This window comes from Rhodothermaceae bacterium, from assembly GCA_009838195.1.
In the GTDB taxonomy this organism is placed as follows: Bacteria; Bacteroidota; Rhodothermia; order Rhodothermales; family Bin80; genus Bin80.
Window position 1 is genome coordinate 1 of sequence record VXSC01000031.1, and the last position, 94482, is coordinate 94482.

The 94482-nt window shown below is 48.8% G+C and carries 75 protein-coding genes; 32 read left to right on the forward strand and 43 right to left on the reverse strand.

Annotated elements, in window-relative coordinates:
• Together F4Y64_06735 and F4Y64_06740 are read right to left on the reverse strand one after the other, a co-directional pair.
• The coding region (locus F4Y64_06735) for a DUF4411 family protein (protein MXX97294.1) at positions 1–154 on the reverse strand (154 nt) is incomplete at its 3' end.
• Positions 154–1311 carry an ImmA/IrrE family metallo-endopeptidase gene (locus F4Y64_06740; protein MXX97295.1) on the reverse strand — a complete coding sequence of 386 codons (1158 nt, stop codon included), beginning with the start codon at positions 1309–1311 and terminating at the stop codon, positions 154–156. The genes F4Y64_06740 and F4Y64_06735, both read right to left, overlap by 1 nt.
• Before the next feature lie 229 nt (positions 1312–1540).
• On the opposite strand from F4Y64_06740, the gene menC reads away from it, so the two are divergent.
• On the forward strand, positions 1541–2563 hold the full coding sequence (gene menC, locus F4Y64_06745; GenBank protein ID MXX97296.1) for an o-succinylbenzoate synthase: 1023 nt from the start codon (positions 1541–1543) through the stop codon (positions 2561–2563).
• 9 nt (positions 2564–2572) lie between these two features.
• On the opposite strand, the gene F4Y64_06750 is transcribed toward menC, so the two are convergent.
• The 16 genes from F4Y64_06750 to gatC all read right to left on the reverse strand — a co-directional run bounded on the left by F4Y64_06750 (position 2573) and on the right by gatC (position 25750).
• A complete protein-coding gene (locus F4Y64_06750) occupies positions 2573–3097 on the reverse strand; it encodes a class I SAM-dependent methyltransferase (protein ID MXX97297.1) in 525 nt (174 codons plus the stop codon).
• Positions 3098–3148: 51 nt separating this feature from the next.
• Positions 3149–4027, reverse strand: a complete 879-nt coding sequence (locus F4Y64_06755) for a 1,4-dihydroxy-2-naphthoate polyprenyltransferase (protein MXX97298.1) — start codon at positions 4025–4027, stop codon at positions 3149–3151.
• The gene (gene menB / locus F4Y64_06760; GenBank protein ID MXX97299.1) at positions 4024–4908 is read right to left on the reverse strand and encodes a 1,4-dihydroxy-2-naphthoyl-CoA synthase; all 885 of its coding nucleotides are present in this window, start codon (positions 4906–4908) and stop codon (positions 4024–4026) included. Before menB ends, F4Y64_06755 begins: the two co-directional genes overlap by 4 nt.
• Before the next feature lie 17 nt (positions 4909–4925).
• The gene (gene menD, locus F4Y64_06765; protein ID MXX97300.1) at positions 4926–6638 is read right to left on the reverse strand and encodes a 2-succinyl-5-enolpyruvyl-6-hydroxy-3-cyclohexene-1-carboxylic-acid synthase; all 1713 of its coding nucleotides are present in this window, start codon (positions 6636–6638) and stop codon (positions 4926–4928) included.
• A complete protein-coding gene (locus F4Y64_06770) occupies positions 6635–8032 on the reverse strand; it encodes an isochorismate synthase (GenBank protein MXX97301.1) in 1398 nt (465 codons plus the stop codon). The genes menD and F4Y64_06770 overlap by 4 nt, the downstream gene beginning before the upstream one ends.
• A complete protein-coding gene (locus F4Y64_06775; protein ID MXX97302.1) occupies positions 8033–8686 on the reverse strand; it encodes a hypothetical protein in 654 nt (217 codons plus the stop codon).
• 62 nt (positions 8687–8748) lie between these two features.
• A complete protein-coding gene (locus tag F4Y64_06780) occupies positions 8749–9768 on the reverse strand; it encodes a hypothetical protein (protein ID MXX97303.1) in 1020 nt (339 codons plus the stop codon).
• Positions 9769–9851: 83 nt separating this feature from the next.
• Positions 9852–11108, reverse strand: a complete 1257-nt coding sequence (locus F4Y64_06785; protein MXX97304.1) for a glycosyltransferase family 4 protein — start codon at positions 11106–11108, stop codon at positions 9852–9854.
• 620 nt (positions 11109–11728) lie between these two features.
• Positions 11729–12607, reverse strand: a complete 879-nt coding sequence (locus F4Y64_06790; protein ID MXX97305.1) for a hypothetical protein — start codon at positions 12605–12607, stop codon at positions 11729–11731.
• 131 nt (positions 12608–12738) lie between these two features.
• The gene (locus F4Y64_06795; GenBank protein MXX97306.1) at positions 12739–18705 is read right to left on the reverse strand and encodes a hypothetical protein; all 5967 of its coding nucleotides are present in this window, start codon (positions 18703–18705) and stop codon (positions 12739–12741) included.
• 247 nt (positions 18706–18952) lie between these two features.
• Positions 18953–19384: a hypothetical protein gene (locus F4Y64_06800; GenBank protein ID MXX97307.1), complete on the reverse strand. Its 432-nt coding sequence runs from the start codon at positions 19382–19384 to the stop codon at positions 18953–18955.
• A gap of 2 nt (positions 19385–19386) precedes the next feature.
• The gene (locus F4Y64_06805) at positions 19387–20208 is read right to left on the reverse strand and encodes a hypothetical protein (GenBank protein MXX97308.1); all 822 of its coding nucleotides are present in this window, start codon (positions 20206–20208) and stop codon (positions 19387–19389) included.
• Between the two features lie 353 nt (positions 20209–20561).
• Complete coding sequence (locus tag F4Y64_06810; protein MXX97309.1) at positions 20562–21617, reverse strand: UDP-N-acetylglucosamine 2-epimerase (non-hydrolyzing); 1056 nt, start codon at positions 21615–21617, stop codon at positions 20562–20564.
• 9 nt (positions 21618–21626) lie between these two features.
• Positions 21627–22865, reverse strand: a complete 1239-nt coding sequence (locus F4Y64_06815) for a glycosyltransferase family 4 protein (GenBank protein MXX97310.1) — start codon at positions 22863–22865, stop codon at positions 21627–21629.
• A gap of 105 nt (positions 22866–22970) precedes the next feature.
• Positions 22971–25451 (reverse strand): YfhO family protein, encoded by a 2481-nt coding sequence (locus tag F4Y64_06820; GenBank protein ID MXX97311.1) that lies wholly within the window; start codon positions 25449–25451, stop codon positions 22971–22973.
• 8 nt (positions 25452–25459) lie between these two features.
• A complete protein-coding gene (gene gatC, locus F4Y64_06825; protein ID MXX97312.1) occupies positions 25460–25750 on the reverse strand; it encodes an Asp-tRNA(Asn)/Glu-tRNA(Gln) amidotransferase subunit GatC in 291 nt (96 codons plus the stop codon).
• Between the two features lie 284 nt (positions 25751–26034).
• Here gatC and F4Y64_06830 point away from each other — a divergent pair, with 284 nt between their 5' ends.
• The 3 genes from F4Y64_06830 to F4Y64_06840 all read left to right on the forward strand — a co-directional run bounded on the left by F4Y64_06830 (position 26035) and on the right by F4Y64_06840 (position 28042).
• A complete protein-coding gene (locus F4Y64_06830) occupies positions 26035–26682 on the forward strand; it encodes a PorT family protein (protein MXX97313.1) in 648 nt (215 codons plus the stop codon).
• Positions 26683–26950: 268 nt separating this feature from the next.
• On the forward strand, positions 26951–27364 hold the full coding sequence (locus F4Y64_06835; GenBank protein ID MXX97314.1) for a hypothetical protein: 414 nt from the start codon (positions 26951–26953) through the stop codon (positions 27362–27364).
• Positions 27365–27598: 234 nt separating this feature from the next.
• Entirely contained in the window at positions 27599–28042 is a 444-nt protein-coding gene (locus tag F4Y64_06840; protein ID MXX97315.1) for a hypothetical protein, read from the forward strand.
• A 124-nt stretch (positions 28043–28166) separates the two neighbouring features.
• Here F4Y64_06840 and F4Y64_06845 read toward each other — a convergent pair whose 3' ends face one another.
• Complete coding sequence (locus F4Y64_06845) at positions 28167–29291, reverse strand: hypothetical protein (GenBank protein MXX97316.1); 1125 nt, start codon at positions 29289–29291, stop codon at positions 28167–28169.
• 14 nt (positions 29292–29305) lie between these two features.
• Positions 29306–30442, reverse strand: coding sequence for a glycosyltransferase (locus tag F4Y64_06850; protein MXX97317.1), 1137 nt, complete (start codon positions 30440–30442; stop codon positions 29306–29308).
• 189 nt (positions 30443–30631) lie between these two features.
• Between F4Y64_06850 and F4Y64_06855 the strand changes: the two genes are divergently transcribed.
• Both F4Y64_06855 and F4Y64_06860 read left to right on the forward strand, forming a co-directional pair.
• Positions 30632–30964 carry a DUF4342 domain-containing protein gene (locus tag F4Y64_06855; GenBank protein ID MXX97318.1) on the forward strand — a complete coding sequence of 111 codons (333 nt, stop codon included), beginning with the start codon at positions 30632–30634 and terminating at the stop codon, positions 30962–30964.
• Complete coding sequence (locus F4Y64_06860; GenBank protein MXX97319.1) at positions 30961–31926, forward strand: threo-3-hydroxy-L-aspartate ammonia-lyase; 966 nt, start codon at positions 30961–30963, stop codon at positions 31924–31926. Before F4Y64_06855 ends, F4Y64_06860 begins: the two co-directional genes overlap by 4 nt.
• 1 nt (position 31927) lies before the next feature.
• Here F4Y64_06860 and surE read toward each other — a convergent pair whose 3' ends face one another.
• The 7 genes from surE to F4Y64_06895 all read right to left on the reverse strand — a co-directional run bounded on the left by surE (position 31928) and on the right by F4Y64_06895 (position 40052).
• Positions 31928–32728, reverse strand: coding sequence for a 5'/3'-nucleotidase SurE (surE, locus tag F4Y64_06865; protein ID MXX97320.1), 801 nt, complete (start codon positions 32726–32728; stop codon positions 31928–31930).
• Between the two features lie 29 nt (positions 32729–32757).
• The gene (panB, locus tag F4Y64_06870; GenBank protein MXX97321.1) at positions 32758–33564 is read right to left on the reverse strand and encodes a 3-methyl-2-oxobutanoate hydroxymethyltransferase; all 807 of its coding nucleotides are present in this window, start codon (positions 33562–33564) and stop codon (positions 32758–32760) included.
• 43 nt (positions 33565–33607) lie between these two features.
• Positions 33608–34192, reverse strand: a complete 585-nt coding sequence (locus F4Y64_06875; GenBank protein ID MXX97322.1) for an OmpH family outer membrane protein — start codon at positions 34190–34192, stop codon at positions 33608–33610.
• Between the two features lie 28 nt (positions 34193–34220).
• Positions 34221–34760, reverse strand: a complete 540-nt coding sequence (locus F4Y64_06880) for an OmpH family outer membrane protein (GenBank protein ID MXX97323.1) — start codon at positions 34758–34760, stop codon at positions 34221–34223.
• Positions 34761–34785: 25 nt separating this feature from the next.
• Positions 34786–37287 (reverse strand): outer membrane protein assembly factor BamA, encoded by a 2502-nt coding sequence (gene bamA / locus F4Y64_06885; protein ID MXX97324.1) that lies wholly within the window; start codon positions 37285–37287, stop codon positions 34786–34788.
• A gap of 133 nt (positions 37288–37420) precedes the next feature.
• Positions 37421–38905 (reverse strand): RIP metalloprotease RseP, encoded by a 1485-nt coding sequence (gene rseP, locus F4Y64_06890; GenBank protein MXX97325.1) that lies wholly within the window; start codon positions 38903–38905, stop codon positions 37421–37423.
• Positions 38874–40052 carry a 1-deoxy-D-xylulose-5-phosphate reductoisomerase gene (locus F4Y64_06895; GenBank protein ID MXX97326.1) on the reverse strand — a complete coding sequence of 393 codons (1179 nt, stop codon included), beginning with the start codon at positions 40050–40052 and terminating at the stop codon, positions 38874–38876. The genes rseP and F4Y64_06895 overlap by 32 nt, the downstream gene beginning before the upstream one ends.
• Positions 40053–40131: 79 nt before the next feature.
• On the opposite strand from F4Y64_06895, the gene F4Y64_06900 reads away from it, so the two are divergent.
• The 7 genes from F4Y64_06900 (at position 40132) to F4Y64_06930 (ending at position 49230) form a co-directional block, all read left to right on the forward strand.
• Positions 40132–41997: a tetratricopeptide repeat protein gene (locus F4Y64_06900; GenBank protein ID MXX97327.1), complete on the forward strand. Its 1866-nt coding sequence runs from the start codon at positions 40132–40134 to the stop codon at positions 41995–41997.
• Positions 41990–43246, forward strand: a complete 1257-nt coding sequence (locus F4Y64_06905) for an asparagine synthetase B (protein MXX97328.1) — start codon at positions 41990–41992, stop codon at positions 43244–43246. The genes F4Y64_06900 and F4Y64_06905 overlap by 8 nt, the downstream gene beginning before the upstream one ends.
• A 7-nt stretch (positions 43247–43253) precedes the next feature.
• Entirely contained in the window at positions 43254–43790 is a 537-nt protein-coding gene (locus tag F4Y64_06910) for an acyl-CoA thioesterase (protein ID MXX97329.1), read from the forward strand.
• A gap of 23 nt (positions 43791–43813) precedes the next feature.
• Positions 43814–44764, forward strand: coding sequence for a dTDP-4-dehydrorhamnose reductase (gene rfbD / locus F4Y64_06915; GenBank protein MXX97330.1), 951 nt, complete (start codon positions 43814–43816; stop codon positions 44762–44764).
• Complete coding sequence (gene serS, locus F4Y64_06920; protein ID MXX97331.1) at positions 44751–46010, forward strand: serine--tRNA ligase; 1260 nt, start codon at positions 44751–44753, stop codon at positions 46008–46010. Before rfbD ends, serS begins: the two co-directional genes overlap by 14 nt.
• A gap of 77 nt (positions 46011–46087) precedes the next feature.
• Positions 46088–48340: a TonB-dependent receptor gene (locus F4Y64_06925; GenBank protein ID MXX97332.1), complete on the forward strand. Its 2253-nt coding sequence runs from the start codon at positions 46088–46090 to the stop codon at positions 48338–48340.
• Positions 48340–49230, forward strand: coding sequence for a DUF4249 family protein (locus tag F4Y64_06930; protein ID MXX97333.1), 891 nt, complete (start codon positions 48340–48342; stop codon positions 49228–49230). The genes F4Y64_06925 and F4Y64_06930 overlap by 1 nt, the downstream gene beginning before the upstream one ends.
• Here the strand turns inward: F4Y64_06930 and F4Y64_06935 are convergent, their stop codons facing one another.
• Entirely contained in the window at positions 49231–50385 is a 1155-nt protein-coding gene (locus tag F4Y64_06935) for a carboxylate-amine ligase (protein MXX97334.1), read from the reverse strand.
• 220 nt (positions 50386–50605) lie between these two features.
• Between F4Y64_06935 and pyrF the strand changes: the two genes are divergently transcribed.
• The 3 genes from pyrF to F4Y64_06950 are packed head-to-tail and all read left to right on the forward strand — an operon-like array spanning position 50606 to position 52700.
• Positions 50606–51445 (forward strand): orotidine-5'-phosphate decarboxylase, encoded by an 840-nt coding sequence (gene pyrF, locus F4Y64_06940; protein MXX97335.1) that lies wholly within the window; start codon positions 50606–50608, stop codon positions 51443–51445.
• On the forward strand, positions 51435–51731 hold the full coding sequence (locus F4Y64_06945; protein ID MXX97336.1) for an antibiotic biosynthesis monooxygenase: 297 nt from the start codon (positions 51435–51437) through the stop codon (positions 51729–51731). The genes pyrF and F4Y64_06945 overlap by 11 nt, the downstream gene beginning before the upstream one ends.
• A gap of 45 nt (positions 51732–51776) precedes the next feature.
• Positions 51777–52700, forward strand: coding sequence for a sel1 repeat family protein (locus F4Y64_06950; GenBank protein ID MXX97337.1), 924 nt, complete (start codon positions 51777–51779; stop codon positions 52698–52700).
• Positions 52701–52826: 126 nt separating this feature from the next.
• Here the strand turns inward: F4Y64_06950 and F4Y64_06955 are convergent, their stop codons facing one another.
• From F4Y64_06955 to F4Y64_06965, 3 genes are read right to left on the reverse strand one after another with little or no spacing between them, the layout of a single operon-like run.
• A complete protein-coding gene (locus F4Y64_06955) occupies positions 52827–54806 on the reverse strand; it encodes a TonB-dependent receptor (GenBank protein MXX97338.1) in 1980 nt (659 codons plus the stop codon).
• 40 nt (positions 54807–54846) lie between these two features.
• The gene (locus F4Y64_06960) at positions 54847–55416 is read right to left on the reverse strand and encodes a hypothetical protein (protein ID MXX97339.1); all 570 of its coding nucleotides are present in this window, start codon (positions 55414–55416) and stop codon (positions 54847–54849) included.
• Positions 55416–56678 (reverse strand): glucose-1-phosphate adenylyltransferase, encoded by a 1263-nt coding sequence (locus F4Y64_06965; protein MXX97340.1) that lies wholly within the window; start codon positions 56676–56678, stop codon positions 55416–55418. The genes F4Y64_06960 and F4Y64_06965 overlap by 1 nt, the downstream gene beginning before the upstream one ends.
• A 98-nt stretch (positions 56679–56776) precedes the next feature.
• Between F4Y64_06965 and F4Y64_06970 the strand changes: the two genes are divergently transcribed.
• Positions 56777–60136: a chromosome partitioning protein ParA gene (locus F4Y64_06970; protein ID MXX97341.1), complete on the forward strand. Its 3360-nt coding sequence runs from the start codon at positions 56777–56779 to the stop codon at positions 60134–60136.
• On the opposite strand, the gene F4Y64_06975 is transcribed toward F4Y64_06970, so the two are convergent.
• Positions 60096–60428, reverse strand: a complete 333-nt coding sequence (locus F4Y64_06975; protein MXX97342.1) for a DUF393 domain-containing protein — start codon at positions 60426–60428, stop codon at positions 60096–60098. The genes F4Y64_06970 and F4Y64_06975 overlap by 41 nt on opposite strands.
• A gap of 14 nt (positions 60429–60442) precedes the next feature.
• Between F4Y64_06975 and chrA the strand changes: the two genes are divergently transcribed.
• From chrA to F4Y64_06990, 3 genes are all read left to right on the forward strand, one after another.
• On the forward strand, positions 60443–61546 hold the full coding sequence (gene chrA, locus F4Y64_06980) for a chromate efflux transporter (GenBank protein MXX97343.1): 1104 nt from the start codon (positions 60443–60445) through the stop codon (positions 61544–61546).
• 227 nt (positions 61547–61773) lie between these two features.
• Entirely contained in the window at positions 61774–62883 is a 1110-nt protein-coding gene (locus F4Y64_06985; protein ID MXX97344.1) for an ATP-binding protein, read from the forward strand.
• An 8-nt stretch (positions 62884–62891) separates the two neighbouring features.
• Positions 62892–63524, forward strand: a complete 633-nt coding sequence (locus F4Y64_06990; protein ID MXX97345.1) for a hypothetical protein — start codon at positions 62892–62894, stop codon at positions 63522–63524.
• A gap of 155 nt (positions 63525–63679) precedes the next feature.
• Here the strand turns inward: F4Y64_06990 and F4Y64_06995 are convergent, their stop codons facing one another.
• The 4 genes from F4Y64_06995 to F4Y64_07010 form a co-directional block, all read right to left on the reverse strand.
• The gene (locus F4Y64_06995) at positions 63680–64633 is read right to left on the reverse strand and encodes an electron transfer flavoprotein subunit alpha/FixB family protein (protein ID MXX97346.1); all 954 of its coding nucleotides are present in this window, start codon (positions 64631–64633) and stop codon (positions 63680–63682) included.
• Positions 64634–64641: 8 nt separating this feature from the next.
• A complete protein-coding gene (locus F4Y64_07000; GenBank protein MXX97347.1) occupies positions 64642–65391 on the reverse strand; it encodes an electron transfer flavoprotein subunit beta/FixA family protein in 750 nt (249 codons plus the stop codon).
• 450 nt (positions 65392–65841) lie between these two features.
• A complete protein-coding gene (locus F4Y64_07005) occupies positions 65842–66066 on the reverse strand; it encodes a hypothetical protein (GenBank protein MXX97348.1) in 225 nt (74 codons plus the stop codon).
• A 41-nt stretch (positions 66067–66107) separates the two neighbouring features.
• A complete protein-coding gene (locus tag F4Y64_07010) occupies positions 66108–66617 on the reverse strand; it encodes an NYN domain-containing protein (protein MXX97349.1) in 510 nt (169 codons plus the stop codon).
• Positions 66618–67267: 650 nt separating this feature from the next.
• Between F4Y64_07010 and F4Y64_07015 the strand changes: the two genes are divergently transcribed.
• From F4Y64_07015 to F4Y64_07070, 12 genes are all read left to right on the forward strand, one after another.
• The gene (locus tag F4Y64_07015) at positions 67268–68272 is read left to right on the forward strand and encodes a Gfo/Idh/MocA family oxidoreductase (protein ID MXX97350.1); all 1005 of its coding nucleotides are present in this window, start codon (positions 67268–67270) and stop codon (positions 68270–68272) included.
• Positions 68265–69848, forward strand: a complete 1584-nt coding sequence (locus F4Y64_07020; protein MXX97351.1) for an acyl CoA:acetate/3-ketoacid CoA transferase — start codon at positions 68265–68267, stop codon at positions 69846–69848. Before F4Y64_07015 ends, F4Y64_07020 begins: the two co-directional genes overlap by 8 nt.
• Complete coding sequence (locus F4Y64_07025; GenBank protein MXX97352.1) at positions 69845–70603, forward strand: enoyl-CoA hydratase/isomerase family protein; 759 nt, start codon at positions 69845–69847, stop codon at positions 70601–70603. The genes F4Y64_07020 and F4Y64_07025 overlap by 4 nt, the downstream gene beginning before the upstream one ends.
• On the forward strand, positions 70603–72195 hold the full coding sequence (locus tag F4Y64_07030) for a choline dehydrogenase (GenBank protein MXX97353.1): 1593 nt from the start codon (positions 70603–70605) through the stop codon (positions 72193–72195). The genes F4Y64_07025 and F4Y64_07030 overlap by 1 nt, the downstream gene beginning before the upstream one ends.
• Positions 72195–73649: an aldehyde dehydrogenase family protein gene (locus tag F4Y64_07035; GenBank protein MXX97354.1), complete on the forward strand. Its 1455-nt coding sequence runs from the start codon at positions 72195–72197 to the stop codon at positions 73647–73649. The genes F4Y64_07030 and F4Y64_07035 overlap by 1 nt, the downstream gene beginning before the upstream one ends.
• Positions 73585–74922, forward strand: a complete 1338-nt coding sequence (locus tag F4Y64_07040; GenBank protein MXX97355.1) for a carbohydrate ABC transporter substrate-binding protein — start codon at positions 73585–73587, stop codon at positions 74920–74922. The genes F4Y64_07035 and F4Y64_07040 overlap by 65 nt, the downstream gene beginning before the upstream one ends.
• A gap of 3 nt (positions 74923–74925) precedes the next feature.
• Positions 74926–75918 (forward strand): sugar ABC transporter permease, encoded by a 993-nt coding sequence (locus F4Y64_07045; protein MXX97356.1) that lies wholly within the window; start codon positions 74926–74928, stop codon positions 75916–75918.
• Positions 75915–76730, forward strand: a complete 816-nt coding sequence (locus F4Y64_07050; GenBank protein MXX97357.1) for a carbohydrate ABC transporter permease — start codon at positions 75915–75917, stop codon at positions 76728–76730. Before F4Y64_07045 ends, F4Y64_07050 begins: the two co-directional genes overlap by 4 nt.
• 189 nt (positions 76731–76919) lie before the next feature.
• Positions 76920–77819 (forward strand): hypothetical protein, encoded by a 900-nt coding sequence (locus F4Y64_07055; GenBank protein ID MXX97358.1) that lies wholly within the window; start codon positions 76920–76922, stop codon positions 77817–77819.
• A 259-nt stretch (positions 77820–78078) separates the two neighbouring features.
• Positions 78079–79545 carry a GMC family oxidoreductase gene (locus F4Y64_07060; protein MXX97359.1) on the forward strand — a complete coding sequence of 489 codons (1467 nt, stop codon included), beginning with the start codon at positions 78079–78081 and terminating at the stop codon, positions 79543–79545.
• Positions 79542–79946, forward strand: a complete 405-nt coding sequence (locus tag F4Y64_07065) for a nuclear transport factor 2 family protein (GenBank protein ID MXX97360.1) — start codon at positions 79542–79544, stop codon at positions 79944–79946. Before F4Y64_07060 ends, F4Y64_07065 begins: the two co-directional genes overlap by 4 nt.
• Positions 79853–80011, forward strand: a complete 159-nt coding sequence (locus F4Y64_07070; protein MXX97361.1) for a nuclear transport factor 2 family protein — start codon at positions 79853–79855, stop codon at positions 80009–80011. The genes F4Y64_07065 and F4Y64_07070 overlap by 94 nt, the downstream gene beginning before the upstream one ends.
• Before the next feature lie 43 nt (positions 80012–80054).
• Here F4Y64_07070 and F4Y64_07075 read toward each other — a convergent pair whose 3' ends face one another.
• The 7 genes from F4Y64_07075 to F4Y64_07105 all read right to left on the reverse strand — a co-directional run.
• On the reverse strand, positions 80055–81110 hold the full coding sequence (locus F4Y64_07075; protein ID MXX97362.1) for a class I fructose-bisphosphate aldolase: 1056 nt from the start codon (positions 81108–81110) through the stop codon (positions 80055–80057).
• Positions 81111–81262: 152 nt separating this feature from the next.
• Entirely contained in the window at positions 81263–84283 is a 3021-nt protein-coding gene (locus F4Y64_07080; protein MXX97363.1) for a hypothetical protein, read from the reverse strand.
• Positions 84284–84384: 101 nt separating this feature from the next.
• Positions 84385–85863 (reverse strand): CoA-acylating methylmalonate-semialdehyde dehydrogenase, encoded by a 1479-nt coding sequence (locus F4Y64_07085; GenBank protein MXX97364.1) that lies wholly within the window; start codon positions 85861–85863, stop codon positions 84385–84387.
• 242 nt (positions 85864–86105) lie between these two features.
• A complete protein-coding gene (locus tag F4Y64_07090; GenBank protein ID MXX97365.1) occupies positions 86106–87860 on the reverse strand; it encodes a T9SS type A sorting domain-containing protein in 1755 nt (584 codons plus the stop codon).
• A 604-nt stretch (positions 87861–88464) separates the two neighbouring features.
• Entirely contained in the window at positions 88465–92301 is a 3837-nt protein-coding gene (locus F4Y64_07095; GenBank protein ID MXX97366.1) for a hypothetical protein, read from the reverse strand.
• A gap of 146 nt (positions 92302–92447) precedes the next feature.
• Positions 92448–93926 (reverse strand): nucleotidyltransferase, encoded by a 1479-nt coding sequence (locus F4Y64_07100; protein ID MXX97367.1) that lies wholly within the window; start codon positions 93924–93926, stop codon positions 92448–92450.
• Between the two features lie 15 nt (positions 93927–93941).
• On the reverse strand, positions 93942–94482 hold a 541-nt coding region (locus F4Y64_07105; GenBank protein MXX97368.1), incomplete at its 5' end, for a patatin-like phospholipase family protein.

The following is a 94482-nucleotide window of genomic DNA, read 5'->3' on the forward strand; positions in this document are numbered from 1 at the left end:
ATTCTTGCCTGACACGGTTAATGCTAAATATCCTTTCCTCCTTATGACATCTAAGCAGATTATTCCAGAAGCCAGGACATATATCAAACGAGTAATACCGTCTGTGAGCAGTAATCAAAGCATCGGAGTCAATAAGGAAGAAGTTCCCTTGCATCAGTTGAGCTGGATACCTAATTCTTTGGCATAACCCCGGAAGGATCCTCCCCAAAGCCCCGTCAACTCATAGGCCCGTTTGAATCCAATTTTGCCTTCCATCGCCGCTCCGATCACACGAGTTGCGAAAAGTCTGCCGACGCGTACGTTTTGAGTCCTATAAAAATCGCCCCCAGAAGAAGATCTTTTACTTTTGATTGGTTGGCTGATGTAGTCCTCGTAAAACTCAAAATAGGTAGCCCTTTCAATTAGTTGTAAGTCTAGAGCTCTACGTGCAGCAACTATTGGGCTTACTTTGTATTCTCTTGCAAGTATCCTGTAGGGACTCTCCTGCCCTTTAACCTGGTTCCAGCGTTGAATCAATTCCTGCGATGGCAACAGAAATTCAGCCGCAGCACGATTGCACCATTCTTCTATTTCGGTTCCTGCAGGAATCATCTTCTCGAAACCAGAGAGTCCACTTTCTCCGAGCCAGATATGTGCCAGTTCGTGAGCTAGGGTGAACATCTGGGCAGCTTTCGAATCTTTACCGTTCACGAAAATCAGAGGGGCATACTGATCGGTAAGAGCAAAACCTCGGAATTCCTTCACATTCAAACTACGATGGTTGCTATTCCCAACGACACCGTTAATAACTGCCATCACTCCAAGTTTTTCAATATCCCGGCGAAGCCTAGCCACCGCGTCTTGCCATGTGCTAACTTTCCCTGCCCACCCACGATTCAGTCCCATCATATTTCTCATCTCCATCCCAATTGTGCCGGGGTCATCACCAAGACCGGCACTTCCAGCAAACGGCAATGGACTCGCTTGGCATTCGATCATATAATCGTGCATCCAGTCTTGCCGACGCTGCATCGCATAGATCGTATCAATGAGATTCGGGCTTGGTTTGGCCCTTTGCGTATTTCCAATCGTACGAAAGTCCGCAATAGGGAGACGTTCTTCTGGGGGCTCGTCGAGAAACAAATATCCCAGTGGAACATGCACCGCCTTGGCAAATTCCTCAAGCTGATTTAAAGTGGGAAAAATATCACGATCACTTTCCCATTCTGGTAATTTCTTGAACTTTTTCTTCTTCTCAAGATCTTCCAGTGTGACTCCGGCACGTTCGCGTGCCCAGCGCAGAAGCTCAGGTTTCACAGCAACACGTACCATTATAACTTCAGATTAGGAGTAGGCCAGAAAGGAGGATCTGAGCAAGCAGTTAACTCAATTGAAGAATACCCAAAGATTACCAGAAATCCAACATTCGAGATTGAAGGATGACTTGTAAGCAATTGGTCGTATTCAAGAAAATAAACTAATGTGTTATATATGTTTGAACTCTCCGTGATCCAATATGTTCCTATTGTAAGATAGGGAAACCTAAACCAACCGCTTTTGAATGTGCATTGTTGATTCAGTCAGTGTTTATTGGTATCAATTGCAGCTGATTCATCCTATCACATGGAAGAATCAGCTCTGTTCGTATCGGGATGGACTTCTGGTGTGTTTTCGGAGTGGGAATGATGAAGGTTGGGGAGATATTGCTCCACTGCCGGGATTCAGCCAGGAATCATTCTCAGAAGCACAATCCCAGGCAACGACCCTCGCAAAACTACTCGCGGACACCCCGATAGAGTCGCTTGATTTTGGAGACTCCAATCTCTCCCCTTCTGTGCGATTTGGATTTGAGCTTGCACAACTCAACCTGAATGCCGCAATAAAGAATCAATCAGAGACTAAACTGCCACCGGTTGCATGCTGCAGGCTCCTGAACCGACAGGGTCATAAAAATCCTGAGTCCATGACTACCCTCCATGGCTACCAAGCAGTAAAGATTAAGGTTGGAAGACAGGCATTGGACGAAGATCTTGAGTTCGTACACTCGGTTTGCTGTGAAAACCCCGATATCGATGTCCGTATTGATGCAAACCGGGCCTGGACCCTGCAGAGTGCCCAGGCATTTCTTGATGCCACACGTCACTTGGCATTTGATTATATCGAAGAACCCCTGAAGGACAAATCTCAACTTGCGGCGTTTGCCCGAGCCAGCCATGTCCCCTTGGCTCTAGATGAAACTCTCCGTGAACCTGAAGCAGAACGGTACTGTAAATTTGCCGACGTTTATGTTCTCAAGCCCACCCTTTCAGGGGGAATGACCGGAACTATTAAAAGAATCAAACAGGTGCAGGCCGAACACATCCGGTGGATAATCAGTTCTTCCTACGAATCCGGCATCGGGATGTTGGGACTGGTCGAATTAGCTGGGAACGTGCCCGGGGAAGTGCACGGCCTAGACACCTATAATTTATTTGAGCGTGATGTACTTATAGATCCGCTGCCATTGAACCGTCCAAAGCTTCAATTCGACAGACACCCGATAAAAAAAACTGATCTGGATTTGTCAATTCTGAGCGAATTATGACATCCAGTGTTAATCGGATCGAATCGCCTCAACCGCATAGTAACGAGGTATAAACCGGCGTAGAAGTGGGCGAATACCTACTAATTCACCGTAACTAGTCCATTTCTCAGTGCGAATGATTTTCCATCCTGCCTGCTCCAGGAGCCAATCAAACTGCCAGTCTTCAAATTCATGGAAATGCCGATCCCATGGATCAGATGGGTTACAATACGCGGATGCGAACCACAAACGAAGTGGTACCGTCGCAATAAGCTTGGGAGCCTGGATTGCACGCAGAACATTGTAGGGAGAAACCAAGTGTTCCAAAATCTCGAATGCGGTAACGAGATCTACATCCTCTCCCAAAGGAGTGGTAACCTGTTCCAGGTCTCCTTCGGTGTTCGTGACCTCGTATCCTGCAAGCTGCATCCGCCTACCGAGTTCATTTGGGGTGCCTAGGTCAAGAATTCGTGCTGGTGGAGGGGAGGTGGCATGCAAAAATTTCAGTGAGTTGCTAAATCGCCTCTCATGCGTTTTGTTTAACCGGTTTTCCATAACAAACAGCTTAGAGATTTATCCGCAGAAATTCTAACGATATAGGGCTTTCTACCAAAACAACGCAAAAATCACACTGTATCCAAGGAGCAAAAATGCCGTTTGTCCGAGGAGTGGATTCAGGTCGGTAGAATCGTGAATGGTTATCAGCTTATGCAGGATACTTATGGCCGGAATTAAAATTAGGACGGTGAGTCCTGCCCATACATGATCACCCGTAACACGAACAAATTCTAGTGGTAGCAGGGCTGCAATGACAACACAGCCAAGCCATAGGCCAATGCCGAATTTGCGCCCGAATCGAACCACTAATGTTTTCTTATTTGCTTTGCGATCCTCCACTATGTCACGAATATTATTCACGGTGAGGATTGCTACGGATAACAGGCCAGGTGCGAGGCCGATAATGATCACGCTTAATGTAATCTCCAGTGTTTGAACATAGTAGGTCCCCCCAACAGCCACAGGGCCAAAGAAAATCAAGACGAATAGGTCTCCCAGACCTTTGTAGCCATACGGCCATGGGCCGGCTGTATAAAGTATCCCGGCCAGGATTGACGCAAAGCCAATGATAGAAACTCCCCAACCGCCTCGATAGACCAGAATCATCCCTAGAGCTGTTGCGATGCAATAGACCAATACCGTGGCCACCAGGACATGTTGGGCAGCGATTAAGCCAGCCTGGGTGACGCGTGTGGGACCTTTTCGATTCGTCGTATCCACGCCGCTCATAAAATCAGCGTAGTCGTTGCAGAGGTTTGTCCCAATCGTGATCAGAAGTGCACAGACCACTGTAATCAGGGCAATACCAATATTGAAGATGCCGTCGTCCCATGCCATCGCAGATCCGACAAGAACAGGGGCGATGGCAACAGGCAGCGTCTTCGGACGAGATGCTAAAACCCAAGCACGGACCGGGCTGCCGTTCATGGCTTATATCCGTCCTTGTCAAAGTTAGGTGGACGTTTATTCAGGTATGCATTCTTCCCCTCCTGCCCTTCCTCGGTCATATAAAATAACATGGTTGCATGCCCCGCCAACTCTTGCAGGCCTGCCTGTCCATCACAATCGGCATTGAATCCAGCCTTCAACATGCGGATGGCAATATTCGAATTCATGAGAATTTCTCTACACCACTGTACCGTTGTACGCTCTAGGTCATCCAACTTCACCACTGTATTCACGAGTCCCATGTCCAAAGCTTCCGAAGCATTGTAGGGCCGGCATAGAAACCAAATCTCTCTGGCTTTTTTCTGACCTACGTGACGGGCAAGATAACTTGCCCCATAACCGCCATCAAACGAGCCAACCTTCGGGCCCGTCTGCATGAACTTGGCATTATCTGCGGCAATGGTGAGATCGCAGATAACATGTAGGACATGGCCTCCTCCCACGGCCCACCCTGCGACCATGGCGATCACAGGCTTTGGACAAGTTCGAATCTGCCTCTGCAGATCAAGAACGTTTAATCGCTGAATTCCTGAGCCCTCCTCTGTATATCCGTGATCTCCCCGAATGCGCTGATCCCCGCCAGAGCAAAACGCATCCGGCCCTTCTCCGGTCAAAATGATGACCCCAATGGATGAATCATCACGTGCCTTTGCGAAGGCATCCTGCATCTCTGCCACAGTCAGTGGACGAAAAGCATTCCGAACCTCTGGGCGATTGATAGTTACTTTCGCGATTCCTGCCGTTTCCGTATCTGGAATTCCCTTCTCATACAGAATATCCTTGTAGTCGCCGCAACCCTCCCATTCTATCGAGCCTTCGACGATAGGTCGGTATGTAAAGTGGTGTTGTTTTTTGGACATAGTCGTAATCAATGATTCTAAATCGAACTTCGAACTGCTTCGCTGACAAGGCGGTAGAGAGCGTTATGCAACTCTGCATTCTGAGCCCGATCCGTTTGCACTTCAATCAGATATGGGCCGGATGAAGATGCTGCAGATTGCCAGGTCTCTCGAAACTCCTCGCAGGAATCCACCGAGGAATATGGAATTTGAAACTGTGCAGCAGCCCATCGAAAATCCATGCCATGGGGGGTTCCTAAAACTTTTTCAAACTCTTCATGACCCAGAGCAACCGGAAGCATGTGAAAGATACCACCCCCATTATTGTTAACCACAACGACAATCACGTCACGCTCTCTTAGGAGGTTCAGTGAGTTCACATCATGCAGCATGGCCAAATCTCCCAACAGGACAGCCCCATAACCAAGCTTAGCTTCGGCAATCCCTGCGGCCGTGGCAAGAGTGCCATCAATACCACTGGCACCGCGATTCGCAAAAACCCGTGGAGCATCGTTACCCCGCCGGAAAAACGCTTGCAAGTCTCTAATTGGCATGCTACTGGCACCGAATACCCAATTCGTACTGTCCAGTAAATCGGAGAGTATCCATGCCAGAGATGGCTCGGAGAGATCCTTCTGCAGCACGTTCGAAAGTGTGTCCCAAACCGCTGCATCTGCACGCATCCAGACGTTTCGCCATGCCGTGTCAGATGAATTTCCAGATGGAATATTTAACAGGCCATCGCAAAAATCCGGGATCGTTGATTGGACACGATCTGTTACGGTGTGACATGGATCAATCCTACTGTCCGATGGCGAAATTGCCACGTACGTTTTTGAGGAAGAGTTGGCCAAAAAATTCTGTAGCTCTTTGGATACGAGTGGTGCTCCAAAGTGCAGGATTAGATCGGGTTGATGCCTCTGTATAGATGGTTTACTGCGTACGATCAGATCAAAAAAATTCACCGAGCTCTCAGTGGAAGGGACTGGAGCACAAATATCTGCCATTAGAGGCCATCCCAAATGATTGGCCAAATTACTGATAGCTTCTCCTTCCTCGAGGGTTCGCAATCTTCCTGACACCACCAAACCACGCTGAGCGTTGGAGATTTTCTGCAGTAATTCATCATCCAGAGTAACTGTAGATTTGGCTTCTGTTTGATAGAGTGTTCTGGGAACTCCTTCTGTTTCCCACGGGATTGCCGGGATCGAACGATCTTTGTCATTCGTTTCCAATAACGGCTCCCTAAACATACAATTCAGATGCACCGGACCACCGAGTGCCCGGTGTACTGCATAATCGATTGTGGTGCGGATAAATGACGCATCCTGTTCTGCGCCGGGAGCAGGCAAGTCTGCAAACCAATTGGGATAACTGCCAAAAATGTGAATCTGGTCAATCGTTTGATTTGCACCGGTGTCGCGGAGTTCTGGAGGACGATCCGCCGTGAGGCAAATCAATGGGACCTCATCCATAGCAGATTCTACTACAGCAGGAAGACCGTTTGCTACGGCTGTCCCAGAGGTCGTGATCCATACGCACGGTTTACGGGTTGCCCGGCCGTATCCTAATGCAAAAAATGCACTGCCCCGTTCGTCAAAGTGCACGGTCACTTGAGCAGATGGATGACTAGCCGCAGCCAAAGCAAGAGGAGCACTTCGAAACCCCGAGGCTATGACAAATTGGTCAATCCCACAACGCACCAACTCCCCGATGATCAGGCGTGCTCTTTCAGCATTGCTCTGACTCATGCGCGCTGGAGTTCTGACTGAACGGCAGAATCATATAACCCTAACACCTGTGCCAAATCACCAATCTTGTGTCCAATTTCGTGCCATTCATCTAGGGGAGTAGATCCACGAACAATGCCCGCTCCCGAATAAAGTCGGATCATTGACCCAGATATAAGCCCTGAGCGTATTGCTACAGCGAATTCCGCTTCATTGACCCCTAACCAACCCACTGGCCCTGCATACCATCCCCGATCAAAGGGCTCCTTCCGCCGAATTAGATCCAACGCCTGCTCGGATGGATATCCCCCCACCGCAGGCGACGGATGTAATGCTTCCAATACGTCTAAGCTTGTGTACTCCTGCTGCATAATCGCACGCAACCGGGAAACTAGGTGAATCTCTGAGGTCAGACGCATAATGGAAGGCAACGTGTCCATCGTTACATATGCTGCTAATGACGTAACCTCTTCCTGCAGACTGATTCGGACAAATTCATGCTCCCGCTGCTCTTTCGCACTACTGTACAACTCATCAATCATTCTTGCATCATCCACCTCAGATGCCCCACGAGGTCGAGTCCCCGCAACTGCTTCACTTTCAATAGATCGTCCTTCCCGTCTGAATAATCGTTCCGGTGAGGCGCCCAAAAATGCTTCCCCGAGAGCGGGTTCAAAAAGAAAATGAAAACAATTGGGGGAGATTTTTTTCAATGCCTGAATGATAGAGACTGGTGCCAGTGGACCTGAAAAATCTACGGAAGCCTCTCGTGCGAGCACTACTTTATCCAAAGAAGTATGGTTGAACGCATTGAGTGCACTGTCAACCATCAACCCCCAATCCTCAAAGTCCGGTCGAAAACGGTGACCCGTAGACTTTGAATTGGTTTCTGTTCCTTGGATGGAGCCATGCAAGCTATCCACCTGATCGAGAATCGATTCTATTTGCGGCTGATCATTTGGGATCACAAGATTGCACATGAGCATCGTACCCTTGGAGTTCTTGCGAACCTCAAATCTCGGCAGTACGAACCGCCATGATCCAAAAGAAGACCACTGCTCCTCGCCTGAGTGATGCAGGTCGAAGCGAATGCCTCCGTAATAACGTACCCCATGCTCACATTCTGATAGCATCGTCCCAAGCCCACTACGCAGCCCCTGTAGATCTGTGGCGGAGGATGAGTAGTGGCAATCTGCCTCGCCAAAAGCCGCTACTTCAATCCCATAATCCCTGCCCGACCAGTAGACACGCCCTCCTTCTGGACGATGGATTAACCACTCCAGTGGGGTTACGCCGTCCAATATTACCGAAACCCGAGCAATCCTCGTTTGCGATGAGTGGTATGATTTTTCAAGCAAACGCCTTACTCCAGCCCGTAATTCGTCGACCGAATTGGCATACACATGATTCAGCATCTACGGTTCCCCCCTCTGAGGCTTCCTCTTAAACATATTATCGATAACGTTCTGCTCAATTTCTTCAAAGCCAGCAAGATTGATCCCATTCCTTAGTGCGCTCCGAACCATAAAGGCCCGCAATATATGATCAGGTACGGGAAGTTTATACATTGTTTTCCAGCAGCGGACAACTATTGGACGCGTCAGATAAGTCAGAATACCCCAGCGAAGGCATATAAATCCTATCAGTCCCACAGCTAAAGACTCGTACTGACCAGACAGGGCAAGCACTGACATCACCCCGGCGTAGAGAACAGCTTGTAGGATTACGGCATCCAATACGCTCAATAAAGAGACCGTGGTGCGGTTCACCAAAGCTGGAGCCACGATTTGCCACACGAGAAAAAAAAGTGGTATGGCTACTACCAGCTGCCAGGGATGATAGTACAGGATGCCTGGAGCAAGCAGCCAGAGAGACAGCGTATGGGGGGAACGGATCCAGATATCTGAACGCGCTAAATGCAACCCAAGCGGCTCGCGCTCAAAAAGCTCGCCTGCATATTCATTCAGAAGGTCGACGGTCGTTCTGTACCAGATACCCGACTCAGTAAGAATCCCCTGCGGAGTGTTGTAGTACTCGACCCTACTTTTGGGCCAAAGTGACCAGGCCATGTCGCAGTCGTTAGGACTAAGGGTTAAACCATGCCCCCACTTTGTTGTTGCCCATCGTGGTATTACTGGGATCCGATATTAATAAAATATCGAAGCCGCTCTGGAGACACTGTGACTTGGCGCAACATAAACTCTTCTGGATATTCTACAGTAGGTTCCACACGCCCCGTCGTATCATCATAGATTTCGGAGTAAGAGATCACGGCTCGGATCAGTTGTGATTGCCGAGCCTCGAGGAATCTGGATAAGGGTATTTGATAGGTGATCGTCACGGACTCCGGATCAAGCTGAACCACGCTGTTTGCATTCGGGATTCCTTCAATCTCTACTCGTACCTGCTCTCTTTGCCCCTCTGTGAATTGTGGGGAAGATCGAATAACGGTCGTATTATTCGTCCTCAAGCTTACCAGGCCTGCGAGGGAATCCGCCAAGTCAATCTGGAAACGCACACTGTCGCCGGTCGCCACAATGGTGTCTGACTTTGTGGGCCATGTCAACAATTGATTCATCACCGACACCGGTCCTGAAACCCATACACTATCAGGGTCAAGTTGTGGTTTACCCACGAAAAAATGTGGTGGCTGGGGTACAAACCTTATACGTGATTCGATAGGAACCAGAAGTTCGCTTCTTGGCTCTTTCTCAAAGTCGATCCTTTCCGGTATAATACTTTCAATACTTACCTCTTCGGGAATTCGAAGCAGTAACTGTGTATCAACCACTCCCTGATCCGAATCAAATGTGATCGGACTATTCCAGTAACGGGCCCGAAAACGCTGTACGAGCAGGTTGAGCCCTGGACCATACAAGGTGGTGCGAATTGCCTCTGGCAATGGTTGCACTAATGCGGAATCCTCATCCATCCCGGAAACGCAAGGAGAGGAAATTTCCTCTGCCTGTGAAACACAGGTCATGTACTCCACTGACAGATAATAATTCTCCGAAAGGCTGAGCATCAGCCAGATCATGAGTGATGCCGCCAAACTGAAAATCATCGCGCGCCGCCGAGCTCCTGAGGACTTTTCTTGCTCACCCAATGTTGATTGACGGCCAAGAATCGTCCATCTAATACCGCGCCACATTCGTTCTAACTTGCTGAGCATAGGATCATCAAACCTCAATCAATTGCACTATGAGGAAATCTACGGAAGGATTTTTTAACAATTTATTGTCTGGAAGTTGATTTCCTCTCCATTTCACGATACATCCCAATCAATGTACGCGCCGAGTGTTCCCAGTTATATCGTTCTTTGACAGCCTGGTGTCCATTGATTCCCATTTCTTTGCGGCGTGATGGATTTCTGTATAACTCAATGATACTTGAGGCAAGGGCTTCATGATCTCCGTAGGGTACAACAATCCCACAATCAGTTTCTTCTACAACTTGCTGAGTATAGGTGCAATTTGTAGCGATTACAGGGCGTTTCAGATACATGTAGTGGAATAACTTATGTGCTGCTGCCTTGTCGGTCTGTTCACACTTAACCAACGGTATGAGGCATACGTCACTGGCCAAAATATAACTTTTGATTTCAGCCTGAGGTCTCCAGCCTTCAAAGAACACGTGATCCGCGATTCCCAATGATTCTGCCTGTGCTTCCAGTTCGGGTCGAATTCGCCCCTCCCCGACAATGACCAGACGTGCTTTGCACCGCCGAAGTACAAGCGACATGGAATCAAGTAGAAAATCCAGCCCTCGGTGGAGATTGATAGTACCTGCATAAACCAGGGTTAATTCGGATGCCTGCGCCTTGATTATATCCTCGTCAAGAGGGTAATTATCAAACGCTTCCGTATTGATTGTATTAGGTAAGGCGACCACCTTGCCGTCCGAACATCCAAGTGAGATATACCGATCTCGCATTTGCTCGGTGATCACAATCACCTTCTCAGCTCTGTTCGCCCATTTTTTCTCCAGAACTTTCCACCTCCGAATGCTGATGAACAATTTTCCCGGAAACCTGGTGCTCCAGGCATATATCCCGAGAACAGAAATCCAGACTTCGTGTAAATCGGCAACTACTGGGGTCCCTGCACGCCTGCCCGCTTTCAATGCTCCCCCACACATATACAGGTCGTGTGCATGGATAACATCAAAACTGTATTGCCTCTGGAGTCGCCGAACTTGCCATGCGATATACCAAGACAGAATTGGAATTGTACCTGCAAGTCCCCGCATCCAGTTGCGGAATTTTTTAGGCACATGCCGACGTACAATTGTAAACCCCTGATATTTCTCTGTTAGTTGTCGGGTATCAGGAGCAAGGACTAGTAATATGACTTCGAATCCCGCCTTCGCCAAAGAACTTGCTTCATTCTCTACACGGGTATCTGGTGGGAACGGTTGATCCAGAATCATCAGGATCCGATACGGCTTTCTTGATTCAGCCTCATAGTGTTCTAGTGCCACTGTCATGTGCACCGGCTTATGCTTTTTTAAGGGAGTGTCAAATAAAACGATATAATGGCCGGAATTGTGATCAAGAAACAACTCGGTACAAATTCGAGATGTGAGGTTCCACGAAAATTTTTGAAATCTGTTTTATCCTCCGTTGTACCTCGAACATTTTCTCTGATTCAAAAATAGAAACAACACATCTGAGCATCTCACCGACCTAGGCTGCAGATGCCGGGGGATAAAGAAGACCTAAAAGGACTATCAGACCGGTCAAAGGATCAATTAAAACGACATCCAAATCATTCATTCCAGAATTTAGTTTAGTGCTCAACTACATCTCCTCATGAGAAAAACCAGTCTTTGTTTTTTGATCTACGTCTATGCAATTAACTATGTAAGGTATGTATGACAAATAGTACAATCAACTTATCACAGCTCTGTAAATTAATCCACTCGAAAGACTTACTGTTGTTGGAGAATTGAGATTAGATGATCAAATAATTTGCCACATAGTCCTGAACGACTGAATGGTTCAATAGCTAATAGATTCAAATTTTTAGGATAAAGCTCCACCACAAGGTCAATCTGAGCATGCACAGCAGCACGTATGGATCGAAAAGTATGAGAGCAACTCCCTCTCGTCCTTAATCCCAGCCCCTCTCGTATTGACTTACAGCTTCTTCAGCCCGATAAATCAGATTGATCTCGGACGCAGATTCAGCTAGGTCATCAGTTCCGCGTATGCATTTCTTCGCCTCATGCAGAAATAGTCGATTTAGTTCCTGGATAAGAGACCTGAAATTAGGTTTATCCGATTCCTTAAGATTTTCCCATTTCTGGCCCGTCAATGCCCAAGCAGCAGAAATCGTTTCGATCATGAGCTCATCTTCCTTCCAATAGATCGGCTCGTGCGATTGCATTCCAGACCTCACCAAATTTACCAACCTACAATAAGCGAACGTATGGATACAATACAGAGCGTAAACGTTGTCGCTTACAAAAGGACGAATCTCGTTCAGAAAGCCAGGGAACGTTCCCACCATAACAGACAAATCACTGGCCGGGTATGTACACGTACTCTTGTCCTGTCTTGGAAAAAAAACCTCCTCTAATTTGCCTTCCGAAGCGAATTCTATTAAGGCCTCCCTCACTCGCTTCTTGGAACTAGTCGGATCTTTGATTGCCTCAATTAACTCGTCTTTTGTCAGAATCGACACTATAGCAGCTTGCGAGGCAAATGTCCGCTGTAAATGCAGAATATCCTTCCAGAGCAATTCTACTGATTCAATGGTCTTATCTCGAGAACTGTCGCCAATTCTACTGGCGATATCCATTGAGTTGGTTAGCGAGGTCGTGTGCGCTTTAAGTATGGAGTCAAGCTTTACGAGCTCACGTTTGTGTGTATACTCAATGCGCTTGCCAATTATGTCTATTGCACCCGGAATCAATTTCTTGATAACGGCCCACAATACCACGGCCACTGTTGCCCCTGCGCCAATTATGGATCCTATGATTCCTAACATGCTGCTCTACGGCCTCTTGATTCCACAAGCCCACGAAAAGATACGGTATGGTGGAGTAAGTCACAATGATCCAAGTACTGCGAATTACGCATAGCAGTACCTGAGAACTCGAAACTACGATTAAGGCATCTCTAAGTTGGTAGGGATTTTATTAATTGCTGAGCAATTAACTGTACGCGAAGAGGAGCAGCTAATCCAAAGCGATTGATGACTTCCTCCTCGTTTGGAAGAATTTTGTCCGAACCTACACTTGCCAACTCTTCCACGAGACTTTGAATTGTATTACTCCACCAAGTCGGGCGTTCATTGTTATTTGGAAGTTGGCGAACCACCTTCAATATTGCCGTCAAGGTGAGTGCAATACCAATATCATCACCATTAAGACCAAATGCAAACGGATCAAATGCATCAATAATGGGAACATCTGCTGTATCCAAGTCAAGTTCCTGAACCGCTTTAGTAGCTGATTCGGCTGCATTTGATAATCCTCCCATTAGACCAATCAAAGCAATCTGGAGCTTGGTTGCCATAAGCCATACGTGCTCTAACCATATTGCCCGAGGATCTTCTACCTGATCGAACGCTTCCCGATGTTTATGTCCACTGCAGATGAACGAAGCAAGTAATAATGCCGCTGACGCGAGTTGACGGCGATCAATCATCCGTTGTTCAATTTCAGAAGGCTGGTTGACATTTGGGGCGAGTGCGATTGTTATATAATTGGTGGCCCAGTCTAAAACCTTAACAGCATGCCCATTGATATTCAACTCAAGGTCTTGGTTTACCGTCGAAAGACTCAAGAGGACTGCGCGGAGTGCCCAGGCAGCAACAAATGGATCATTTGCATTTTCAGCAGCACGTACTTTGTCTTCCAGCCATTCTGTCAATTCTGATGCAGTCGTATTTTGCGTGTCCTGATCGTCGCCCGCATTAATTAGACGCTCAATGTGTTCCAGTACGAGATTCCCGTCATCAAATAGCTCTGTCAGCAGGGCACGTCCAATAAAATGCTCTATGGGCACCAATAAAGATCCGATCTGCCATACTTTGGGCTTTATCTGATGATTGGCCAAAGCTTGAGCGGCCTCTTCTCCAATCCAACCTATGAACTGAGAAAAAGCATCTGCATCATACTGGTTAAAGCGCCGCACAGCATGGACAAGATTACGCTGGAGATCAAAGTACCCGCTTTGCAGCAATTCGATCGCGACGATGTCACGGGCCTCTCTTGTTTTTTCTGGATTGCCACTGAGCAAGGCATCTTTTTGCAATAAGATCAGGTAAGCAAGAGCGGGGTCAACGGAAGATAGATGGAAGATGAGGAAATGAATTACTACCTCTTGAAGTTCGGGCGGACCATTCCATATTAGCGAGAAAAGCGAACAGCGAACTTTTATACGGAGTTCTTCTTCTGCCGGAAAGCCTGCATCTATCCAGCTTACCGGAACTTGATGTGAGTAACTGAAGACCACATCGGTGGCATGAATTAATCTTTGGAAATCCGAATCACCAGATACTGCACGCCATACAACCTCGGCTGCAGCACTCTCTTTTTGTTCTTCGGGAATCTCCAGTAGGGTACCCTCCCTATCGGATGTAGCGTAGATTTGCGTATTAATTCGTCCATCCCGATCAAGTTGGGCCAAGAAACCAATCGTCCTACGCATAAGAGGATCGAGTGCGTTGATGAGTTCCGTATCGGTAAGTGGAGTGAGTCCGGGAACTACATAGGCAGCTATAGCTTGTGATAACCTTTCCATTTCATTGCATTCCCGCAGAATCTTCAGGACAGGATTCAATGAATCAAGCACATTATCTTCAAGTACCCGAACAATAGTTTCGAGTTTATCATCCCGTTGAGCCACTGCTTTTCCAAACCAGCGGAGTGCATCATAGCGAAGTTCAATTTTACTATGATCTTGAATTGTCTGAAGTCCAATGATCACCCCTCTCCAAAAAGAGAAGCGGGTAAGATCAAATCGAGATTCCGTAGGCTTGGGAGTTACCTCTTCAAAAACCGACTCAACAGCTTCCAAAAATGCATTAGCAAGCGCAGAGCGCTCATCATCACCGAGTTCATCTGTTTCCCAGATACTAACAATAAATTGCCCTGCCACATCATTTGATACGAGACGAATGAATCCGTCCCTATTTCCATAAAGGTCGTTGAAGGTCTCCGTGAAATACTCTGGAATTTCTGTAATTGCATGGACGAGCTCCTGAAAAGGAGGTGTGAGTTGGGGCGAAATCGGCACTGGATACTGACGGAGAGTATGTGTAAGGATTAATGGGGGTACTATGCGATATCCTTGCGAGAATAGTTTGGCAGCAGCATCCTGTGCCACAGTTGAAGGCAGGTGTCCAACCGAAGAAACTTGATTAAGAAGTTCTAGGGTTGATATCGGGGGTATCGCCGCACCCCAATCAACAAAGGGATCGCGAATTTCATTAACGCCGGTTCCCATATTCTTGGGGCCTCCAAAACTGAGTAACAATGAATAGAAACGGTCGTCCGCCCAGAGCTGAAGTCCCTGAGATTGCGCCGTGCGCAGCGATTTGATAGCACCCAACCATAACTTCTCAATGGGCAGAGCTTCTTCGCTAGGCTTGTCGGTTGCATCCTCCGGTGTTTCAGTGTTGACACCCGCTTCAATCTTGACGAGAATACCCTCATCAAGTGCCGCTTGCAGCACCCGTCTCGTATCCTTTAGCCGTTCGCAGGCTAATTCCATGGCTTCCTGGCGCTCAGCCTGTTCAGAAATTTGAATCCATGCCCATGGTCCTACTTTGACACGATTTCCCAACACATTGGCCAATCCAGAGTCTACCCAAGCCAGAATTGAGTACTCATCAAATACGATCGCCTCGGGAATTGGTCGGGGCGTCTCCGTATTCCATCCTTTAAAAGCATTAGAATGCTTTTTCGACACATCCATTGCTTCATCTGTCGTAACTTCTCCAGCTTCGTTGAGCGAGGCTAAAAGGACTGCCGACGAGATCCTTAAACGATTTGCCTCTTCTGGCCAGCCATCAGAATTGCCTAAATCTGTGACGTAGAGTGCGTCGTACAAAACCGCAACCCCGAGATCTACACGACACGGTCCAAGGCTTGGATTATCTGGTGCCTCCGCTTCAATTTCCCTAGAGTAAGGGACTATAGAATCCGGTCTCTGACGAAAAAAATGAACTGCCTTGATTTGAGGGATGGCATTACTAGTGAGTAATTCTTCGTTGATTCGAGTTATATCCCTACCCAACTCTTCCGATATCCCCGAATGAACGTAACTTTCTCCCAAGGCGATCAAAATTTGGTTTGCCGTTTTCGGGCCTAAAACGCCGAGTGTTAGGATTGCTGTTTGATCAAGAAATAGCTTCGTGTCTCCATCATTGCGCTGTTGATCATATCTTGAGTGTGCATACCGGGAGTTTGTAAGTATAAAGTAGTCTCTAAAAGATTTCTGACCCTTGGAACCTCGCTTCTGAAATTGTTGTGTCCAATAAGTCCAGATTTCCCAGGATGATCGTCCAGAATGGTGAAAAAAATCAGTATATGAGAGCGCATGTGCACGAAGAAGCTTTCCCAGAAATTCGGATCTTTCCCTATCCTCTTGGACCATATTGGCCAAGAATTCAAGACCTCCTTTTATCCAGACACCGCGATTCTCACCTGCTTCGAGCATGGCTTGAGAAAAGTCATCCTCTGTCACTACGACTTTTACAGGCATCTCTGCTATCATTGCATCGAAGTAACGTTCCGCTTCTTGTTCCCTTCCAGCGGCTCGTGCTGTATGCCAAGCCTTTTGAGCAATGTTGGGATCTGGTTGCAGATTATATGCCTGAGCCAACAAATCAAACGCTATTGATGCGTGTTCCTGTGAACCTGGTGCCTGATCGTGGATTGACTGTGCGTATATAAGCAAGATGTCAGGATCTTGGGAGCCAGAATTAATGTGCGGTTCAAGTAGAATTGCAGCTTTTTCCGGTCGATTTTCGATTAAGAGAAAACGACCCGCATTGACGACAAAATGAATAGACTCGGGATATAAATTACTGGCAGAAATAAAGCAATCAATAGCCTCAGTCGTTCGACCAAGCCCGATAAGTGCCCACGCTTCAAATTCGGCGGCCTTCTCGGCATAGATTGGATCAAGATCTTGACTAATTGTTAGGAGTTCCTCGTAACGCCGGGCAACGTACAAGGCCTGAGCGTAAAGGAACCTCGATGATCTAGATGGCAGAATTTCCACCAGACGAGTAGTCCAGTAAACAGCCTCTTCAGCATAATTCAAGTCGGTTTCGTCCGGTGGAGCGCTTTCTGGAGAGGTAGATTTAACAGCAGATAGAGTAAACTGGGCAAGATGCTCAACCACATCTACATCCAACGGAAATGCATCAACTTCGTTGACTATATCAAGGGGTGTTTCATGGGTAGGAAGATTCTCAGCACGAACGAGCCAATTTTCTGCGGGTCTTAAAGGTATGGCATCAATCAGTCGCCGTGCCTCCTCAGTTCGATTCGTTCGGCGTAAATGTTGTGCGAGGAGACGAAGTGCATACTTCCTTTTCTCTTTCTCTACGCTTGCAAAGAGTGCTTCATAGAGCTCAGCCTCAATGTTTTCTGGTAACGCCGAGTCTTGATAAAACTCTGCTTTCAGGATTGTAGCCATATTGGCATCAAAATGGCCTTCACTCTGAAGAAGATGTATTTTGTTTAGTGGTGAACTTGCACCATATAGCGGGAAAACAGATGAACGAATTTCTTCGTCTAACATATCAACCCCGCTCATAAATCGCTCATTGAGTTCACGATCTCTGAGAAGCTCAGCAACCATACGAAGACAGCCGAGAGCTTGTGCTCGGAAGAAGGAGTCATTCTCGGCTGTCTCTAATGCCACATCTATGCGATCAATCAAATTGTTGGCGAGAAGACCACGATCGTAATCAAGGGGAGTGTATTCTGTAATTACTCGTTTGAATAGGTCAAGTGTTAGCTGAGCACGTTTAAGATTAACGATCGCATGAGTGATGTCACCGTCAGTTTGCAGTAAGAGGTCAGCCGTAAGTTCCACTGCTCCGGCATCTTTGGCATCTATGATATAAAGACGAGCCTCGACACGATGGAGGATCTGGTCTGCACTCTGGACATCAGCAAGTAGTTCATCTATCTTGTACCAATCTTTTTTGAGATAGGCAAGACAAGGAGCCGCGGTCTTTCGGTACACTTCGCTTTCCTTGTCCATCTCCTTCATAAAGTGTTGGAGTTCGTCTTTGAGTCCAACATTAAAGAGTGTTATCACGGCCTGCTCATGCCATTCGGGAGCAATTGCCCCCAACTTATGAGCACGCCACCAATATTCACGTCCAGATTCAATATCACCCTGCCAACAAGCTGCCGACGCAGCCGCAAACAATAGCCGCTGACGATATGTGCGCAGTTCCACTACAGAATGATATTTTGAACCGTTGTCTTTTCCTATAGCAGCATCAATGGCATTAATGTATCTTTGGGCGTAGGCAAGTGCATCCTTGGCTTCCCCCTCCTTCATGAGTTTTGATAACCCATCAAGACTTGGTTCGATGATCGCGGCTAGTATTGGGGATGGAAGGTTTTTCTTGTTAAGAACAGTTTCAAGTCCAGGGTCATCTTGGCCTACCTTTACATCAGTACGTTGCTGAAGCAATCCCTCTATTCGATTGATTCCCTTGAGAATTTCAGAGCGGTCTTTTGCAGCTTTTTGAAGTGACAGGTCCCGGTCTAGGGCGCGTAACCTGGTCTGATCAATGGCATCATAAAATTTTTCAATAAATAAATCTGCGGCCCCTACGGGCACCTCGGGAGATTCATCAAATCCTTCAAGAACAAGGTCATCAGTGGTGAGACGCTCTCCCCGGGCAAATGTCGACAGCAGGAGTTTTTCGTGGTTGATTTCCCGATCAATGAAGGTCGAGCCAGACATACCGTAATCGTCACCGAAGTGCTTGTGGAATTCCAGCTGGGCATAACCAATAGCTTTAGCAATCTCTTTTATAGCCTTCTTCTCAGTCTCATCCGGGGGTCTGTTTAGAAGTTTCTCGGCTATCGTGATTAAAATCGGCAATATTATCTCCATTACAGACTTTAACGAGCCAAATCAGCAGTCGGGTGAACACAAGCTCCACAGAGACTGAGATAGTTCAGGTAGCAAATGTAGGGCATCATTACCGTATTTGTATTTCCGTGCCCCCCCCCCGCGTCTACGGGACATACTCACCAGCCCAATCGGTGTTCTGTATCGTATCTGGAGTTTGGAGCCGGATGACTCGTAGTAAGGTCAATAGCATCGCTTTAGCCCAAATACAGTATTTCTAAGGTGATTTACCTGGATGGATATCTTCGGCATGAACCAGTTCAGAAATCTCAGTGGATATTAATTCATCAGAAGCGGTATACCCGAAGACACCACTGTGAGATGGGTCATTTTGTTCGGGTAAGTGAATGATTTTTGCGGGGAGGTCACTGTTACGGAGAATCACTTCCTTAACCATACCGACCTGTAACGAAACAAACTTGCCGTTACGCCTAACTCCGAACTTCTTTTCCCGAAAAGCTTGACGAACATAGTCTATAGCTTGGGGCAAGTCGGTGGTCTCGAAAAACTCAAGCCAGTTCACTGACAAATGATCGTCCCTGTCCCTGAGTTCAAATGCAGTTGCAAGCGGCAGACCGTCATCGCCAATGGCTGAAGGCTTGCAATATCTAGCAACGTGGTGATCTTCGCCTATCTCTAAACTGGACATTCCTAGCTATAGGAATAATTGATGAAAGGCAGAATAGATTTCAGAGCGTGCATTTTTGTACCTGAACCCTGAATGGTCTGTCTGCCACCTTTGTCGCTCGTCGTTCCCGCAAAACGGGTATTCCCATCAGCTAAGAATTTCATTACCGCAGACGTCTTTTTTGAGCGCCATTCAGCCTGTAATAATCCGTTGGGGCTTATGCCAATCTGAGGGTAGGGTAACGACTTACCATCACCGATAAAAAACTGGGCCAATTCTCTTAGCGACATAAAATTCATGGCAGGATCTTCTGGATCATCATCCTGGGTGATTTCGTGCAGATATTTAAGGCGTTCTGCAATTTTCCGACGCCCCAAATGGTCTAGAATATCAAATATCTCCTGACTTTGAGTCGCATTATTAACTTGGGCTGCTGGATCGGTTTTCCCAGTGATAATATCACTTGGATTCCCCTGGAATCGCACAGAGATATTTGTCGATAAACTATTCCAAAGCAGATTAATAGGATCTGAATTTCTATCCCTATTTCTAATGACTCTCGAAAAGACTTCTCTAGAAAACGATGAAGGTGAACACCTAATCGATTCATCTCTTGAAGCAACGGTATCCTTAGGCGTCGGTCTGGGACGAATTACTTGAATCCTTCGAGTGATAGGAGTGAACCCTCTGTCATCATTTTCCCCGATACTATGAAAAACCTCTCTGGAACTCAGTTCAGTGACATGAAATTTCACCTTGGGGCCTGAATATTCACTAATCCATGGACGCACATCAAGCACCTCATCTTCGATTGTGGAAATGCTATCTGAGTCTATCAACCCCATCTTTATTACCGCTTGTCACGGGTGAGTAGATATTTAATAAGACTACTTGCAGTTTGGTTTTGTAAAGTTTGTCTGCAAACTTAACTGAATTGACCAGTCAATATTATGGTAGAGATCTCACTTCGACCACTCTAATACTATCTTCGTACTATCCAGGAAAAATCACTAGTCAAACACGGTTTTCTGGCAACTCAACGCAGAAAAAAGCCCCCTACAATTAAGTAAGCCCTTTACAACTCCAGACCCAGAGGGTGTACCGATTTAGCACTCCTTAGTTCAAGAGAGTTTACCGATAGATTATGGTGACCTCACAATAATCTCGCCAACATTGGCATGCGACATCTTCCGACAGCTTATTTCAGAAGAGAACGGGCAATCATTGCAGCTGCTCTTCCCTCAGGACCCTCACCCAGACGACATTGAGGGCCAGTTGGTCTTCCCATTGCAGCATTGATGATAGACTCTTGGTTTGCCCCGGTACACACACTCCAGTTATTTTCGAAGGTTTCGGGGTACTCGGTCTCCTCACGCAGGATAATACAGGGTACCCCAAACCAGTAGGCTTCTTTCTGGAGTCCACCACTATCGGTCAGTACGCGATGGGCATTGGATGTGAGGGTCAGCATTGTTAGGTAGCTGACCGGCGGAGTGATTTCTACGTTGTCTGGAACGGTAATGTGACCTAGTACAGCTTTTGTTCGGGGATGAAGTGGCAAAATAACCGGTAATGGTAATTGCCCGAAAGCTGAAAAGATGCTTTGAAGATTTTCTTTAATATCTGTATTGGATGGGCGATGCACGGTTGCCAGACAATAATCTCCAGCGTTATGGTGGGTGATTGATTTGAGGGGAAACAGTTTCTTCGCACGTTCGGCAAACATGTGCGTAGCATCCAGCATAACATCGCCGACGAGTATGGTATTCTCTTTTAGCCCTTCCCGTTCTAAGTTCTCTGCTGCAGTTTCAGTTGGTGCAAGCAGCCACTTTGATACACGGTCCGTGAGAATCCGATTGATCTCTTCCGGCATCAACCAATTGAAACTCCGTATCCCTGCTTCGACATGTGCAATGGGGATATTCCCTTTCGCTGCAACAAGAGCTCCGGCAAGGGTTGTATTTGTGTCCCCATAAACAATGACGGCATCATACGGCCCCCTTTCTTTGATAAACTTCTCCAGCCGCACCATGATCTCCCCGGTCTGCGCTGCATGAGAACCAGATCCAGCCTCAAGGTTTGAGACCGGTGGAGGAACCCCAAGTTCATCAAAAAAGATTTGACTTAGCAGTTCATCATAATGCTGCCCGGAATGAATCAGAGTTTCTCTGATTCCGACCTCCTTGAGCGCCGGACTTACGGCTGCCGCCTTCACAAATTGCGGCCGGGCTCCGACCAGTGTACATACATGCATCTGCCTATTTCATGAATCTGATTTAGAGAGTTGGTCAAGCAAATGAGCAAGCCGGCCAGTCAGGCGAGGACGTTCATATTCAGCCAAAACTTCATCGTTGATTGGCCAGGCATCCTCCCGAGATTCCAGGCAATTCTTCAAAAAGCCAAACATACCTTCTTGGTCTTCATAGTCAAAGATGTTTCCGGCGTGAACCTGATTCAAGATATCAGCCAGATCTCCTTCTGTGGGCCCTAAAGCCAGGATTGGCCTACGAGCCGACATATATTCAAAAACCTTCCCAGGAACAAGTCCCAAGCTGCTATGGTCTTGGATACGAGGCAATGCAAGTAAAAGGACATCAACGCTATGCATGTAAGCTACTGCTTCATCATGAGGAAGGTAACCGAGCCCTTTCACCGGAATCCCACCGATACGGTATGCCTCTAGTGCTTCTGGATTCACTACCTTACCCACAATGTGAACTTCAACTGGCATGATAGTCTGTAATTGTTGTAGCGCACCGACCAGTGCATTTGAGTGTATGCGCAGGTTGTACGTTCCAATGTATGCAAGTGTGAATGCATTCTCTTCCCTAGTTCGCGTCGTCTGATTCCGCGAAATGTCAGCAGGATCGAATCCATTGGGGATCGTCTCGTAGCAATGCATATTGACCCGACGTTTAAGTCCCGTTCCCCAATTCCCACTTACTGAAACCACCGCACTGGCCGTACTCAGAACCTTGCGTTCCAGTGCGGACTGGATTTTTCTTGCGATCCTTCCCTCATACATTTGATCACTATAGTAAATCTCGGCCCAGGGATCCCGTATGTCCACCACCCAGGGAAGCTTTGAAGCTTTATGTGCAGCCATACCAATGAAGTGGCTTGAGTGCGGTGGACCCGTACTCATGATTGCATCGAATTTCTGTTCCTGTACCAGCTTCCGAACAACCCGAGATGCAAAAGGAATCCATCCGATTCTGGCATCCGGTAGAAAAATATTTCCTCTGAGCCAGCGGGCAACCCGTTTGAATCTCGATTCACCGCCAACATGGCCAACCACAACTACATCCGCTTTCTTTTTGCCTTGAAAGCGGGCATAAAGGCTAAATGGATCCCAAGCCCGTGTACGAATTACTTTGACTTCGGAGGGAATCTCCTGGAGAAGAGATTCATCCGTTGACGGGAAGGCTGCATACTCCGGATCAACCGTCAATACGGTGGGCAACCACCCGTAATTCGGGAGATAGCGTGCGAACTTGAGCATTCGTTGTACGCCTGATCCTCCAGATGGAGGAAAATAGTAGCTAATCAAAAGAATCCGTTTCACTGTTTGTTCGAAGTAACAGCGACAAAATTGATCACGACTGGCCTACCCCCGAGTCCGTCTAAAGTAGCTGAAAACACTCAAGCCGAAAAGGATGAGTGTGAGGCCATATATGACTACCGTAGAGATCAGACTGATTCCCTTACCCCAAACGTAACTGGCAGGGTTGAAGGCCATCTGAAGTGTATGTTTGCCAGCCGGTACGGCGACGGCGCGTAGCAAATAATTCGCTTGATGAATCGGTACATGATTCCCATTGAGGGTAGCCGTCCAGCCAGCGGGATAATACAGCTCACTGATTACCAGAAGCCGTGGTGCATCTGTTTCCACTTCGAAAGTAATCTGCCTCGGCCCATACTCAGTTGGATCTACCACGACAATACTGGATGAGTCAATCGGGGTCACCTCTGCTTCAATGAGTGCCGAGAGTAAAGCCTGGGTAGAAGGATCAAAGTCGGGTTCCAGAAGACGGCGCATCGCTTCATCCGGGTCTTCAATCACTTCGGTCTCTCCTACGAAGTATGCCCGTGGAAGGACATCAAGATTTTCGTAGACACTTAAACCGGATTCTGCACCATATTCTACATTGAGTGCACCCGTAATGGGAGCCGGAGAGAATATGTACCGAACATTCATCATATCAAGTACATTCTCGTTTGGCATTCCGGTATTCGGATCAAAGAGAAGATTATCCAGGAAATCTTGATACAGGCGCAATTTTGCACCACTATAGCCGCCTAATGACTCATGGTGGAATGATGGACGGGCAAGTCCTGTCTGATCTATACGTTCGAGTGAGAGAATACGGAACTGTCCCTCCTGCTCAAGCACATACTCATCAACATCCAAAGTTTCGATACGCCGTGAGGGATCCTGCGAAATACTGAGGTTATCGGTATTCAAGTATCTCTGTGCTACACCTCCCAAGTCTAAAACAACCAGAAGCGCAAGAAATATTTGCAAGATCCAGGCCGGTAATATTCTGCGTTGAAACGCAATCAATGTGAGGGATGCCAATAGTATAAAGAGAAAAGAACGCCTCGCATCCCCTGAAAAAGCATCTTTGCGTGGGGGGACCACTTGTTCGGAAAGAAGCCGTTCGGCAGCAGCAATGACTTGAGGATCAGATGGATTTCGATCTGCGGATTGGGCTACGTAAGCAATGACCTGCTGAAGCTCTCCCTCCCGCTGAAAGTCAAGCAAGGAGCTCCCAGCTGTCATCAAGAGTAACAGCAAACCGCCGGTTGCCCCAAAGACAATGAACACAGAGCGCCATTTTGTGTGTTGTGCCGCGGCAGAGGGTTCCAAACGCACAATGTAGGCGAGTCCCAGTGCTGCAAGAATCGCCAGAATGAGGGCGACTGCGATCAGCCAGGTTTCTGGAGCTCTAAAGGCATCAAATAGCGGGAAGTAGTCGAACATAGCGCGGTTCAACACTCCGAAATGCCGCCCGAAAGAAAACAGTACCATCAGACCTCCAGCGATCCCCAGTACTGCTACGAGTCGAGATCGAATTCGCCATAATGCAATGACTGCGAGCGCGAGCACGATACCCCCTGTGTAATGGGGCCCACCGGTGAACGGCTTGGGCCCCCAATAATATGTGGATCCACCATAGGCATCTGCGATGAGCAGGGTCAACAGTTCCCCAGGGCTTTGACTCCAACGCATCGCATACTCCCAACTCAGCCCTCCATCACCACCACCAGTTGATGCCCCCCGGATACTGTATTCCTTGTATTCAAGCGTAGGCCAATAATACTCAGCCACCATGAGTAGTGCCAGTATACAGCCCACGGCGAGGAGCCCCGTTGCTTTAAAGAACTGGGGTAGTTTCTTATGTCGCCGCGCCTCAAAAAACAATACTATCCACCATACAAGTGCCAGAAATGTCACGTAATAGGTAATCTGCACATGTCCTGCCCGAAGGTTCACCGCCAAAGCAATCGTGAAAAGGAGACTTGCGACAATGCTTGGATTGCGCATCCCATACACGAAGGTCAACAATAGCCAGGGAGCAAAGGCCAACGCGACGAACTTAGTGTTATGACCTGCGAGCAGTATGACTGGCAAGTAGGTGGTCATGGCGTACGCACATGCGGCTAACAGCGAATTCAGGGTATCGCGTGTTAGGTACCAGATTAGCCAGTACCCCCCGAGAAGCATAAAAATTACATGCGAGAAGGGCCAGGAAATCCTACGTAAGGCGCGGGGTAATTCATCAATTTGAGGTACCAAGGCAGGATTGGAGATAATATACCCCGGCATACCTGCGAACACATTCGTTGCCCAAAGTGGCTCTTCACCGGTCTCTTCGCGGTATTCCAGCATGCTCTGAGCCGCTGCCTTCCACTCTACGGTATCACCACCAACGAGACTTCTTCCACTGAAAAGGGTTGCCCAGGAAAAATAGACGGCAACAACGATGAGCCCAAGAACACAGACTACATGCTGTACAACAGGAGATTGAGCTGCCCACCATGACTTCTGCAATTGGGGGGATTGCGCCGCTTTAGATCTGCCCATAGAGCCGATTACTGCCCAATGACTTTCGGAACCCGGAAGTAATCCCCATCGGTATCCGGTGCATTGCTAAGTGCTTCTTCATGCTTTATACGCTCCTGAACTGAATCTGCGCGTACGGCATGTGTAAGATCGTGTACGTGCGTAACCGGCTCTATATCTGAGGTGTCCAGCTGGTTCAACGTCCCCATATAATCAAGAATTCGACTCATGTCATGAGCCAGGACTTCCTCCTCGGCCTCTGTAAATCGCAGTTTGGCCAACTTTGCAATGTGACGAACTTCTTTTCTTGAAATAGGCATCGGAGAGGGCAACGGTTCGCTTACGGTAGCCTATGATTGCTGTTCCATGTCTCGACAAGCACATTTGCACAAATATACGGAGATTTGGAAGCATGAAAACGGTTTAGTCCTATTCAGGTTGCTGTTCTACGTGTTCCGTGCGGTGATCCAGATCTCAGAATTCCGACTCTGCATCCCCGAGTGCAAGGCATCTTGGGATTGGAAGTATATTGCTGTCCGACTTTCTACAACACCTCCTATCTTATCTTTACGTTTTCTCTTGAATCCGATCAACCTGCCGATATATGCGAAGCCTTAAGCTGCTGATATTGTCTGGACTTTTTCTGACGGTACCAGTGTCCGTCAATGCACAACGTGTAACCGGGGGACTGAAATTCGGCATCACGAACACAACTTTTATTGGCAACCTTGCCGCGGGTGAAACTACATGGGAAAGCATTACAGGCGTTGCCGGAGGAGGAACAGCTGAACTGCGCATTGTCGGCGGCCTTAGTGTAGTTGGTGAATTACTCTACCTTCGTATGGGTGCCAAGACCCGGGTACAATACAATGATTTTCCTGGCCTGCTAACCAGTAGGGCATCGTATTTATCGGCACCTGTTCTGCTTCAATTCCGTTTTGATCCCTCGGGGCTTGTTCGGCCTCGTATTTTCCTTGGAGGCGCCGCTTTATTTGTGATAGACTCTGCGATTCTTGTGGAGGCCACTGATACTGGACAGATCTTTATTGAGGAAAACGAATCCATTGAAACCCTTGATTATGGGTTGATGGTCGGAGCCGGCATTGATTTCGATGTGGCGGCTCAACACCTATCATTGGAGTTGAGATATTATCAAGGCCAACGTGATGTCACCAAGCCTGATTCCGAAACGGGCGAATTAACTGTCCTGAATAACGAGGGTTGGATGATTATGGCTGGAGTGCTTTTTTAGTTGGTTATTGGGCATGGTTGACTATTCAGCTACAGAGAGAAAGAGGCTCTAAGTTTGCAGTCGATCTCTGCTACTCGGGAGAGAATTATGTTATATATGATTAATCATTACTTATGAATGATAATTTTGCCTGCTAGGCTACTTTTATTGTAGGTTTTTGTGAGAAAACGAGCATTATTTCATATATAATATTTTACTGATATTCGTAAGTGAAACATAATCAAATATGTGTCGTATGAACCCGGCGTGAATCATTATAATTAATTCAATGCCCAATTCAAAAAAACTTAGAGCTTCCATCCCCTACGACACTAAGGAGTGGATCGTAGATGCACGAATAGAAAATGTAGATTATGGACACCCTCATATGCACCTTGTACACAAGAGATTGTTTGACAAGGGGATAATCGAGGAAAATGACCGGGTATGTGGAATTGAGATCCGAGAACCCGTAACAGATGGCCCCTTCCGCGTTTATATATGCATCTACCAGGGTTCGAGTGGAAAAGATTATTTTAAAGCAATTGACGAACACAGTTCTATTCGCATCTGCAAGGTAGACATAACGGAAATCTACCAGCCAAACGATTTGCTGCGGGACTTTCACAGATTCTCTATTCTCTTTGCAGACCCGATCATTTACGACAAGCAGGTGGACGTAAAGGAAGTGGTTAGACGGTAATGATGCGTATGATCATTGGACAAGCCATTTTTCCGGCCATATCCACTATACCATACACCGGTATCAGAAATTAGAGAATAGATGATGTACATAGTGTCAGATTTTATACACTTGCAGTGTGGCCAAAAAACTCGCAGATGCTATGTGGCAGCACAAGTTCCGGTGTTGTAATTGCGACAGTCATGGAACAAAGATCATCCGAAATTCTTAGTAGAAGAAACGAGGTTCACTGACATGTCATCAAATTCAGCAAAGAAGTGGAATATCTTGGTAGCCAAAGATGAAAGCGGTAGCTTGGAAGATCGAGGATGGTGGATGGGAGATAATTTTATGCATGCGATTTTATCTTACAAAAGGAGCCAGCATCGTGCCAATTGGGAAATCGAAATGATTAATGACCCGCTCAGTGTCAGCACACCATACTACAAAATTATTGGTGAGGACGGGGCTGTATTTGAACATCATGTGCAGAGACTTGGCAGACAGCGCTCTAGCATTGGTTTTAAAATTGGGCTCAGAGACGTAATCCAGAAAGGTAAAACTGCTCTAAGTATCATCGAAAGACTCGCTCATTGGTACGGTATAATTCATGGAATTTTGGAATCTATTCAGCATCTGATTCAAAATTCCATATGTTCATGTTTTATGAGTCGGTCAAAAATATCTATATCACGGTAATAAGGATCAAAGAATAGGTAGTATATCCTGAGTTAACTAAAGGATGGGCAACTAGCCCCGTTCCGCCAGTGTTGTGTTAGGGGGATAAAGGGGATTCATCTGATCATAAATCCCTGTTAGGCACTTAGCTATCTAGTTGCTGTACGATATCGTGGATCTGTTCTAATACCATCGTAATCCAGGCTTCCAGGTTCTCGGGATTCTGGACCTCGGGGAAATCGTACCCGAACACGGGAATCGTATCCCTGCCTACCTGCACACGACTGCTGCTAGAGCGTCCCAATGCGATCACAGCATGAATATTTTGTCGCGCCCAAACAGGGTATTCAAATACGGCATGTAGTGCGGCACCGGTGCCCGTAGCGACTAACAGAGACCGTCTCGGAAATACCCGATCCACCCACCCCGCTGCATATTGGCGTGCGAGTTCCATCAATATAGCCGAAGGCATCCATCGAGAAGAATCTGACTCCACAGAGATCCATGACGGATCCGCGATAACAATGATGAGCTGTGATGCATACTGCGGATCCTGACCAGCGATAAATCCCATCACATTCAGAGGGGATTCATAGGTATCTATCCGAGCCTCTACGGATACCGGTTCGGGAAGAACATATCTAATCTTCGGAAGCTCTCCCAAGGCAACGCTGTCTGCAGACAACCCTGATATGCTCGCCAAAGCAGATCGTGTGACTTCGAGTACCATGGCATTCGTCCCTGCATTAGATGCTAAGCGCGGGGCTACATCCCCTATGCCCAGAATCACCTCTGTGCCACGCTGAACAAGCTGATGAATACGGTCAGACGTAAGCAACTGCTTGGGGAGCACTACAGCCAACCCTTCATTCACCGTAGGATCCTCGGGAGATATAAATTCAGTTATGGTGTGTGCACCTGAGCCTGATCGAGGATCAGGCCAAAACGACTCCCCAAGCCCGGTTGCATTGCCAAGCCTTCCTCCCTTGATGACGCGTCTGGATCCCTGTAGCGGGAAGATTAACGAGTCACCGAATATGGGCTGCACTCCGACCATCCGAGCAGCCATATATGTTGTGATATCCCGAGGTTGTCCAGACTCTTGCTGCAACACCAATTGTCGAGTATCCTGAATTACATCGATAGGCTGCCATAAAGATGGATTTAAAAAATCTTCTGAGCCGGCTTGATCCAGTGTAGCACAACCTGCAATGAATAATGCCAGGGAGAAATAACCCCAATAGGACACACGGTAGGATCGGTCATTCATTGAATGCACACTGCTTACATGATTGATTCAACCGCATCGAGCAGCCTGTCCCATCCCAGAGATTGTTTATGGCGTCGTACCCCCTCTACAAGATCGTCTTGCATCCCCTCTACAAAATATCGTACGATAGCTTTGGCCAATGCAGATGGATCATTCGGGGGAACAATAAGCCCCGATTCTTCATGAGGTACAACCTCGGCAAGCCCACCTACATCCGTAGTAATCACAGGAACGTCAAACTGGTAGGCAACCTGTGCAACCCCACTCTGGGTTGCAGATAAGTACGGCTGTACAACCACATTGGCTGCAGCAAAGTAGTCAGCCACTTTGTCTTTGGGAATGTATTCGTTGACAAATCTCACTTGCCCGGATAGTCCTAATGACTCAACCTTATCCCTGTAGGATGCCTCGTCCTCATAAAACTCTCCAGCTACGATTAAGCGGATGTCAGGGAGTGCAGCCCGAACCTGCTGCATGCTGTCTAAAAGAATATGAAGCCCTTTGTATCGTCGCACAAACCCAAAAAATAGAATCACTGGCAAATTCTGATCCAGCTGTAATTTTGAACGCGCATGAGTTTGACTGGCCGCCTTACCGAAGATATCATAGACCGGATGCGGTGCGAAAGCGCGCGGGCAAGAGACTCCAAGTTGGTCCAAGTCCTTATCCACCGATGAGGACATTACCACACACCCTTGTACTGCCTTGAAGAAGTAGCGTCCTAAAGCGATATCGCCCAGCCGGCGCTCATGCGGTAACGCATTATCAACCACAACCAAAGATGTGATATTGCTACGAGCAAGCTTGCGTGCCATTGTACCAAAAACCGGAGCAAAAAATGGCATCCAGTAGCGAAAAATCACCACCTCTGCCCCCAGTTCCCGGATACGTTTAACAGTCTTCCACCATGACAGAGGGTTTATCGAATCGATCACTCGCTCAGCCTCCACAGCCCTTTCGATGTCCGTTTCAGTTTCATATTGAGTCCGACCTGGGAAAAGAAACTCTGGATATTGACGCGTGAACGTGATAGCATGAACTCGATGCCCACGAGCGATCAGGCCTGCCGCTAGTGTTTCGGACAGATGAGCAATGCCTCCCCGGTAGGGATACATAGGGCTGACAAGTACGATCCTTCGTCCCTCACCCATTTACCTGTGTTCAAGAAAGTAAGTTTAGCTGCACCGAAAATACTCACTTAACTGGGAAGTTTCGTTCCCGGATCTGAGTTGTCTATCGTGAATCACACAATCCGAGTAATCTGAGCCGTTCCAAATTACACATGTGCAACTACGAACGGCGAATTGCGTACCTAATAACAGTAACATTCTAACCCCATTATGACTTCACAAAACAACAATATAAAAGAGCGGCTCGGAGAGCGCTTTGAAGAAATCAAAGTAGAAGGCTCCCAACTAGTCAACAAAGTGAAAGAACTTGTGCGAGAAGGAAACGCTCGCAAAATATCCATTATCAAAGATGGCCGAACCCTTGCCGAATTCCCAATGTACGTGGGCCTCGTGGGTTCTGGTGCAGCAGTTTTCTTTGCTGCACCGCTCGCCGCGATTGCTGCAATTGCGGCGCTGGTGACAGAAGTCACAGTACGCATCGAACGTGAGCCTTCTGAAGGCATTGAACGGAGTTCTTCACAAGATTTGGATGACCTGCCGTGACTGTACCCTGTAGTGTAGGGAGTGACGATGTCTGTTTGGCCGCCGAACAACTTCAGGACATCGTCCATAAGACTCCCGTTCTCACCTCCAGGACTGTAGATGCACGCATAGGAGCACGCGTGTATTTCAAGTGTGAAAATTTTCAACGCTCGGGAAGTTTTAAATTCCGAGGTGCTTATAACACGTTACGTCAACTTCCAGCTACTACCGAGAAAGTTCTTACGTTTTCTTCCGGCAACCATGCCCAGGCCGTAGCGCTTGCTGGAGCGCTACTGGATACCCAACCCACGATCATCATGCCCCACGATGCCCCTCCGGTAAAACGGGCTGCAACCGCTGGATACGGGGCGAAAATTATTCCCTATGATCGTAATGAGATCAGCCGTGAAGCATTGGCAGAGCAGTTGGCTACAGAGCAGGGACTCCCGATTATTCCGCCGTATGATCACCCATATATTGTCGCTGGTCAAGGGACTGCCGCACTGGAACTGCTACAGGACTATCCAGACTTGGACGTACTCCTGGTCCCATGCGGCGGCGGTGGGCTGCTGTCTGGTTCTCTACTTGCGGCCCAAGCGATCAATTCATCGATCCAGGTCGTCGGAGTCGAACCCGGTGCAGCAAATGATGCTGCACTCAGCTTCAAAAGCGGTGTCCTGCATACGGTACATAATCCGGAAACCATCGCAGATGGTGCTCGCACACCATCACTTGGGGTCCTGACATTTGAAATCATACGTAACCTCGCACACGATATCGTAACCGTGTCTGACGCGGCAATTCTGTCCGCCATGCAGCTACTGTGGGAGCGAATGAAGATCGTTGTTGAACCAACGGGGGCCTTGGGGATGGCTGCACTACTGAGCAAAGCAGCCGATGTAGAAGGGATGAACGTGGGAGTTATTCTGAGTGGCGGGAATGTCGGCCTGGATCAAATGCAATCCTATCTCGGTGCGACCTGATTTAATCCGTAAGCTCTGACCAACGCCACGTCTTTAGCACATCAATACATCCATGGGCAGTACGATCATACTGTAGCGGTGTGACTGATACATATCCATTTTCGAGGGCCCCAGTATCGGTGTCGTCACCTGTATCCAATACATTCATCATACCGCGGTACCAGTAATAAGACCTGTTTGAGGGGTCCGTTCGCCCAACGAAGCCCTCTTCCCATCTTGATCGGGCCTGTCGGGCAACCTGTATGCCTCTAATTTGAGCCTCGGGTATAGCGGGAATATTTGCACTGAGAACAACACCTCTCGGTAGTTGGCTTCTGAGCACTTTCTGTGCGATCACCTTGGCATAGTTACCGGCAGGAGAATAATCAGCATCCGGGTCTTTCGAGTCAAGACTGAAGGCAATGGAATCAATCCCATTCACGGACGATTCTGTCGCTGCACTGATTGTGCCTGAATAGATTACGTTAATTGCGATGTTGGACCCTCTGTTAATGCCACTGACCGCCAAGTCCGGTTTACGATGTAATAACTCATGCAATGCCAGCTTCATACAATCACAGGGGGTTCCGGTAATGCCTAAAGCTCGAATATGACTTAGCTCGTCCCCAAAGTTGTAGGTCTCTACCCGAATAGGATGGTCCAGGGTAATCGAATGTCCCACTGCAGTTTGATCATCAAGTGGAGCAACGACCATTACATCTCCCACCTCATCCATCGCCTTCGTTAACGCACGAATACCAGGGGAAGTAATCCCATCATCATTCGTAACCAAAATCAACGGTCGCCGGCGAGAGCTAATCATTTTCCTAATTCTTGATGAAAAGCCACAAACTAATAACTCTCCTCGGATGATGGAAAAGAATGACTCCGCACATCTTCCACATAATTCTTAACAGAGTCTGAAATCGAATCTATTAGATTCGCATAGCGGCGGACAAAACGTGGATGAAAATCATCATTTAACCCCAGTGCATCGTTGATCACCAGTATTTGACCATCACATGCATTCCCCGCTCCAATACCAATCGTCGGAATGCTCAATGACGCCGAGATCTCCCCAGCTAATTTAGCAGGAATTTTCTCTAACACAATAGCAAAACAACCTGCTTTCTCAAGCGCAAGTGCATCCTGCCGGAGTTGATCGGCCTCCTCTGGCTCTCTGGCACGCACCTTGTAAGTCCCAAATCGGTAAATGCTCTGAGGAGTCAACCCTAGATGACCCATGACCGGGATCCCTGCGTGAAGAATCCGCTCCATCGTGGGCACAACAGCCGTTCCCCCCTCTATCTTTACTGCATGCGCCCCTGCCTCCTTCATCACACGAATTGAGGAAATCAATGCTTCTTTGCTGTTCCCCTGATAGGCGCCAAATGGCAGGTCCACAATGACAAGAGCTCGCTTTACGGCTCGAACGACACACTGAGCATGATAAATCATGTGCTCTAGCGTGATCGGAAGAGTCGTTTCGTGTCCGGCCACGACATTCGAAGCCGAATCCCCTACCAAGATAGCATCTACACCTGCACGGTCTAATATGCGTGCCATGGTGTAGTCGTATGCCGTAAGCATCGCAATCGGGATGCTGGCATCCTTCAACTGGCGGAACGTCTGGGTCGTAACCCGCCTAACGCCTTCCATGAAAATGGGGGTCTATTTCGTTGGAGGCGGTTTGCAAAGCCCTTTAGTTGCCTGCAGCCTGCATCGCCGCGTCAACATCAATCCCTAACTCCCGAGCGACCTCAAGAGTAATATCTGTAATCCGATCTTCGTTCACATAGAGCAGGATCGGCTGCGCCGGTCCCGCCTGGGTGCGAAGTACGAGATCAAGATTTTTCTCTGCGGCAATCGTTTGGATTGCTGTATCCACCTGCTGGTAGATTGGCCCCATGAGGTCTAGTTCACGTTGGACCAACTCCTGCTCCAACTCTCCAGCTTTGCTGCGGAGTTCTTCTTCCAAAGAAATCAGCTCCTGCTCACGTTCCTGTCGGCGCTCCTCTGATAGTAAAGCCCGCTGCGTTTGATAGCGTTCCACCTTGCCAGCAAGATCTTCCTGCATACTTTGAAGAATCCGTTGCCCACTTTCCAACTCCGCCTGCAGTTCCTCCTGGATCGTTCGAGTTTGGGGCATATTCGAGATCAGTACCTCATGATCCGTGTAGCCAATCCGCAGGGCTGGAAGCTGTTGTGCCTGTGAGGCAGTTGCAAAACCAAGAAATAACACAGCGAAAAGAAAACCAGTGCTGCGTTTAAGCGAAATGAGTCGCATAAGATTATTTTAATTTAAAGTGTGAAGCTTACCGCCCAAGATTGGTGCGGGTGATATCAATGCCCAACTCCTCGAGAACGAGATCTGTAATGTCGAGCTTTTCATTCGTGTATAAAAAAACAAAATCGCCGCCTCGGTCAAACACATAATCATAACCCTCCGCTTCTGCTACCTCCTCAATCGCGATCAGAACTTTTTCCTGAATCGGACGCAGGATCTGCTCTTGCTGCTCAAATAACTGTCCTTCCGGCCCGAAATATTGCCGCCGTAAACGCTCCAGTTCTTCTTCTGCTGCAATGATTTCATTTTGTTTTTGCTGACGTGACTCAGCAGTGTATAAAAGTTCTCGAGCCTGGTATTCCTGGAACATCTCATCCAGTCTGTCCTGACGCTCGGCGAGATCCTGTTCCCACTGTTCGGCAACCCTGTCCAAGGACTGCTGTGCCGTTGAGAACTCTGGATAATTGTCGTAAATCAAATCCGAATCAACGTAGGCGATTTTCTGCTGTGCGAGAACCGCAGTAGCGGTCCACACGAAAATCAACCCGAAACTGAATAGCGTTCTCATTACGTGTGACGATTTGTATATAAATCTAGTTGAATCCCTGGCCAAGTGTAAACTGGAAAAACCACTTTCTTGAGCCATCATGGTTTGATTGCTGACCTGAGATCGGTGCAAACTCATCAAAATTATACCCATATGCAACTTCCAGCATTCCTAATATCGGCAGGAATAAACGTGCACCTACACCAGCCGAACGATAAAGTTGCCGCGGATTGTACGTTTGAAACGTATCCCAGGTGTTCGCAGCGTCCATGAAAAGATAGGGTGCCGCGGTGAGTTGTGGAGTTTGAACAGCAAGAACACGTAACTCCGACGTGAATTTATTCAACACACGTCCACCAACAGCTTCTTCACCGCGACGGGGGCCAAGTACCCGGGCAGGATACCCACGCATATAGATAATATCCTTCCCAAAATTGTTTCGATATCCCTGGACATCGAAGGGTGATCCACCGACAACATAGCGTTCGAATAGCACATCTCCACCAGTAAGTGAGCCGATGTAACCAAAGTCTGCTGAAAAACTCGCGGTGAGTTTCCTCAAGATCGGCGCATTCCAACTCGTGGTGAGCTTCCATTTGTGATACTGTATAAAATTCTTTATCGGTAGGGCCAATTCCCCTGAAAGCAGAAATGTCGAGCCTGCCGTCGGGAAGACTGGATGATCCACCGAACTCCGCGACAATGCCTGACGCACCGTGATCTGTTGGCTCCGGCCAAGTGGAAGTACTGACGTATAGTTCCGGTTTGAATAGAACTGATATCCCAATGATGTACTGGTACTGAACTTATCATCCGGCCACCTCAGTCGCTGTTCATAGAAGACACGTGCATTGGTATTTGCGAACCCAAGATCCCTGTCATCCTCATCATCTTCGCCAAAGAAGCTATACCCGTAAAACCCCAATCCACTGAATCTCGAATGCGATATCTGAAAGCCAACCGGGGTTGGCTTGCCACGTAGCCAGGGCTCGGTAAAGCCAAGAGAATAACTCTGGTATTGTCTACCACTGGTCTGAAGGCTGACAGAAAGCTGCTGACCATCCCCGGAAGGTAGTGGTCGCCAGGCCCCAGGCTTAAAGAAATCCTGTACACTGAAATTGTTGAACCCGAAACGCAGCATTAAAATCACTCCCCATCGGCCATACGTACCACTAAGCTCCAACTGATCACTGCCAACCTCTTCAAGGTTGTAGGTTAGGTTCACTTCCTTTTCCTCTGTATCCAAATCAATAGAGGGCCCTGCCCCAAGCTTTTCTTGATCGAAATATTTCAACTGGGACAATCGCCGGATCGTCTCCTGGATCAACTCCCTGCTGAATGTCTGCCCAGGGATGGTATACAACTCCCGGCGCACAACATGCTCTTTGGTCTTGTCGTTTCCGGCTATTGTGATCTCTCCAAAATTGAAAATATCTCCCTCGTAGAGGTCATAGTAAAGATCCAATGAATCTCCCTCCAGAACCCGCACTTCAGGCTCTACACGAAAGAGCATGTGTCCCCGGTTCATGTACAGGCTTGATACGTCACTACTCGCCTGATTACCGTGCAGGTTTTGCTCAATCCGTTCGGAGTTGTAAGTATCCCCCGGCTCGACCCCTAAAGCAGACGATAATACTTCATCAGGATAGATCGTATTTCCTTCCCACTCCACGTTTCTTATATGATATTGCGGTCCTTCATGGAGCTCGAGAGATACAACCATTCCCGGCTTTTCCCCTGAAGTATCCAGCCATACAGAGTCCTTTAGCACTCTGGCATCGTAGTATCCTTTCGAGTTAAAGTGATTGATGAGATTCACCTTGTCCTCCTCGTAGAGCATACGATCAAACCGAGCTTTGCGCCAAAAGAAAATCGAACGTCTGGGTTTTGTCTTTTTGAGTTTCCGGCGTACGGATCGGCTACTAATATTTTCGTTTCCTGAGACCAGAACCTCCCGGATCCTCACCTTCTCCCCCTGATCAATTGCAAACTCAAGGTTGACTGTATTTTCGGGGCCTGGAGTCCGGTTCACCTCCACCTCTGCAAGCATGAATCCTTTCTCTGCAAAATGATCTTTGATCACCTGAATGGATCGCTCCAGGTCCGCAGGTCGAACACGTGTTCCCTTAAACAATGTGACCTTATCCGCAAGCTTCCGCCGATCCTTCTTTTTAATTCCTGAAAATGTAAACTCTGCTAATTGTGGCTCTTCCGTAAGCTGAATCAGTAGAAAAACACCGTTACCTGCCCGGCGCTCTTCTACGATCTTCACATCTGAAAAAACACGCAACCTGTAAATACTCCGTATTGCTTCAGAGATCGCAGGATCCCCCGGTAGAACCACGGTTTGCCCCACGGCCAGCCCACTGCTTCGAATCGCAAAACTTTGCATCGTTTCCCCCTCTACTCCCTCAACAGAGATTCCCAGAATCTCAAGCTCTTCGGGAACAGAGGGGCGATTATTGGCCAATAAGCTTCCAGAAAGTCCCTGGGCTGCGACGGTATTGACACTGACAGTTAAAATGAAAAGCAGAAGTGTGGTGCGCATGACGATTCGATCAGGAAAGGAATGAGAGTATTGTAGCGCAGCTTTATAGAACCCCTTTGGCGGGGTTCTTGTTTCTGCACTACCCATAAACGAAGAGAATCTGCTCGTTCGTACAAATCGCTTACAGCCTCAGTTATTCTGCCCCAGCCTCTGTTTCATCAACTTGGCAGACTACGGGCTCTACTTCACTGGCCTCATTACCCCGGGAACTGAATGCTCGGATGACATCGTTGGTAATCAGGAATGCCATCAAAATCAGTAAAAGGATCATCCCTGCCTGTTGCAGGAAAATACGCACTTTGAGAGGCGGCTCCTTGCGTGTAAATAATTCGTAAAAGAGGAACATTAAATGCCCTCCATCTAAAACGGGGATCGGCAGAATATTTACTATTGCCAGGGTGATCGAAAGCATGGCCACGATAAACCAAAACGGGCGTGCTCCACTGCTTGCCGCCTCTCCAATCACATTCGCCACCATCACCGGCCCTCCCAGGTTATCCCGAACACTCTCCTTGCCTGAAACGATCCGCCACAAACTGGTGGTGATCGCTTGCGTGTTCTCCCCGGTATCCTTCAATCCAATCCCCACTGACTCGATCAGTCCATGATCGACCTGCGTCCGTGCGACACCGATCCCAATCACATAATCACATCTCGGGTTCATGACCGGCACCACCACGGCCTCATATGCAACCGAGCGCTGCCCCTCATCCCGTTCCCATGCAACCAGAAGCGAATCCCCGCCTGAAGTGTCAATATGATCAATCAAGTCCAGCCAGTACTTCACGGGGCTTTGGTTCACGGCGGTGATACGGTCACCCACCTGCAATCCAGCCAATTCCGCAGGCATTCCTTCCGCAACGGACCCAAGCGTACTGGGCCAGGCATAGATCCCCAGTCCATAGAGTCCTCCGGCTTCCAGCTCCTGAACTCGGGTCATCAGGTTTCCCGGTGCCGGAAGCGTCAGAGTCTGGCCATCCCGCTCCACTTCAAATGCGAGTTCGTCCGTCAATATTGAATTCAGAGGAATGTCGGGGCCGCCCGGCTCGTAGATGTATTCCCCAATTGCGAGTAGGCGATCTCCGGTCTGCATCCCAACATCAACGGACGCAACCGAACTGTCCGCGACAAAGATGGTCCCGTCTTCCGTGTGGGCATAATTACTGGTCCCAAACGCCCACGTGAGTGCAAAAAAGATGACGAAAGCCAGAACCATGTTCATGATCACACCTGCGCTGATGACAATCATGCGCTGCCAGAGAGGCTTTGACCGAAATTCATCGGGTTGCGGCTCCTCGTCTTTGAAGTCCGTATCCAGACTTTCGTCCACCATGCCAGCAATTTTTACGTATCCTCCGAGCGGCGTTATCCCCAGAACATACTCGGTCTGACCAAAACGCTTCTTCAATATGTTTGGGGGAAATCCGATCGAAAAGCGATCCACCCGCATACCAAATGCCCGCGCTGCCCAGAAATGACCCAACTCGTGCACGAACACGAGAATCATCAGGGCCGGAATAAATGTGAAAAGAATCCAGAGAATGCTCACAGCAGCACCAAAATTTATTGCTCGGCTACGGTATACTTCACAGCGTGAAGGTGTTCCGTCCGGCCGCATCCAACACGTAGCGGCGGGTAAGCTGATCTACATGTACTACCTCCTCGTACGTGCTCAAAACCGGGCCAGACAGTTCGCTGAGTGCTCTTTCGATCATATGCGGGATCCCCATAAAGCTGAGCTTCTCTTTCAAAAAAAGATCTACGGCCGCTTCATTGGCAGCATTTAAGACGGCGGATGCATTCCCTCCCGCCTCTAACGCCTCCATTGCCAGACGTAAACAGGGGAATTTTTTCAGGTTGGGTGGATGGAATTCCAGCGACTGGGAACGAGTCCAATCTATACGCCCTTCGGGGAGTGACCACCGATCCGGGTAACTGAGTGCATACTGAATGGGCAGCCTCATATCCGGCAAGCTGAGCTGCGCTTTCACCGATCCATCTTTGAATAATACCATGGAGTGGATGATGGACTGTGGGTGTACGACAATATCGATCTGTTTCTCTGTAAGCCCAAACAGCCAATAGGCTTCAATCACCTCTAGCCCCTTATTCATCATTGTGGCCGAGTCAATGGTTACTTTGGGCCCCATATCCCAATTAGGATGTTTGAGTGCCTCCTGGGGGGTAATTTTGTCAAGCATGTGGGGCACACTGTTCCAGAAAGGGCCTCCAGAGGCAGTGAGAAGGATTTTCTCGACATTATTGATCCCGCCGTCTTCCAGGCATTGAAACACTGCGGAGTGCTCGCTATCAACGGGGATGATCGTGGCGCCATGGGCCCGGGCCGCTTCCATTGCAAGATCCCCTGCAGCAACCAGGGTTTCTTTGTTTGCCAGTGCCAACGCCTTCCCCGCAGTCAGAGCGGACAAGACCGACTTTAGTCCCGCAACTCCCGTGGCGGCTCCCAGCACGATATCCGCTTTCGGGAGCGTTGCACACCTGCATACCCCCTCCTCGCCTTCAAGTACCTGAATCCCCGTGCCCTGGAGTTTTTTCTGAAGTTCTGCAAACTTGGACTCATCTGCCACAGCAACAACTTCTGGAGAAAATTCATAAGCCTGGCTCACTAAAAGATCGATACTCCGATTGGCCGAGAGTGCTACCACGCGTAATCGCTCCGGATGTCTCCGAACAATATCCAGGCACTGCGTCCCGATAGATCCAGTCGAACCTATAATACTGATACCACGCTGCTGCTCAGTCATTAACTGTGATTCCCCTTATCTTGGAGCACCTTAAAATACGGCCTAGCACTCTCTTAACACTTACGAGTTCACGGCTTTGATGCGTCTCTTTTTTATTTACTGGTTCTGTACATGTGCCTTAAGCAGCGTTGTTCTGGCTCAGCCTCAACGCGCGGATCGAACCCGTCCGGTTTCTCAAGAGGATCAGCTTGACGACAATGCCAACTCCCGGTATTTGCTCGCACTGGGATATTTGAGGGGGATGCAGTTTGATCGGGCCATTGCAGTCTTGCGCGAGTTGCGTGACGAATACCCCGAGCACAAAACCATCTTTGACACACTCAAGGATGCTTATGTCAGTACCAAACAATATCAAGAGGCTATCTTGCTGCTTGATGATGCGATCGTCCGCAGCGATGAAATTCAGAAGCTGCCGCTTGAAGTGGAACGCGCACAGTTATTATATCTCGGTGGAGATGAGCCCGCAGCACTGGATTCCTGGTATTCAGCGGTCGAATCTGCCTTAGAAACAGAGACCGCCTACCGGATCGCCTATAATAGCATGATGGAGGTGCGTCTCCTCGTTCAGGCCATCGATTTGCTCAAGCAGGGCAGAGAAGTAATCGGGAATAAAAACGCGTTCCATGCAGAGCTTGCATACCTGTACAGCCTAACCGGTCAGCATGAATTTGCGACCCAGGAATACCTGGACCTTTTGACTTTGAACCCACGTCAATTGAACTATGTCCGGGGGCGACTTGGGCGCGATATGCAGCAAGAGGGAGCCCTTGAAGTGGTGGTTCACGTCACACAGGAGCGCGTTTTAGTGCAGCCCGATTTATTACAGTTGCGTGAACTTTTGGCCTGGCTCTATGAGGAGAGCGGGGATTTTGAGCGGGCCTACAGGGAGATTACAGCGATGGAGGAGGATAGTGAATCAAGCGGCCAAGAGATCTACCAGTTTGCCCTGCGGGCCGCTGAGGCGGGCGCGTTTACGGTCGCAGGTGATGCATTCCAAGCTGTACTCGAAACGCATCCCAAAGAGGATATCTTTGAACAGGCACGCCTGGGAATCGCGGACATGTATCGTTTACAGGCGGAACGGGCAGATAAATCCCCAGAGGATTACCAAAAATCTCTGGAAGCCTACGAACGGTTCCTGATGGATTTTCCAGGGCATCCGCAAGCCCCGACGGTGATGGCGCAGATTGCTGCTTTGCACCAGGATGTCTTTCGCAATCGCGACACTGCCCGAGTGATATTGCAACGATTGGCTACTCAGTATATGAATTCACCTGTCGGCCAAGAGGCCCAGTTTGATTTGGGGCGCCTTGCCATAGAAGAAGGAGATTTAGATCAGGCCGCGATCATCTTTGCACAACTTTCTGCACGAACAAGCGGTGAGTTATTTGCACGCTCTAAATTTGAGGAGGCAGTGATCCATTTTTATGCGGGAGAATTTACGGCTGCACAATCCACATTAGGCGATATTCGAGACGAAACAGACAAAGAAACGGCCAATGATGCCATTGCACTGCGCGTTCTTCTTCTTGAAAGTCCGCAGCCTGACTCCACAAACCTGGCTCTGTTGAGCTATGCACAAGCATTGCTACTTTTGCGTCAGCAAAAAGCAAATGAAACCGTGCTGGTTACACAAGATATACTGACACGATGGGGGGCGCATCCGATTGCTGACGAGGCGAGGTTTTTGCGTGCGGAGGCCCTCTTGTTGAATGGGCAATCAGAAGATGCCCTCATTGCATTCGGAGAATTCCCACTCATACATCCAGAAAGCCCGCTGCGTGATCGCAGCCTCTTTCATTATGCTGAGATTCTTGAAACGGTTCAGGGTGACACTGCCGGAGCACTCCAAGCCTACACCGACTTACTTACCCAGCACCCCGGCTCATTACTGGTCGAAAAAGTACGTGAACGCATACGGGCACTTCGTGCGACGAATCTGTAGCACTGCACTGCTACTTTTGTTGACCGCCCTCCCCGCTCGCGCACTACAAGATCTGCTGGTGCCAATGGATGTGAGCCAGTCCGATCATTTAAAGGCTTATGGGGCTGTTTACTGGGCACTCCAGAGGGGAGAACCTGTCGACTGGCTACTCAATTATCGCGGAGGTTCATTCCTGGTATCTGATTTTTCCGGGCTGCGGGATGAACTCGCACTTCGTGGAATCACCTATGAGAGCCTTTCTGGAAGCACGGTCGCACAACTGATTGCAGAAGTAGAAAGTAATCGGGCAAATACCGCACTGGTTCGACTGGAAACCCCTCCACGGATTGCCGTATATGCCCCGGAGCAAACCCTTCCCTGGGACGACGCGGTACTCCTGGCCCTGAAGTATGCCGAGGTCCCGTATGACATGATTTATGATGATGACGTCCTGGGTGGTAGACTGTCGGCGTATGACTGGCTTCACCTGCATCATGAAGACTTTACGGGGCAACATGGCAAATTTTATCAGTATCGGAATATGCCCTGGTACATTGAGCAGCAACGTGAGGCCGAACTGGCGGCAGACCGACATGGTCATCGTAAAGTGAGCCACCTTAAACTTGAGGTTGCTCAAACCATCAAACAATATGTATCCGAGGGCGGATTTCTATTTGCTATGTGCTCTGGTACAGACACATACGATATAGCACTGTCGGCATTCATAACGGACATTGTCCCAGCGGAGTACGACGGAGACCCGGTAGACCCGGATGCGAGAAGCAAGCTGGACTACTCCGCTACTTTGGCATTCCACGACTTTAATCCAAGCTTCAATGCTGCCGAGTATGAGCACTCGGATATCGACGCTGGACCTCCTCCCCAACAACTCCAAAACCCTGTATTGGACTACTTCACCTTGTTTGAATTCAGTGCGAAATGGGACCCTGTCCCTACGATGCTGACCCAGAACCATGTGTCAACCGTAGCAGGCTTTATCGGACAGACGACCGCATTCAGGAAGCGTTTCGTGAAACCGAACGTGGTCATTCTCGCAGAAGTGCCTCAGCGCGAGGAGGTGAAGTATTTACACGGATCCTACGGCCAGGGTACCTTCACGTTTTACGGGGGGCATGATCCAGAGGATTATCAACACTACGTCGGGGATCCTCCAACGGATTTGAGCCTGCATCCAAACTCTCCCGGCTATCGCCTGATCCTGAATAATATCCTCTTCCCTGCCGCCCGAAAGAAAAAACAGAAAACCTAATCATCTCATGGGTTCCCGAAAAACTCCTGGCGATTCGCGCACTATAATGTCGGAAGTCGTGCTGCCGAACGACACTAATCCGCATGACACCATGTTTGGGGGACGCCTTCTTTCCCTGATGGATAAGTGTGCCGCGATCTCTGCCATGCGTCATGCAGGGATCGTCTGTGTTACCGTGTCCGTCGATTCGGTGGAATTTAATTCTCCGATTCTACTCGGCGAAGTGGTGACGATTGAGGCATGGGTGAACCGGACATTCCGGACCTCTCTGGAGGTAGAGATCCTGGTGGAAGCGGAAAATCTGGCTCAAAAAGAAAGACGCCAATGCAATCATGCCTATTTCACGTTCGTTGCCGTGGATGAGCATGGGAAATCAACTCCAGTAGATCCGATCTATCCTGAAACCGATCTCGAGAAGGAACGCTATGAGAAAGCCGCCATGCGACGGGAACTGCGCCTTCACCTAAAAGGCCGCATAGATCTTAAAGACACGATATATCTCAAGGATGATCTGATCGCGGCGATTTCCCAGAGGGACCTTTAGACCAATCATGGCTCGCGGACGAGATGGCTACTGAGCGCATATTGATTACCGGGGCGAATGGGCTACTGGGACAAGAACTCGTTCGGCAGTTGTCCAGACGCGACTCCTATGAGTTATTGGCAACGGGGCGGGACCCGGCATCTCGCCTGAAAGGATCCCTGGATCATTCCTATAAGCCGCTGGATGTATGTGACTCAGGACGAACCCAAAAAATTTTCGATGAGTTCTCGCCGGAATATGTCATCAACTGTGCGGCAATAACCGCAGTGGACGACTGCGAAAATGATCGCGATGCATGCTGGCGTGTAAATGCAGAAGCGGTTGGAAACCTCGCAAAACTATGTCATGGCCGAGGTGCCCACCTGATTCAGCTCTCCACAGATTTTGTGTTTAATGGCAAAGACGGACCATACTACGAGCACAATCGTCCCGATCCAGTAAATTTCTATGGAAAATCAAAGCTGGCAGGCGAAAATGCAGCGCGTGCTGCATGCATGGGAAAACTGGCAATCATACGAACCAACGTGGTCTATGGCAGGTCCAACGGACTCTCCCGACCGGACTTTGTCGGGTGGGTTATCAAGAATCTAACCCATAAGCATCCAATTCAGGTCTACACGGACCAGTGGCGCACCCCTTCCTACACCTATGATCTTGCCATGGGAATTCTGCGCCTTGTACACTTTCGAAAGAGCGGCGTGTATAATCTGTCTGGACGGGAGTTTCTCAGCATGTATGAATTCGCCCAATCCATTGCAGAGGCTTTTGATCTTGATTCTACACTTATCACACCGATCGTGCAACAAGATAAACCTCAGTTGGCGCAGCGCCCCGAACGCACGGGGCTGGTCATCTTGAAATCAGAGACGGAGCTGGATTATCGCCCCCTGTCGCTCAAAGAAGCCTTGGCACATCTTCACCTTCGCAGTCAAATGACCTCGACCGGATCCCCCTTTGAAGATGCTTGGTGTTGAATTTATCCGGTCCAATCCAGACGAGGTTCGACAGGCCCTTTCTTTTCGCGGTGCCTCTGAGAGTGTCAATCTTGTCGATGAAGTCCTTGAACAAGACCGGATTCTCCGGGAAGCACTGACCCTTCAGCAAGCGAAGCAGCAGGAGATTAATTCGGCAAGTCGAACGGTCGGCACCCTGATGCGTGAGGGGAACAAGGAGGCTGCCGCAGACCTGATCCAACGGCAGAAAATCCTGAAAGCAGACGTGAAAGAGTTGGGCCAAACCGTTACAGATTCGGAAGAGCAGCTCTCAAAGCTGCTGCTTGCAATTCCCAATATTCCTCATGAGAGTGTTCCCGAGGGATTGACCGAAGCAGAGAATGTGACGATCCATCGCCACGGCGAGCTTCCCTCCTTTGACTTTGAGCCTCTCCCCCACTGGACCATCTCCGACCGGCACGGGATGATCGATTTTGAGCGTGGCGCAAAAGTTGCCGGAGCAGGGTTTCCCTTTTATATGGATGTCGGGGCAAAATTGCACCGGGCTCTGATCAATTTTTTCCTTAGTGCCGCAACCCCGCAATACACCGAGGTCCGGCCCCCTCTGTTTGTAAATGCGGCCAGTGCGCAAGGAACTGGCCAATTGCCGGACAAAGAAGGGCAGATGTACTTCATTGAGGACGGGTTCTTTCCAGTGCCGACCGCAGAAGTGCCGCTGACCAACTATTTCCGCGATGAAATTCTATCCGAAGCCGATTTGCCGATCAAACTTTGTGCGCATACGCCGTGCTGGCGACGCGAAGCCGGCTCGTATGGCGCGCATGTGCGTGGACTGAATCGGCTGCATCAGTTCGACAAGGTCGAGATTGTCCAGTTCACGCACCCTCACGCAAGCTATGACGTTCTTGAAGCAATGCGCCTCCATGCAGAAGAGCTCCTGAAGGCCCTGGAACTCCCCTACCGGTGCCTGCTGATGTGTGCGGGCGAGCTGGGATTTAACCAGACAAAACAGTACGACCTGGAGGTCTGGAGTGCGGGCCAAAAACGTTGGCTGGAAGTTTCGTCTATTTCCAATTTCACCGATTACCAGGCACGCCGGATGAATATCCGATTCCGGCCGGATGGCGGTGGCAAACCTCAATTGGTACATACTCTTAACGGCAGTGCTCTTGCCCTGCCCAGAGTGGTTGCAGCGCTATTGGAGCACAATCAAAAGGAGGACGGCTCGCACGAATTTCCCTCTGCTTTGACTCCGTACCTAACCTAATTAAACCCACTTCAACCGTGACGAACCTCGCTGCTGAACTGGTCCCCCATTTTGTAGTGTCCGTCATAAAGAAAACCATTCTACTGGTTGGATTGTGTTCAGTCATTCATTCGACACAAGGGCAGGAGTTGGCTGCGCTGGATGGATTCGTTACGGACGCAGCCAATGGAGAGACTCTGATTGCTGCAAATGTTTTTGTGGAGGGTACACTCCGGGGGGCAACCACGAACCTGTCCGGTTATTACGCGGTTTCGGGGATCGAACCTGGAACCTATACTGTCAGATTCTCCTACATCGGATTCGATACAATCCGGCGCGAGATCACGTTTGCTCCTGGAGAATCGGTCCGACTTGACATTGAACTCACGACAAGCGAGGAACTCCTTGAGGCCATTGAGATCTCCGCAGACCGCATTACGGAGGAAGAAATCCGCTCCATTGGTGTCAGTCAGATCACGGTGGCGACGATCCAGCAACTGCCTCAGGTTTTTGAACCTGATGTCTTTCGATCCCTTCAGCTTCTGCCCGGCGTGGCACAGTCCTCTGACTACTCCAGTGGGCTTTATATCCGCGGAGGTGACCCCGGTCAAACATTGATCCTACTGGATCGCACGAAAATTTATAATCCAAGCCACGTTTTTGGCTTTTTCTCATCCTTCAATACCGATGCTATCAAGGATGTCCGACTCTATAAAGGAGGCTTCCCCGCTACCTATGGTGGAGTCATTGGATCTGTGCTGGATGTGCAAAACAAAGATGGCAACCGGCGTGAGACTGATGGAAAACTTAGCGTAGGTCTGCTGGCTTCGCGTGCATTCGCTGAAGGCCCCTATTCCCGAGGCTCCTGGATGGCAGCACTGAGGCGCTCAACGCTGGAGCCTCTGCTGATTGCATTTGAAGACATTGATGCCGTTCCCCGGGCTTTTTATTTCTATGACTTCAATGGGAAGATTAATATCGATGTCTCCCGTGACGATAAACTCTCTTTCTCATTCTATGCAGGCTCAGACTACCTTCGTTCCACCTTTACGGAGGGGGTCGAAATTAAACTCCTTTACGGGAATCGTACGGTGACCGGCAGCTGGGTACATTTATGGTCCAATCAGTTCTTCACGAATGCCACCATTACTTCAACCTGGTACGAATCCACCCCAAGTGCCACCTTTAGCGGCACCAATTTCAAGCAGGTTAACCGAGTTGTGGAAACTTCGGTGCGGGCAGATTTTGAATACTATGCAGGATCAAAGCACGATATTGTCGGTGGACTCTGGGCAGGAATTTTTGACGCACCCCTGACCAACTTCTTCGATGACAGAGAGGTCTTCCATACACGTAATCGTGTTGAGCATGCTTCACTCTATCTTCAGGACACTTATCGTCCTACAACGAACTGGTCCTTAACGGCAGGGTTGCGAGCAACCTATTACGGATATGGCCACTACTTCACATTGGCCCCGCGATTTTCAATGGAGCGGCAGCTGGGACCCGATGTGCGGATGCAAGCAAGTGCGGGAAGATATTATCAGTTCCTGACCCTGATCTCGAACGAGGTCTTTTCGGGGTTTGATTTCTGGTTAACCAGTGGAGACGGCGTAAAGCCTGCATACGGGGATCAGTACATCCTCGGACTAAAGACCAACCTGTTTGAGGGGATCACACTGGATACCGAAGTTTATTACCGGACGATGAGACAGCTTTTTGTACTGGATCCATTCAGCACTGGGCTTGCCGGGCTGGAGTATGCTGAATTATTTGCTTTTGGTAAAGGAGCGGCTGGCGGACTTGAAATACAGCTGTCTCGCCAAAGTGGTCGCGTGAACGGGTTTATTGCCTATACCTTGGCGAACACCAATCGATATTTCCCACGACTGAATCAGGATACGTTTGGGATGCCACGAAGTTATTCTCCACGTAATGACCGCCTTCATGACCTGAACGTGGTTGGCCAGTGGAGAATCTCCCGCCGATGGGAGCTAGGCGCTGTCTTTACCTATGCAACCGGCCAGGCATATACGCGGCCGGAAGCCACTTATACAGTCTATAGTCCTCGGGGCGTTAACGGGCTTGACCAAACGGAGCTCTTGGTTTCTCCCGGCCTGAATCAGGCAAGATTACCTGCTTATCATCGACTGGACATCGGGGTTACCTGGAGTGGTTCCCTGGGACGCTTTGCCGACTATGAACTACAGATGCAGGTCATTAACGCATATGCGCGAGAGAATGCTTGGTTTATTTTTAATGAGTTTGAAGATGACGGCTCTCTATCCAGAAGTACGATTCCGCAGATCCCCATTCCTCTGCCGAACTTGTCATTTACCCTCGATTTCTGATGCTGAGACGGATAGTGTTTACCGGTCTGTTTCTGATTGTTATTGGTTGTGATTCAACAGACTTCAGTGTGCTTGACACCGAGATTGTCGTTGAGCTCACGCTCGTTGCGAGTGAACCCCTGCCCCCTGCCCGTGTGAGCAGGCTTGCACCTACCGACCAGGCGAATCAACCCGAAGATTTCGCTGTGAGCAATGCACAGGTCATCCTTAGCACGGGAGACAAAGACTTACTGATGGAACCCGTCGCCGACAAACCTGGCAGTTACCAGTATCTCGGCCCTGAACATATCATTCGGCCCGGTGCGCGCTATGACTTACTCGTTACCGTACCGGGTGTGGAGACGACCATCACGGGAACGACCAATGTCCCAACCTCTATCAAAATCCTCACCGCCTCGAGCCAATCAGGGATCTATCAGTCCGATGACCAACTGACACTTGTTCTTATATCTGGCCGTAGTTCGGGCCAATCTCAAAGCAGCTTCACGTTGGTAACGGAAGCACTGGATGTCGAAGAAGATGGGATGGTCCCTTCGGTTGCTGGATTATTGGAAGATGATGAGGAACTCACTTTAGAAGATTTTCGGGTCAGCGCATCGCCGATCATCACGGAGGCGAATTTTACCCTGTTCACTGACGGGACCATTGGGTTGACGTATCCATGGATTGGAATCAATTTTTATGGCCGCAACATCATCTATGTGAATGCGCTGGACCAAAATCTTGTCGATTTTGTCCGTTCCGCCCAGTTGCAGCAGAGTGGTGACGGGACTTTCGGGCCAGGGGTGATTCCGAATGTGCTCCCAACCCTTTCCGGTGCACACGGAGTCTTTGGGAGCGTTTCCAGGGATCGAGTACTGTTCTGGGTCTTCCCTCCAGAGGAGGAGTGACTACCATACCCCGCTCATCGTTTCCTCGATGAGCATATCCACGATTGCTTTGATGGCTTCTTCGGGGGTAGCTCCCTCTGCAAGGGCCTTGCTATAAGCCTCTCTTTGCCAGTGTGCACTGGTTCCGCGCTTCAAAATTGTGCGCGCATGCTCTACTTCCTCTACACATCCAAGATCCTCTGCATCGGGCTTTATAAACTCCAACAGCTCTTCTACTAACTCTGGATATGGCACCATCTGCCCTTTCCCATAATCAATGAGTTTCCCATCAATCCCGTAACGCTGGGCAAGCCAGCGATTTTCATATAGAAGCATATTTGCATAACTGCGCCATCGCTGATTTTCGCGCCGCAGACGCCAAAGCATATGCAGCCAGCATTGATACAATGCAGCAATGCAGATCGCATCATCTACTTTCGTGCAAATATCTGACACGCGCATTTCCAGCGTTGGAAAGCGGTGACTTGGCCGAATATCCCACCAGATTTTCGTACTGTCTTCGATCACGCCGGCATGAACGAGAATGCCTACATGCCGCTCAAATTCAGCATAACTCTCAAAATGCTCTGGGAGTCCTGTACGTGGAATTTCGTTCCACACGGCAATCCGGTAAGACATCAGTCCCGTATCCTGGCCTTCCCAATAGGGTGATGACGAGCTCAGGGCCAACAGGTGCGGCAATACATACGTGGCCTGATTCATAAAATCAATCCGCAGATTTGCATCCTCAATCCCGGCGTGTATATGCATTCCGCAAATCACCATTCTCTGGGCAATAACCTGCATGTTCTGTGCCAAAATTTCATAGCGCTCCCGAGGGGTATGTCTCTGGGTGATATAGGATGCATTCGGATGCGATGAGGAGGCAATAATTGCAAGTCCATAGGGATCAACCACATCGGACACTGTTCTGCGTAATTGAATCAGTTCCTCACGAGCCTCTTGGACTGTTTTACAGACGTTCGTACCCACTTCAATTTGGGACTGGAAAAATTCTTGCGAAACCTGCCCGCCAAGCGCTAAGCGGGCATCCTTCAACATCATTGGGGATGCTTCACGAATCAACTTACCTGTATCTCGATCTACAATCAGGTATTCTTCCTCAATACCCAAACTGAGCGAAGGCTTTTTTAGAATTTCAGTGGCGGTAGACATGGTTGATGATGATTGGATTTGATTCACATGAATTGACAATTCAGCCGCACAAGGCTGCAACTCGGATATACCTATACTTGGTTTGGGTTCACCGGTGTGAGATCTATTTGCATTTCACAGCCCCCTATGGACCCTATGATACGATCATTCTATGTTCCGAGCAAAACCAGCCTCCATTCGTATTATAAGGTCGATCACTGATCTTCAACTCCCCCTTATGATGAAGCCTGACTTCATTCAACGACTGCATGATGCTCAGAACATCTCTGACAGTATGGTTTGCGTGGGATTGGACCCCGATCTGAACAAGCTGCCGAAATCTTTCCACGTAAGATATGGGTCCCCCCAATCTGCTGTTCTGGCATTCAATGAGGCGATCATTCAAGCTACGGCTCCCTATTCCTGTGCCTACAAACTCAATGCTGCATTCTATGAGAGTCTCGGAAGTTGCGGTTTTGATGTGTTGAAAACCACCGTTAGCCTCATTCCCAAGGATAAAATTCGAATTATTGATGCAAAGCGTGGTGATATTGGCAATACAGCCTCCAAATATGCTGAGAGCATCTTCGGCTTACTGGAGGCGGACGGCTGCACGGTTGCACCATACATGGGTTTGGATGCCGTGGAACCATTTCTGGCGTACCAGGGCCGTGCAGTATTCGTTCTGATTCGAACCTCGAATCCCAGCAGTGATCAACTGCAATCCCTGATAGCCGACGGGAAGCCTCTGTATGCACATGTTGCTCATCTTGCCTTCACATGGGGAGAAGAGTTCCCGGGATCCATTGGGTTTGTTGTGGGCGCAACCAATCCAACAGAATTACGTGATCTGCGCAATTTGTATCCAGGCACACCTTTCCTGATCCCTGGCATTGGAGCACAGGGAGGCTCTATTGATGCCGTGGCAAATGCGGCAACTCCCAATGGGCTTGTCCTCGTAAACAGCAGCCGTGGCATTCTCTATGCTTCCTCCGGTGAAGACTTTGACGAGATGGCTGCAAATGCCGCACGGGAGCTGCGTGATAAACTGAACCATGCAGTCAATTCTCATGCTGATTAGAATTGTTCGGCTTACGCTACAACCGGATGCCACAAAATCATTTGAGGAGCTGTTTCAGGCCGCTGCTCCAAAAATTCGCCAAATGCAAGGATGTAAGCGACTTGAGTTATGGGTTGATAGTACGTCAACAAACATATTCACCACCTATAGCGAATGGGAGTCCGAATCAAGTCTGAAGTCCTATCGGGAGTCGGACCTATTCAAAGAGACTTGGGCCGAGGTCAAACCATTATTTGCCGCCCCGGCCATGGCATACAGCTACTATCTTGCCCAACTGAATCGATGAACGGATTCTTAACAGACTAACTACTGCGGATTCGATCATAAGCCTATGCGATTCTTGTTTTTTCTTTTCTCTTTGATACTTCTGGCATCAGAGAATTCCAGCTACATCGCAGCACAGAGTGTTGATCAGTTACATCAAGCAGCAGAGTTAGGCAATGTTGAGGCTCAATGGAAGCTAGGAGTTGCCTATGCAAATGGTCACGGAGTTGAAGAGAACGATGAGGAGGCATTAAAATGGTTTCAACTTGCAGCTGAACAAGGACTTGCCAACGCACAATACAGCCTTGGAGGTGTGTACTACAACGGAAAAGGTGTCCAAAAGAACGATCAGGAGGCTTTGAAGTGGTTTCAACTCGCAGCCGAGCAAGGACACGCCCACGCACAGGGTAGCCTTGGATTTATGTACTACAATGGGGAAGGTACTCCGCAAAACTACCAAGAGGCCATGAAATGGTGGAAACTCACAGCGGAGCAAGGACACGCCAGAGCTCAAAGGAACCTTGGAGTTATGTACGAAAATGGCCACGGCGTACCAGAAAACTATCAAGAGGCTTTGAATTGGTATCGACGGGCAGCGGAGCAGGGAGATACCACGGCACAGCGCAATCTCGGAAATATGTATGACAATGGAAAGGGGGTCCCGAGAAACGAACAGGAGGCAATGAGATGGTATGAGTTAATCGCCGAGCAGGGAGATCCCAGTGACCGTTATTCCCTAGGAATGGAGTATATGAATAAACGGCAATTCCCAAATGATGGGGATGATTACAACCATTGCAGTGATTGCAATTATTTCAACGTAAGAGCCTACGCATGGTTAAGTGTCGCTGCCATGGAAGGACATCAATTAGCATTTGCCCAACAAACTTCACTCCGTGATTCATTTATGACACCCAGTCAGATAATCGAGGCTCAAAACTTATCAACAGAAATTTTTAATCGAATCCTATCTGCAAATAACAACCCGTAAGCGTCACAATCTTATTCTTCAAGTCGGAGCAGTGAGTTATTGAAATATTTGCCTCTGATCTGTATAACTTCCTTTGCTCAGCCCCCGACGCAACCTGAGAGAACTCGCCTCACTCTTCAGTCGCTCTCAAAATGTCACTTGAAGGCCAGCGTGCAATGCCCTGCCCGGCCCCGGAAGCCCCAATTGAGGTAGGACCACCTCGTCGGTGAGATTGTTTACTCTTGCAAATAGTTCCGCCGAGTACCCCCCATGGAGAATCAGCCACGCAACACGAGAATTCATCACCAGTGAATTCGGAAGTGGAATCAGGTTATTTTCCTCTCCTAATCCATACGCCTGGCCCAAATAGGAACTCTCCAATACGACCGAAATCCCTATCCCAAGTCGGTAATCCACATTGCAACTCCCAATCCAGGATGGCTTTTCCACAAGTGGCTGAGTCCCACTCGGGCTAAGTTCACGGGCACGCATCCCCGTTAGACTACAACTGAGTAGCAGGCTTGGGATCACTCTGGAGGTGACGGTGGCCTCAAGCCCGAACACACGGCTTCCTTCAAGATTGACTCGTTGACGCCTTGCGCTGGTTTCCCCTTGAAGCAGCACCATCTCCTGGCCAATCGTGTTGTAGGTTCGGTTAAAGAAAGCGATGGCCTCCGCGGTGGTTTCACCTCGCTCAAATTCGATCGCTGCCTCGGTGAGAAGAGAAGATTCAGGCTCTAGATCCGGGTTAACAAGAAAACGCCCCAAGGCCTCTCCAAATAATTCCCGCATGGTTGGAAAACGCGATTTGCGTCCGACGACCCCTCTGATCGTTACACCGGGATAGAGTTCATGGGACAGCCCCATGGTCGCCCCCAACCCTGTCTGTGGGCCGCGGTCAGGCTTATCACCCGTTTTGGGAGTTACGAGAACATCCATACTTGCACCAACCATCACATTCACCAGACCAGGTCTGGTATATTCAATCCCGTTACTAAAAATGCGCTGCGAAAAAACTCTGTACAGCGATGATCCCTGCACCGCAAGGTCTTCCTGTTTATGACTCGATGAAAGAAGATTGACCGCTGCCCGGAGTGATCCAGAGTTCGAAAAATCACGCAAATACGTGAGTCGTGCTCCGTACGTATCATCCTCGTCAATCTGGGTTTCTAGCTGTTCGGAATAGGATTTATCGGAGTACTGTGCGATGGTTTGGCCAAATCTGCTGACCCATGCTGTACCGCGCAGGGTTCCGTCCAGGAAAGGAAACTTGCCGCTAAGGATCGCCATATTCTTGCCCCAATCTGGGTACCGCCAATAGCGCACATTTGCGTTCCGTGGATCCAGATGCCCCTCGGGCGCGATTCCTTTCTTGCCATCAAGGCGCAAGAATGAAATTCCAATACTCCCCTCGCCCGCGACATTAAAGGAGAATTGCCCAAAAACGGATCGCATCTGGCGGTCGGTATTGGTTCGAACGTCGTTCGAGTCTTGGCTGTACGGCAGATCGGCCTCCTGTGGAAGGCCATAGCCATCTTGATCAGAGATTCCCACAAAAACCGTGGACTGGAAATTTTCCGTGCGACGAAGCCAAGTCATCCGGGCCTGCTGCGAACCATACGAACCCAAAATTCCTGACACCTGTGAAAAACTTCCTGGATTACGAAGCTGCCTAGAGGTCATGTTGATTGCCCCACCAAGAACATTCGCCCCATAAAGAACGGACGGGACGCCTTTGGCGATCGAAATTTCTCCCACGACCTCTGAAGGAATAAGGCTCAGATCTATCCGATTATCCCAAGGAATATTAAGCAGAGCTCCGTCAAAAAATAAACTCACCTGCCGCTCGCCTGCCCCCCGCAAATAGATAAGCGATTCTCCCCTGGAGTTCGTCTGAAGGTGTGCCGATGGAATCTGCCGAAGGACAGGATGAATGGAAGCGGCATCTGCTTGGGCAATCCCTGCCAAGCGAACCTGCTGCATGGTGGATATGGACGATATATCAGGAGAATCTCCTGATGAGCGTACAACAATGTCCCCTAGCTCATAGTGGATGAGTGAATCCGTCGGCACCTGAGCCTGCACTGTCCCGGCTACACACAAAAAAAAGAGTGTCCTCAGGATCATATGTCCATGAGTGATCAACCTGTAGCCCGATACAAGGGTACTATTCGGCGGGTTCCGATTCAATATCGGTCAATAGATCCTGGAGTTCTGTAACTGGCCACGACCGGTTGTAATGATGCGGTCGAATTTGTAAGCGACCTTCCTCGGCTAGCTGCCTCTGTGCTGTAACCCCAAGATGTCTTCCCAAATCTTGAGCAATCAAATCTATTTGATGCTGTTTTAATTCCCTTTCGCTGATAATTGCGCCAAGTGCGCGATGCAATGCTCTATGGCGATCCTGGCCAACCCAGTTCGTGACGAAATTGTCTCGGATAGAAGTGACCTCCTCTGCTAGTTTCTTCTGTTTCTCCTGCATCTCCGTGTACTCCTCGACGATGGCTCGCATACGCTCACCGTAAGGGATTAATTCAGGATGAACTGCTGCTGCATCCATCAACATCGCCAATTCTACTTCGATCCTTGAGGCTTCGGCAGCTACCTGCTGGGCAGCCGTGAGCACGCTCGCAGCAATCTGCTCATCCGTACTGCCGCCATAGGTCCTACACCCCGTTAAAATCAAAAGTCCAATCAACGGTGGAGCCAACCAGTATTTACTCTCAGCCAATTGCATCAGATCACGGTTTCATCAGGAATGAAGACATTCTTCGGAATCACGACAACGCCGTCCCGGATATAGAAATTATCTCCATCGTGCTCTTGTACGCCTTCCTTATTGCGTATGATGCACTTATTCCCAATACGCACATTCTTGTCTACGATGGTACCCTCGATAAATGCATGATCTCCTACGCCGGGCTGTTCCGGGCCTTCGATGCGTTCGCTGGATGCCAATCCATGCAACGGATAATAGTCTGCACCCAACAGAACTGAGTCACGGATCGTCGTGTGGTTGCCAATGCATGAGCGAATTCCAATCACGGACCTGGTAATGGAACTCTCACCAATTATACTTCCCTCGGACACAAGACTGTCCGTGAATTTAGCCCCTGATATTTTTGCGGGTGGGAGCATCCGTGCATTTGTGTACAATCTCTTATTTGTATCGTAGATGTTGAATCCCGGTAGAGGGTCTGTCAGCATCAGGCTGGCATCATAGTACGAGCGAATCGTACCGATATCACTCCAGTACCCTTCAAATGGATAACTGACCACTTTCACTTTATCAATTGCCCGGGGAATAATCTGCTTCCCGAAGTCGTGATCATCCGGATGTTGGTCGAGTGCCTGGAAGAGAAGTTCGCTATCGAACACATAAATACCCATGGACGCCAGATATACACGTCCAGCCGCCTCCATAGATTCACTGACCATACTTGACTTTCCGGCGAGGTCCTGGGGCTTTTCGTAGAATTCTGTGATCTCCTGATGTTCATCGGTTTTGAGAATACCAAAACCAGAGGCTTCTTCTGCCGTAACTGGAATCGTCGCGACAGTGACTGCCGCATCGTTGGCTACGTGGTGATCAATAATCTTTCGATAGTCCATTGAGTAGAGTTGATCTCCCGATAGAATCAGCGCATATTTCTGACGATAAATTGAAACGTGAGGAATGCATTGGCGAACGGCATCCGCAGTCCCCTGAAACCAGTTTGCGGAACGCTGTGTCTGCTCAGCAGCCATGACCGTCACAAAGCCCCGTCGATAATTATCGAATCGATAGGTGTGAGCAAGATGACGATTCAAACTGGCAGAATTGAATTGCGTCAAAACAAAGATCTTGTTGACATTGGAATTAATACAGTTGGACACCGGGACGTCAATAAGCCGGTATTTGCCGGCAAGCGGCACCGCAGGCTTGGAGCGAAGAAGGGTGAGCGGATACAGACGCGAGCCCGCTCCTCCTCCGAGGATAATGGCAATACAATCAGTCATCTGAATTGAAGTGATTCACAGAAAGATAGGGCTATACTGCGATGAATTAACATGACTGAGTGCGAAACCGCCAGAATGATGTGTGGTAAACTGCTCTGATGAGCAATGAGTCCCGATACATCCTAAGTGGAATCCAGACCCGACTCCAAGGATGCTGGAATCGTCTGGTCACGGAACGCGTGGCCATTGGCCTTGTTTTGCTGATCATTACTGCCGCCAGTGGCCTTGCCCTGCTGCTGATGGTGGAGATGCGTTTCTGGATGCCAACCTCATGGCGCAGCATATTCTTTTGGGGCTGGGTTATTGCAGCCGTTGCCTTGTTTTTTTGGCTTGTCATTCGACCTTGGATCAGTGGGTGGATACGCCGTTCACAATACAAAAGTATAGCACGTACGGTAGCCCAGGAGCAACCCGCTCTACAGAACCGATTGGTATCCCTGCTTGAATTATGTAATGGGGATGCAAGCCCCGCCCCTCAACCCTTGGTTGATCATGCCGTGCAGTCACTTGATGCAGAAATATCCAAATTGCCACTCGTTGAAAGAGTGAACTGGCGTCAACCCATCGCCTGGAGCCGATATGCCGTAATCCCACTTGGGCTGATCGCCATGCTGGTTCTCGCAGCCCCGCAGGGGTTTAGAGACGCTTCTGTCCGCCTATTCTCACCCGGCACAACCTTCGAGCGCCCCGCCCCATTCTCTCTCGTGGTCACACCTGGTAATACCGAGGTGACCAAAGGAGATTCACTAGTAATGATTGCCCATGTATCGGGGGCTACGGCGCCGAATATGGTGATCTTTGAACTAGGTGTAATTGGAGAAACTCGCATACGATCCCAGGATGTCACGGTCGATTCACTTGGCCGTTTTCTCTATCAGGAAAACAATCTGCGTCTGCCATTTCGGTACCGTGCAGTGTCCGGTTCGGTGACATCTGACTGGTATGATGTTGCCGTCATTGACCGACCAGTTCTCCGAAATCTGCAAATCACCTTACATCCCCCACCCTACTCAGGGCTTCCAACTGAAGAATTGCCCGCCGGGACAGGGAATATTACCGCATTACAGGGCACTGAAGCATATATTCGGATTCGATCCAGTATTCCTGGCACACGAGCCTGGCTTTCTCTTGATTCGGATAGCGACGATATCATTCTTGACGACTTGGCTGGAACGATTACGATTCACGATGAAACCAGCTACCGCATACTGCTCGAATCTTCGAGTGGTGTCCGTAATCTTGACCCGATCAGCTATTCGGTTACCCCACTGTATGACCGCCATCCTTCCATTGAACTTATCTCTCCGGCTCCCCGGACAGATATGGATTTTGAGCTTCTGGTACCATTAACCATTCGTGTCCAGGACGATTTTGGTTTCTCACGCTTTACCCTTTCCTGGCGCCATTCGGAGAGTCGTTTTGGGGATACAATGGATTCTTTCCAAGAAATGGAACTCCCACTTCCAACTGCTCCCGAAATCCAATATCTCTGGGATCTGGATTTGACAACTGGACTTGACATTGTCCCTGGAGATGTAATCAGTTACTTCGTAACGATCTGGGATAATGACGGATACAATGGCCCCAAAAGGAGCTCAAGTGCAACCCGGGAACTACGTCTTCCATCTATTACTGAACGGTACGAAGCGCTTGAGGCTGCGCAGGATGAAACGGAGTCTGGCCTTGAGTCGCTTTTGGAAGAGACAGAACTGATACGGGAAGAATTTGATGAACTCAGGGATGAATTGCGAAGAAAACAGGATGCCAGTTGGGATGACCGCCAAAACCTTGAAGAGTTACGCCAAGCACAGGAAGATCTCCAAAATCGGGTAGATGAGCTTACCAGCAATATGGCCGATGCTGCACAGCAAATGGAAGATCACGACTTGGTAAGTGATGAATTGCTGGATCTGTTCGAAGAACTCCAGAATGTAACGGAAGAGATCAATTCTCCGGAACTCATGGAAGCGTTGCAAGAGCTACAGGAGGCCCTGTCTGAACTCGACCCTGCCATGATGCAGGAATCACTGGAAAAATTTGAGTTCAACGAAGAGATGTTCAGAGAGCGCATAGAGCGAGCTCTGGAATTATTCAAAAATTTTCAAGTGCAGCAACAACTTGAAGAAGCGGCCCGACGCGCGGAAGACCTACAACAGGTACAAGAGAACCTTGCTGAGCAAACCAGTGACGAGGATGCTCAGGAGAATTCAGAAGATCTTGCAGACGAGCAGTTGTTGGCGTCGGACGAAATGACGGCCCTTGAAGACAAGATGGAAGAAATCTCTGATCGGATGCAAGAGCTTCAGCGAGCCCCCACAAGCCAAATGGAGCAACTCAACGAGCAAACGCAAGCTCAGGAACTCCCCGAGAATATGCGGCAAAATGCTCAGCAGATGGAATCTGGGCAGATGCAACAGGCTAATCAGGGACAGCAGCAAATGAGCCAGAGTATGCAGCAGTTGCAGTCGGACCTGCAGAACATCCAGAGTGGGATGCAAGGACAACAAATGCAGGTCAACCTTGCGGCACTCAAACTGATTTTGAGTAATATTCTCCGATTGTCCCAAGATCAGGAGGAGCTACGTCGAAAGATTGCAAATGCCACTCAAGGAAGCCCCTTACTGCGCGATTTTGCACAGGAGCAATCAATTCTGGAATCGGGTGGTGCAGTCGTTGCTGACTCTATTCAGTCACTGGGCCGCAGCTTGCCACAGTTGTCCCGGAATGTGCAGCAGTTTGCCGGGAATGCAATTTTTCATATGTCCGCCACTACAGAGGCACTAACTGATCGCAATAGCAACGCTGCGGAGTCCTATGCTGCACAGGCAATGACCAGCCTGAATGACCTCGCTCTTCTTCTGAGTGACCTCCTTGATCAACTCATGAATTCATCATCAAGCAGCGGTGGTGGGATGTCTATGGAGCAAATGATCCAACAGCTCCAACAAATGGCTGCACAACAGCAACAACTAAATCAAGCACTTGAGGAATTTTTTGGACGGCCGCAGGGGGAGCGATTGACCCCAGATATGCAGGAACGGCTACAACAGATCGCTCGACAGCAAGAAGCGATGCGACGTCAACTTACGGAGATGGCACAAGAGCGTGATTTAGCCAATCAGTTGGCCGGCGACCTGGAACGTATCGCACAGCAGATGGAAGAGTCCATTCAGGAGTTACAGTCTGGTCAGGTCAATCGCCCAATGAGGCAACGCCAACAGCAGATCCTGACTAGACTTCTTGATGCATCACGAAGCCTCCAAGAAAGAGGCCGCGAGCGGAAACGTGAAGGTCAACAGGGATCTAAAACTGAACGCGTGAGTCCCCTACCACTACAACCAGACATGACCAAGGACGAACTGCAACGTGCACTGATGAACGCACTCGAAAGCGGGTACGCAAAAGATTATCAGGAACTCATTCAGCGGTATTTCGAGTTGCTCCAGAATCAACAATGAGATGTCGCCTTTTCGCGATCATTCGATAAACTGCATCACGGAGGGGCCTTGGAATGATCATGAGTACCTGTGCGACCATACTCCATAGACCTCCCAGATGCTTCAACGCGCGGAGAGTTGCAGTAGACGCTTCCCATGTTCCTTTCTCGTCACTTAAAGTGACGCATGAGGAATCAGGTGGAAGCTCTTTAAATGATAGACGGTTATGATGGTCATGTCTGCGGAGCCAGTTTACGGAATAATTGCAGAATTCGCACTCGCCATCATAACCTAGTTCGATCTTTTTCGCCATGAACTCACACCTTCATGAATGAACTGATACGGCTATTCCTCAAACTGGGTTTTATCGGATTCGGCGGTCCTGCTGCAGTCATTGCAATGATGGACGATGAAGTCGTAACCCGCCGCAGATGGCTCACCAGAGAGCATTTCCTGGACCTGGTCGGTGCGACCAACCTGATTCCCGGCCCAAACTCAACGGAAATGGCCATGCACGTTGGCTATGAGCGGCGTGGTTTTGGTGGTATGGTCGTCGCGGGCCTCTGTTTCATTTTACCCGCTGCGGTGATGACTGGTGCACTCGGATGGCTGTATGCCGAATATGGTGCCGTACCTGAGGTAGAGCCATTCCTTCGCGGCATTAAACCGGCTGTACTGGCAATCATTCTGGGAGCTCTCTGGCGCTTGGGCAAGTCTGCGGTTAAAGCTTGGTCACTGATTCCAATTGGTGCAGCAGTGGCGATTGGACTATTGCTTGGTGTCAACGAGGTACTGGCCATGTTGGGAGGAGGCCTATTGGGACTTGGGGGGCTTTATTTTTGGCGCCGTCGATTGACGGCCGTCAGCGCAATCCTCCCCTTCCTTCTTGGATTCCTACAGACCCCCAAGGTAGAGTATAGTATTTGGACACTTGGCTGGTTTTTTCTCAAGGTTGGTTCGGTTCTCTACGGAAGTGGTTACGTCCTGATCGCATTCCTGGAGGGTGGTTTGGTGCAAACCTATGGCTGGTTGACTGAGCAGCAACTGTTGGATGCAATTGCTATCGGCCAGTTTACCCCTGGACCCGTTCTTAGCACAGCTACATTTATCGGAGTATTCCTGGACGGCTGGCAGGGTGGATTGATTGCCACCATTGCAATCTTTCTGCCGTCGTTTGTTTTCGTCAGCATTCTAAACCCGCTCATTCCCCGCCTGCGTAAATCAACCTTAATGGGGTCATTTCTGGATGCCGTAAATGTCAGCGCAGTTGCACTGATGCTTGTAGTCACGGTACGGCTGGGGCTCAGCGTGTTGACTGGCTGGGCATCTGTTGTGATCTTCTTACTGGCGGCGGTTGCGGGCCTGCGCTTTAAGGTCAATGCCGTTTGGCTGGTCGCAGGTGGTGCCCTGCTTGGGCTGTTAATGATTTGATTGAAGTTAACTTTGACATTTCCCCAACGATATACTCTCAGAACTTAATCGGTCGGATTCTGTATCTTGTTGGTCAGCACTATTCTCTTGGCATCAAACATCTGTTGATGCTTATTCGTATAAAGGCTGTGAAAAGCGTAGTAACGATTTGATGGATATGTTTTGCGCTTTGGGCTCCTGAGTTATCATCATATCGGTGGATCTCACAAATATAACATGTGCTGAACATGCATAACGATAAATTGCATCTCTCTGATTTATCTATATCAAATTTCCGGGGGATTCATCACCTTTCGATTAAAAAACTGGGACGGGTTACCCTGATTACTGGTCTAAACGGAGTTGGTAAGACAACAGTTCTTGAGGCAGTGCGGGTGTACGCGACTCGTGGGGATCAGGATGTGTTTCGAACATTACTCTATTCGAGAGATGAACTCGTGGAGGCCCCTGACGAAGACCGGGATCTTATAATGTTTCCTGATTACTCAGCTCTCTTCTTCGGTAGACATGCCACTCCTAGTCAATCTATTTCAATTGGCCCCCTATCTGGCAAAGATTGCCTCAAAATTGAAGTGGTAGATGTAAAAGACCTGCCCGAGCCCCAGCAAGATCTTTTTTCCAAGCTTAATTCTGAAGCGAATCAGGCCTTGAAGGTTGTACACCGCGACGCACAATCGGTACTCCCCTGGCTCGCCGGTATTCATCATGTCCCGAGAGCACTGCGACGGATGAGACTCAGTCGCCAAGACATGTCGGATCCAATTAATTGTGAATCATTAGGCCCAGGGCTCTTGGATAATTATGTCCTCGCAAGCTATTGGGATAAGGTCGTCCTGACTCCACAAGAAGCCCTTGCTTTGGAAGCTCTCAACCTAACGGGACAAAAAATAGATCGTGTTGCAGCAATCGGAGAGGATAGTAGACGATACGGTAGATCCGGTAGCCGAATTGTGGTCAGGATGAATGATCAGACAAAGCCTCTCCCACTTAAAAGCTTGGGGGACGGAATTACGCGTTTATTTGCAGCCAGCCTAGCATTAGCCGTTAGCCGTGATGGTTTTCTGGTTATTGACGAAGTGGAAAATGGAATCCATTACTCTGTTCAACACGAATTTTGGAAGATGGTATTGAAGGCTGCACACGAGTATAACGTTCAGATACTCGCCACAACCCATAGCTTCGATTGTATCAAGGCGTTTGCAAGTGCTGCTACTGAAATCAAAGAATCAAATGGTGCTCTAATTCGCCTGGAGGGAGAGAATGGCGATATTCGAGCGATTGAGTATACGGAGGAAGAGTTAAAAATTGCAAGCTATCATGATATTGAAGTTCGATAGATAACTTGATGACACTCAATAAACCTCAAAAAAATATACTCCTTGTTGAAGGGAATGATGATATGCATGTAGTTTGGCATTTTTGGAACCACCATCATCCCGGATATCAACCTTTCGAGATCGAAGTTAGAGGGGATATTGACAAACTAATTGACGCAATTAGCACTGACCTCAAATCCCCTGGCAGGGAGACGCTAGGCATTTTAGTGGATAGTAACGATAAACCGATAGATCGGTGGAAAAGTATAGCACACAGGATAAAGAACGCTGCGGAGATCCAAATACCCAGAAAACCTAAACCAAACGGGACGATCATCAACAATGTAAGGCCCCGGATAGGAATATGGTTAATGCCTGATAATGCCTCTCCGGGTGAGTTAGAAGATTTCATCTCTAGATTAGTTCCTGAGGGTGACGCTATTTGGCCGAGAGCTAATCAATATATAAATGAAATTCCCGAAGGAGACCGCAAATTTAAGGAAAGAAAAGAGTCGAAGGCAAAAGTTCATGCGTGGCTTGCAACACGCAAAGAACCGCACCGCATGGGTACCGCAATCACAGCCGGCGATTTGGATTTAGCCACACCGATTGCAAAAGGTTTTCACAGATGGCTACATCAATTATTTGCTGATACCCCATAACCGAGTGCCAAATACGAACTATGCCATCAGGTGTGACTCAACTCCCGAAAAATGAGGACTCGTGACTGGTGGCGGCACGTGCCTGCTTGTTACCCGAATAGCACTATGGAAATTCCACTAGTACGGAATTATCTTCAACGAAACCTTACGGTAATCTACGCTGCATCCCGAATGGCAGCCGTAAGGGCAGGAACGACCTCAAATAAGTCTCCCACGATGCCGTAGTCGGCAACCTTGAAAATCGGGGCGTCCGGGTCCTTGTTAATGGCAAGGATACACTTGGATCTTGCAACGCCGGCGATGTGCTGCGTCGCACCCGAAATACCAACGGCAATATATAAGTCTGGAGCTATTGCACGCCCGGTCTGCCCCACATGCTCGCTGTGGGGACGCCAATGATCATCACTTACCGGGCGTGAACAGGCCAAAGCAGCATCCGAACCAAGTGCATCCAGAAGGTCTTCAAGTATATGCCAGTTTTCTGGCCCCTGTAAGCCCCTGCCTCCGCTCACAACGATCGATGCGTCGGTCACATCCGGGCGCTCACTTGCAGCTTTGGTCTGAAGGTCGACCGTGGTTTTGGGAGTAATGCTGTTGGCTGCATACGCTACCGCTTCGGCAAACCCACCTGACGGGACAATTGGTGTAAATGATCTGGGACGAAAGCTTACCACTATCGGCTTGGCTAATAATGTTACGCTGGCGACTACCTTACCTCCGTACAATGCACGCTTGAACCTAATCTCGTTAGATACCACCTCAAACCCTGTGCAATCTTGCGCCAAAGGAACCGAAAGATGCTGGGCCAATCGTCCCATGACATCTTTTCCCGTACTTGTTGCTGCCATCATAACCACATCGGCCGATTCTACTACCTGAGCTGCAATGGAAGCCAAAAGCTCGGCCCCCTGATAGGTATCCTCACCCAACGGAAATGACACTACTTCAGGAGCAACCTTGCCGGCAGCCTCCACTACGTGGTCATGAACAAGCAGTCCCCAACTCCCACCCAGAGAAGCGGAAAGTGTAGAGGCCGCCTGACATACTTCCAGGGTTGAAGTCGTCAGACCTGAGCCACTTGTTTCCGCTATAACCAGAATTTTGGACATCGCACTCCTTAGATCACCTTTGACTTTTCACGCAAAAGAGTCACGACCTCGGTCGCTACTCCATCTTGGTAAACCAGGATCTTCCCTTCTGACCGTGATGCAGGCAATTCCAATGATTCAACATGAAGTTGAGGAGATTCCAGTGTCACCGTCTCTTTCTCAATTGACTTTCGCTTCGCTTTCATGATGCCCTTAAAGGATGGATACCGAGGTTCGCCGATCCGCCGATTCACACCGATGACCGCCGGAAGCTTGCAGGTATGGATTTCGTCGCCCTGCTCGACAGGATGCCTGACAGTCAGCTCTCCTGAGTCAATGCTCAGTTCCTCTACACCCGTCACACATGGCCAGTCAAGTAATACTCCCAGTCTTTGAGGCACTTGGGCCCCTGCCCCATCAATCGCAACCTCTCCCGTCAAAACCAAATCAAAATCATGCTCTCGGATACGCTCCGCAAGCACCTCCGCCACGATGAATGGGTCATCGGGCATCGTATCACACTGAAGATGGGCGGCTTCATCGGCCCCCATCGCCAAACCCTGCCTCAGAGAGCTTTCTACCCGATCAGGGCCAAGAGCAATCAGCGTAACTGAACCTCCATGCTGATCCCGCAGTCCGATGGCCACTTCAATAGCAGACTCATCATGAGGGTTGATGATCCAAACTAATCCTTCATCCGTCACATGAGACTGGTCCGCGCTCAGTATCGGCCTCGACTCGGTATCAGCGGTCTGTTTCACACAAACGGCAATATTCATGAGTACTCCAAGAAAGATGCTCGGATTGATTTTACAGAAATATCCAAGAAAGCCAGACGAGCTTATCTATGGGTCATTCTTCATGATCAACGCAATTGCAAAGCAGACGGTTATACCTGCAAGGTTGTCACTTTTATCCAACATTCAGCCCGATTTTTTTCTATGGAGATCCATATTCCCATTAGTCATTCTGGACCGACCCCGAATTTGTTCAAGGAGACGATACACGAAGCAGAACGAGGCGCATCTGGTCCTCAAGACTGGCACAAGAGGTGAAGTTACCCAAAAACACAAACCGACGAAAACATGGTCAACCTAGACAACTGATAACTAGTGTAAGCCAGAGAATAGCGATTCGGTTGTTCCCGCGTAATCGACACCGGGACTTTGGTGTGAAGGTATTTGATTATCCGGCAGATATGCCTGCCCTTTCAAGAATACTCCGGCCGCTCAGCTACGCTCTTTCAAAAGTTCACGGAAATACTTCCGAATTCTTCTTTTTTCATCTCGATCAAGTTCATTCCCCGTCACTTTACGTGCCTTGAAAAGGAGATGACCATCAATATCTGGAGGCAACCAACCGTCTTTTATTTTTAGTTCACTTGCCCTCTCCCCAGAGACGCTATCAACCACTTCTTGGGCAACGACTCTGAGAAGATCTCGTTCCTGATCCAAATCGCCAGACTCGGGGGAAGATGACTTCGAAAGAAATATTTTTAGATCAGACGATTCCCATACGTGGATAACATCAGCTTCTTGGCGCAGAAGGTTGGATTGGTTACTCTTTGCAGGCTTGATACCCAACAAATGAACCCGAACACCATATTCTTGGGCCAAGAGCACCCCACTCTGATATCTTCATCCCCCGTCAACAACATACAACTATCCATGGCCCTGTTGCGGGCCAATGTAATCATATCCGTCACAATTAGAGAATCCACACCTTTCTGCTCACCACGACTGTTAATGAGACCAAGCCGAACTTTGACATTTGACAAACGAGCAAGTTCTGTGTGTTGGGTGGTAGGATGTAGGTACGCACCATCATACCAGTATATCCGAAGTAAATCCAACTTCGAATGCTCCTCTGCTGCCAGCCTCAACTTCTCTTCGACCGCAACGTAATTCAACGACACATCTTCTCGCTTCAGTTGTTCCCCAAATAATTCCTTGGTCCCCGCTGCGAAGAGATAGCCCGCATCAACAAACACGGCGACGCGTTCCATGCGTCAATAAAATAATGGACAAAAGCTAAGGGCCCCCTCAGGGGCCCCCTATGTAGATTACCCGAATACAGTGGGTAATCGCTGCTAATATACGGAAAACCATTGGTAATGTTCCGACTTCCAGTATTGTATGTATTTCTCCAGCGGACATTCTCCAGACGAAATTCAGTCTAATCAAACTTCGTGCAGAATCCCAAAATTTAGGGAGCAATCAAATAACGAAATTGTGCCGATAACTCGACCGATGCAATCCCGGCATATACTCTATGATCGTGTAAACTTTGCCATTGGTTCAAAACAAATCTCGGCATGTAGGATATTCGGGGAGCCACTAAGCAGCTAATTCCCCAGAGTCGTCTTTACATGCGTTAAGACAATGTTTCTCCGATCATGCCTGACAGCTGAACGGGCTCCAGTTGGTGTTGAGAATGTGGCTCGTGGTTAGTGTTGTCTGGATAGAAAAGTTTGGTGTGCAAAACACACCTCCCTTTGCTTTCCAGTCGTTATTCAGGTGCAGAAAAATTCCAACGAAGTTACCAGCTTGACTAGGACCTCACTAGATATCCCCCGCAGATCAAATACTCGGGAAGGTTAATTCCAACAGACTAGTTAAATTTGCCTACGCTAAATAGACGGTCCGATACAGAATTATGATCAACTGGGGAGTCATTGGTGCAAGCACGATTGCCAAAGAATGGATGATTAATGCGATAAACGCAAGCTCAAACAGCCAAGTAATTGCGATCCTCAGCCGATCTCAGCCGCGTGGGGAAAGCTTTCAGGATCAATTTGGGATTCAATACACCTACACTGAGCTTGACGCATTCCTTGCCAATCCAGACATTGATGTGGTCTATGTCGGCACCACGAATGAATTACATAAGCCACAAACCCTTGCCGCTGCTGCTGCCCAGAAACATGTCCTTTGCGAAAAACCTCTTGCACTCTCACTCGCAGATGCAAAGCAAATGGTACACGCCTGTGCAAATGCTGGCCTCGTCATGGGGACAAACCACCATCTTCGTAATGCAGTCACGCACCGCACTCTCCGCAAACTAGTCCAGGATGGTGTGATCGGAGATCCTCTGGCAGCTCGGGTATTCCATGCCGTCCTCCTACCCCCACATCTGCAAACATGGCGAATCAAGGATCCGTCAACCGGAGCCGGGGTCGTACTGGATATCACTGTCCATGATACGGATACCCTTCGATTCATCCTGAACGACGAAGTAGAATCCGTCATGGCTTGCACCTCTTCTCAGGGCCTCGGAGAGCACGGGATCGATGATACCGTGATGGGCGTGATGCATTTTGAGCGAGGCACACTTGTACAATTTCATGATTCATTTGTGATCGGACACGCTGGAACAGGGCTCGAAGTCCATGGCACCGATGCATCCTTGATTGCCAGGGATGTCATGACCCAGCAACCCATCGGGGACATCGCCCTCCGCAGAGGGAATCAAGTGGAAAAAGTCGAACTTCCTCCCCCTGTAAACCTGTATGAGCGGGCTATCGAATGTTTTAATCGTGCAGTTCGGGGAGCCGGCGAGCCAGCGGCTACCGCTGAAGATGGGCTTCGCTCGCTTGCAGTTGCGCTGGCAGTTCAACAATCGGCACAGACAGGTAAACAAGTTACACTAAGCTATGCCTGAGTTTTGTTCATTGGCCGCTGCTGCCGAGCAAATTCATGATGATGCGGTCCTGACAGTCAGCGCATCAAGCGGCCTGGGATGCCCGGATGCAACGCTGGCCGCGATTGGTCAACGCTTTGCTAATTCAGGGCATCCAAAAAGACTCACAACACTACATCCTATCGCTGCCGGGGATATGTATGGCATTGCCGGGGTTGATCACCTCTCCTATGATGGGCTCCTCAAACGTGTCATTGCCGGCTCTCTACCAAGCGGTCCATCATCCATGCCCTCACCCAGAATCTGGCAGATGATCGGTGAGAATCGCGTGGAAGCCTATAACCTGCCCAGTGGAGTCTTGTATCACATGCACCGTGAAGCTGCAGCGCACAGACCTGGGGTCCTGACGAAGGTTGGCATGGATACTTTTGTGGATCCTCGCCTTCTGGGTGGATGCATGAATGACTGTAGTCCCCCAGAGGTTGTGAAGAGGGTTACATTTGAAGGGGATGAATGGCTGTTCTATCCCTCAATTCCCGTTGACGTTGCACTGATCCGTGGAACCACCGCAGATGAGCATGGCAACATCACTACTGAACACGAGGGAAGCAGCTTAGGTATTTATGATCAGGCCCTGGCCGCCCATAATAATGGCGGAATTGTCATCGTGCAGGTCAAACGTGTCGTAAAGTCGGGCAAACTCAAACCTCAGGATGTCCGGGTACCTGGAGTCGTAGTTGATTATGTGGTCACTGTGCCTGATCAAATGCAGACCACGAATACGGAATATGATCCGACCATCAGTGGCGAACTCTCCCCCGATGGGAAGATTTATGACCTTATGCCTTGGGGACCCTACAAACCTATGGCTCGCCGTGCAGCCATGGAGTTATGCCAACAAGATGCGGTTAATCTGGGGTTTGGGGTATCTGCACAAGTTCCTCGTATTCTTTTAGAGGAAGGACTGTCTGATGCGGTGACCTGGGTAATTGAACAAGGAGCTGTCGGAGGGATGCCACTTCTGGATTTTCAGTTTGGCTGTGCATCCGGTGCTCAGGCGATTCTTGGATCGCCCGATCAGTTTACATATTTCCACGGTGGAGGATTTGATCGCAGTCTTTTGTCCTTTATGCAAATTGATCGGCATGGATGTGTCAATGTCTCACGTCTGGCTGCCCGCCCGCATGTCACTGCCGGTGTAGGGGGATTCATTGATATCACTGCCAATGCGCATCATATCGTATTTATTGGGACTTATACAACTGGCGGACTTCGACTTGCAATTGAAGAAGGTCAGGTAAAGATTCTCCAAGAAGGAAAAGTGCAAAAACTCGTACCCGAAGTGGAACACGTTTCTTTCAGTGGGAATCGTGCCCTTCGTTTAGGGCAGAAGATCACCTATATTACGGAGCGGTGCGTACTGCAGCTATTGCCCGAGGGGTTAACTGTTATTGAAATTGCGCCCGGTATTAACCTGAAACGTGATGTGCTTGGACAAACCAGTTTAGAGCTTCAAGTGAGTCCGTCCTTGCAAATCATGGATGGCAGACTCTTCGACCCTAAATCAATGAATCTTCAACTACCCTCCAAAATATGAGTCACGTTGAACTTGAAATTACAGGGCACCTGGCAACATTGACTCTCAATCGCCCGGAAAAACGCAATGCGGTTGATCCTTTGATGCTGGACTCACTTGACGCTCATCTTGCAACCCTCGAGTCAAACAGCAACCTTCGTGCAGTCATTCTTACAGGTACAGGAGAAAAAGCTTTCTGTGCCGGGGCGGATATCAAAGCATGGGCAGCGTTAGATGCACTTGGAATGTGGAAGCAATGGATTCCGAGGGGGCAGCGTATTCTGCAGCGATTGGCAAACCTGCGACCGCCAGTGATTGCCCTCCTCAATGGTTACGCATTTGGTGGCGGGCTTGAACTCGCGCTGGCATGTGACATCCGTGTTGCTGCAAGCCATGCATCCTTTGCAATGCCAGAAGTAAAAATTGCGACAGTCCCTGGATGGGGTGGCACCGCACGGTTATCCAAAATCATCGGCATTGCCCGAGCCAAAGCAATGGTCTTGACAGGTAGCCCCATTGACGCACAAACAGCGTTAGCCTGGGGGCTGGTGACCGAGGTATGTCCATTGGATAAGCTCCCCTCTGTGGGAGGCGAACTGGCCGGGGTGGTTGCCAAGAATGCTCCTGTCGCCGTACAAATTGCAAAACAGATGCTGGATGGAGATTGTGCTCCTCTCGAATCTATCGCTGGCTCACTCAGTGCATACACAAATGATGGACAGGAAGGTGTGAATAGCTTCCTAGAGCGAAGAGAGCCAAAATATAAAGGGGATTGATGAAGACCTCGACCGAGTCATTTGATTATGTAGTCGTGGGTGCGGGAGCAGCTGGTTGTGTTGTCGCTCACCGTCTTGCCGAGGATCCGAACGTTCGGGTATTACTGCTTGAAGCAGGCCCTCCAGACAGGTCTCCCCTGATTCATATGCCCGCGGGCTTTGCCAAATTGACGGGGAAAAACGTGAATTGGTGCTTTAAAACCGTCCCTCAAAAGCACCTGAATCACCGTGAGATGCACTATCCACAGGGACGGACGCTCGGTGGAAGTACATCCATTAACGCGATGATCTATATTCGAGGACACCGTCTGGATTATGAGGAATGGCGTGATCTGGGCTGCCAGGGATGGGCATATGATGATGTCCTTCCCTATTTCAAAAGATCAGAAAACAATGAGCGGTTTGTTGACGAATTTCATGGGCGTGGCGGCCCACTCAACGTGGCGGATCAGGTACAGTCGAACCCATTATCCCGCGCATTTGTCCGATCAGCACAGGAAGTGGGAATCCGTTATAACCCCGACTTGAACGGTGCCCGCCAGTCGGGGGTAAGCTATTACCAGGTGACACAGCGCAATGTACGTAGAGAAAGTGCAGCTACCGCATTCCTGCGCCCCAAAAAACCCAATCTTACAATCCTGACCGGTGCCGTGGCAACACGCGTTCTTCTCGAGAACGGGCGAGCAATCGGGATTGAGTACGCCAAAAACATGGCCAGAGTCCAAGTCCATGCCGAACGAGAGGTCATTCTGAGTGGAGGGGCGGTAAACTCCCCGAAGCTTCTATTACTTTCTGGAATTGGGCCGGCAGATGAGTTGAAACCACTTGGAATTCAAGTCGAGCATGATCTACCAGGAGTGGGCAAAAATTTCCAGGACCATATGGACGTGTATCTGGCAGCTGAATCCAGCAAGCCTGTCAGCTACAACGGACATGACCGATGGAATCGTGCAATTTTACACGGCATCCAGTATCTGTTATACAAAACAGGACCGGTCACGGCATCCGTATGCGAGGCCGGATGCTTCCTGAAAAGCTCCCCCGAGGTTCGCTCTCCAGACATCCAAATCCATTGCCTGCCCGCATATGTGGTCGATCATGGCCGTATGTCCATTAAAGGCCATGGCCTTACGATAAATACCTGTAATCTGCGTCCACGTAGTATTGGATCTCTCAAGCTACGTAGTAACGATCCCTTGGAAGACCCTGCTATTGATCCAAATTTTCTAGATGACCCCTATGACCTCAAAGTATCCATGGAAGGGTTCAAATGGGGACGACGCATCTTATCTGCTCCCTCTTTTCAACAGTATATCTCCCGGGAGATACTACCAGGCCAAGAAGCGCAAAGTGATGAAGACATCAAAGCCTACATCCGAAAGTGGTCAAAAAATGATTACCACCCTGTAGGTTCCTGTAAAATGGGAACGGATGACCAAGCTGTTGTAGATTTGCAACTCTCTGTTCACGGTCTCGAATCCCTGCGCGTGATTGATGCATCCATCATGCCTCGCCTAATTAGCGGCAATACACAAGCTACCTCAATCATGATCGGTGAAAAAGGAGCAGCGATGATCAAAGGAGAAGCCTAATGGGAAAACATTGGATTGACGGAAAATTCGTCCGTAGTGAGCAAGGAGACCTCTTTACCACGGTTAGCCCTGCGCATGATACGACGGTTGGTGACTATGCGCTTGGAACGGAGCAGGATGTGCAAGCGGCCGTGCAGTCTGCACGTGCAGCGTTTGATTCTGGTCCATGGCCACGCATGTCTGGTCAGGAGCGTGCACAGGTTCTGAATGCAACTGCAGATCTGATCCATTCCCACTGTGACGAGCTGGCTAAACTGGAAACCCTTGAGAGTGGAAAGCCCATTACACAGGCAAAGGGGGAAATGGAAACTGCCGTGGATCTATGGCGCTATGCAGCGACACTTGCTCGCCATACCATAGGGGAAGCGTACAATAACCTTGGTGAAAATAAGCTCGGACTGGTGTTACGTGAGCCTGCCGGAGTCGCAGGGATGATCACACCGTGGAATTTCCCGTTCCTGATCATCAGTCAGAAATTGCCGTTTGCACTCGCAGTTGGCTGTACGGCGGTCATCAAACCCAGTGAGTTGACTCCAGGCACAACCCTAAAACTGGCTTCTCTGGCTCACGAAGCCGGTGTTCCCTCAGGGGTAATCAATATTGTAACCGGGTTTGGGGATCCGGTTGGTACAAGCCTTGCAGAACACAAAGACATCGATGTGATTTCGTTCACTGGATCAACCGCAGTTGGACGTAAAGTCGCTGCCGCCGCCGGGAAAAACTTAAAACGCTGCTCCCTAGAGCTAGGTGGAAAAAACCCTCATATCATCTTTGCCGATGCAGATTTAGATGCAGCACTCGACCCCGTTGTGTTTGGGGTATACTTTAACATGGGAGAATGCTGTAACAGCGGTAGCCGCCTCCTTCTGCAGGAAAGCATTGCAGAAGAGTTTACCGAACGTATCCTTGAGCTGGCACGCACTGTACCTGTTGGGGATCCGCTTGCCGAAGACATTAAAGTCGGAGCTATCATCAATGAGCCGCAACTTCAAAAAATTCACCAATATGTTCAGAGTGGCACCGATCTTGGTGCGCGGCTTAGAATCGGTGGAAACAGGATGCCAACTCTAAATGGACGGTTTTTTGAGCCTACCATATTTGATGGTGTGACACCTGAGATGCCGATTGCACAGGAAGAGATTTTCGGCCCCGTGCTATCCATCTTGACATTCAAGACAACAGAAGAGGCAATACAGATTGCCAATGACACCATCTACGGACTGAGCGCCGGTCTCTGGACTTCGAATGTAGATACCGCCTTTGAAGTCAGTCGCAAAGTTCGTGCGGGAACGATTTGGATCAATTGTTTCATGGAGGGGCATGCTGAACTGCCCTTTGGTGGCTATCGAGATAGTGGACTTGGACGTGAACTAGGACGCTTCTCTACAGATGAGTTCACCGAACTCAAAACCGTTCAGCTTCATATTGGCGAGCACCAGAGCTCGTGGCTGTAATACTGTATATACTATGCGTATCCATTATCTATTTCTTTCAATCCTGCTTCTGGCTGCATGTCAGAGCAGTAATGAGACTAGTTCGGAAAAACAGGTTGAAGTCTTTACTTGGTGGACTTCAGGAAGCGAAGCGTCTGCACTGGAAACGGTCCTTGAAGCCTATCGAAATCAGTACCCCGATGTTGAGGTGATCAATGCTTCCATCGCCGGTGGCGGTGGTTCTGCTGCCCGCCCTGTGCTTCAAACCCGACTTGTCGGAGGAAACCCACCCGATACATGGCAAACCCATCACGGAGCGGAACTCATGGGACAATATGTGACTCCCGGGTTCGCTGCATCAGTAAAGGACCTGTACGATGCCGAAGGATGGTATGAATTGTTCTCGCCATCCCTTATTGATATGATCAGTAAAGATGGCGAGCCCTATCTGGTGGTCCTGAACCTTCATCGCAGTAACACCCTCTGGTACAATAAGCCTGTAATTGAAGAGTACGACATCTCCGTTGGGGAAGCATTGAGCATTGAAGAATTGTTTGAAATTGCCGAAGATCTCCAGAATACGGAAGTCGCTCCTCTATGCATGGGTGACACGGGGATCTGGGCTAACGGCATTATGTTTGAAAATACGCTCGTCGGCACGATCGGGCCTGAGCGCTATCAGGGCCTGTGGAACGGGGAGACCGATTTTAGAGACCCCGATGTGATGGAAGCCGTTCACATTTATGGTCGACTACTCAATTATCTGAATGACGACCATGCGGCACTCTCATGGGATCAGGCAGCTGATAAAATGGCAGACGGCGACTGTGCCTTCTATTCGATGGGAGACTGGGTCTATGGGGAATTAGTCCGTGATGGCCTGAGGGAAAACATTGACTTTGGCTGGGTTGCCCATCCTGGGACAGAAGGGGTTCATATACTAGTGACTGATGGATTCACCTTCGCCGAAAATGCACCTCACCCGGAAGAAACCCTCAATATGCTCCGAATCATGGGAGATCGTGTTGTTCAAGAGGATTTCAATCTCATCAAGGGATCTATTTGTGCACGCAACGACTGCGATCGTTCCCGCTTCGGTCCGTACCTGCAGTGGACGATGGATGAATACGCCAAGAGCGTTTCTGTGCCAACGGTCATCCACGGTTCAGCTGCACCGGCAGATTTTCAGCAGTCACTCAACGACGCATTAACGGACTTTGTTGTACGGCGCGATGTGGTGGCTTTCACTGAAATGCTAGCGCGCGAAGCAAAAGCATCCGGGTTTGGCATGTAACGCATGATCCATACTTGCTGGCTGTCCCGACATAAAGGAATTCTCATCCTGCTGCCATCGCTTCTATTGACAGCCATCTTTATCTATGGGTTTATCGGGACAAGCTTCTTTTTTTCGCTCACAAACTGGCGTACTCTTGCTGTAGACTTATCTCTGCGTGACCCGCTTTGGCAAACGTATGCAGATATGCTGGCGATGCCACGCTTCCAGGCGGATCTAAGGAATACGCTCGTATTCACGGTGCTTTTTATTGGGCTGGCAATCAGCATTGGCCTTGGGCTTGCAATCCTGTTGGACCGCCAAATTGCCGGCAAGGGGTTCTTTCGCAATACGTTTCTCTTCCCCTACGCCCTGTCTTTTATCGTAACCGGGGTTGTATGGCGATGGATTTTCAACCCTGAGACCGGGATCAACCTGTTCTTCAACTTTCTCGGAATTAACCGTGCCCTGGAAGCTGCCGGCATGGATCCTTTAGCTCCTGGCTGGACAACTGACCCTACGGTGGTTTTTTCGGTCAATCAACTCCTGTCACAAATTTGGCCGGGCGGTATGACTTTCCAGATTGAATGGGGAATTCCGGTAGCGCTCATCCCGGTAGCCATTGCTGCCACCTGGCAGTTATCTGGATTTGTCATGGCCATGTATCTCGGAGGACTTGGGAGCATCAGCCCACAAGTCAGAGATGCGGCTCGCATTGATGGTGCGGGAGAGTTGAGGCTCTACCGATCTGTGATCATTCCCATGCTGAACCCTATCACGATCTCCACAGTGATTATTCTGCTGCATGTTTCACTGAAGATTTTTGACTTGGTTTTTGCCATGTCTGGGGTTGGGCCTGGCTTTGCCACCGACGTTCCGGCAATTTTCGTATTCGAGATGATGTTCAAAGCGGCCCGTTACAATCTTGGGGCTGCGGCTTCGATCGTGATGTTGGTTGCATCTTCTCTGATCATTGTCCCTTACCTCGTCCACACATTCAAAAACCGTGAATCATGAGTTTCAAACGTGGACTTCTATGGTTTGGGTTGGGGCTTGCCGTGATTCTGTACCTGTTACCGATTTACGTGATGCTCGTCAACAGTTTCAGGGATGCATCCAGCGTCAGTCTGGCAACGATGTGGCAGCTTCCCAGTCAGATCTCCGTAGAGGGATTTGCAGAGGCATGGAATATGCTTTCTCCCAACCTGAAGAATAGCCTCTTCATGGTGATTCCCGCGGCCCTCTTATCGTCGATCATTGGGGCGCTGAATGGCTATATTTTCTCGAAGTGGCGCTTTCGTGGATCCGAGATTCTTTTCGCCCTCTTGCTTTTTGGCTTCTTTATCCCCTATCAGGCCATCCTGCTCCCCTTGGTACGTTTTCTTCAATGGATTGACCTGTATGGCACGCTCCCTGGATTAGTCCTCACTCATGTCGTTTATGGGGTTTCTGTAACGACACTCATTTTCAGGAATTTTTATATCAATATTCCTGGCTCGATCGTGGAAGCAGCAACCGTTGATGGTGCGGGTATCATTGAAGCCTTCTGGCGCGTCATTCTCCCCCTGTCTTTACCCGCGTTTGCGGTTGCGTTAATCTTTCAGTTCACCAATATTTGGAACGACTTCCTTTTCGGAATCACGGTGGTTCCAAACCCTCAATCCCAACCGGTAACAATTGCACTGAACAATCTATCTGGATCTTTTTCTGTGGATTGGAATGTTGTTATGGCGGGCGCAATCGTAGCCGCGTTGCCTACGGCCCTTGTTTATATCGGACTGGGTAAGCTCTTTGTGCGGGGGTTGGTTTCTGGAGCGGTGAAGGCATAATTTATTTGGGAGATGTGGGGAAAAACTGTACTCACATGTAAGTGAACGTCAATCTACATCAAACACAGAGAGCAAAGAAGGGTAAGCTCTACACTCAACTGGAGGACCCCCTGATAACGAACTAAGACAATATCGAATGTACTTCAAGGACAAGGGTGTCTATTGGAACTGCGATAACCCGCTGAAACCATGAAGATCCCGCTTGCATGGTCTCTCCACTTAAATCGTTTTGTGTCTCCGCAAGAAGTGGAAAGGGGTTTGAAATGTAGATGTATCTGCCTTGATTGTACCCAAAAGGTTATTTGCAAACAGGGGGAGAAGAAAGTCTGGCATTTTGCGCATCAATCAAATTCTGACTGCCGTGGAGAGGGCATGATCCATCGGTTAGCCAAAGATGTATTAGAGCAATCTGTAGGCAAAAGAATACTTCGATTGGGGCTTAGGGAAATTGATTTTGGTACAATTTGCAAGATTGATCTTGAAGTACCGATGCCCAAAGCGGATAAACGTATAGATGCGGGAGTCACACTGCTACTCCCCAATGGGGAGACGCAGAAAGTCGTGCTTGAAGTCTGCGTTTCCAATCCTAAGAGCAAAGCCTACATTCGAGACATGTCTACAGCATACAAAAGAACGCCGATTTTAGAGTTAATTGTAGATCCATCTCTTTTTTTTGGGGCAGCATCCGCGCAGCAAGCAATGCAGAAATTACTATTAGAAAACGAAAATAATTCTTGTCCTAGGAAGTGGTTATATAGATGGAAATATCATTTATCAAATCGAGTATGTCGAAAATGTGGAAAGGAAAAACAAGCAAAAGACAAGACGTGCTGGGATTGTGTCCCCCGCAGATTTAAATGTCAAAAATGTAATGGCCGCAAAAGGCCCGGACATAAGTACTGTTTGGAATGTTCACCCACACATATTGAATGCGATTGTGGGCGAATAATCCACCATGAACACGGTTGTTTACCATGTGGCATCCCTGGGGATTACGTTTGTGAATGTGGTAATGAAAAAGGCAAAGATTATGAGTCTTGTTACAACTGCGCGAGTTTTGGCTATGGAGACTATGAGGCACAATACTAAAGCATCCACAAACCCCATATATGCACTTAGAAACGATTCATTCTTATTCCCCACTCTGCAAACATTCGGGCAAAATTAGGACATTACAGCCGTGCGCTACTGAAGAATTGATCTTCTCTCGTCTCCATGCCGTTCTATGAAAGAATTCTGAAGCCTTAATCTGCGACTTCCTTCGCATTCTTCACATCGGGTTACAGTTTACAGGATAAACCCCATATATTTGATCACCAGTAGGAGATAATTTACGAGGGGTCAAGCTATGATAGATTTTGACATCATCATTGTCGGAACTGGAATTGGTGGAGGTACGCTAGCTTGGGGACTTCGTGAGAGCGGAGCACGTATTCTGCTGATTGAGCGTGGGGATTTTCTACCCCAGGAGCCCGAGAATTGGAGCCCTGAAGCCGTCTTCGGTGAACACCGCTACAAACCAGACGAATACTGGGAGACTGCTGATGGGCAGATCTTCAAGCCGGGCTTGCATTATTGCATTGGAGGAAACTCGAAAGTTTATGGGGCAGCTCTGCCCAGATTCCGGCAGGAAGATTTCAGGGAGTTAGAATATGAGGAGGGTACGAGCCCCGGCTGGCCAGTCACCTACGACGAACTGGAACCCTACTACTGCCGTGCTGAAAAGCTGTACGGTGTCCATGGAAATACTGGTGATGATCCTACCGAATCTCCGCGTTCAGAAGACTATCCATACAGCGCGGTACCACATGAACCACAAATCGCTCGCCTTGCTGCTTCCTTCCAGAAACAGGGGCTAAACCCTTTTCACCTACCCCTTGGTATTGATCTCGGAGGACAATGCCTGCGCTGCCATACATGTGATGGGTTTCCCTGTAGAGTTCATGCAAAATCTGACGCCGAGGTATGTGCTGTCCGCCCAGCTATTGACCATCCAAATGTCACCTTATGGACAAATTCAAAGGCCCATCGGGTTGTAGCACGCAATGGCACGGTTGATTCATTGGAGGTGTACCACAATGGTGAATTGAAGACTATTCGGGCCCACACCTATGTACTCAGCTGTGGCGCAGTGAATTCTGCAGCACTGCTTCTCAGATCCGATGGGATTCCAAATTCCTCCGGAATGATCGGACGCAATTACATGGTGCACAATAACAGTGCGTTGATTGCAGTCCGTCCATGGGAACGCAATACAACAACCTTTCAGAAAACACTTTCTATCAATGACTGGTATCTCGGGACAGATGAGTGGCCCTGGCCCATGGGTAATCTCCAGATGATTGGCAAAGTGCAAGCATCTATGCTTAAGTCTGCTCGACCAAATGCACCTCTGCCCGTACTGAAATACTTGGCAAACCGAGGCATCGAATGGTGGGTCATGAGCGAGGATCTGCCCGACCCAGGTAATCATGTTTCACTGACCTCCAAAGGCCGTATACGAATTCACTGGAAGCCGAATAACCTGGCTACTCACCGTCAATTACTGAAACGGGCACGTCGCATGTTGCGACGGGCCGGATATCCGATCATATTCAGTCAGCAGATGAGAATTGATACCAACTCTCACCAATGCGGCACCCTAAAAATGGGCAATGACCCTTCTGACAGCGTATTAGACCCCTATTGCCGAATGCATGGACTTACGAACTTGCGGGTTGTAGATGCATCTTTTTTTCCGTCCTCCGGGGCTATGAACCCGGCACTCACAATTGCAGCCCAGGCACTTCGGGTTGCCGACCAAATGACCAAATGACTCCCATGACTCGATATTTCTCCATTCTTCTTCTCTTTGGCTTGATTACCGTATCAAGCACAAGTGCCCAGCAGTCTGACATTGAAGCAGTACTTGATGATTTCCATCTCGCTGCCTCCGAGGCTGATTATGAACGATATTTTGGACACCTCGCGGAAGAAAGTATTTTTCTGGGGACCGATATAACCGAACGATGGACAAAATCTGAATTTCAGGGATATGCTGAGCCTCATTTCAGTGCCGGGCGTGGGTGGACATATGTTCCACAAGAGCGCCACGTGTATGTAGGCGCTGGCGGTGAGGCCGCATGGTCCTCGTTAACGAGAAGTACGGTGAGGTTCGTGGAACTGGAGCGCTTGTGTTACAAGACGATTCATGGAGAATCGTTCAATACCATCTAACTGTGCCTGTGCCCAATGATCTTCTGGGCACGGTTGTGGAGATGATCAGCGCACAATCACAGTGACATTTGGCCCAGTGCTGATTTGCATCGTTATCATTCTCAGCACTCAGGCCACGGCCACATCAGGATTTCGGTAAACATCCTGAATTGCATGTAGAAGCCGGACTCCTTCAGTCAAAGGTTGCTGAAATACTTTGCGACCTGCCAGAAGCCCTCCGCCCCCGCCCCGCTTATTGATCACTGCTGCCCGTACCGATTGCAACAGATCATTCTCCCCCTTGGCCCCTCCCGAATGGATTAAGCCTATGCCACCAGCATAGCAGGCCAGAACCTGATACCTCGTTAGGTCAATTGGATGGGGTGAGGACAACTCCTTGGGCGTCTGCATATCCACAGGCCCATAATCGGTCCCCAGTGCGTCCGCTCCTCCTGTCCATAATGGTTGCTTCTGTTTGATCAGATCTGCTTGCACCGTTGCGGCCTGATGGTTTGCTTCAGCCGTGAGGTCCGCCGAATAAATGATATCATCCCCTCCTTTTTGAAGTGCTGTGGGATGCAAATAGCTGAATAATATCGTGGCCATCCCCAACCCATGTGCTTCCGTAAACAATCCTGATACCAACCGTAACTCTCTGCGGGCGTTGGGACCACCAAAATACACGGTAGCCGCAACAGCCACACAGCCCATCTCCGCGGCTTCATGGACGCGGCTGAACAGAATATTCTCATAACGTGCAGGCCATGTGAACTGATTGTCATGATTTAACTTCAGAATGAGTGGCAAATCTCTGGAGGCCGCCCTAGCCACCATCCCAAGTATTCCATAGGTGGTCACAAGCCCACTGCTACCCCCATGTTCTGCCAGGTCAACAATTGCCGTCGGATCCAGATATACGGGATTGGAGGCAAAGACCATCCCTGCGGTGTGTGCAACCCCGTGATCTACAGGAAGAAGGCTCAAATACCCGGTCCCAGCTAAACGCCCCGCTCCATATAATCTCTCAAGCGCTCTCACCACGCGCGGAGGGCGATCAGAAATGGCCCCAGCCGTCTCAAAAAAATCAGGTCCAGGAGATCTGATCAGGGAAGCAGGTATGTGCTGACACCGATGCTGAAGTAGATCAGTTGCCTCGCCCCCAAGAATTGCAGTAATGTCTATCATCTCGGAGTAATCGTCATCTCTGCAAGCCGTACGGACCAACGCTCGGCCGACTGGTCATATCAGCCCGAATCACGGGGACGGTACCCATTCCAGGCATCTGCCAGAAGTAATGGAGCGGCCCAAGCCGATTTTCGAAGCACTCCTGGTTCCCCTTACAGTTCGTCCAATTGTTGAATGATTCCAGCAAGATCACTCTGCAACCGTGCAAGACGCTCATATGCATCTTTTCCAGGACGAAAATCCCCTTGGGATGTAAAGCCAGAAAGATATCTCAACTGATCAATGAGCATGGGCTGAGGATAGCTGTCCCCGACCGCGGTTACAAGCAGTGCTCGCAGTTGCTTTGCAGTCTTTCTCGCAGCTTTATCCTCAGTGTCTTTGATAAGTGCATCAATCCTCTGAACTGCGGCAGCAGCATCACCGCGGGCCTTCATGAGCTCCACCCCAAATTCAAACTGTGCCTGGAGATCACTCTGTTTGACATTATCCGCAGCTACACGCGGATCAATCAGAAGTACGGCTTCCTGAGTGAAGGTTTCTCCATCCACATTCAGACGCACTTGATAGGTGCCTGGCGGTACCAGCGGCCCTTGTAGATTCCGAAGACCGGGACCACTTAATCCCGAGTGACGCATATCCCATGTATATCTGTGCATACCCGAAGCACGCTCAAGCGCAGATGCGGGAGCACGCAGTCTCGGAGGAGCACGCATCCCCTGAACTGCGGCCAGCTCAGGCTGATACTCCTCCGCTTCAATTGTTCGGATGATCTTTCCTTCAGGGTCCAAAATATCCAATGTTACGTCTCCTATCTGCTCCTCTTTGAAGTAGTAATCAATGACCACACCAGATCGGGGATAGGAGGGTGCAGCACTGCCACCGGAACTTGAATTATACCTCACTCGATACGTATCCCGTATTGGAAACAAATAAGCATCTGAATTCACGATGTCCGGAGTGACATGATGCAGAGCAGTAATATTATCCAGGATCCAAAACCCTCGACCCATGGTTGACAAGACCAAATCCTCACGATGAACCTTCAAATCTGTAATTGGCGTCACGGGTAGGCTCTGTTGGAATTTTTTCCAAGTTTTGCCATCATCAAATGAGATAAACAAGCCAAACTCGGTTCCTGCATACAGTAGTCCTTTTCTTCCTGGATCCTCTCGAATGACGCGCGTCGGATAATCATGCGGGATCCCATTTTTCCCGTCCGTTAATCTCGTCCAAGTTGCCCCAAAATCGTCCGTCCGGTAGATATAGGGCTCAAAATCTCCAAGTAAATACCGATACCCAGCCACATATGCCTTACCCTCGGCGTGGGGGGAGGGATCAATGGTTTGAATCCGCCCTTCGGGTGGCATATCTGGTGGGGTCACGTTGGTCCATGTCTGTCCACCATTCTGCGTCACATGCACTGGACCATCATTGGCCCCAGTCCAGATGACGTTCCCATTAATCGGAGAGACCTCAATCACATAGAGCGCACTGTAGTGTTCTTCTCCAGTGATATCTCTCGTAATTGGGCTACCACTGATTACCTGACGCTCGGACCTGAACGCAGTCAGGTCATCACTGATCGTCTCCCAAGTGCGCCCCTCATCCGTTGTACGGTGCACAAACTGGGATCCATGGTAAATAACACTGGGGTCGTGGGGGGAGATTTCAATCGGAACTACCCGCTGAAAGCGATACGGCAACTCACGCGGATTCACACCATACATGTTGACGCCCCCAACATAATAGGACTGCTGCTGCCCGGTGGCACGGTTATAGCGTCTGAAGGTGCCTTTACAATTGCTGTAGACGATCATTGGATCCACCGGATGAGGGACCGATGGCCCCGTTTCACATCCTCCGATCGCTTCCCAGTGTGCGGTAACTCCCCCTGGGCGAAAATCTGGGGGTAAGCTTGGAACGGCAATCGTAGAGTTGTCCTGCTGCCCTGCATATGCCCAATATGGAAACCGTTCATCCACATCAACCTGATAGAGCTCAGCTGTGGGTTGATTATGCTGCGAGGACCATGTTCTGCCACCATCCCGTGTAACATTTGCCCCGCCATCGTTCGACTGAACGATGATGAGCGGATCATCGGGATTGATCCACATATCATGATTATCCCCATGTGGAGTCCCGACTCTCGTCCACTCCTGCCCTCCATTCTCTGAGCGCCAAAGCGCAAGATTGTTAACCCAGACTACATCCGCATCTGTCGGGTCCGCATCTACATTCGTATAATAAAAGGGGCGGGTCATCAGGTAACCTTCCGTGCTGACTACATGCCAGGTCATCCCCATATCATTGGATCGATAGAGGCCTTCTTCCTCCGGAACCGCTTCAACCAATGCATAGACCCGGCTGGGATCTGCAGGGCTTACCGCAAAATCAATCTTACCAATCAACCCCTGGGGTAATCCATCCGTACTCCTGGACCAAGTTTTACCTGCGTCACGCGAGACATAAATCCCGTTTTCAGAGCCATCATCTCCACTGATGATCGTCCAGGGTTTGCGTTCCGCTCTCCATAATGCAGCGTAGATAACATCTGAATTCTCCGGTGCAAGCTCAAGGTCTACTGCCCCCGTCCGCTCTGAAATAAACAGTACATGCTCCCAGGTTTCCCCGCCATCAATGGACTTAAATACGCCACGCTCTGGATTTGAGCCAAATGGATTCCCCAACGCCGCCACATAGACAACCTGTGGATTGGTCGGATGGATGACGACCGAACCAATCTGGCCTGCATCCCGAAGCCCAATATGCATCCACGACTCGCCACCATTCACGGACTTGTACATCCCCCGACCGATGATCACATTGCTGCGAATCCCATCTGATCCCGTTCCCACATAAACAACCTGGGGATTACTGTCGGCTACATCAATAGAACCGATTGAACCGGTTTCAAAATATCCATCGGAAATATTTTCCCAACTTGCTCCATAATCTGTCGTCTTCCAGACTCCTCCCCCCGTTGCCCCCATGTAAAATGTCTCAGGGGTATCTCTATGCCCGGTTACCGTGGTCACTCTCCCTCCACGTGACGGGCCGATATAGCGAAACTCCAAATCGTCGAAGAGCTCTGCCGTTTGTGCTTCAGCTGTAGCACTCAAATGTATCCAGCCAAGTCCAAAAAGCAGAATGGCAATGTACCTGTTTATCAACATAATTCTATTCCAGTGTGATTCCAGGGTGTAAACTACGCAGTAATTTCGATACCTAAATACTGTGAGATGTGGTTCAGGATCGTAATCACCAGTGGAATCCATTAAAATTTTCGGCTCCATACACTTGGCCAGCGCTCAACGACGACCTTGGTTTGTGTATAGAATTCCACTCCGTGCTTGCCCTGGGCGTGGAGGGAGCCAAAGAAGCTGTCTTTCCAGCCACTGAACGGGTAAAAAGGCATTGGAGCAGCAACACCCAGATTAATTCCGAGATTACCGGCATCCACTTCATACCGAAATTTTCGAGCTGCAGCACCACTCCTGGTAAACAGGCAGGCCATGTTACCGTACGCCTGTGAGTTGATCAGCTCAATCGTATGATCCAGGTTCGCCGTGTGCATCAATCCGAACACGGGTCCAAATATTTCCGTCTTCGCGAGTGTACTACCAGGATCTATGTCATCAATGAGCGTAGGGAACACCCAATTCCCATTGTTAAACCCATCTACCGTCCTCCCTCGCCCATCAACCAAAATGCGTGCACCTTCTTTCTCGCTCACCCCCACCATCTCTTCAATCGATGTTTGACTTTCCGGTGTGATGACCGGTCCCATTTCTGAAGCCTCATCCAGTCCGTACCCGACCTTGCGCATGCGGGCGGCTTCCGCCATTGCCTCCGTAAATACATCCCGTGCGTCCCCTACAGTTACCGCCAGACTATTTGCCAGACATCGCTGACCGGCACATCCAAACGCTGAGTCGGCCAGAATTTCCGAGGTCAACCCCATTTCGGCATCCTCTAAAATGACCGCTACGTTTTTAGCCCCTCCCTGGCACTGAACCCGCTTCCCATGTTTTGCAGCTTTTGCATACACATATCGGGCAATCCTAGTTGATCCTACAAAGCTGATCGCCCGTGTCAAAGGATGCTCAATGAGTGCATCTACCGTTTCTTTTCCACCATGTACCATTTGTACGACCCCCTTGGGTAGCCCTACTTCGTTCAGTAATCGCATCAACCAAGCACCGGTCTGGGGTACTTTTTCACTCGGCTTCAGGATAAAACAATTACCGGCTGCTATAGCATAGGGTAGAAACCACAACGGGATCATGCCAGGAAAATTGAATGGTGTAATCGCAACGACAACACCAAGTGGCTGCCGAATCATGTGCTCATCAATGCCACTGGCAACATCTTCATTGTTGTAGCCTTGTATCAGACTTGGCATACCACATGCAACCTCAACATTTTCGACCCCGCGTCGCAGTTCTGCCCGGCTTTCAACGATGGTTTTTCCGCATTCCTGAGTCATCATGGAAGCAATCTCCTCAAAATGCTGCTCAAGCAGCTGGCGTAGAGCGAAGAGATACTGAACCCGCTCCGTTACCGGGGTGCGTCGCCATTCTACGAAAGCATCCTGCCCTTTTCGTACCGCCATATCCACTTCCGCAGAAGAGGCCATCGGGATGAGACTGATCGCCTCTCCGGTTGCAGGGTTGATGCCCTTCAGGATATCATCTGTTTGCGAGGATTCCCATACCCCTCCAATAAAATGCTTTAGTTCAGCTGTGCTACTCATTCTTTCTGAGGTGTTTGAAGTCGAACCGGAAATCCTGATCGTCTTGTTTCGGTGTAATCTGACGGAGGATATATAATTCCTAAAGATAAACATCACCTCTAATTAACCGGGATACGATATAGGGGTCAGAATGACGGTTCATATCGTCCGCGCCCTACCACCAGGTGTTCGGGACACGCTAAACTATTCTGAACCTCCGTGCGAAGGGATATGGGCAATTGTCTCTTGACTAAGTAAAAGTTTTATCGCACTTTCACAATTCGTCCCGTGTGTACAAAGATTCCGGCGGGAGAATTCGCAATTAGATGGTAAAGGTAGATCCCCGATGGTAGCGATGCCCCGTCTATCTTTATTTGTCTGTGCCATCCAGCTTCCGAACGATTTTCGGGAACAGCTAAAACCTGCCTTCCGGTCACATCAATAATCTCTGCCCGAACATGTGCAGGCCACGGTAGATCAAACACCAATTGGGTAACACCCTCAAATGGATTCGGATAGTTGCCGATAACCGTAAAGGTCTCTGGCAAAGACGTCGTGGTTTCTGTGAAAGTCGGCTCAGATACACTGATTTCAAATTTTAGGCTATCTACCTGTCCATTTATAGACGTTGCCGTGTAAGTGTATTCTACCGGATCAGAGGTAACCGCAGTTGGAATTCCTGAGATGGTTTTTGTTGGGGCATCATATTGCAAATCAGCAAGCAGCTCTGGGGATAGCGTGTAGTAAACGGGGGGTATTCCCCCGATTGCGTTGGGTAGCACAAGAGGTGTAATAGGTCTACCAAGAAAATAGCCCTGATTTTCAATATGTTCGTCAAATTGTAATGTTAACGAAGGTGAAGCCCACAATCTGACGGGTTCATCTTCCTGATCCTCGCGGATCAATGCAAGGAATTGTCCATCATTGGACATGGCTAGGGGCCCTTCAGCGGTTATTGTATATATAGTTTGCCCTGTAGCTGTATCCCATACACGAACATGATCGCCATCAAATGACGATTCAATCAGTTCCAAAAAGTAACTATCACCCATCGAGAATCCGAACCAGGAACGGTACCAGCAACAACTCGCGGTGGTACTCCAGTCCCGCCTGAATTGCGCTACTTCCATCCCCGTGGTCACATCAATCAGATCGAAGAATGGTGGTGTTCGATCAGTCCTCACCTGCATCACCAAGTAAGTACCACCTGGTGAAAATGCCCAATCTTCGATGTACTCCTCTTCGCCAGAAGGCTTGGTTCTCCACACCTGTTGGCCAGTATCCGCATCTGATAGAATGATTTCGGAGTTTCCCACCTGGGTCGCCAGATAAGTACCATCTGGAGAAAACTTTATGATTCCAATGGCATCTGGATTACTGGTTTGCTGCACTACCCGTCCCGTCGCCAGATCCCACAGTCGTCTGATTCCATCATCTGCTACAGACATCAAGTAGATGCCACCTGGGGTAAATGCTGTAGAAATAACGTTGGAACGGTGCCGAAGGAAACGTACACGTCGCGTAGTCCAATCCCAAAGGCGGACTTGAGTCCCATCATGAAACGATACGTAAGCACCGTTTGGGGAAAAAATCATCCCCTCTCCCAATCCAGGCGTCTCTGTCAGCAGCCGTCCAGTAGCCACATCCCAAATACGGATTAAGCTATCTCTCTCGCTTGATGCAAGTTGTAAACCATCCGGTGAAAAAAGCGGCGGATGGGGATGGCGAGGATAGCCCTCTCCATCCTCGTAACGATAGGAATGTAGTTCTCGTAACATATGCCCCGTAGAAACATCCCACAAAATGGTGGATGCTACGTATTCACATGTATCCGTGTCGTTCGAATGAGTACACCCCAGAAGATGAGCAGATCGGGTGAGAAGTTTGGTCCCATCTGGTGAAAACGTTAAGTATTCGTATCTACTTGGATGTCTCTCAAATTGTCGAATCGGCAAATCTGGTTGCGCTAGGGGAGATACGAAAGGTATCAGTGTAAGTAGAAATACAGTGCATCTCATCTGTATCACAGAGAATTAACAGATTGACATATCCCTCAAATACATTTACTCTCCTTTCCTGCATCTACTAAGATGGCAAAGATCGGATTTGTACTTAGTACACCCACTAATAAACTATGGCGAATTTCTCTTCGAAATTAGAGAGCATCCAGCCTAGCCGCTTGTAGAACTTTGATTGTCTGTGTCTGCCACGCCTGTAAGAAAGCGCCTCAACCGTCTGGAAAACCAGTACAAGTAATTACGCCTGACAGTGTAACCAATCCGCTCATTCAAGAAAGAAACCAAGTGGACCGTACAGGTGGATTTTATAGGCGTATCCAATAGAGACGAATTGTGTGCGTTGATGAACGATCAGGCAGATACAATTGTGTCAAATTGATGACCAATATCCAAGGGCAGACAACAGGGCACAATTTGCGAATAGAAATTTCTTGGACGGACACTAATTACGCATTTTCAAATTCCTCTACGAATTGTTCCAACTCAATACGCGTTTCGTTTGACGGTCAATTTCCACTGTGTTATTCTCATATCCCCAAATTTCATGCCCCAGAGAACGAAAGATATTTATGGGAATTATGTTGAGGGTTAGCACAATAATAACCTACCCATCAGAGGGAAACAGTAGGTTTGGATGCTCCTTGCACCATTTTGCAAAGTAATCTAGCGGGGCGCTGTTTAGCTTGTCATAAATCAGTGCATCCCAATGTTCTCGATTGTTATTCTCGTTCAAGAGTAATGCACTCAGGACTATATCGGTTGGCTTAGTCAAGTGCTCTCCTTGATACCCGCCATCTTTCCAAATTCGGTTAATGAAATCAACGGCAACTTCAATGTGTGAATCACGATCTGCTGTCATGCTTCCAAACGCTCTGCACAGAATTTTCAGTTGGGTGAGATCTGGACTTTCATCACGCTCAAAAACAGAAAACATATCCTTCAAACTCATTGGAATATGAAAATGCCCCCGATGAGCCAACTCCACTAATAGATCACTGTATTCATTACGAGCAAGCGTTTCGTTCTCCATAGCACTGACTAGGACAGCTTGGATCCACAGCCCTTTAACATCTAATAGAGACCTCGCAAAATGGCGCATGACCATATCTTCGCAGAGCAGCAGTAAGTTGTGCTTTCTCGCAAGAACCGCACAAATGAAAGCTTCACCTGTAGGAGAATTAATGATTTGCTCAACAGCATCAGGTAATTCGTCTGGAATTACAACAGCCTCAATTCTGCATTCTTTTTCAATGTCTGCAATCAATCCTTTCATTATGTTGAGCCGTTCGGTTTGCTCCTCGGGTGTGATAATCTGGCGATAATAGTTTCCCTCATGATAGTTTAGATACATCGTTTCTCGTGAGGAAAGATCCTCGCTACTTTGCACCATTCCTTGGAGAATCGCCATCTCGCTGGCCGGCATCAATAATACCCCTAGACATTTTCTGAGGACTGCTAGTACGCCTAATTCTGCAGCTCTCCAAGCCGTATAGGCATCAATGACGGCACCGGAATCGTCGTTGCTGTTAATCAACATGCGAGCTTCGGAATACTCAAACTCCGAACCAAAACTGACTTGGATACTTTTTCCAGTTAAGACTAAATAATCGGCAAAGGCAACGGGGCCTCCAACCATTCCCCACGCAACAAGGGACAATGGGATTTCACCCTTCAGATATGGGGTAGCCCGGTTGTAGAATGCCTGACTATGTTGTTGTACCTTGTCCAATATTGCCTGGATATTGTTATTATCAATACGGGAAACAGCAACATCTCTAACTTCTGGGTACCTTTCGCCGAGCACCTCACTCAGATAGTGAAAAGCTTGAAGCCACCGAGGTTTGATCTCAGATACGGTCCATATTTCGGTTGTGCCAGAGGCATTGGTATATTCAAATTGGCCGTTAACTTTCTTGCCGAAAGCTTGGGAAATAAATGCATTTGATAGATCCCCCCGTTCGCCCCATAACCTGTCCGCAGACTCACCGACTATTACTCGGTAGGTTTTGTTGTTTTGGGATGTAAAGCGAACCCATAGCCCCTCTGCAACCTCATCGTAAACTTTACCTTTAAGGTGCGGTGGAAACTGAAGCACTACCATCAAATATTCTTCCACAACAACAGGAGAATTAACTCCTTCAATTAGTGCTTCGTATGCTAAATCTATCGCCCGTTCATTTTCACCGAAATGAATTAGAAAATAGCAGAGATGAAGCCTATCCAAACTTAATCCTGGGAATTTTTCAATATTCGGATTCGAGAGAAGTGACCTGACGGCTTGTTTGTCACCTGCACGCAAGTGAGCTTGAATTAGGAGTGTCAAGTTTTCAACACATGTTTTCTTTTCAAACACCCCAGAAAATGGGCCGATTGCATCATGAGGATTTCCACTGTTGAACAGGAGAATCCCTTCCATCTTCTGAAAGTCATGCAGTTCTCGGATATGGGATGGGAGTTCTTCGAAAAAATCAATGGCTTGCTGACGGATCGGATATAGACTGATCAGAGCCTGCGCCAACAGCAGTAAAGCTTGACTCTTTCGGTCTACTGGGACATATCCAGATAGCATGTCAATAGCAGTCTCGTATTGTTTTCGATCTAATGCTTCTTGGGCAACGGAGGTACGAGAATCCAGTCGATCGTCACCTGCTTCCACGGCTTTTATCGCCGCCGTGAAATAATTTTCAGCAAGATCAAAATATTCATGCAACCGACAATACTGTGCAAGGGGAATCAATGCACAGGCATCATCTTGAAAATCATATTGATGCCTTTCTAATATTGAACAGCGTTTTTCCGCAGGGGCCAAATGTACCTGTGCGAGAACTCCAATTGCGACTGGAAATGTGCGTCTGCCTTTCGGAAAAGAGTCCAACTCATTGCTGACAAGATCGGAAATAGTCTGCCAGTCTTTGGTCACCAATGCGATCTCAAACCGCATTTTGATGGTCTCTTGATGATCCCCAACATCAGAGATGCACTCCAAAGCACGGTCAAATTCTCCTTGCTCAACTAATACAGCAGCCACGCCTATCTTCAATTCTTCATTTTCACGAAAAAGGTCGAGTGCCTGTTCACCTACCTTAAGGGCCTCTCCCGATTGACCTCTAATTCGATACGCAGTTACAAGGTTGATTGGGATGGATACCTCCCCTTCCCTAACGGGTCTATTATTGTATATTTTCGACCATAGAGAAGCATAGATTTTGATTGCTCTCTTAACATTATCTCGATCATCCTCACCTAATTCACGCCCGTAGACGAGGACAGACATCTTGATGACCTGTTCCAGAAGTGCACCGGCATAGAGTTCCAATACCTCATCGTTTTGTGGATAAATCTTGTATGCAGCTTTGGCAGCTTCCCACCAATCTCCATCATTACCTCGCTCCATCAGCCACCGCACATTTGCAATCGTTACTTCCTCGCTGCTCCGAACTGCACCAGACACATAGTCAAGAGGATCACTGACTGCCTCATCACCAATCAAACTATGAATGTAAAAGGCAGCGAGCCGGGCATTTTCAGGATGCGCTTGAAGTTTGGCTTCGGCAAACGATCTCAGATCATCCCAGTTATTACCGATTAGGAAACCCAATGCTTTGTTAGCAACTGCTTTTGGATTCTCGGGGTCAAGATCAAATGCTTCAATGAATCCTTTTGCAGCAACTCCTTGATTTCCAAGATTTAAGTGACAGCCAGCAATATTAGAAACAATCCTGAACCGAATGTAATTGGATGCTTTGCTGCAATGCCTTTCCAACAGCGATTCTAGCAATTTCAGCGCTACTGAAGGCTGATCCCGTACGAGAGTTGCATATTCATTGATTTGAGAGTCAAGTTCATCGTGAATTACTGAGTCATCAATTATTGGCTCAAAGGTATGAGAGAGAGATTGAAAAGCCAACAAAATATCATCTTGTTTTTTGCTTATCTCATCGAGTTTGCTGTCTGGTTGATCATCGAAAAACGTATATGTCGGGACAAAAGCTCGAATTGCTTCCGGGTGCTGATTGATTTCATCTTGTAGTGTCTCCCAACCCCAGACACAGACTCGCATTCCCTCTGGATGATCCCCGCTTTTCGGCACCGACAACTCCAGTGCGAGCTTATCTAGTTTAGCATCCTTCGGTGCAGTGGTGACAATGTAATATTCCGACAGGGAAGGCTTAAACTGCCGTGCCTTTTTTGCTTCTTTCTTCACCTCCCTCACTGACAATTTCTTACCCTGTTCCTTTCGTTTACATTGAATTCCAACGATTTTATTTTTGTCACTATTTCGTCGTCCAAGAATTAGCCCATGAACGTCAACCCCTTGTTGTGTTTGCCCACGCTTACCGTGACGATCAACTCCCGGGTCTCCAAGAATACACCGAAATAAAACCTTTATCCCACGCTCAAAATCGTATTCGTCTAGTGGCTTGGGAATTTGAATTTGCATGGTAGGTATCTAACTGATTGTAAATATATCATAGGATATGCGGAGGGTGTTGTACCCCTGCAAGGACGGAGTGCTTTTTAGATGGTAGTAGTAAGACTGGGTCGGGATGCTGCAAGAGGATCCTGTGACCAATCATTTTCTAAACGTTAGATCTGAAATTTCTCTACACCATCATCGTGTGGAAACTCTGGTCCGTACCATATCCCTGTGTCCAACCATCCTTCGTAGAAAAACAGCCACAAAGCAGTCCATGGAATGGTAACTTTCGCAACCAAGTGAGACGGGTGCCACGGGAACACTTTAGGGTTCACAAGGCATAGAGACTTGTCGTCGGGCCAAACATGGGGAGCCATTGAATGAAGCTCCGGGGATAACACAAACACTTTGGGATGACACGAAGGGGTGTATTTTACTGCGATTTTATATGATTGCAAAGTTTCCCCAGGCTTTAATGTGCCAGTAAAAACAATCCCATCTCCCTTATTACCACATTGAAAGTCTGGGAACTTGCTCTTCATAGCTAACTTCTGACAGGCCATTGAATCTCTAAAAGATTTATTACGGTTACGCATTTGCCTTAGGCCGCCCCTGCCGTAATAGCCTCTGTTGTAAGGAGGTACAACTCCTAGAGATCCAATGACGCCGGATGGGCTAACACCGACTTGCGCCTTGCTAAAATCATTCGCGACCTCCTGATATTTATTGCTACATTTTGATACCTCAGTTGGGAACTTCCCGTCAAACAGATGAGGGCCGTTCCATAGGTCAATCGTCTCTTGTTCATCTATAGAATCACGAGCTGTCTTGGCGTCTTCGTAAGCAGACCTCAAGCGGTCTCGGAATGAGGTAAACTGGTCGAAGTGCCAATCTCGAGCCAGATTCTCTTCTGGAAGAGATGGATTGGGAACATCCAGTTCATCAGCGTTGGAACACTCGTCTGCCCATGCTATCATTCCACCAAGTACCTGTACCAGAGCATCATCTACCGACAGGGCCTCTTTCGGAAGAAACCGGCCCGCCAGCGTTGTGAGAACCATTGAGTTTGGACTTTCAAGCTTGTGAAGATCTTTCCAATACTTGACGAGTCGCACGACCCGTCGAAGATGACCTGACCCATTACGATTTGTCTCATTAAACCAGTCAATGTAGCCGAGTGGATTTGTTTTATCCCAGTCACGGGGGATTTGGAGCGGATCGCGCATACCTTCAGGAACATGTGCAGGGACGACATCAAGGTGAAAATCAAGTCCATCTGAGCTATAAGCTACACGGACACAGCATTTGAGGATCTCCGTCTTTCCAGAGTAAAGCGATATCTCCTCCAATGCTGACTGAACATTCTTAAGAACTGAAATTCCACTTGGCAATTGACCATATTCGTCTTCCAAGTCTAAGCCCAAGACTACATCTACATCATATGTCCCTTCTTTATGTGAAGACCGTATAGCAGTACCAAGAGCATAGCTTCCTTGAAGCTTAGAATCAATGAAATACTTGGAGATCCATTCATCTTCTTCGAGTTTTTCTCGTACAGAGTGGTGGGCTGAAATGATGCGATCTATTCTAGTCTGGTTTAGGTTCACGCGGTCCCTAAGAAAATTGTCAAAAGCTTTTTTGAGTATCATGGTAATATTGTTTGTTTAAAATGGTTCGGGGGTAAAGGGAGTTGCTTTGGTAGTCAGAAAACGTTGACTGATTTCGTGTACACTGCATTTTGCCTCTTCAAATGCTATTTCAGATAACGCTTCAACATCGTGAACGGAATCCAACTCAAAACCAACTTGAGGCAATGGAAATTGTACTCGACAATATCTATCTTCAAGCATGAACTTCATGAAGTTTTCCTCCCGATCCGTCTGAACGTTCATCGTAAGTTTAACAAGATCAGTATTCCATCCCATGAGTCCATCTTTTCTTTTCTGAATTATCCTCGAAAGGATTCCTTTTCCGTGGTCAGCAGATCTTTGAAATGTTGAACTTCCGGTTCCAATTGCGAGCAATTCAATATCGTCAAGGCTTTTCTTGAGTCGAAGCCCTTCCAAGATTCCAATTGAAGCTGGAGTATTAGCCCATAATCCACCGTCCACAAATTTACCACGACCTGGAATGGTAACGGGTTTGAAATAAATGGGGGCTGCGGATGTGGCAGCTGCAACCTTCCATGCCGGTAATAGATAATCA

What these genes read in the sequence shown, in the direction of transcription:
- F4Y64_07080 (MXX97363.1), bottom strand. Translation starts at nt 84,283, where the DNA reads ATGTTGATAAACAGGTACATTGCCATTCTGCTTTTTGGACTTGGCTGG.
- F4Y64_06960 (MXX97339.1), bottom strand. Translation starts at nt 55,416, where the DNA reads ATGCAATTGGCTGAGAGTAAATACTGGTTGGCTCCACCGTTGATTGGA.
- F4Y64_07030 (MXX97353.1), top strand. Translation starts at nt 70,603, where the DNA reads ATGAAGACCTCGACCGAGTCATTTGATTATGTAGTCGTGGGTGCGGGA.
- F4Y64_06900 (MXX97327.1), top strand. Translation starts at nt 40,132, where the DNA reads ATGCGTCTCTTTTTTATTTACTGGTTCTGTACATGTGCCTTAAGCAGC.
- F4Y64_06990 (MXX97345.1), top strand. Translation starts at nt 62,892, where the DNA reads ATGACACTCAATAAACCTCAAAAAAATATACTCCTTGTTGAAGGGAAT.
- F4Y64_06815 (MXX97310.1), bottom strand. Translation starts at nt 22,865, where the DNA reads ATGCTCAAGTTCGCACGCTATCTCCCGAATTACGGGTGGTTGCCCACC.
- F4Y64_07000 (MXX97347.1), bottom strand. Translation starts at nt 65,391, where the DNA reads ATGAATATTGCCGTTTGTGTGAAACAGACCGCTGATACCGAGTCGAGG.
- F4Y64_06810 (MXX97309.1), bottom strand. Translation starts at nt 21,617, where the DNA reads ATGCATGTATGTACACTGGTCGGAGCCCGGCCGCAATTTGTGAAGGCG.
- gatC (MXX97312.1), bottom strand. Translation starts at nt 25,750, where the DNA reads ATGCCTATTTCAAGAAAAGAAGTTCGTCACATTGCAAAGTTGGCCAAA.
- F4Y64_06780 (MXX97303.1), bottom strand. Translation starts at nt 9,768, where the DNA reads ATGTGGCGCGGTATTAGATGGACGATTCTTGGCCGTCAATCAACATTG.
- F4Y64_06970 (MXX97341.1), top strand. Translation starts at nt 56,777, where the DNA reads ATGAGCAATGAGTCCCGATACATCCTAAGTGGAATCCAGACCCGACTC.
- F4Y64_07065 (MXX97360.1), top strand. Translation starts at nt 79,542, where the DNA reads ATGACTCCCATGACTCGATATTTCTCCATTCTTCTTCTCTTTGGCTTG.
- surE (MXX97320.1), bottom strand. Translation starts at nt 32,728, where the DNA reads ATGATTAGCTCTCGCCGGCGACCGTTGATTTTGGTTACGAATGATGAT.
- F4Y64_07075 (MXX97362.1), bottom strand. Translation starts at nt 81,110, where the DNA reads ATGATAGACATTACTGCAATTCTTGGGGGCGAGGCAACTGATCTACTT.
- F4Y64_06935 (MXX97334.1), bottom strand. Translation starts at nt 50,385, where the DNA reads ATGTCTACCGCCACTGAAATTCTAAAAAAGCCTTCGCTCAGTTTGGGT.
- serS (MXX97331.1), top strand. Translation starts at nt 44,751, where the DNA reads ATGCTTGGTGTTGAATTTATCCGGTCCAATCCAGACGAGGTTCGACAG.
- menD (MXX97300.1), bottom strand. Translation starts at nt 6,638, where the DNA reads ATGAGTCAGAGCAATGCTGAAAGAGCACGCCTGATCATCGGGGAGTTG.
- F4Y64_06975 (MXX97342.1), bottom strand. Translation starts at nt 60,428, where the DNA reads ATGGCGAAAAAGATCGAACTAGGTTATGATGGCGAGTGCGAATTCTGC.
- F4Y64_06910 (MXX97329.1), top strand. Translation starts at nt 43,254, where the DNA reads ATGGGTTCCCGAAAAACTCCTGGCGATTCGCGCACTATAATGTCGGAA.
- pyrF (MXX97335.1), top strand. Translation starts at nt 50,606, where the DNA reads ATGAAGCCTGACTTCATTCAACGACTGCATGATGCTCAGAACATCTCT.
- rfbD (MXX97330.1), top strand. Translation starts at nt 43,814, where the DNA reads ATGGCTACTGAGCGCATATTGATTACCGGGGCGAATGGGCTACTGGGA.
- chrA (MXX97343.1), top strand. Translation starts at nt 60,443, where the DNA reads ATGAATGAACTGATACGGCTATTCCTCAAACTGGGTTTTATCGGATTC.
- F4Y64_06850 (MXX97317.1), bottom strand. Translation starts at nt 30,442, where the DNA reads ATGGGTGAGGGACGAAGGATCGTACTTGTCAGCCCTATGTATCCCTAC.
- F4Y64_07010 (MXX97349.1), bottom strand. Translation starts at nt 66,617, where the DNA reads ATGGAACGCGTCGCCGTGTTTGTTGATGCGGGCTATCTCTTCGCAGCG.
- F4Y64_06830 (MXX97313.1), top strand. Translation starts at nt 26,035, where the DNA reads ATGCGAAGCCTTAAGCTGCTGATATTGTCTGGACTTTTTCTGACGGTA.
- F4Y64_06945 (MXX97336.1), top strand. Translation starts at nt 51,435, where the DNA reads ATGCTGATTAGAATTGTTCGGCTTACGCTACAACCGGATGCCACAAAA.
- F4Y64_06775 (MXX97302.1), bottom strand. Translation starts at nt 8,686, where the DNA reads ATGGCCTGGTCACTTTGGCCCAAAAGTAGGGTCGAGTACTACAACACT.
- F4Y64_06875 (MXX97322.1), bottom strand. Translation starts at nt 34,192, where the DNA reads ATGCGACTCATTTCGCTTAAACGCAGCACTGGTTTTCTTTTCGCTGTG.
- F4Y64_06895 (MXX97326.1), bottom strand. Translation starts at nt 40,052, where the DNA reads ATGACTGAGCAGCAGCGTGGTATCAGTATTATAGGTTCGACTGGATCT.
- F4Y64_06840 (MXX97315.1), top strand. Translation starts at nt 27,599, where the DNA reads ATGTCATCAAATTCAGCAAAGAAGTGGAATATCTTGGTAGCCAAAGAT.
- F4Y64_06755 (MXX97298.1), bottom strand. Translation starts at nt 4,027, where the DNA reads ATGAACGGCAGCCCGGTCCGTGCTTGGGTTTTAGCATCTCGTCCGAAG.
- menC (MXX97296.1), top strand. Translation starts at nt 1,541, where the DNA reads ATGTGCATTGTTGATTCAGTCAGTGTTTATTGGTATCAATTGCAGCTG.
- F4Y64_06950 (MXX97337.1), top strand. Translation starts at nt 51,777, where the DNA reads ATGCGATTCTTGTTTTTTCTTTTCTCTTTGATACTTCTGGCATCAGAG.
- F4Y64_07060 (MXX97359.1), top strand. Translation starts at nt 78,079, where the DNA reads ATGATAGATTTTGACATCATCATTGTCGGAACTGGAATTGGTGGAGGT.
- F4Y64_07040 (MXX97355.1), top strand. Translation starts at nt 73,585, where the DNA reads ATGAGTTCACCGAACTCAAAACCGTTCAGCTTCATATTGGCGAGCACC.
- F4Y64_06955 (MXX97338.1), bottom strand. Translation starts at nt 54,806, where the DNA reads ATGATCCTGAGGACACTCTTTTTTTTGTGTGTAGCCGGGACAGTGCAG.
- F4Y64_06740 (MXX97295.1), bottom strand. Translation starts at nt 1,311, where the DNA reads ATGGTACGTGTTGCTGTGAAACCTGAGCTTCTGCGCTGGGCACGCGAA.
- F4Y64_07055 (MXX97358.1), top strand. Translation starts at nt 76,920, where the DNA reads ATGAAGATCCCGCTTGCATGGTCTCTCCACTTAAATCGTTTTGTGTCT.
- menB (MXX97299.1), bottom strand. Translation starts at nt 4,908, where the DNA reads ATGTCCAAAAAACAACACCACTTTACATACCGACCTATCGTCGAAGGC.
- F4Y64_06880 (MXX97323.1), bottom strand. Translation starts at nt 34,760, where the DNA reads ATGAGAACGCTATTCAGTTTCGGGTTGATTTTCGTGTGGACCGCTACT.
- F4Y64_07045 (MXX97356.1), top strand. Translation starts at nt 74,926, where the DNA reads ATGATCCATACTTGCTGGCTGTCCCGACATAAAGGAATTCTCATCCTG.
- F4Y64_07070 (MXX97361.1), top strand. Translation starts at nt 79,853, where the DNA reads ATGGTCCTCGTTAACGAGAAGTACGGTGAGGTTCGTGGAACTGGAGCG.
- F4Y64_07035 (MXX97354.1), top strand. Translation starts at nt 72,195, where the DNA reads ATGGGAAAACATTGGATTGACGGAAAATTCGTCCGTAGTGAGCAAGGA.
- F4Y64_06790 (MXX97305.1), bottom strand. Translation starts at nt 12,607, where the DNA reads ATGTTAGGAATCATAGGATCCATAATTGGCGCAGGGGCAACAGTGGCC.
- F4Y64_07015 (MXX97350.1), top strand. Translation starts at nt 67,268, where the DNA reads ATGATCAACTGGGGAGTCATTGGTGCAAGCACGATTGCCAAAGAATGG.
- F4Y64_07090 (MXX97365.1), bottom strand. Translation starts at nt 87,860, where the DNA reads ATGAGATGCACTGTATTTCTACTTACACTGATACCTTTCGTATCTCCC.
- F4Y64_07095 (MXX97366.1), bottom strand. Translation starts at nt 92,301, where the DNA reads ATGCAAATTCAAATTCCCAAGCCACTAGACGAATACGATTTTGAGCGT.
- F4Y64_07025 (MXX97352.1), top strand. Translation starts at nt 69,845, where the DNA reads ATGAGTCACGTTGAACTTGAAATTACAGGGCACCTGGCAACATTGACT.
- F4Y64_06995 (MXX97346.1), bottom strand. Translation starts at nt 64,633, where the DNA reads ATGTCCAAAATTCTGGTTATAGCGGAAACAAGTGGCTCAGGTCTGACG.
- F4Y64_07100 (MXX97367.1), bottom strand. Translation starts at nt 93,926, where the DNA reads ATGATACTCAAAAAAGCTTTTGACAATTTTCTTAGGGACCGCGTGAAC.
- F4Y64_06800 (MXX97307.1), bottom strand. Translation starts at nt 19,384, where the DNA reads ATGTCCAGTTTAGAGATAGGCGAAGATCACCACGTTGCTAGATATTGC.
- F4Y64_06855 (MXX97318.1), top strand. Translation starts at nt 30,632, where the DNA reads ATGACTTCACAAAACAACAATATAAAAGAGCGGCTCGGAGAGCGCTTT.
- panB (MXX97321.1), bottom strand. Translation starts at nt 33,564, where the DNA reads ATGGAAGGCGTTAGGCGGGTTACGACCCAGACGTTCCGCCAGTTGAAG.
- F4Y64_07050 (MXX97357.1), top strand. Translation starts at nt 75,915, where the DNA reads ATGAGTTTCAAACGTGGACTTCTATGGTTTGGGTTGGGGCTTGCCGTG.
- F4Y64_07020 (MXX97351.1), top strand. Translation starts at nt 68,265, where the DNA reads ATGCCTGAGTTTTGTTCATTGGCCGCTGCTGCCGAGCAAATTCATGAT.
- F4Y64_06805 (MXX97308.1), bottom strand. Translation starts at nt 20,208, where the DNA reads ATGGGGTTGATAGACTCAGATAGCATTTCCACAATCGAAGATGAGGTG.
- F4Y64_06835 (MXX97314.1), top strand. Translation starts at nt 26,951, where the DNA reads ATGCCCAATTCAAAAAAACTTAGAGCTTCCATCCCCTACGACACTAAG.
- rseP (MXX97325.1), bottom strand. Translation starts at nt 38,905, where the DNA reads ATGCGGCCGGACGGAACACCTTCACGCTGTGAAGTATACCGTAGCCGA.
- F4Y64_06930 (MXX97333.1), top strand. Translation starts at nt 48,340, where the DNA reads ATGCTGAGACGGATAGTGTTTACCGGTCTGTTTCTGATTGTTATTGGT.
- F4Y64_06820 (MXX97311.1), bottom strand. Translation starts at nt 25,451, where the DNA reads ATGGGCAGATCTAAAGCGGCGCAATCCCCCCAATTGCAGAAGTCATGG.
- F4Y64_06965 (MXX97340.1), bottom strand. Translation starts at nt 56,678, where the DNA reads ATGACTGATTGTATTGCCATTATCCTCGGAGGAGGAGCGGGCTCGCGT.
- F4Y64_06750 (MXX97297.1), bottom strand. Translation starts at nt 3,097, where the DNA reads ATGGAAAACCGGTTAAACAAAACGCATGAGAGGCGATTTAGCAACTCA.
- F4Y64_06985 (MXX97344.1), top strand. Translation starts at nt 61,774, where the DNA reads ATGCATAACGATAAATTGCATCTCTCTGATTTATCTATATCAAATTTC.
- F4Y64_06845 (MXX97316.1), bottom strand. Translation starts at nt 29,291, where the DNA reads ATGAATGACCGATCCTACCGTGTGTCCTATTGGGGTTATTTCTCCCTG.
- F4Y64_06770 (MXX97301.1), bottom strand. Translation starts at nt 8,032, where the DNA reads ATGCTGAATCATGTGTATGCCAATTCGGTCGACGAATTACGGGCTGGA.
- F4Y64_07085 (MXX97364.1), bottom strand. Translation starts at nt 85,863, where the DNA reads ATGAGTAGCACAGCTGAACTAAAGCATTTTATTGGAGGGGTATGGGAA.
- bamA (MXX97324.1), bottom strand. Translation starts at nt 37,287, where the DNA reads ATGCGCACCACACTTCTGCTTTTCATTTTAACTGTCAGTGTCAATACC.